At 39.8% G+C, this 115343-nt stretch carries 93 protein-coding genes and 1 riboswitch (1 of these 94 running past the window's edge); of the genes, 55 read left to right on the top strand and 38 right to left on the bottom strand.

Annotated features, from left to right (window positions below; translation table 11 throughout):
* The 5 genes from AUR67_RS10270 to AUR67_RS10250 all read right to left on the bottom strand — a co-directional run.
* On the bottom strand, positions 1-142 hold the 5' end (the start) of the coding sequence (locus tag AUR67_RS10270) for a TonB-dependent receptor plug domain-containing protein (protein ID WP_058585206.1). The gene continues 1697 nt to the left of window position 1, outside the view; only the first 142 of its 1839 coding nucleotides appear in the window; the start codon lies at positions 140-142; its stop codon lies off the left edge, out of view.
* 163 nt (positions 143-305) lie between these two features.
* Complete coding sequence (locus tag AUR67_RS10265) at positions 306-860, bottom strand: DUF4136 domain-containing protein (RefSeq protein WP_058585205.1); 555 nt, start codon at positions 858-860, stop codon at positions 306-308.
* 163 nt (positions 861-1023) lie between these two features.
* Complete coding sequence (locus AUR67_RS10260) at positions 1024-3810, bottom strand: hypothetical protein (protein WP_058585204.1); 2787 nt, start codon at positions 3808-3810, stop codon at positions 1024-1026.
* The gene (locus AUR67_RS10255) at positions 3810-4355 is read right to left on the bottom strand and encodes a condensin complex protein MksE (protein WP_058585203.1); all 546 of its coding nucleotides are present in this window, start codon (positions 4353-4355) and stop codon (positions 3810-3812) included. Before AUR67_RS10255 ends, AUR67_RS10260 begins: the two co-directional genes overlap by 1 nt.
* Before the next feature lie 2 nt (positions 4356-4357).
* Complete coding sequence (locus AUR67_RS10250; RefSeq protein ID WP_055196777.1) at positions 4358-5632, bottom strand: hypothetical protein; 1275 nt, start codon at positions 5630-5632, stop codon at positions 4358-4360.
* Between the two features lie 148 nt (positions 5633-5780).
* On the opposite strand from AUR67_RS10250, the gene nhaD reads away from it, so the two are divergent.
* Positions 5781-7031, top strand: coding sequence for a sodium:proton antiporter NhaD (nhaD, locus tag AUR67_RS10245; RefSeq protein WP_058585202.1), 1251 nt, complete (start codon positions 5781-5783; stop codon positions 7029-7031).
* Positions 7032-7119: 88 nt separating this feature from the next.
* Positions 7120-7292, top strand: a riboswitch (Lysine riboswitch).
* Positions 7293-7373: 81 nt separating this feature from the next.
* A complete protein-coding gene (lysC, locus tag AUR67_RS10240) occupies positions 7374-8753 on the top strand; it encodes a lysine-sensitive aspartokinase 3 (protein ID WP_055020817.1) in 1380 nt (459 codons plus the stop codon).
* Here lysC and AUR67_RS10235 read toward each other — a convergent pair.
* Positions 8730-9467, bottom strand: coding sequence for a 4'-phosphopantetheinyl transferase family protein (locus tag AUR67_RS10235; protein WP_058585201.1), 738 nt, complete (start codon positions 9465-9467; stop codon positions 8730-8732). The genes lysC and AUR67_RS10235 overlap by 24 nt on opposite strands.
* Positions 9468-9615: 148 nt before the next feature.
* On the opposite strand from AUR67_RS10235, the gene AUR67_RS10230 reads away from it, so the two are divergent.
* Complete coding sequence (locus AUR67_RS10230; RefSeq protein ID WP_055020819.1) at positions 9616-10941, top strand: sodium-dependent transporter; 1326 nt, start codon at positions 9616-9618, stop codon at positions 10939-10941.
* 106 nt (positions 10942-11047) lie between these two features.
* Here AUR67_RS10230 and AUR67_RS10225 read toward each other — a convergent pair whose 3' ends face one another.
* Together AUR67_RS10225 and AUR67_RS10220 are read right to left on the bottom strand one after the other, a co-directional pair.
* Positions 11048-12031, bottom strand: a complete 984-nt coding sequence (locus tag AUR67_RS10225) for a 2-hydroxyacid dehydrogenase (RefSeq protein WP_054561682.1) — start codon at positions 12029-12031, stop codon at positions 11048-11050.
* Positions 11997-12512 carry a glutathione peroxidase gene (locus tag AUR67_RS10220; RefSeq protein ID WP_054551485.1) on the bottom strand — a complete coding sequence of 172 codons (516 nt, stop codon included), beginning with the start codon at positions 12510-12512 and terminating at the stop codon, positions 11997-11999. Before AUR67_RS10220 ends, AUR67_RS10225 begins: the two co-directional genes overlap by 35 nt.
* Before the next feature lie 114 nt (positions 12513-12626).
* Here AUR67_RS10220 and AUR67_RS10215 point away from each other — a divergent pair, with 114 nt between their 5' ends.
* Complete coding sequence (locus AUR67_RS10215) at positions 12627-13508, top strand: NAD(P)-dependent oxidoreductase (protein WP_058585200.1); 882 nt, start codon at positions 12627-12629, stop codon at positions 13506-13508.
* 39 nt (positions 13509-13547) lie between these two features.
* On the opposite strand, the gene sbcB is transcribed toward AUR67_RS10215, so the two are convergent.
* Positions 13548-14993, bottom strand: a complete 1446-nt coding sequence (gene sbcB / locus AUR67_RS10210; RefSeq protein ID WP_058585199.1) for an exodeoxyribonuclease I — start codon at positions 14991-14993, stop codon at positions 13548-13550.
* Positions 14994-15258: 265 nt separating this feature from the next.
* Here sbcB and AUR67_RS10205 point away from each other — a divergent pair, with 265 nt between their 5' ends.
* From AUR67_RS10205 to AUR67_RS10195, 3 genes are all read left to right on the top strand, one after another.
* A complete protein-coding gene (locus AUR67_RS10205) occupies positions 15259-15438 on the top strand; it encodes a hypothetical protein (protein ID WP_054551482.1) in 180 nt (59 codons plus the stop codon).
* A gap of 85 nt (positions 15439-15523) precedes the next feature.
* Positions 15524-16108, top strand: coding sequence for a hypothetical protein (locus AUR67_RS10200; RefSeq protein ID WP_058585198.1), 585 nt, complete (start codon positions 15524-15526; stop codon positions 16106-16108).
* A gap of 113 nt (positions 16109-16221) precedes the next feature.
* Complete coding sequence (locus AUR67_RS10195) at positions 16222-16602, top strand: hypothetical protein (RefSeq protein ID WP_058585197.1); 381 nt, start codon at positions 16222-16224, stop codon at positions 16600-16602.
* A gap of 13 nt (positions 16603-16615) precedes the next feature.
* On the opposite strand, the gene AUR67_RS10190 is transcribed toward AUR67_RS10195, so the two are convergent.
* Complete coding sequence (locus AUR67_RS10190) at positions 16616-17035, bottom strand: hypothetical protein (RefSeq protein WP_058585196.1); 420 nt, start codon at positions 17033-17035, stop codon at positions 16616-16618.
* Between the two features lie 83 nt (positions 17036-17118).
* Positions 17119-18060: a sodium-dependent bicarbonate transport family permease gene (locus AUR67_RS10185; RefSeq protein WP_058585195.1), complete on the bottom strand. Its 942-nt coding sequence runs from the start codon at positions 18058-18060 to the stop codon at positions 17119-17121.
* 109 nt (positions 18061-18169) lie between these two features.
* On the opposite strand from AUR67_RS10185, the gene AUR67_RS10180 reads away from it, so the two are divergent.
* The gene (locus AUR67_RS10180) at positions 18170-19120 is read left to right on the top strand and encodes a LysR family transcriptional regulator (protein WP_054561674.1); all 951 of its coding nucleotides are present in this window, start codon (positions 18170-18172) and stop codon (positions 19118-19120) included.
* Between the two features lie 17 nt (positions 19121-19137).
* On the opposite strand, the gene AUR67_RS21185 is transcribed toward AUR67_RS10180, so the two are convergent.
* The 3 genes from AUR67_RS21185 to AUR67_RS10165 form a co-directional block, all read right to left on the bottom strand.
* Entirely contained in the window at positions 19138-19803 is a 666-nt protein-coding gene (locus AUR67_RS21185) for a GGDEF domain-containing protein (RefSeq protein WP_161805746.1), read from the bottom strand.
* A 558-nt stretch (positions 19804-20361) separates the two neighbouring features.
* Positions 20362-21255 carry a TIGR01777 family oxidoreductase gene (locus AUR67_RS10170; protein WP_058585193.1) on the bottom strand — a complete coding sequence of 298 codons (894 nt, stop codon included), beginning with the start codon at positions 21253-21255 and terminating at the stop codon, positions 20362-20364.
* An 89-nt stretch (positions 21256-21344) separates the two neighbouring features.
* The gene (locus AUR67_RS10165; RefSeq protein WP_058585192.1) at positions 21345-22643 is read right to left on the bottom strand and encodes a diguanylate cyclase domain-containing protein; all 1299 of its coding nucleotides are present in this window, start codon (positions 22641-22643) and stop codon (positions 21345-21347) included.
* A gap of 216 nt (positions 22644-22859) precedes the next feature.
* On the opposite strand from AUR67_RS10165, the gene AUR67_RS10160 reads away from it, so the two are divergent.
* From AUR67_RS10160 to AUR67_RS10150, 3 genes are all read left to right on the top strand, one after another.
* On the top strand, positions 22860-24878 hold the full coding sequence (locus AUR67_RS10160; RefSeq protein ID WP_058585191.1) for an ATP-binding protein: 2019 nt from the start codon (positions 22860-22862) through the stop codon (positions 24876-24878).
* 122 nt (positions 24879-25000) lie between these two features.
* The gene (locus tag AUR67_RS10155; protein WP_058585190.1) at positions 25001-26269 is read left to right on the top strand and encodes an ABC transporter substrate-binding protein; all 1269 of its coding nucleotides are present in this window, start codon (positions 25001-25003) and stop codon (positions 26267-26269) included.
* 9 nt (positions 26270-26278) lie between these two features.
* Positions 26279-28567, top strand: a complete 2289-nt coding sequence (locus tag AUR67_RS10150) for an ATP-binding protein (protein WP_152996517.1) — start codon at positions 26279-26281, stop codon at positions 28565-28567.
* Between the two features lie 98 nt (positions 28568-28665).
* Here the strand turns inward: AUR67_RS10150 and AUR67_RS10145 are convergent, their stop codons facing one another.
* Positions 28666-30888, bottom strand: coding sequence for an NADP-dependent isocitrate dehydrogenase (locus AUR67_RS10145; protein ID WP_058585188.1), 2223 nt, complete (start codon positions 30886-30888; stop codon positions 28666-28668).
* 432 nt (positions 30889-31320) lie between these two features.
* On the bottom strand, positions 31321-31536 hold the full coding sequence (gene cspD, locus AUR67_RS10140) for a cold shock domain-containing protein CspD (protein ID WP_036968098.1): 216 nt from the start codon (positions 31534-31536) through the stop codon (positions 31321-31323).
* 209 nt (positions 31537-31745) lie between these two features.
* Between cspD and clpS the strand changes: the two genes are divergently transcribed.
* Both clpS and clpA read left to right on the top strand, forming a co-directional pair.
* Complete coding sequence (gene clpS, locus AUR67_RS10135) at positions 31746-32054, top strand: ATP-dependent Clp protease adapter ClpS (protein ID WP_161804337.1); 309 nt, start codon at positions 31746-31748, stop codon at positions 32052-32054.
* A 71-nt stretch (positions 32055-32125) separates the two neighbouring features.
* Positions 32126-34390 (top strand): ATP-dependent Clp protease ATP-binding subunit ClpA, encoded by a 2265-nt coding sequence (gene clpA / locus AUR67_RS10130; RefSeq protein ID WP_058585187.1) that lies wholly within the window; start codon positions 32126-32128, stop codon positions 34388-34390.
* Positions 34391-34564: 174 nt separating this feature from the next.
* Here clpA and infA read toward each other — a convergent pair whose 3' ends face one another.
* From infA to trxB, 4 genes are all read right to left on the bottom strand, one after another.
* On the bottom strand, positions 34565-34783 hold the full coding sequence (gene infA, locus AUR67_RS10125; protein ID WP_002962494.1) for a translation initiation factor IF-1: 219 nt from the start codon (positions 34781-34783) through the stop codon (positions 34565-34567).
* Between the two features lie 90 nt (positions 34784-34873).
* The gene (locus AUR67_RS10120; RefSeq protein ID WP_058585186.1) at positions 34874-35578 is read right to left on the bottom strand and encodes an arginyltransferase; all 705 of its coding nucleotides are present in this window, start codon (positions 35576-35578) and stop codon (positions 34874-34876) included.
* Complete coding sequence (aat, locus tag AUR67_RS10115) at positions 35571-36287, bottom strand: leucyl/phenylalanyl-tRNA--protein transferase (protein ID WP_058585185.1); 717 nt, start codon at positions 36285-36287, stop codon at positions 35571-35573. Before aat ends, AUR67_RS10120 begins: the two co-directional genes overlap by 8 nt.
* Positions 36288-36392: 105 nt before the next feature.
* A complete protein-coding gene (gene trxB / locus AUR67_RS10110; protein ID WP_054551466.1) occupies positions 36393-37343 on the bottom strand; it encodes a thioredoxin-disulfide reductase in 951 nt (316 codons plus the stop codon).
* Positions 37344-37631: 288 nt separating this feature from the next.
* Here trxB and pssA point away from each other — a divergent pair, with 288 nt between their 5' ends.
* A complete protein-coding gene (pssA, locus tag AUR67_RS10105; RefSeq protein WP_058585184.1) occupies positions 37632-38957 on the top strand; it encodes a CDP-diacylglycerol--serine O-phosphatidyltransferase in 1326 nt (441 codons plus the stop codon).
* Positions 38958-39016: 59 nt separating this feature from the next.
* Here pssA and AUR67_RS10100 read toward each other — a convergent pair whose 3' ends face one another.
* The gene (locus AUR67_RS10100; protein WP_054562005.1) at positions 39017-39760 is read right to left on the bottom strand and encodes a YciK family oxidoreductase; all 744 of its coding nucleotides are present in this window, start codon (positions 39758-39760) and stop codon (positions 39017-39019) included.
* A gap of 228 nt (positions 39761-39988) precedes the next feature.
* Between AUR67_RS10100 and AUR67_RS10095 the strand changes: the two genes are divergently transcribed.
* Together AUR67_RS10095 and sohB are read left to right on the top strand one after the other, a co-directional pair.
* Positions 39989-42421 carry a VolA/Pla-1 family phospholipase gene (locus AUR67_RS10095; RefSeq protein ID WP_058585183.1) on the top strand — a complete coding sequence of 811 codons (2433 nt, stop codon included), beginning with the start codon at positions 39989-39991 and terminating at the stop codon, positions 42419-42421.
* A gap of 115 nt (positions 42422-42536) precedes the next feature.
* Positions 42537-43553, top strand: coding sequence for a protease SohB (gene sohB / locus AUR67_RS10090; protein ID WP_058585182.1), 1017 nt, complete (start codon positions 42537-42539; stop codon positions 43551-43553).
* 64 nt (positions 43554-43617) lie between these two features.
* On the opposite strand, the gene AUR67_RS10085 is transcribed toward sohB, so the two are convergent.
* Positions 43618-44949 carry a dicarboxylate/amino acid:cation symporter gene (locus AUR67_RS10085; protein WP_055020834.1) on the bottom strand — a complete coding sequence of 444 codons (1332 nt, stop codon included), beginning with the start codon at positions 44947-44949 and terminating at the stop codon, positions 43618-43620.
* A 192-nt stretch (positions 44950-45141) separates the two neighbouring features.
* Between AUR67_RS10085 and AUR67_RS10080 the strand changes: the two genes are divergently transcribed.
* The 4 genes from AUR67_RS10080 to AUR67_RS10065 all read left to right on the top strand — a co-directional run bounded on the left by AUR67_RS10080 (position 45142) and on the right by AUR67_RS10065 (position 52333).
* Entirely contained in the window at positions 45142-48567 is a 3426-nt protein-coding gene (locus AUR67_RS10080; RefSeq protein ID WP_058585181.1) for a hypothetical protein, read from the top strand.
* 309 nt (positions 48568-48876) lie between these two features.
* Complete coding sequence (topA, locus tag AUR67_RS10075; protein WP_058585180.1) at positions 48877-51537, top strand: type I DNA topoisomerase; 2661 nt, start codon at positions 48877-48879, stop codon at positions 51535-51537.
* Between the two features lie 145 nt (positions 51538-51682).
* The gene (locus tag AUR67_RS10070; protein ID WP_058585179.1) at positions 51683-52138 is read left to right on the top strand and encodes a carboxymuconolactone decarboxylase family protein; all 456 of its coding nucleotides are present in this window, start codon (positions 51683-51685) and stop codon (positions 52136-52138) included.
* A 9-nt stretch (positions 52139-52147) separates the two neighbouring features.
* A complete protein-coding gene (locus tag AUR67_RS10065) occupies positions 52148-52333 on the top strand; it encodes a YrhK family protein (RefSeq protein ID WP_058585178.1) in 186 nt (61 codons plus the stop codon).
* A 67-nt stretch (positions 52334-52400) separates the two neighbouring features.
* Here AUR67_RS10065 and AUR67_RS10060 read toward each other — a convergent pair whose 3' ends face one another.
* Positions 52401-52643: a hypothetical protein gene (locus AUR67_RS10060; protein WP_054551458.1), complete on the bottom strand. Its 243-nt coding sequence runs from the start codon at positions 52641-52643 to the stop codon at positions 52401-52403.
* Between the two features lie 239 nt (positions 52644-52882).
* Between AUR67_RS10060 and AUR67_RS10055 the strand changes: the two genes are divergently transcribed.
* Positions 52883-53431, top strand: coding sequence for a TIGR00645 family protein (locus AUR67_RS10055; protein WP_058585177.1), 549 nt, complete (start codon positions 52883-52885; stop codon positions 53429-53431).
* Between the two features lie 61 nt (positions 53432-53492).
* Here the strand turns inward: AUR67_RS10055 and AUR67_RS10050 are convergent, their stop codons facing one another.
* On the bottom strand, positions 53493-55118 hold the full coding sequence (locus AUR67_RS10050) for an alpha-glucosidase family protein (protein ID WP_058585176.1): 1626 nt from the start codon (positions 55116-55118) through the stop codon (positions 53493-53495).
* Between the two features lie 683 nt (positions 55119-55801).
* Between AUR67_RS10050 and AUR67_RS10045 the strand changes: the two genes are divergently transcribed.
* The 9 genes from AUR67_RS10045 to AUR67_RS10005 all read left to right on the top strand — a co-directional run bounded on the left by AUR67_RS10045 (position 55802) and on the right by AUR67_RS10005 (position 69939).
* Positions 55802-58609 carry a TonB-dependent receptor gene (locus AUR67_RS10045; RefSeq protein WP_058585175.1) on the top strand — a complete coding sequence of 936 codons (2808 nt, stop codon included), beginning with the start codon at positions 55802-55804 and terminating at the stop codon, positions 58607-58609.
* A 104-nt stretch (positions 58610-58713) separates the two neighbouring features.
* On the top strand, positions 58714-60210 hold the full coding sequence (locus AUR67_RS10040) for a tryptophan halogenase family protein (protein WP_058585174.1): 1497 nt from the start codon (positions 58714-58716) through the stop codon (positions 60208-60210).
* A 2-nt stretch (positions 60211-60212) separates the two neighbouring features.
* Positions 60213-62063 (top strand): glycoside hydrolase family 13 protein, encoded by a 1851-nt coding sequence (locus tag AUR67_RS10035; RefSeq protein WP_058585173.1) that lies wholly within the window; start codon positions 60213-60215, stop codon positions 62061-62063.
* Positions 62064-62157: 94 nt separating this feature from the next.
* Positions 62158-64032 carry an alpha-amylase family glycosyl hydrolase gene (locus AUR67_RS10030; RefSeq protein ID WP_414858335.1) on the top strand — a complete coding sequence of 625 codons (1875 nt, stop codon included), beginning with the start codon at positions 62158-62160 and terminating at the stop codon, positions 64030-64032.
* Positions 64025-65509, top strand: a complete 1485-nt coding sequence (locus AUR67_RS10025) for an MFS transporter (RefSeq protein ID WP_058585171.1) — start codon at positions 64025-64027, stop codon at positions 65507-65509. The genes AUR67_RS10030 and AUR67_RS10025 overlap by 8 nt, the downstream gene beginning before the upstream one ends.
* 12 nt (positions 65510-65521) lie before the next feature.
* Positions 65522-67921 carry a glucan 1,4-alpha-glucosidase gene (locus tag AUR67_RS10020; protein WP_058585170.1) on the top strand — a complete coding sequence of 800 codons (2400 nt, stop codon included), beginning with the start codon at positions 65522-65524 and terminating at the stop codon, positions 67919-67921.
* A 60-nt stretch (positions 67922-67981) separates the two neighbouring features.
* Positions 67982-68875 carry a sialate O-acetylesterase gene (locus AUR67_RS10015; protein ID WP_058585169.1) on the top strand — a complete coding sequence of 298 codons (894 nt, stop codon included), beginning with the start codon at positions 67982-67984 and terminating at the stop codon, positions 68873-68875.
* 198 nt (positions 68876-69073) lie between these two features.
* Entirely contained in the window at positions 69074-69478 is a 405-nt protein-coding gene (locus tag AUR67_RS10010) for a hypothetical protein (RefSeq protein WP_058585168.1), read from the top strand.
* A 74-nt stretch (positions 69479-69552) separates the two neighbouring features.
* Positions 69553-69939, top strand: coding sequence for a hypothetical protein (locus AUR67_RS10005; RefSeq protein WP_058585297.1), 387 nt, complete (start codon positions 69553-69555; stop codon positions 69937-69939).
* An 8-nt stretch (positions 69940-69947) separates the two neighbouring features.
* Here the strand turns inward: AUR67_RS10005 and AUR67_RS10000 are convergent, their stop codons facing one another.
* The 6 genes from AUR67_RS10000 to AUR67_RS09975 form a co-directional block, all read right to left on the bottom strand.
* Positions 69948-70667, bottom strand: a complete 720-nt coding sequence (locus tag AUR67_RS10000) for a hypothetical protein (RefSeq protein ID WP_058585167.1) — start codon at positions 70665-70667, stop codon at positions 69948-69950.
* Between the two features lie 182 nt (positions 70668-70849).
* Positions 70850-73036 carry an OsmC domain/YcaO domain-containing protein gene (locus AUR67_RS09995; protein ID WP_058585166.1) on the bottom strand — a complete coding sequence of 729 codons (2187 nt, stop codon included), beginning with the start codon at positions 73034-73036 and terminating at the stop codon, positions 70850-70852.
* Positions 73037-73195: 159 nt separating this feature from the next.
* The gene (locus AUR67_RS09990; protein ID WP_058585165.1) at positions 73196-74515 is read right to left on the bottom strand and encodes an O-antigen ligase family protein; all 1320 of its coding nucleotides are present in this window, start codon (positions 74513-74515) and stop codon (positions 73196-73198) included.
* A 95-nt stretch (positions 74516-74610) separates the two neighbouring features.
* Complete coding sequence (locus tag AUR67_RS09985) at positions 74611-75123, bottom strand: hypothetical protein (RefSeq protein ID WP_058585164.1); 513 nt, start codon at positions 75121-75123, stop codon at positions 74611-74613.
* Positions 75124-75136: 13 nt separating this feature from the next.
* Complete coding sequence (locus tag AUR67_RS09980) at positions 75137-77155, bottom strand: EAL domain-containing protein (RefSeq protein ID WP_058585163.1); 2019 nt, start codon at positions 77153-77155, stop codon at positions 75137-75139.
* A complete protein-coding gene (locus tag AUR67_RS09975; protein ID WP_058585162.1) occupies positions 77139-77834 on the bottom strand; it encodes a transglutaminase-like cysteine peptidase in 696 nt (231 codons plus the stop codon). Before AUR67_RS09975 ends, AUR67_RS09980 begins: the two co-directional genes overlap by 17 nt.
* 1374 nt (positions 77835-79208) lie before the next feature.
* Between AUR67_RS09975 and AUR67_RS09970 the strand changes: the two genes are divergently transcribed.
* Genes AUR67_RS09970 through AUR67_RS09955 form a run of 4 tightly spaced genes read left to right on the top strand, consistent with a single transcriptional unit; the run spans position 79209 to position 83901 of the window.
* A complete protein-coding gene (locus AUR67_RS09970; protein WP_058585161.1) occupies positions 79209-80420 on the top strand; it encodes an outer membrane beta-barrel protein in 1212 nt (403 codons plus the stop codon).
* Complete coding sequence (locus tag AUR67_RS09965) at positions 80420-80941, top strand: polysaccharide biosynthesis/export family protein (RefSeq protein WP_058585160.1); 522 nt, start codon at positions 80420-80422, stop codon at positions 80939-80941. The genes AUR67_RS09970 and AUR67_RS09965 overlap by 1 nt, the downstream gene beginning before the upstream one ends.
* A gap of 28 nt (positions 80942-80969) precedes the next feature.
* Entirely contained in the window at positions 80970-83171 is a 2202-nt protein-coding gene (locus tag AUR67_RS09960) for a GumC family protein (protein WP_058585159.1), read from the top strand.
* Between the two features lie 13 nt (positions 83172-83184).
* Positions 83185-83901 (top strand): VpsP family polysaccharide biosynthesis protein, encoded by a 717-nt coding sequence (locus AUR67_RS09955; RefSeq protein ID WP_152996516.1) that lies wholly within the window; start codon positions 83185-83187, stop codon positions 83899-83901.
* On the opposite strand, the gene AUR67_RS09950 is transcribed toward AUR67_RS09955, so the two are convergent.
* The gene (locus AUR67_RS09950) at positions 83898-84917 is read right to left on the bottom strand and encodes a LacI family DNA-binding transcriptional regulator (protein WP_058585157.1); all 1020 of its coding nucleotides are present in this window, start codon (positions 84915-84917) and stop codon (positions 83898-83900) included. The genes AUR67_RS09955 and AUR67_RS09950 overlap by 4 nt on opposite strands.
* Positions 84918-85332: 415 nt before the next feature.
* Here AUR67_RS09950 and glk point away from each other — a divergent pair, with 415 nt between their 5' ends.
* The 8 genes from glk to AUR67_RS09910 all read left to right on the top strand — a co-directional run bounded on the left by glk (position 85333) and on the right by AUR67_RS09910 (position 93569).
* Positions 85333-86331, top strand: coding sequence for a glucokinase (gene glk, locus AUR67_RS09945; RefSeq protein WP_058585156.1), 999 nt, complete (start codon positions 85333-85335; stop codon positions 86329-86331).
* A gap of 22 nt (positions 86332-86353) precedes the next feature.
* Complete coding sequence (locus AUR67_RS09940) at positions 86354-87367, top strand: LacI family DNA-binding transcriptional regulator (RefSeq protein WP_058585155.1); 1014 nt, start codon at positions 86354-86356, stop codon at positions 87365-87367.
* 431 nt (positions 87368-87798) lie between these two features.
* Positions 87799-89649 carry a phosphogluconate dehydratase gene (gene edd, locus AUR67_RS09935; RefSeq protein ID WP_058585154.1) on the top strand — a complete coding sequence of 617 codons (1851 nt, stop codon included), beginning with the start codon at positions 87799-87801 and terminating at the stop codon, positions 89647-89649.
* A gap of 34 nt (positions 89650-89683) precedes the next feature.
* Positions 89684-90304 carry a bifunctional 4-hydroxy-2-oxoglutarate aldolase/2-dehydro-3-deoxy-phosphogluconate aldolase gene (locus tag AUR67_RS09930; protein WP_054551439.1) on the top strand — a complete coding sequence of 207 codons (621 nt, stop codon included), beginning with the start codon at positions 89684-89686 and terminating at the stop codon, positions 90302-90304.
* A gap of 18 nt (positions 90305-90322) precedes the next feature.
* The gene (gap, locus tag AUR67_RS09925) at positions 90323-91327 is read left to right on the top strand and encodes a type I glyceraldehyde-3-phosphate dehydrogenase (RefSeq protein WP_054551438.1); all 1005 of its coding nucleotides are present in this window, start codon (positions 90323-90325) and stop codon (positions 91325-91327) included.
* Positions 91328-91449: 122 nt separating this feature from the next.
* Complete coding sequence (locus AUR67_RS09920; RefSeq protein ID WP_058585153.1) at positions 91450-91794, top strand: hypothetical protein; 345 nt, start codon at positions 91450-91452, stop codon at positions 91792-91794.
* Positions 91795-91815: 21 nt separating this feature from the next.
* Positions 91816-92259, top strand: coding sequence for a hypothetical protein (locus AUR67_RS09915; protein ID WP_082665615.1), 444 nt, complete (start codon positions 91816-91818; stop codon positions 92257-92259).
* A 173-nt stretch (positions 92260-92432) separates the two neighbouring features.
* Entirely contained in the window at positions 92433-93569 is a 1137-nt protein-coding gene (locus tag AUR67_RS09910) for a sterol desaturase family protein (protein ID WP_082665614.1), read from the top strand.
* Positions 93570-93604: 35 nt separating this feature from the next.
* On the opposite strand, the gene AUR67_RS09905 is transcribed toward AUR67_RS09910, so the two are convergent.
* From AUR67_RS09905 to AUR67_RS09895, 3 genes are all read right to left on the bottom strand, one after another.
* Positions 93605-94879: a protein kinase gene (locus AUR67_RS09905; protein WP_058585150.1), complete on the bottom strand. Its 1275-nt coding sequence runs from the start codon at positions 94877-94879 to the stop codon at positions 93605-93607.
* A 53-nt stretch (positions 94880-94932) separates the two neighbouring features.
* Positions 94933-95646, bottom strand: coding sequence for a YebC/PmpR family DNA-binding transcriptional regulator (locus tag AUR67_RS09900; RefSeq protein WP_054561631.1), 714 nt, complete (start codon positions 95644-95646; stop codon positions 94933-94935).
* 74 nt (positions 95647-95720) lie between these two features.
* Positions 95721-97463 carry an ABCB family ABC transporter ATP-binding protein/permease gene (locus AUR67_RS09895; protein WP_058585296.1) on the bottom strand — a complete coding sequence of 581 codons (1743 nt, stop codon included), beginning with the start codon at positions 97461-97463 and terminating at the stop codon, positions 95721-95723.
* A 210-nt stretch (positions 97464-97673) separates the two neighbouring features.
* On the opposite strand from AUR67_RS09895, the gene AUR67_RS09890 reads away from it, so the two are divergent.
* From AUR67_RS09890 to AUR67_RS09850, 9 genes are all read left to right on the top strand, one after another.
* Positions 97674-98720, top strand: a complete 1047-nt coding sequence (locus tag AUR67_RS09890) for an NAD(P)-dependent alcohol dehydrogenase (RefSeq protein WP_058585149.1) — start codon at positions 97674-97676, stop codon at positions 98718-98720.
* A 198-nt stretch (positions 98721-98918) separates the two neighbouring features.
* The gene (locus AUR67_RS09885) at positions 98919-99290 is read left to right on the top strand and encodes a hypothetical protein (protein WP_152996515.1); all 372 of its coding nucleotides are present in this window, start codon (positions 98919-98921) and stop codon (positions 99288-99290) included.
* Positions 99291-99364: 74 nt separating this feature from the next.
* Positions 99365-101176, top strand: a complete 1812-nt coding sequence (gene secD, locus AUR67_RS09880; protein ID WP_058585147.1) for a protein translocase subunit SecD — start codon at positions 99365-99367, stop codon at positions 101174-101176.
* Entirely contained in the window at positions 101173-102093 is a 921-nt protein-coding gene (gene secF, locus AUR67_RS09875; RefSeq protein WP_058585146.1) for a protein translocase subunit SecF, read from the top strand. Before secD ends, secF begins: the two co-directional genes overlap by 4 nt.
* A gap of 76 nt (positions 102094-102169) precedes the next feature.
* On the top strand, positions 102170-102646 hold the full coding sequence (locus AUR67_RS09870; RefSeq protein ID WP_058585145.1) for a transcription elongation factor GreAB: 477 nt from the start codon (positions 102170-102172) through the stop codon (positions 102644-102646).
* Between the two features lie 239 nt (positions 102647-102885).
* Positions 102886-104280, top strand: coding sequence for a RimK family protein (locus AUR67_RS09865; protein ID WP_058585144.1), 1395 nt, complete (start codon positions 102886-102888; stop codon positions 104278-104280).
* Positions 104280-105383 (top strand): GNAT family N-acetyltransferase/peptidase C39 family protein, encoded by a 1104-nt coding sequence (locus AUR67_RS09860; protein ID WP_058585143.1) that lies wholly within the window; start codon positions 104280-104282, stop codon positions 105381-105383. Before AUR67_RS09865 ends, AUR67_RS09860 begins: the two co-directional genes overlap by 1 nt.
* A 30-nt stretch (positions 105384-105413) precedes the next feature.
* Positions 105414-105908 carry an MgtC/SapB family protein gene (locus AUR67_RS09855; RefSeq protein ID WP_054551426.1) on the top strand — a complete coding sequence of 165 codons (495 nt, stop codon included), beginning with the start codon at positions 105414-105416 and terminating at the stop codon, positions 105906-105908.
* A 26-nt stretch (positions 105909-105934) separates the two neighbouring features.
* Positions 105935-106378: a GNAT family N-acetyltransferase gene (locus AUR67_RS09850; protein WP_058585142.1), complete on the top strand. Its 444-nt coding sequence runs from the start codon at positions 105935-105937 to the stop codon at positions 106376-106378.
* Here AUR67_RS09850 and AUR67_RS09845 read toward each other — a convergent pair.
* The 3 genes from AUR67_RS09845 to AUR67_RS09835 form a co-directional block, all read right to left on the bottom strand.
* Positions 106355-107254, bottom strand: a complete 900-nt coding sequence (locus AUR67_RS09845) for a S41 family peptidase (RefSeq protein ID WP_058585141.1) — start codon at positions 107252-107254, stop codon at positions 106355-106357. The genes AUR67_RS09850 and AUR67_RS09845 overlap by 24 nt on opposite strands.
* 6 nt (positions 107255-107260) lie before the next feature.
* Complete coding sequence (locus AUR67_RS09840; protein ID WP_058585140.1) at positions 107261-108460, bottom strand: GAF domain-containing sensor histidine kinase; 1200 nt, start codon at positions 108458-108460, stop codon at positions 107261-107263.
* Positions 108461-108578: 118 nt separating this feature from the next.
* Positions 108579-109589, bottom strand: coding sequence for a GlxA family transcriptional regulator (locus AUR67_RS09835; RefSeq protein ID WP_058585139.1), 1011 nt, complete (start codon positions 109587-109589; stop codon positions 108579-108581).
* Positions 109590-109716: 127 nt separating this feature from the next.
* Here AUR67_RS09835 and AUR67_RS09830 point away from each other — a divergent pair, with 127 nt between their 5' ends.
* The gene (locus tag AUR67_RS09830; RefSeq protein WP_058585138.1) at positions 109717-111615 is read left to right on the top strand and encodes a beta-ketoacyl synthase; all 1899 of its coding nucleotides are present in this window, start codon (positions 109717-109719) and stop codon (positions 111613-111615) included.
* Positions 111616-111716: 101 nt separating this feature from the next.
* Positions 111717-112793, top strand: coding sequence for an energy transducer TonB (locus tag AUR67_RS09825; protein WP_058585137.1), 1077 nt, complete (start codon positions 111717-111719; stop codon positions 112791-112793).
* A 4-nt stretch (positions 112794-112797) separates the two neighbouring features.
* Here AUR67_RS09825 and AUR67_RS09820 read toward each other — a convergent pair whose 3' ends face one another.
* A complete protein-coding gene (locus tag AUR67_RS09820) occupies positions 112798-113214 on the bottom strand; it encodes an MgtC/SapB family protein (protein ID WP_054561617.1) in 417 nt (138 codons plus the stop codon).
* 227 nt (positions 113215-113441) lie between these two features.
* Between AUR67_RS09820 and AUR67_RS09815 the strand changes: the two genes are divergently transcribed.
* A complete protein-coding gene (locus AUR67_RS09815) occupies positions 113442-114935 on the top strand; it encodes a BCCT family transporter (protein WP_235591821.1) in 1494 nt (497 codons plus the stop codon).
* 75 nt (positions 114936-115010) lie between these two features.
* Positions 115011-115343: hypothetical protein (locus AUR67_RS09810; protein WP_058585135.1), on the top strand; the 333-nt coding region annotated here is incomplete at its 3' end.

Below are 115343 nucleotides of genomic sequence, written 5' to 3'. Positions count from 1 at the left end.
GCGCATCAAAAGTACCTACAGGTTCTTTATTTGCGGTTGCTGAAACTTCAACGGTGATTTGTTCAATATTGTTGGTGTCTTCTGCTAGTACTGAGCAAGTGACGAATAATGCGGGAAGTGTAAGCTGTACTGCGCGTACCATCTAAAACTCTCTTGATTTTGTTTAATCTGGGGTAGTGGGCTAGTTAAGCGCACTGAAAATTGCGGGTATTGTATCTGAATCACCGAGTTATACCACTCCAACCAGATTTCAACAGGCAATAAAAAACCGCGCTAATTGCGCGGTCTTTTAACTAAATCAGTGTTTAGTTTTGATTAATTGATTGCGGTGGGAAGTTACTTAGAATGTTAGCAACAGTCTCTTTGATAACTTCAGTGCGCTTTTCAGGTGATTGGTTCTTTTGCAAACGACCTTCTTTAGCACCACGCCAAACTAATTGGTTAGAAGCACGGTCTACCACGTCTAAAATTAACGTACCCACTTCGTATTCGCGAGCAGTTGTTTGCGTGTTGTAACCCATACCCCAGTAATTCCAGCGTGCGCCGTAACCGACGTTAAAGGTATCTACATCAATTTTAGTATCGACAGAGGCATGATAGTTAATTAGTACATCTGCTTGCGCTAAATCAACTAGCTTCATACCGCTTTTTTCAAGTTCAGCATTTACAGCGTCACGAACACGTTTTTCCATTAAAGGGCTAATTTGGTAATTCGCTACGTTTTTAGTCAAGCTGGCATTAGGTACCCAAGAGAAGGTTTTATAATTACTAAAATCTGCTGATTTGTCGTAATCCCAATCAGGCGTTTTAGCACAAGCCGCTAAAAAAAGTACAGCCGTCGCGATTAATAAGTTCTTCATATTGTTTGCTCCTTGGCAAAATTTCCACTACTTGATTGATAACATAACACAAATAATACTCAACTGAATGATTATTTAAAAACTATGGCACATTTACAAAAAAGTACTGTAATAGTTTGTAAACATAGTCATCCTTGACTGAATCAATGATTAATTTTTGTAATTAAACGGTGTGTTCTACTTCTATCCAGTCTTTTTCATCCACCCAGTTTTGTGCACCATCTTTAACAGTACGAATAGGGACGATGTAATCACAGCTAACTTGTGGTTTAACTGAGGCAAAAATCGGCACAAAGCCAAAGCTAAGAGCGGTTTCGATAATTGCTTTTTGGTTTTGTGGGTCGATATCAGCTGCTTCATCGATATAAATCGGAATACGATACAAGTTTTGTTCTTGGTCGCTTAATAAGTAACGAATAAACAGCATGCCACAAAGTAGCTTAATGGTGATACGGGTACCGTTAGAGCCGGCTGAATCGATTTTTTCGAAGTGCTCAGTTTCACCAGCACGGTTTACTACTTCAAAACGAATATCGAATAAGTCGGTAAGTGTTAAACCGGCTTTTTCAGAGGCAAGCTTAATCAAATGATCTTTCGCTTCGTTTACCGCAGATTCGCTATAAGGCTCTTGGCTTAATAGGTCTAGGGTATCGCCTTGCTCAAACTGATTTGAGGTACTAATAATGGTATCAATGCTATCAACCAACATCTTGCGCGGAATAACATTAATTTTGAATGCTTGAAGATTAGAGATGCGGTGCTGACTAATGCCTTTATTAAAGCTGTTCATTTCGCGGCGTAAGCGATCTAAGTCTTCACGCAAGCCTTTAATAGTAGCGGCTACTTCGGTTAACGCAACTCGGCCTTGACGTTCAACGGCATCGCGTTCGTTATCGATGTTATGAAACGCGCTGATAAGCTTTTCGTATTTAGTAAACTCATCGTTTTCGTTATCAAATTTAGTAATACCCGCATTATAAATATGCATATAGGTGTTACGTACGTTGATATCAAAGTTACGTAGCTCTTGGCAGTCTTTGTTGAAGTGATGAATGAGGTCACTTAAGTTATCAAAATCAATATTGATTTCAATCATGTACGGAGTGACTTTGCCTGAGTAAAAATCAAGGGTGTGATCGATACGTTCAGATTTAACTTGGCGTAAACGGTCAGCTTGGCGGGCAAGCAGATCTTTTTTCGATTTGATAATCGAACGACGATCGCTAATTGAGCCACTGTTCTTTTGAATATCTTGCAGGTAGTCGTCAACTTGCTCGCGCTCTGCATTTAACTGCTCTTTTAGCAGAGTTTGTGCATCGACAGATTGCTGCATCACTTCAAATTGTTCAAAGCGTTTTAACGCTTCTTCTGAGGCCATTAGCTCATCATATAAGGCGTCTTTTTCTTTTTGCTTTTCGGCGACATTAGCAGCGACTTCGCGCTGCTGTTTAAACTCTTTCAGTGAGTTTTCAAGGGCAGCAAGTTGCGCGGTTAATTGCTCTTTATTTTCGCCCGTTTGCATTTGCACTGGGCTTAGCTTTTTGAGTTTGATGTTTGCACCAGGGAGTGTCAGTACACCGCCTTTCACATTTGCCGATAACTGCTCTAAAAACTCACCAAAAGCATCTTCGTCTGTGATATCAACATCACCATTGCTGGTGGTGGCAAACGATAAGATATCTGGGTTTAGAATACGCGAAATTTCTTCAACTTCTTTTAAAGACAAATCTTCACGCATGCGAGTGAATAAATTGAACTCGAGGTTCTTTAACTGCAGTTTTAAGCTCTTAATTTGCTTTTGTGTTTCGCTGATACGGTAATCTAGCGTGTGCAAGCTTTGACCTTGAGCACTGCTTAATGAATGCGATAGCGATTCATAATCTTGTTTAAGCTGAGTAAGGCTTACTTTTAAAGTGGCTTTGTTAACTAGTTCAAACTCAGATTTAAGCGCTCGATAGTCTAAAAACCACTGTTCAATTTGCGTTTGTTTACGCTCAATATCACGGGATTGCTGAATATACAGCTGCTGCTTTTGGTCGAACTCATGCTTTTCGTGTTCGATATCTTCAAGAGCAATATTTAGCTCAGCGAGTTGCTCTTGTTGATAGGTTTCAAAGTCAATCAGTGCTTGGTCAATTTTTGGCGCATAGGCTGCAAGTTTGCCTTTTAAAACCGTTTGGTTTTCAAGCATAGATTCAAGAGCTGCGATAGGCTCTTGCATTGACTCAAGGGCTTTTAGTTCACGTTTAGCGCGATTCACTTTATCGAATGAACGTCGCCACACTTCATAAAAGTCGACCCGTGAGTTTGACATATGGCGCTCAAATACACGTAACATAAAGCGCTTAACATCACTGGCACCTAACTTATGCAAGTTAAGAATACGGCGGAAAATTTCTTTGTAAATCGCTGAATCTTGCACGTTATTGAGGGGGATCATCTTTAAGTTGATATCGCCATCAAACGGCGTTGCGCCGCCAGTGAGTAGGGCGTTTAGCTCTTGCGCTTTTAATTCGATTGGATTAAAACCTTGCTCTTTTAAGTGATTAAAAAGCTTGGTGAATTTTACAATGGTTTTGCCTTGCGTGTAGTGTTCAAGGTTCAACTTACCTTGGTAGCAAAAAAACTGATGCGCGTAACCGGCAATTTTCCCAAGGCCGGAAACACCAATCACCACAGGGCCATTAGGCAGGTCAGCTTCGAGTAAAATATAGGATTGATCTGACGAAAAGTAGAATTTTCGGGTTTCGTCTAAATCGTGGCCATCCCATTCTGTTAAACGTAAATCATTAATCAATGGAAATTGCAGGGCATTAATTACCGAGCTTTTACCGGTATTATTCGGTGCACAAATAGAGCTACTTTTATCCAGTGGGATCACGCATTTTGCATAGCCTGCGGTATTTAAAAGCGCAAGTTTGCTGAGTCCGTATAGGCTTTGGCTTTGCATTAGTCGTCATCTCCTAGGTAGGTTTCTTCGTTTACTTCCATTAATGCATCGATATAACGATAAATAGGTGCTTGCAGCATAAAGCCGTTTTCTACTTCGCGAGCTAGACCTAAACGCACCATACGAAGGTAAACGTCTTTGCGTAAATCTGAGCCTGAAAAGATTTCTAATTGATCAAACAGGTGCTTGTTGATTTGCACTAAGGTTTGCATCAGTTCAAGGTCGTTTACTTCGTCAAACAAAGCACGCATTGGATCTTTACCAGTATTGGCATAATGCTCAATCAAGATGTAAATAGTCAGTGCGATGGCACGCGAAATTTTACCCATATTTGGGGTGCTTTCATCACTGCCAAAATAGTAATAGCCACGGCTATCGTGTTGTAGGTCATGGCCAAGGGCGTTAAATAACGCGCGATAAGCATCAATGTGTTGGTCAAGCTCTTGCCACATCAGCGTGTCTTGTTCGCTAATGTGGTAGCCTGATGTGAGCTTTTTATTAATAGCTTGCAGATGCGTTAAATCATCTAAGTTAATATCTGTCATGGTTATTGCTCTGTTGCTTTTTTATCGTCAGCAATCGATGAGTTAAATGGGTAAAGAGAGAAGTGTTGCTGGGCAATTTTTATTTTTACTTTCTCTTGGCTTTGGCTAATTTCAAGGTCGCCATCGCTAATTAATTTTTGATACAAGAACAGCATTTCGTCAGCTTCTAAGTCTGGGTAGCTTTCATCTAAGAAACTAAGCAGCGGCTGAGCTTTTTTGCTGGCTTTTTTAAAGCGTTTTCTAAATTGTGTTTTAACGTCGTTGTAATCAGGAATATGTGGGCTTTGATAGGCGGGCACATCATCATGTTCAGGAAGCTGATATTCATCGTGCTCAAAGTCAACTAAGCCTGCCATGTAGGCCACAATATGACGTTGCTGACCAAGCGAAAAGCGTTGCGCGTCTGATACAAAGTTAGGCTGTACTGCACTTAACATGTTATCGACGCCATTTTTACGCACTAAACCAAGCACTTTAGCCGCTTGACGCGTAATTAGATTGTTGCGGCGTAATTCTTCACGTAGCGGCATCAACATATCGGCGCTTTTACGTAAACTTTCACGGCCAACTAAATGCATTTCTAAAATACGGGTACGTAATTGTTCAAGCATGCGTTTGTCTTGGTATGACTTACCAAGACGGTCAATTTGCTCTATTTGCGCGCTAATTTGCGCTTCGATGGTATTAAAGCAAGCGTGGAAGTCACCTCGAATATCCACCATTTCCAGCATAGGCTCGATGTATTCATCGAACGCTTCAATTACAGCCTGATAGCGTTTTTGCAGTGATTGCACCGCGTTATCAGCTTTTGCTTGCTCAACAATATTTAAAATTGCGTTTTCATTATGGGCAAACAATTTCATTATTTTGCGTACCCGATCATCCATAATGCGGCTAAAGCGGCGAAGCTCGTCGTAATCTTCAATTTCACCAGCTTTAGCAAGGCGATTACCAAGGCGAGCTAAGTCATCAACGAGCACGCTAATTTCTTGGGCAAGACCTAAGTGTTCTTCTTGCAGCAAGAAAGTCGCAAAATCGGCGATCGCACGGTTGATTTCTAACTGTGATGATTTTGCTAGAGGAATGATAATATCTTGATTCAATAGACGATTTGTTTCTTTATAAATGCGTTCATTTGACCATGAAGGTTGTTTTTGTTTTATCGCATTTTGTACGTCTTTCAAGCTGAAATCAGCCATCTTAAAACGTTTAAATAGCAGTTCTAACACCCCCCAATGTTCAGTAAGGGTATTTAATAACTTTTTAGCTGGGATCATAAGGCTCCAGTAAATTCAGACTTTGGTGTTAGCGATTAGTATTAAATTATGTAATTGAGAATAGTTTTATGTTTTCTATGCTGCTAGAATCCGCGCCGAAACACTCGACTTACAATTTTTACATTATTATAAAGGTTGTTCAAACACCATGGTAACCCCACTTATCCTAACCCTGATAGCGGTGGCATTTTTGCTTATCGTTATAGAGGATATTATCCATGTAAACAAGGCCAAAACGACGCTTTTTTTTGGCACTTTATGCTGGATTATCTTATTTATCTCTCCAATTTATGGGCAAAGCCCAGAAACCATACAACATCAACTGGATCACAACATATTAGAAATCGCGACTTTGTGGCTGTTCTTAATGGCTGCGATGACCTTTGTAGCGTATTTAAACTCTAAAGGCTTTATCCAGAATATTGTTCATAAAATTATGCCAAATCAAATCAGTGAACGAAAGCTGATGTTTCTGATCGGTGGGTTTGCGTTTTTATTTTCATCAATATCAGACAACATAACTGCAACTTTAATCTCGCTTGCGGTGGTGATGTCACTTAAGTTAGATCCTAAAAAATTAATAAAATATGCGACCTTAATTGTATTTAGTGTTAACTCGGGTGGGGTGTCGTTGATTACGGGTGATGTTACAACCCTTATGATTTTCTTAGACGAAAAAGTCACTATTGCTAATCTACTATTATTAATTGCCCCTGCACTGATAAGTGTTGCACTGCTCGCGGCAATGTTGTCGGTGGGTATGTCGGGTAATGTTGTGTTTGAAAAACAAGCAGCCCGTCGTATCGAAAAGACAGATATTACCATTGCGGTTATCTTCTTCTCGACGATTATTGCCACGTTAACTTTGAGTGTGCTTTATAGTGTGCCGCCGTTATTAACTTTTTTATTTGGTTTATCTCTGATGTTTTTGGTTGCGCAATTCTTAATGCGCAAAAAAGACGTTAACAAAAAAATCATCGATTATATTCGTGAAATTGAATACGACACCTTATTGTTCTTCGTTGGTGTGTTATTGCTGGTTGGCGCATTAAAAGAAGTTGGCATGCTTGCTAAATTTACTCACTTATATGAGTTGATGGCACCGGAATATGCCAACTACTTGATGGGGCTATTATCAGCGGCGGTAGATAACGTACCTCTAACTGCAGCACTTTTAAAAGCTGATATTGTGATGAGCCCTCAGCAATGGCTGTCGTTTACTTACGCAACTGGGGTTGGTGGCTCAATGCTTATTATCGGCTCTGCGGCAGGTATTATCGCCATGAGTAAGGTAAAAGCACTGACCTTTATGAGCTATCTTAAAATGTCGGTTTATTTATTAATTGCTTATACCGTTGGTTATTACGGTTCGCACTTAGCGGGCAGTTTAATTTCATAAAACAACTTGACAGCTAGACGTCTAAACGTTAACTTTCGAAGCCTGCTTTTAACAGCAGGCTTTGTTATTTTAACCAGGTGTTAACTTAACATTCAGAAGAGGTGCGATACTTAGGTAATTAATGTGAGGTGACGAACGCCGATGACCATTAATGAGGGAAGTACTCGCCGAGAAAATTAACCGGACGTCACGGTTATTTTTCGGTTTATGGGGCTGAATCCTCAAAACTGTCACCAAACTAGGTGGAGAGCTTCTGGCATGGACTACTCTTTATTTTCAAAGCACCCCCTTGCCGAGTTCTTCTTGAATTACTGTGGATAGTTTTCCACAAAAGGAGACGACATGAATACCCAATTAGCCGCCAACACAAAATCAGATTACGTTGTTGCAAAATTTGGTGGCACCAGTGTAGCTAACTTTGATGCTATGAGCCGCTGTGCAGAAATCATTTGTGCTGATAATCAAGTACGTATAGTTGCTGTGAGTGCCAGTGCGGGCGTGACAAACCATTTAGTTGCATTGTGTAAAGCTGATTTGAGTGCGGCTGAACGTGACGAGCACATTACTGGCGTTGTCGCCATTCAAGAAGCAATCTTGGCAGAGCTGTCACTGGATGCTGATTTAGCACATGGCTTTAATGAAACGCTTAAGGCTTTTCAAAAGCTAGCATCAGACGGCGCAAAGTCAGTAGCAGATCAAGATGAACTACTGAGCTTTGGCGAGCGTTTATCATCGTATTTATTTACTCAAGTATTACGCGGGCAAGGTCTTGATGCGGTGCGTTTTGATGTACGTAAAGTGCTAAAAACAGATAGCCAATTTGCTAAAGCTACCCCAAATGTTGCAGCAACCGCTGCGGCTGCTAAAGAGCATTTAGTGCCGCTACTTGATGACCATGTTGTGGTAACTCAAGGTTTTATTGGTAGCAATGAGCACAATCAAACGACCACTTTAGGCCGTGGTGGTTCAGATTACAGTGCTGCATTGCTAGCAGAAGCAATTAACGCAAAAAGCGTGCATATTTGGACCGATGTTGTGGGTATTTTCAGTACTGACCCGCGTTTATGCGCTAAAGCAAGCCCAATTGCACGCTTAAGCTTTGATGAAGCGGCAGAAATGGCAACATTTGGTGCAAAAGTACTGCACCCTGCAACCATTTTACCTGCAAGCCGTAGCCATATTAGTGTGTTTGTTGGTTCAAGCCGTGAACCGCAGTTAGGTGGTACATGGATTGAAAAAGAAAAATCTCAGCAACCAGGTATTCGTGCCGTAACACAGCGTAAAAACCAAATTCTGTTAACGGTTAAAAGCCCAGAAATGCTCCTAGCGAGTGGTTTCTTAGCGCGTGTTTTCACCATTTTAAGTGAGTTTAATATTTCGGTTGATTTGGTTACTACCTCCGAGATCAGTGTTGCAATCACTTTAGATAACGCACCAAATGCATCACGCCCTGAGCTTGATCAAGCTTGTTTAGATAAGCTTTCTGAGTTTTGTCATGTGTCGGTTGAGAATAACTTAACGCTGGTGGCTTTAATTGGTTCTGAAATTCAATTACGTCAGCAAGAAATGAACTTAATGCAGGTATTGAGTGATTTTAATATTCGTTTAATTTGCCACGGTGCAAGTAAACATAACCTGTGCTTCTTAGTTGAGCAAAGTGAGTCAGATGAAGTCGTGCAGGCGATTCACAGCCGACTATTAGAAAGCCAAGTCGCGGCGTAAGTCGTTAAAATTAATAAAAGAGCACTGCCAGTCAGTGCTTTTTTGTGCCACAACACTTATATCAAAGCCTTCAACAGAGTTACTACTCGCGCTGAAATTATGTTTGCTCAATTCTTCAAATACATTAGGAGCAAGTAGTTTCGCAATAGGCTGAGCACTTGCTTTGGCAAGCGCTTCTTTTAATGTCCAAATTCTAAAAAAGCACTGTGCCTGTTCATCGGATGCATCAAAACGGCTAATTAAGTCAACTTCATCTTGATGATAAAAGTGCTTTGCGAGTTTGATAAAAGGGCGAGGCTTACTGCTTTGTTCAATATCAAAACCAAATAGCTGCTGTTCAGGGTTAAGGGCTGCGCCAATTAAACCATTTGAATGTGATAAACAGGCCCACACAGGTTCTCTGCGTTTTGTATGTAATTTGAGCTTACTGTCTTTGTCATCAAACTGGCTCGATATTTCATTTAGGGTTAGATCATCATAAGGGTAAGCATTTTGATACAAATACTTTAACGTTAGGCGAGTCGCTAAGTACTCTTGCTTGGCGCTAGGAACTTTGCGTTTTTCCAGCACACTTAATTCAAACTCACTGAGTAATTTATCAACGGGTAAACTTGCAACATCAATACGTGCTGCATCCATCAGCATAATTTTTTTGGCCGTTGTTTGGCTTTGCTGCTCGATGATAAGAGTGTTCGAAAAGTAGTGACTGCTCATGGTTTAACGCTTACACGAAGGCTCGTATTTAGTTTTGTTTATTTTTACAGCAGATGCACATTTATAGGCACGAACAAACGCAAATAGTTTACGCAGTTGACTGTAATTATGGTTTAATGAGGAAAAATAATAACAGATTTGTAGATGTATGGCACAAGTTCGTGACGGCTTTCAAAGTCGATTAGGTTTCGTTTTAGCAGCTTCTGGTGCGGCGGTAGGTTTAGGTAATATTTGGGGCTTTCCAACACAAGCGGCAAACCATGGCGGCGGTGCATTTTTACTCGTTTATTTCATTGTTATCTTCTTATTAGCGCTTCCGGCTCTTTATACTGAGCTGTATTTAGGCCACCAAGCGCAAGCGAATCCAGTAAAAGCATTATCTAATGCATGGCAAGACACAGCTCCTAAAGTGGGAGCCGCAGCAGGCTATATTGGCCTCTTTGGTGCGGTTGTGATGTTAAGCTTTTATTCGATAGTTGCAGGGTGGATGCTCGCTTATGCGCTTGAGCCAGTCGCAAGCTTCTTTGGTTTTACTGAGTTAAGTAACTTTTTACACAGTGACTCGATGGCACGTAATTTTGTGTTTACACCACTGATGCTTATTCTTACTGCGAGTATTATTTTAAAAGGCGTTAAATCAGGTATCGAGACTTGGTCACGTCGCTTAATGCCATTATTGCTAGTATTATTAGTGGCGTTAATTGCTTATATCGCGACCCTAGATGGTGCGATGGATGGTTTTGCAGCCTATTTAGTGCCAGATTTTAGTCAAATTCTTGATGCAAACTTAATTATTGCGGCAATGGGGCAAGCGTTCTTTTCATTGTCGTTAGGTGTTGGTTGTATGATGGTTTACGGCTCTTATTTAAAACCAGATGCCAACCTGCCTAAATTAACTGGCACTGTGGCACTGCTTGATACCGGTGTAGCCTTTTTAGCTGGTTTATTGATTATTCCGGCTATTTTTGTTGCTCAACATAACGGTGTAGAGGTATTTAGCGGCGGTAAACTGGTCGGTGAAGGGCAGTTAATTTTTGCAATTTTACCTGAACTGTTTAGCACGATGGGTCAAGTGGGTTTACTCGTTGGCTTATTATTCTTTGTATTAATGTCGATTGCTTCAGTGACATCAACTATTTCATCGACTGAAATTCCAGTGGCATTTTTAGTTGAGAATCATAGTGTAGAGCGTAAAAAAGCAACCTTATTTGTAACGTTAATCGTGTTTATTGCCTCATCACTGATTATCTTAAACTTTGACTGGTTATTTGGTTTAGTCATTATGGTACTTACACAGTACCAATTACCTTTAATGGGTTTGTTTTATTTCATTACTGTTGGCTGGTTATGGCAACGTGGTAATAAATTGCATCAAGTATCGAGCGGCCCTCATTATTGGTTTGCCCAGTACATTCGCTTTGTGTGCCCGTTATTAATGACGGCGGTATTTGTCAATGTGGCGTTGTTGAAATAGAGACTTGAGTTGCGAGTTACAAGTTTCTAGTTTCAAGGTGAAAGAAAAAAGTAAAAGGCGTGGGGTTTAAACCTCACGCCTTTTTTTAATTTAACGTGCGCTTGCTTTAAATAACTTCGTTAGTTAATGGTAAGCCTTGGCTTATTTCATTGGCACTTTGTAATGTGGTACAAGCTATTTCGCTAAGTGCTTCTTGGGTGAAGAAGCCTTGGTGGCCTGTCACTAACACATTCGGAAAGCTAATAAGGCGTGAAAAAATATCGTCTTGCATGATTTCTTCACGGTGATCTTTAAAGAATAACTCTGACTCTTGCTCATACACATCAAGCCCTAGGTGTCCGAGCTTTTTAGACTTAAGGGCTTGTATACATGCTTGGCTATCGAGAAGTGCACCACGAGAGGTGTTAATCAGCATGACACCATCTTTCATTTTCTCAAATGCGCTAGCATCAATTAAATGATGGGTATGCTCGTTGAGCGGGCAGTGCAATGAGATGACATCACTTTGTGTGAGTAAAGTGTCTAAATCGCACAGGGTATAAGGGCCTTCACCAGCCATTGGGTCACAAACTAGTACCTTAGCTCCAAAGCCATTTAAAATATTTACCAGCGCTAAGCCTATTTTGCCGCAGCCTATAATCCCAATAGTTTTTTTAAACAGGTTAAAGCCAAGTAAGCCGTTTAAATCAAAGTTACCTTCACGTACGCGGTTAAAGGCTTTATGGGTTTTTCGGTTGAGCGTTAGCATGAGTGCAATACAATGCTCTGCTACTGCTTCTGGGCTGTAAGCGGGGACGCGGCAAACCTTGATGTTATGCTCTTTGGCAGCGTCAAGGTCTACATTATTGAAGCCTGCACAGCGTAATAAGATTGCTTTAATGCCAACAGCCGCCATATCGGCAATGACGTGTTTGTCGACCGTATCGTTTACAAACACGCACACTGCATCAAAACCTTGGCAGAGGGGCGTGGTATTGCTGTTTAAGGATTGCTCAAAATAACTGAGCGAAACAGACTCAGCGTATTCAGTTAGATTCCTTTCAAAAAACGGTTGCTCATACTTTTGCGCACTGAATAAGGCCAGTTTCATCATTTAAATTACTCTCTATCACCATTTTGAGGGTTTCGGGTTTGGTGCGCGGGGCATATCGCGCAACGAGTTGACCCTCTGAGTTTATAAGAAATTTGGTGAAATTCCATTTAATTGCACGGTTTTGTGCAATTCCACGGGTATGACACTTTAAATAATTAAATAAAGGATGGGCGTCTGGGCCGTTGACTAACACCTTGTTAAAAATAGGAAAGCTGACATCAAAGTGTTGCTGATAAAAGGCTTTAAGCTCATTGCCATCAAGTGGCTCATTGTGGCCAAATTGATTGCAGGCAAAACCGAGTACGGTAAAACCTTGCTGTTTATATTCTTGATACAACTTTTCAAGGCTTGCCATTTGAACTGAAAAATTACATTTGCTGGCAATATTGACGATAAGCGCTGTTTTTCCTTGTAACGATTCAAGGCTAAAGTTTTCACCAGATGCAAGCTGGGCATTGAAACGATATATACTATCCATGTTTTACCTGTGTGTTTTTAAACGGTTTAAATGAACTTTTTTTCATTCGCTTTTTAGTTATTCGGTTGAGATAATGAAATTGTTACTAATTTATCACTCAAATAGGTCAGTTTTATGTCAATGAAAGTCGCCTTCATCGGATTAGGTGTAATGGGTTACCCAATGGCGGGTCACCTTGCCAACGCAGGTCACAGTGTGACAGTTTACAACCGCACAACGGCTAAAGCGCAAAAGTGGGTTTCAGAGTATCAAGGTGAATACTCTGAAACGCCAAGTGAAGCAGCAAAAGGGGCTGATATCGTTTTCATGTGTGTAGGTAATGATGATGACTTACGTTCAGTTGTTTATGGTGAAAATGGTGTGCTGGCAAGCATGCATGAGGGCAGCTATTTAGTTGACCACACTACAACATCAGCTGAAGTGGCACGTGAAGTTGGCGCTCAAGCAAAATTACAAGGCATCGCATTTTTAGATGCGCCGGTTTCTGGCGGCCAAGCGGGGGCAGAAAATGGTGTATTAACTGTGATGGTTGGTGGCGACGAAGCTGACTTTAATGTTGTTCAACCTGTCATAGCTGCTTTTAGCCGTTTTAGCCAATTATTAGGTGAAGTAGGTTCTGGTCAACTTTGTAAAATGGTAAATCAAATTTGTATTGCTGGTGTGGTACAAGGCTTGGCTGAGGGTTTACACTTTGCAAAACAAGCTGGCCTTGATGGTGAAAAAGTAATTGAAACCATCTCTAAAGGCGCTGCAGGCTCATGGCAAATGGAAAACCGCTACAAAACAATGTGGGCTGGCGAATACGAGTTTGGTTTCGCTGTTGATTGGATGCGCAAAGATTTAGGCATCGCTTTGGATGAGGCAAAGGCAAACGGCGCAACTTTGCCGATGACGGCAACAGTTGATCAATATTACGCCGATGTACAAGCTTTAGGCGGCGGCCGCTTCGACACCTCTAGTTTATTAGTGCGTATCGAAGCGTTACATAAAAAGTAATATTCATAAAAAACGCGACAATTATTGTCGCGTTTTTTATTACATGCTTTGTGCGTAATTATACAACGCTTTTAAAATATGCAGATTTTTCTCGTTATCATCATTTTCATGAGCTAGATTTTCGAGGGTGATCATGAAATCTTGCCCACTGATCGACGGGCTGTCTTCACCATGCATTAGCTTGTTTTGGCAATATTGGCGCCAAGTGGCTAATTCATCTTGGCTAAGGGTGTGTGGCCAGTTTCGCGCACGGTATCTAAATAACAAAGTAGCAAACTTTTTATCATCAAAATCAAGCTGCATTGAGGCTAACTGCTCAGGGCTTGCATCACGTATCATAGCAAATTTTGCTTTATCAGCATGGCTGGTAAAACCATCATAAAGTTGATAGTCAGGGTTAGTGGTTTCGCCATAATCACGTTGTTCGTTAAACACTTCGGTTACTTTGTCGCGTAGCTCAGTGTTGGCTTTTAAAATAGCGAGATTTTGTAAGCATTTTTCGCGGTCAATACCTAAACGGGCTGCGTTCTCTGGTAACAAGGTTTTTGCTGGTGCGAGAATAGGGCACTTATTTAAATGCACGAGTTTTAAGCCTACCGGTGCTTCGTCTTCACCAAGGTCGCTGTGTTTTGTGTAAAGACGGGTGCGTAGCTCTTCAACAGACAAATCTAATAGAACTTGCGGATCTTCAGTTAAATTAAAGCAAATAATGGCGTTTTTATTGACTGGGTGAAAGCTCATTGGTGCAATCCAGCTGGTGCAGCCTTGGCTTGCTGGAATTCGTGATGAGGTGTGCACCAATGGTGTCATGTTAAACACATCAACTAAATCAGCCAGTGCTTTTTTAGAACGTAAGCTAAAGAAAAACTGATACAACTTAGGTTGTTTTTCTTTTATTAATTTTGCCAACGCTATGGTTGCCGTTACATCACTTAATGCATCGTGAGCGGCAGCGTGCTCAATGCCATTGGCAACGGTTAAATGCTCGAGCTTAAAGCTCGGCGTACCGTCTTCTTTAAGCGGCCATTCAATGCCTTCTGGGCGTAGTGCATAACAGGCACGCACTAAATCAATAATATCCCAGCGACTATTATTGTTTTTATATTCACGCTCGTATGGGTCATAAAAGTTACGGTATAAGCTGTAACGTGTGACTTCATCATCAAAACGGATACTGTTATAGCCCGCAACACAGGTATTAGGTTGGCTAAATTCAGCATGGATCTTTGCCATAAACTCAGCTTCAACTAAGCCTTTTTGCATCGCAACTTGCGGGGTAATACCCGTTATTAAACACGCTTCAGGGTGGGGCAAGTAATCGGCAGCTGGCTTGCAATACTCAATTAACGGCTCACCAATAATATTTAAATCGAGATCGGTACGAATACCTGCAAATTGACTTGGGCGGTCCTTTTGCGGGCTTGCGCCAAATGTTTCGTAGTCGTGCCAATAAATTGTTGGTTGCTGTTGTTCTGGATATGCCATGCATTAAACCTTGCTAAGCGTAGGACCGCTTTAACTTATTTTTTGAATTAACAGAATTATGGCATAGAGCCTAGCTAGTTTATAGAGCTAAACGGTTTGATGCTGTTCAGCGTACGTTTTGCATACACGCTTAGTATAAAAAATGGCCTATTGGTTTAATTTTATGCTTATATAGGGTCTAGTCGTTAGTTTTTACCCAAATTTGTATTTTAGTGGCTCGGTATTTGCTAACGAAAACTATCTTTAACAATGAAGGAACAAAAAAATGACTTTATCAGCTTTATTACTATCTACTTTAGCATTCGACGCAGCACCAGCTCCTAGCTTTGATACTACAAAACTTCAAGGCTCTGGTGGAATCGTAATTTTAGTACCGCCAAAAAAGAAAAACTTACAAGGCTCTGCTGGGATTGTGATCTTGGTACCAAAAAAGAAAGAAAACTAAGCACTTACAGAATAAAGCCAGCTCAAATGCTGGTTTTTTTTTATATATAGCATTATGCTTAGGCGTGTCTTTTTTAGGATACGCCATGCAATACCTTACAGATTTATACAATGAGTTTTTAGTCGCAACCTCTGCTCATAAAGTTTTTTCTACTCAAGTTATCATAGCGCTTTGTTATACAGTCGCACTGATACACTCATTCTACAGAGCATTCAAACATCGAGAACTGTTTAGCGACTTTTTGTCTATTGCCGTTGTTGCATCAAAATACTTAGTCACTTCTCTACTTATGGAAAAGGTTCTACTTTATATTTCTGAGGGAGGGAACGGCGCGTTTGCACAGAACATTTATCTTGCATTGTCGGGTTTCAATGTTTTGAGTATGGTTATCTTATATAAATTACATACAAAGCTTAGTTACACATTTGGGGAATTGTTTTTTTGTATAATAAAACTGACGATACTTTTAGCCATAGCGCATTTTATTTTGTGGTTTAAGCTTGTCGTATTGTTTATCCAAACTGAACACGCCTACATACACTACATGTATAGCTTTATTGTGCTCTACATTAGTATTGTCCTTGCTGTTGTAATGTTGTTTCCGGGTCTTTTGAAAACCAAATTAAAACTATTACTTAGTCCAAGTTGGCCGTTTGGAACAAATACTTAACATTAATTATTAGATGATTTTCAGTCTCATACTAGTATTTATAATGCTTTTTCCTGATGTATTACGGACCAAGTTTGGGTGTATAGTAACATTTAGTTTACCGAGGGATCGTAATGCTTGAACTAATTTACATAGCCATTGCCGTTTTAGCCATCTTGCTGATTGCAAGTACATGGTTGATTGCGCGCAAAAATATCTTTGAAGATCAAATCAGGTCTAAGTCTGTTGAGGTTGTTTGGTGCACGTTACAAGCCGAGCATGAAACAGATATCAGCAAAGCAATTAAACTATTTAATAAAGCTGAACAATTGAAGGGCGAAATTGCAACCTTAATGGACAATTCACCACACGCTGCACATTATAAATTAGCAGAACCGACTGGGTTTGATAGCGATAAAATAAAGGAGTTATCGCTTGGGGAGCTGCAGCGATACTACGATAAGCAAAACAACATATCTGACATTTACGAGAAAATGTACAAAGGTAAGAATTAGTAAAAAAGCCAGGTTATTTAACCTGGCTTTGTATTTTGAGCTCTTTTGCTATTTGTTTTAGCTGAATATCTGCAAGTTGGCTAAGTGCTTCTTGCGTTTGGTTTTCACCCTTAATTAACCCCGCCATTGATAGCTTTTTTATACTCTTGATAATACCGTTACTCACTGCTTCTAATACCGGCCCATCGAGTGTAGCTGTGGTTTGGTTATTACCATTAAGTAGTGAATCAAAGCTAACCTCAGAAGCTTTAGCCACTTTATCAATTAACTCATAAGGAACAGTTGCAAGCTCAATACTTTGCTCACAAAAGCCACGTTGTAATGATAAATGTTGCTCTAATTCTAAATTATTTCGCACCTGGCAAAGCGTACATAAGCGCATAAAAATATCACTTACATGCTGTTGCTCAGTGCTAAGCGTTTGATTGAACATAGCATGTCCTTGCACTGCTTTTTTATTTATATTAAACGACTTTTTAAAAAATCTCATGCATAAAGTGATCGTTAGCGAATCTTTTAACTCATATACAATGCTATTTGATGATACAAACCAATTCCTAGTAATACATTGAAAGGAAAGGTAATACCTAAAGAACATAACATGGCTAAGCCTATATCAGCATCAGGAATCGCTGCTTTAATAGCCGCTGGAGCAGCAATATAAGAGGCACTAGCAACTAGGCTTGCTAATATTACTACCGAGCCCAGTTCGAGTTGAAGGGCAGTACCAACACAGACGCCGATAGCACCCAATAGGTTAGGTGTTATAAGTGCAAATAATGCTAAACGCCAATGATGCCATGGAATAGGGCGCAGTGTTTGTGCGGCCATTAAACCCATTTCGAGCAAGAATAACGCTAATACAACTTTAAAGCTGTTTGTTAAAAGGCTAGTTACTTGGCTGCCTTGTTGTGTGCCGTACATCATGCCAATAATTACACCACCTACAAGCAGAATCACGCTTTTGTTAGTCAGTGTTTCATGCCATAGCGCTTTGAGTGATAGGTTTTGCCCAGACCCATTTCCCAGACGGCGGAATAGTAATAAACCAACGATGATGGCAGGTAACTCAAGCATTACTAAGTAAAGCGTGACTTCAGCACCCACATTAAGTGAGTTCGATTCGGCATATGCTAAAGCAACGGCGAATGTACCTGCACTTACAGAACCATAGTGTGCGGCAATACTTGCGCTATTAGCAACAGAGAGGTTTAGAAGTTTGTTTAAAACAGGGTAAAGCATTAAAGGTATTAAGCCGCCAAGCAGTAACACAGCGCCCATTTCGGGTAAGAGTTGCCAATGTAAATTGCCATGTAGCACCATGCCGCCTTTTAAGCCAATGGTGAGCATCAACAATAGGCTAAGGGTTTCATAGGTTGCTTGCGGAATTTTTAGGTCAGAGCGAAGTAATCCGGCTGTGAGTCCTAAAACAAAAAACATTACAACAATATCAGGCACTTTGTTCTCCTCTTGATTAAAAGCGCCGCTATTCTAGATAAAAATTCACATAGTAAATAATTAAATAAGTGATAGTATCTTATAGATAATTATCTATAGATTGGGTTTTATGGACTTAAGACATATTTCTTTTCGCTTACTAGAAGTGTTTATGTGTGTGGTAAAAACGCGCTCTATCAGTGAAACAGCAAGGCAGTTACACTTAACGCAACCAACGGTTTCGCAACAAATTAAACGCTTACAAGAAACAGTTAATGAGCCATTAGTGATGGTTAATCAGCAGCGAATACATGTTACAGAAGCGGGTTTTGCGTTGTTTCAAACATGTCAGCAGGTGTTTGGTCATTTTGATGATTATCAAGATTACTTAGCTGAGCTTAGAGGCGGTGAGCGCGGGCGCTGTAAAATAGCCATGGTTAACACCGCACAATATATTTTGCCTAAGTTACTTGGCCCGTATAGTAATTTACATCCGCATGTTGAATTGCCACTAGAGATTGGTAATCGTGCTGAGGTGCTTGCCCGGTTTGAAAGAGGCGAAGACGATATTTATGTATTTAGTCACCCCCCTTCGTTAGAACACGCAAAAGCGGGCCGGTTTTTACAAAATCCTTTGGTATTTATTGCTGCAAATAACCATAAGCTTGCAAGTAAAAGTCATGTAACTTTACATGATTTAGTGAGTGAACGTTTTTTACTTCGCGAGCCAGGTTCAGCTACGCGAATGCTGTTTGAGAGTGAACTGCAAAGCAGAGGTTTTGTCCTTAGCAACACAGTGCAAATGGCGAGTAACGAGGCTATTCGTGTTGCTGTTGGCTCAGGAATGGGGCTGGGGGTGGTTTCGCGCCATGTATTGCCACCTCACGATACGAGTTTTTGCATGCTAAATGTTGAAGATGTGAATTTGGCCAGCCATTGGTATTTTGTGGTGCGCACCGATCGCCATTTATCACATGCGGCGCGCAACTTTTTAAAATTTGCCCAACTGAACTTAGAGCAATGCTTAGATAAACAGTGGGTGACCAATGAGTTAAGTCAGCTAAATGAAAGTTTAAATTAAACTAACAAGCTGTCACGTTAAAATGCCATGGTCACAACCTGATTACGGCCATTTAATTTTGCTTTGTATAAACCCTTATCGGCCTCAGCGAGTAGCTCGTTAACATTATTGGTGCCTGATTTATGGGTGATAATACCGATACTGATAGACAGGTTTATTTCATGGTCATTGTGCACAAAGCTATCATTATGAATGGCTAAACGAATTCGCTCTGATAGGATTTCTCCCTGAGCTTGGCTAGTATTGGGTAGTATCACTGCAAACTCTTCACCGCCAATCCTAGCCACTAAATCGTGCTCACGTAGCTGGCTTTTAATCTTTTTAGCAACCCACTTAAGTGCTTCATCACCCGTTTCGTGGCCATGCTGATCATTAACTCTCTTGAAGAAATCGATATCTATCATCAAAGCGCAAAGTTTTGTTAGGTTGTTGTTTGCTTGTTCTAAATAATTGTTACTAACGCTAATAAACGCTCGACGATTCAATAAACCGGTTAGCGAATCACGATTAGCAAGGTCACTCAGTACTTGCTCATGCTCTAAGAACATCATTAATGGCCAGATCATGGCGGTTAGTGTGGTAATAACAATATGGCTTATGAGAATAACAGCTAATATTTGTTTCAAGTCTGTTTGCAACAAACCTAGGTAATCACTAAGTAGTAGTGAAAACTGGGTTACCATAATCAAAGCGTGAATGACGAAACACAACTTGAGTAATACTAAATGCATGATGCGTTTAACATGCAACTTCCTTAGCGCGAAAGCTGCATAGCTAAAACATGCTGCAATTATGGCTGTTGTAATTATCTGGTTAAATGGTGAATCATAAGAAAGGAGTAATATTACTGCAGCTGCAACTAACACATATGCACATTTATTTTGACATTTTTTGTCTGATTGACTGTAAGCATGAATACCTAGTATGGCTGCTAAGGGAGCTGAAATTATCAGTAAATCAGCTAGATAATGTGTAATTAGAGGAAGGTCGATAAAAATACGCAAAGAAGCTGCTATTTGTGCGCCTACAAATATGAGACACGAGCTACCCCAATATAAATAACTTGATTGTTGCCTTAGAAAATACAAAGACAATAAGAACGACCCAATAATCACATTCAATAAAATTGAGATGCTGATTATGGTGGGTAAATGCATCATGACTTTCCCTGACGAATCACTCGACTAAAACCTATTTAATTATTATGTATTAGTTGGGTATTAGCAACCCGTACATTGTAACTATAATTTTAAACTCTCTAATGCTGGTTTTAATGTTGGATAGTGAAACCGATAATTGTGACTAAGTAGTTTATTCGGGAGCACAAATTGACCATGAAGCAGAAGATCAGACATTTCTCCCATCATCAATTTTAAAACCCAACTTGGCATACGTAGCATGGCAGGTCGCGAAATCACATTTGCGAGTGTTTGACTAAATTCATTATTATCAACAGGGTTTGGCGCAGTGGCATTGACAGGCCCGTGTATCTCTTGATGTGAAAGCACAAAAAGGATGAGTTGGATCATGTCGTCAATGTGGATCCACGACATTCCTTGTTGGCCTTGGCCTAATGGACCGCCCAAGCCAAATTTAAAAGCAGGCAGCATTTTACCTAAAGCACCACCTTGCTTAGCTAATACGATACCTGTACGAAGTAAGCATACTCGAGTTTGGTCAGATTGTGCTTTCGTCGCTGCATGCTCCCAATCACGGCAAAGAACATGGCTAAATTCAGGATAAATATCATTAAAGCTTTCATCAATTGGCTGGTTTTCTTGGCGGCCATAAAAGCCAATCGCACTGCCAGAAATAAAGGTATGAGGAGGCGATTCACAGCGGCTAATTGCTTTAGATATCTGTAAAGTAAGATTAATCCGGCTATTCAGTAAAGTGCGTTTTTGCGACTCGCTCCAGCGCTTGTTGACGATGGGCTCTCCAGCTAGATTAATGACAGCGTCAACCTCTTCAAAGTTAACCTCATCGAGTGATTTAACAGTGTGTACTTGATGAGTCAGTATGACCGCGGCTTGAATAGGGTTGCGTGTTAGCACAGTAACCTTGTGGTGATTCAATAAAAAAGGGCACAAATGTCTACCAATGAGGCCTGTTCCACCTGTTAATAAAATATGCATAGTGCTGCCTTAATTAATATGTGTGTGTATTTTTTATACATAGTGATGGTGATTTTTGCAAATATATACGTATAAAGCAGTAATTTAGATTAGTCTTCTTGATTGTGGTTGTTGTAAATATGATAGCTATTTTTTAACTCATGTTTAGCGTGATACATTGCTTGGTCAGCTAATCTCAGCAATTCTTGGTGATCTAGGCTGTGATCTGGAGCAAGGGCTACCCCAATACTTAATGAAATATTTAATGTGAGCTGTTCAAGTACAAATGGGTTATCAAAACGTGCCAATAGATGCGTGATCATGGCATTAATGTGTCTGTATTTAGTGATATTATGTGTAATTATGACGAATTCATCTCCCCCATAACGATACACATCATCATCGGCTCTCACTGATGACGTAATCCGTTTTGCGGTTTCAATAAGAACTTGGTCACCAATTAAATGGCCGTATTCATCATTGAGTTGTTTAAATTTATTTATATCTATAAATATAACAGCCAGTTTATTGTCTTCAGAGCAAGTAGTAATGGCTTGCTTCAATGCAGGCTTTAACTCTGTGCGATTTAAAACACCTGTTAGATGATCATGACTAGCTTGAAAATTTAACTTACTCGTTCGCTCATAAACGATGTCACTCATGCGTGCAAAGCGTTTTAACAGATAGCCAATTTCATCATGGCTACTAATCGTCAACGTTTTTGGTTTTTCGCCTTTTTCTAGTTGATCAGTGTTTTGAATTAATAACTTAAGAGGTTTAAAAAGCTTTGCATTGATATAAAAAGCGCAAAAAACTAACAAGATGAGCATTAATGGTATTTGCAAAGTTACGAAGCGAGTTATAAATAGTCTGTTTTTTTGGTAGTCAGCATTTTGCTGTTCTAACTTGGCAAGTTCAGTATTTTGAAACAGTAAAATATGCTCGCGGATCTGGTCCATATACTTTTTACCCTCATTCGTTAACACAATCGCTTTAGCTTCTTCGAGGGCATATGGCGTGCCTTGCATTACAAGTGTGACAGTTAATGCTAACTCTGCTAATTTTTTGTCGACCATCTCATCAATTTTAGTAAGAGTGTCTTGTTGTTCGGGGTAATTTAGCGTTAGCTTATTGATAGTCAATAAATGTTGTTTAACTTGTTCAAGTGCTGTGTAGTAGGGTTCTAAATAATTGAGGTCTTGAGTTAATAAATAACCACGTTGCCCAGTTTCTGCGTTTGTTAATTGATTGTAGAGCTTTTCAGATTCATCGAGAACATCATGAGTATGGATCACCGCCTCAAGCTTAGCCTGACCTTGCTTATCTAATACATAGATAATGAAGGTATTGGCTACCACCACTAAAAAAATAGAGGAAAGTAGAAGGATAAATTTAGCTCTCAGCGACATTAAAATAGTAGTAGCCTAAAATTATTAGCTCTTAGTTGAAAAGTATTGACCAATCATCGAACTTTGCCAATTTATCAACAAAAAACGGCTGTTTTAATGCTATCTTATGATGTTTTTAATGAAATTTGGTTCTTTAGCCTGTTTTAAGTGTACGCTCAGTAATTTATTGATATGCTAACTTGAACTAGATGCAGTTTTAAGTGACAAGGAGTGACTGTGAACTTTCTGCGCCAATTCCACGATATAGTATCTAATCAAGAAATTGATTTTTCCGACAAAGTAATCAAGTTACTAGAATTTGGTTTAGAGGTATTTGATCTCGAATTTGCGATTGTGAGTCAAGTTGATGACAAGCTCTATACGGTCCTTCATGTGGTGGCGCCTGATAATGCAATCCCGGTTGGTACGCAATTCGATATGGAAGGTACCTACTGTGCTCACACCTTAAAAGCTAATAAAGCGCTTTCATTTCATAATGCCTCAAATAGTCGGATTGCACAGCACCCTTGTTATGTAAATTTTCAACTCGAATCTTACATTGGCGCGCCTATTTTTGTTGGCAAAAAGGTGTTCGGCACAGTTAACTTCTCAGCGCCTAACGTATCAAAACCTTTTAGTGAAGAGTCTCACGATTATGTAGAGTTATTTGCTCAGTGGTTAGGTAACGAAATAGCACGCAATGCTTCTTCAGAACGGTTAATAAAAAAGAACTATATGCTGGCGCAAGTTGAAGAGGTTGCTCGTATAGGGTCTTGGGAACTCGACTTGCTAGAAAATAAGCTGTACTGGAGCAAGCAAACTAAAGCAATCCATGAAGTCCCTTCAGATTATTCTCCAAACCTTGAAACGGCTATTGAATTTTATAAAGAAGGTGAAAGTCGTGATGCAATACAACAAGTAGTCCAAGAAGCAATTGAGCATGGTAAAGATTGGAATATTGAAATTCAGCTTATTACAGCGAAAGGGAATCCTGTATGGGTTTCAACGTATGGCGAAGCGGAATTTGAAAACGGGCAATGCGTTCGTTTAATAGGTACTTTTCAAGATGTAACGAAAGAGGTGCTACTTCGTGAGGAGCTTAAAAAGCAAAAAGCGGATGCTGTGCGAACTCTTGAAGACCGAAGTATCTTGCTGGCTAAGATTAGCCATGAACTGCGCACGCCGTTAAATGGCATTACAGGCATGCTAACGACTTTACTTTATGAAAAGTCAGAGCAAAAGCGAGAAGAAAAACTCAAAGTTGCCCTTCGCAGTGCAGATATCTTATTAAACATCATCAACGAAGTGCTCGACTTTTCTAAAATAAATCATGGTGAACTGAAATTAGAGCCTAGTCACTTTTTATTAAAAACAATTTTTGTTGATTTAGCGTCTTTGTACTTACCTTTATACCAAGAAAAGAATCTTAATTTTGACGTCGATATTGATATTAGTGAAGAGTGTTGGACTTACTGTGATAACACCCGACTCACTCAAATTGCGTCTAACTTACTGAGTAATGCCTTAAAGTTTACCGAGCAAGGCACTATTAAGTTATACGTATCTGCTAGGGTTCAAAATGACGATGTCACCTTAAATTTAAGAGTTTCTGATACGGGCATAGGCATGACAGAAACCTTTATGAAGTCACTGTTTTCACCATTTACCCAAGAGCTAAATAAGGACCGTAAAAAGGGGGGCACGGGTCTTGGCCTTGCAATAGTGAAGGAGCTTATTGATTATATGGGGGGCACAATAAAGGTTAGTAGTGAACATAAAAAAGGCAGTTGTTTTGATATTCAATTACCTCTAAAACTAGGACAGCCACAATCACATGATACGCTGCATGCCTCTGATATCGACTTTTCAGCCTTGCCTTTATCGATACTGGTTGTTGATGATAACCAAATTAACCGCTTTGTCTTAAAAGCACACCTAGAAAAGTTAGGCTTAACGGCCGATTATGCTTGCGATGGTATTGATGCGATAAATAAGTGCCAACAAAATAGCTATAACCTGATTTTTATGGATTGTGTCATGCCTGAAATGGATGGTATTGAAGCAACTCGTATTTTAAGAGATGAACAAATTTGCCCAACTGATAAAACTTATATCATTGCTCTAACAGCCAATACCTCTGCAGATGATAAAGCTGCTTGCAAGCAAGCTGGAATGGATTTGTTTGTTTCAAAGCCAGTTAAAAATACGGCTATTGAGCAAGCAATTGTGACAGCTAAAGAGCATTTTTTAATGTAAATAATTGTAGTTTGTGAATACTCGGCTTAGAAAAATAATTGCTGGCTAAATGAGTAGTTATTTTAGGCTATTTTCAAATTTAACCTATACTTTTAATGGGTTTAATATGTTGGAAATACTAAATGGGCTACTCAGATAACCGCCGAGACTTTTTAAAAACATTAGGTGTTGGTGCTATAGCATCAACAGTTGCCCTTAAAGCTCCCTATGTATTCGCTAAGAATACTCCCACAATTAGGGTAATGGGCACACATGTTACTTTGCAAGAAGAGCTCAGACAAAAAGCCATGCTTGAGCTGGGTATTAATATTGAATTTACCCCAATGGGCAGTGCTGCAGTGCTGCAAAAAGCTGCGGCAGATCCAAGCAGTTTTGACTTATATGAGCAATGGTCAGATTCAATTAATATTCTTTGGCAAGCAGGTGCTATTCAACCTATCGAAACAGAGCGATTAACCTATTGGCATGAAATCAATCCACTTTCTAAAACAGGTAAAATCGTACCTGATGCCAAGTTAGGTGCTGGCGATTCTCCGAACAAAATTCTGTATGTACAGCCAGATGGCACGCTTGCAACTAAACCAACTAATTCGATTAGTTTCTTGCCCTACGTGCATAATGTCGACTCGTTTGGTTACAACACTCAGTTCATAGAAAAGGGGACTCCTTACCAAACCGAGTCTTGGTCTTGGCTACTCGATGAAAAGAATAAAGGCAAAGTCGCCCTTGTTAATGCACCAACAATCGGTATTTTTGATGCAGCCTTAGCTGCCGAGGCGCAGGGACTGATGACCTTTAAAGATATGGGCAACATGAGCATTAGCGAAATTGATCAGTTGTTTGCAATTTTGCTGCAAAAGAAAAGGCAAGGTCACTTTGCTGGCTTTTGGACTTCGGTGCCGCAGTCGGTCGACTTTATGAAAATGAAACGCGTAACTATTCAAAGTATGTTTTCGCCCGGTGTCAGTGCCTGCAAAGGGCAAGGTATCCCGGTTGTTTATGCTTCACCGAAAGAAGGTTATCGCGCTTGGCATGGAGTAATGTGCTTATCTGCTAATGCACAAGGTCATGTTAAAGATGCTGCTTATGAATACATGAATTGGTGGCTTTCTGGTTATCCAGGTGCATTTATCGCTAGACAAGGGTATTACATTTCTAATCCTGAGCGGAGTCAGCCTCTCATGTCAAAACCAGAGTGGCAATATTGGTATGAAGGCCAAGAAGCATCCATCGATTTACGTGGAACAGACGGCAAAATATCTGTGCAAGCGGGTCAAGTACGTGATGGAGGTAGCTATATCAAACGCTTTTCGAACATAGCAGTGTGGAATACGGTTATGCCGAATTATGATTATAGTTTAGATAAATGGTATGAATTATTGAACTCATAAGGGGCCGCTTTGATAACCATTTTTTCTAGGTCATTAGCCGCGAAGGTTTTATTAGCATTGACGCTGGTTCTGCTTGCTATGGGGGCGAGTTATTTCGTTCTGAACAAGCGATTACATAGCATTGAAGCCTCTTTTAACGATATAAGCCGTATTAGTAATTATGCCGTTGGTATACTTCGTATAAATAAAGATATAGTTGAAATGCAGCGAGATATTTCGGTTTATGGGTTTTCTGGTAGCAAAACCGTATTTAGCAAAATCATAGAGAATTTCGAAAGCATAAAAACACGGTTAGAAAGCGTTGATTTAACAAGCGATGAGCTTCAAAGCCAAGTTTACCTCAATTCGATGGCGCAACTTATAAGTAGATATGGCGACAATTTAGAAGTACTTGCAAAGCGCTATGAAATCAAAACGCAGCTCGCTGACGATAAACTTCCGGGAATATATTTAGAGGCTATTAATCTTTTAGATAGCCTCAAATTAAATGCGGCTTCAAGCGAAGAGAAGCTTGTGATCACAGAGCAACTTAATGTATGGCATGGATTACATCGCGACGCCTCATTGTTTCTTGCTAAAAAAGATTACTCTAAAAGAGCAGCAGTTAACCAAGCATTAAGAGTGCTATCTATCAGTGGGCAATCAAATTCTAAATTTACAAAAAGCAGTCAGCTTGCAAAAACATACCAACAGGCATTTTCTAGGGCAGTACAAGCCAATCGAAACTATTTAAGTTTAGTAAATGTTGTCATGGCTGGCGATGCGATAGAATTTAGTACTCTTGCAGATAAATTACGTGAAGAATCTTTAGCTCGTTTGCAGATGATTAAAAGAAAAGCGCAAGATACTGTAATTAAGACAGATCAGACTCTTCGAGTGCTTGCTATTGGCGTACTTATTTATATTATGGCCTTAGCAGCATTTTTCCATCTACAAATAACCCATGCAATAAAACGCTTAACGGTCAGTTTTCAACACTTTTTGGGTGGCAACTTATCGGCGCCTATTAATGATTTAACACGTAAAGACGAAATAGGTGTTCTAGCCAAGGCTGCAGATAGATTTCGGGTGCTCAGTCAAGATTTAACTCAGGCGAAGAAAACAGCCGAGCATACAACTAAAGTGAAATCAGAATTTTTGGCAAATATGAGCCATGAAATTAGAACTCCCATGAATGGCATACTAGGAATGGCGCGGCAGTTGAGTCGCACTAGTTTGTCTCATGAACAAATGAAGATGCTAAATATTATACAATCTTCAGGGGCAGGTTTATTGGTAATCATCAACGACATTTTAGATATAAGTAAGATCGAAGCGTCTAAAATTGAGCTAGAGTCTGTGCCTATACATTTAAATTCGCTACTAGATGAGCTACAACATTTATTTAAAGAGCAAGCCCAAAGTAAGCATATCAAGTTGAATATTTCTGTTGCTGAGGAGTATCAACATTGTGTTTTCTTTGCTGATGAAGCCCGCCTAAAACAAGTGTTGATAAACCTTATGGGGAATGCAATTAAATTCACCGAAAAAGGTAGTGTGACGCTAAACGTAAAAATTAATGAGCTAGGCGGTGATGATCTGAGCATCAAATTTAGTGTGATTGATACAGGAATAGGTATAGCAAAAGAAAATCTCGGTAAGCTATTTGAAGCGTTTTCTCAAGCGGATACCTCAATTACACGGCGCTTTGGTGGTACAGGGCTCGGCCTTGCTATCTCAAGTAAATTACTAAATTTGATGAATGCTCCTTTGCAGGTAGAAAGTGATCTAGGGCAGGGTTCTTGCTTTTATTTTGAGTTAAAAACAACACAGGTTATTGAGCACTCTGAGTTTGAAACCGAAATTCAGCAAGAAAGCGAAGAGGAACAAGTCGACTTTTCATCACTACATGTACTTGTAGTCGAAGACAATGATATTAATCAGGTTGTTATCGAAGCTATGTTAAATGAGTTTGGTATAAGCTCAATAAAAATAGCAGGGGATGGCGAGCAGGCTGTTGCGCTATGTAAGGAACATATTGGGGAAAATAATCTGCATAACAGCTTTGATATTATATTTATGGATATGCAGATGCCTGTACTTGATGGCCCGCAAGCAACAATACGCATAAGAGAAATGCCAGAGTATAAAGCTACCCCTATTATTGCCTTAACGGCCAATGTGCTTGAAACAGATAAGCAACGATGTTTTGCCGCAGGAATGAATGATTTTGTTGCCAAGCCGATTGACTACCAATGTGTTAAAACGGCTTTACTAAAGTGGTCTAAAAGTGAAGTGAACGCTACGAGTGACTGCTAAAAATTGATTGTGAGTCGCTAAAATAAAAAGAGTTACCTCTGGTGGTAAACACACACTGAGGTAACTCTCTTATAGCTAATTAATTAGGTTTAAATGAATTAAACCAGTTTAGCTAGGATGTCATTAAATGTTGAGCTTGGACGCATTGCTTTGAATGCTAACTCATCATTTGGTTGGAAGTAACCGCCAACACTCATTGCTGGACCTTGTGCATCGTTTAATTCAGAAACGATTTGGTCTTTTTGAGACTCAAGATTAGCAGCGATTTGTGTGAACTGTGCTTTTAATTCCGCATCATCATTTTGTGCAGCAAGTTCTTGTGCCCAGAATAAAGAAAGGAAGAAGTGCGAACCACGGTTATCAATCTCTTTCACTTTACGTGAAGGTGATTTGTTTTCAGCTAGGAAAGTACCAGTTGCTTTATCAAGTGTATCAGCAAGAACTTGTGCTTTCTTATTACCAGTATTAACTGCTAAGTGCTCTAAAGAAGCCGCTAGCGCTAAGAACTCACCTAATGAATCCCAACGTAAGTGGTTTTCTTTTTCGAACTGTTGAACGTGCTTAGGCGCTGAACCACCTGCACCTGTTTCGAATAAGCCACCACCATTCATAAGTGGTACGATTGAAAGCATTTTAGCACTTGTACCAAGCTCAAGAATTGGGAATAAGTCAGTTAGGTAGTCACGTAATACGTTACCAGTTACTGAAATAGTGTCTTTACCTTCTTTGATACGCTCTAATGAGAACTTAGTCGCTTCAATTGGTGCTAAGATGTGGATCTCAAGACCATCAGTATCATGTTGTGGTAAATACGCGTTTACTTTTTTGATTAGCTCAGCATCGTGTGCACGGTTTTCGTCTAACCAGAAAACTGCTGGCGTGTTAGTTGCGCGAGCGCGATTAACAGCAAGTTTAACCCAATCTTGGATTGGTGCGTCTTTCACCTGACACATACGCCAGATATCACCTTGCTCAACAGCATGCTCAAGTAAAGTTGTACCAGCTGTGTCAACTACACGGATTGTACCAGCAGCAGCTACTTCAAACGTTTTGTCGTGTGAACCGTACTCTTCAGCTTTTTGAGCCATAAGACCAACGTTAGGTACGCTACCCATAGTTGTTGGATCGAATGCACCATTTTCTTTACAGAAATCGATAGTTGCTTGGTAAACACCTGAGTAACAACGATCTGGAATTACAAAGCTCGTGTCTTGTAATTTACCTTCGCTATTCCACATTTGACCGCTAGAACGGATTGCAGCAGGCATTGATGCATCGATGATTACATCACTTGGTACGTGAAGGTTAGTGATACCACGGTCAGAATCAACCATTGCAATAGCAGGGTTGTTGTCGTATACCGCTTGGATATCAGCTTCGATTTCAGCTTTCTTAGCTGCATCTAGGCTTTCGATTTTTGAGAATACATCACCAAAGCCGTTGTTTACGTCAACATCTAGTTCTTTGAAAAGATCAGCGTGTTTTGTGAATACGTCTTTGAAGAACACTTTTACAGCGTGACCGAAGATAATTGGGTCAGACACTTTCATCATAGTTGCTTTCATGTGTAATGAGAACAACACGCCTTTGTCTTTTGCTGCTTGAATTTCTTTTGCAAGGAAAGCTTGAAGCTTTGCAGCACTCATGCGAGACGCGTCAATTACTTCACCCGCTAGTAATGGTGTGCTTGCTTTAAGAACTGTAATGTCACCATTTTCAGCAACATGCTCGATACGTACGTCAGTTGCTTCTGCAACAGTTACTGATTGCTCAGAACCGAAGAAGTCACCTTCTTCCATGCTAGCAACGTAAGACTGAGAATCTTTGCTCCATGCACCCATTGAGTGTGGATTGTTACGTGCGTACTCTTTTACTGAACCTGGAGCACGACGGTCTGAGTTACCTTCACGAAGTACCGGGTTTACAGCAGAACCTTTGATTTTGTCGTAAGTTGCTTTAACTTTCTTTTCTTCATCAGTATTTGGCTCTGAAGGGTAGTCAGGTAATGCGTAACCTTTTTCTTGTAACTCTTTGATTACTGCACGTAGCTGAGGGATAGAAGCACTGATATTAGGTAACTTGATAATGTTAGCTTCAGGTGTTTTAGCCATTTCACCTAACTCTGCAAGTGCATCATCAATACGTTGATCTTCAGTTAAGTACTCAGGGAAGTTTGCAATTACACGGCCCGCTAATGAAATATCGCGAGTTTCAACTTCAACACCCGCAGCGTTTGTATACGCTTGGATGATTGGTAACAATGAATACGTCGCAAGAGCTGGCGCTTCATCTGTTTTAGTATAGATAATTTTTGATGTCATCATCATTCCTAGATAGTTGGCGTAATGTTTGGTAATGACTGCTAGCAGTAACCCTTAATTAGCCATATTCAACAATGCAATAGATAGCCTTGAATTACCAAGCTTAAGTGCTTTGATAAAACAACAGCAAGCAGTCTGTTAGCTGTTGTAACTCAATACATAGTATTAAAATAACCACAGCTGACAGACTGTAAAATTCTTATAGCTCAAATAAGCAAATTATGAAATTAGCCAAAAGCCTTACGTCAAAATGACGAAAAAGCTAAATTTAAGCAACAAGAGTGTAACAAGCTTGGCTCTAAAGGGCTAATAACAATTAAACAATTGGGGTAAAGAAATGGAATTTCAAGGGAAGTGATAGATATATTTAAATGAGAAGAGTAAGCGAGGATCTTAACAAGGTCGCTCGCTTGATACTCGAATAGGTATTACCTAAGAGATTTCATCGTTAGGCGCAATATTCGTTGCGTGTAACCCTTTTGGACCTTGTTGCAATTCGAATGTTACATCTTGACCAGCTTTAAGTGTTTTATAACCGTCCATTACAATCGTTGAGTAATGAGCGAATATATCAGTCTCGCTGCCGTCTTCTACGATGAAGCCAAAACCTTTGGCATTGTTGAACCATTTGACTTTTCCACAAGCCATACTTCTACATCCTTCTATAAGTTGACTAATTTAGTTATTCTAAACCGTGTAATTTGCTAGACTGACTAATGATTAATCAATCTATATTTGACTGTAGTTTATTTAGCCAGTCAGTCAAGTGTTTTAGACTATTTTTTAACAATTTATTTATTTTTTTATTCAAGTTTGCTTGAGTTCTAAAGACAAGACTATATTTAATTATGAGTGGCATGAAAGATTCTGGTGTTATTGAAACAGTTCGCGACAGTGAAAAGCAAAAATTGCAACCACCGCGAAAATATAAAGTCATTTTAAATAATGATGATTACACGCCTATGGACTTTGTGATAGAAGTACTAATGACGTTTTTTAATATGGATAGCGATAGAGCAACAGATGTGATGCTTCAAGTTCATCATAACGGTAAAGCAATTTGCGGTGTTTACAGCGCCGATGTAGCTCATACCAAAGCTGAACAAGTTAATCGTTACGCACGAGACAACGAGCATCCACTGCTATGTAGTTGTGAGCAGGAATAAATACCAAGGTAGGGTGAACCAATTAGCCCGTCACAACGGTATATAAATATTATCTCAGTAAGGGGTTGCCAATGCTAAACAAAGACTTAGAACTAACCTTGAATGCGGCGTTTCGCGAAGCGAGAACACGCCGTCATGAATTTATGACCGTCGAGCATCTTTTACTTGCACTGCTCGATAACCCTTCTGCTGGAGAAGCGCTAAACGCCTGCGGCGTTGATATGGGCGCATTAAAAGTCGAATTATCGGATTTTATTGACGAAACAACGCCGGTTATTCCTGATCTTGAGGAAGACAGAGAAACGCAACCGACGTTAGGTTTTCAGCGCGTTTTGCAGCGCGCTGTATTTCATGTGCAATCATCAGGCAAAAACGAAGTAACTGGCGTTAATGTGCTAGTGGCAATTTTTTCTGAGCAAGAAAGCCAAGCTGTTTATTTACTTAAAAAATCAGATGTTAACCGTTTAGATATTGTTAACTTCATTTCGCATGGCATTTCTAAAACAGATGATGATATCGGCGGTGAAGACCACGATGACATTCATGAAGAAGTACAAGAAGTGCAAGGCGAAGAGCCGACTAAGCTTGAAAACTTTACGACTAACCTGAATCAACAGGCAATTGATGGCAATATTGATCCATTAGTGGGTCGCGACAACGAGGTTGAACGCACTGTACAAGTGTTATGTCGTCGTAAGAAGAACAACCCGCTCTTGGTTGGTGAAGCTGGGGTGGGTAAAACAGCCATTGCTGAAGGCCTAGCTTATCGTATTGTAAATAAAGAAGTGCCTGAAGTGATTGCCGATGCAATTGTTTACTCACTAGACATGGGCGCATTATTAGCGGGTACCAAATACCGTGGTGATTTTGAAAAACGTTTCAAATCGCTGCTTAAAGAGTTACAAGCTAAACCAGGTTCAATTTTATTTATTGATGAAATTCATACCATCATTGGTGCCGGTGCAGCATCGGGTGGTGTAATGGATGCATCGAACCTAATTAAACCGCTACTTTCGAGTGGTAAGCTGCGCTGCATGGGCTCAACTACTTATAACGAGTTCAAGAATATCTTTGAAAAAGATCGTGCGTTAGTGCGTCGTTTCCAAAAAATTGATGTGCTTGAACCAAGTGTGGCTGATACCACGAAAATTCTTAACGGTTTAAAAGAGCGTTACGAAGAGCATCATGGTATTCGTTATACACAAAAGGCATTGAAAGCAGCTGCAGAACTTAGTGCTAAATACATTAATGAACGTCATTTACCAGACAAGGCTATTGATGTTATTGATGAAGCCGGTGCTAATCAGCGTTTACAGCCTGTTTCTAAACGTAAGAAAACCATTGGTGTGGCTGATATCGAGCTCATTGTATCTAAAATGGCGCGTATTCCTCAGCAAAGCGTTTCTTCTAGCGATAAAGAGACACTTAAAAACCTTGACCGTAACTTGAAGATGCTGGTGTTTGGTCAAGACCAATCAATCGATGCGTTGACTTCAGCAATTCGTTTATCGCGCTCAGGCCTTGCTAACGAAGATAAACCAGTGGGTTCGTTCTTATTTGCAGGCCCAACAGGGGTTGGTAAAACAGAAGTCACTAAGCAGCTTGCTAAGTGTATGGGTGTTGAGTTTATTCGTTTTGATATGTCTGAATATGTTGAACGTCATGCGGTTAGCCGTCTAATTGGTGCACCTCCTGGCTATGTAGGTTTTGAGCAAGGTGGTTTATTAACTGAAGCGGTAATTAAAAACCCGCATGCAGTTGTGCTACTGGACGAAATTGAAAAAGCACATTCAGATATTTACAACATTCTGTTGCAAGTAATGGATCACGGTACGCTTACTGATAACAACGGTCGTAAAGCAGATTTCAGAAATGTTGTATTGGTGATGACTACGAATGCGGGTGTTCAAGAGACTGTTCGTAAGTCTATAGGCTTTACTGAACAAGACCATTCTCATGATGCGATGAGCGAAATCAATAAAGTGTTTTCACCTGAATTTAGAAACCGCTTAGATAATATCATTTGGTTTAATCACCTTGAGAAAGAAATTATCTTACAAGTGGTTGATAAGTTCATTGTTGAGTTACAAGCGCAACTTGATAAGAAGTCGGTTAACCTTGAACTTACATCCAAAGCAAGAGAGTGGTTGGCAGATAAAGGCTACGATAAAGCGATGGGTGCACGCCCGATGGCGCGTGTTATCCAAGATGAGCTTAAAAAGCCGCTGGCAAATGCAATCTTGTTTGGTGAACTAGCCGATGGTGGTTCAGTTAAGGTATCGGTTAAAGACAAGAAAATCCATTTTGACTTTGAAGATAGCCTAGAAACTGCTTAAGTTGTTTTTAGCTGAAAACAAAAAGCCCAGCAATTGCTGGGCTTTTTGTTTATTAAATGGAATTAAAACTAAGTTAGTTTTAACACCATTTAACAAACGCTTTTAGCTCTTTGTAATAAACACACCTGCTCATTCAAAGCAGCAAAAAGCTAAATCTCTCGTTAACGCACTAACTTAGCGAGCACGGAATACGATGCGACCTTTCGATAAATCGTAAGGAGTCATTTCTACGGTTACTTTGTCGCCAGTTAAGATGCGGATGTAGTTTTTGCGCATTTTACCAGAGATATGAGCCACAACAACGTGACCATTTTCTAGCTCAACTCGGAACATTGTATTTGGTAAAGTATCAAGGACCGTACCTTGCATTTCGATTACGTCTTCTTTCGCCATGTTTAGCGTAACACCTCTTTAATAGTTAAACGCTGCAGATTTTGCCGAAAATACAGCAATAAGTAAAGCTACAGGGCTCAATTTTGTAAATTAAATCGCCAGCCACTCGTCGCCAATGTGCTTTTGTGCAGGCAAAAATTGGGTTTTATATTTCATTTTAGTGCATTCGTCGATTTGGTAACCTAAATAGACAAATTGTTTTGCTTGTTGTTTTGCAAATTTAATTTGCTCCATGATCATGATGCTACCAATACTGTATTGCTCATAATCTGGGTCAAAAAAGGTATAAATCGCTGATAGGGCATTGGTCATGCAATCAGTTACCGCAACAGCAACTAATTTATCGCCATCTCTTAACTCTATGAACGTAACGGGTAGCCACTGGCAAAACAAAAAGCTTTCGTACTGACTTTGATCAGGCGGAAACATTGAACCATCTTGATGCCTTTGCGTGATGTATTTGCAATATAACGGGTAATATTCTGCGCGTTCGTATTCACTATAACTGACTGTGAAAACCTTATTTGCTTTATTTATTTTGCGCTTTTGTGATTTTGAAGGGGTAAATTGTTGGGCCAAAACACGCACTGAATTACAGGCGTTACAAATAGGGCAATGTGGACGATAGATTTGGTCGCCACTGCGTCTAAAACCCAATGCTAATAATTGTTCAAATTTATCAGGGCAATAACAACTTGGATCAAGTATAACAAGTAGTTGCTCCTGACGGTCGGGTAAATAACTGCAATCAAATTGCTGGCTTAAACCAAGCCTAGCGGGTAAGTGCTCAGTCATAAATATTAATCAACTCTTGTGGTTGCCACATATCTTTTTTAGGCACATAACTGTGCGCTAATTTAAGTCTAGTTAAAAATTCTCTGCGTGGGGTAACTTTTGCACCTAAAGTGATTAAATAAGGGTTTTCTAGTTGGCAATCAATAAAATGGGCTTGATGTTTCTTAAGCCAATTAACTAATGCCCACATCGCCAGTTTTGAGCCATTACTGACTTGATGAAACATTGATTCACCACAAAATATGCCATTTTGCATAATGCCATAGAGACCAGCTACGAGTTCATCTTGGTGCCATACTTCAAGGCTGTGTGCTAAACCCTGATGATGCGCTTCAATGTAGGCATGCATCATTTGCTCAGTGATCCATGTACCTTCTGCATCGATACGTTGCTCACGACAAGCATTGATAACGTGGGCAAATGCGTGATTAATAGTGACACGCACAGGAAAACGCTTTAAATGCTTTTTTAAACTGCGACTAACATGAAATTCATTAAGCTCAATAACACCACGCATGCTAGGTGACCACCACATAATAGGCTCATAGTCACTAAACCAAGGGAAAATACCGGTGTTATAGGCATTTTTAATGCGCTCAACTGATAAATCCCCGCCAATTGCTAACAGGCCATCGGGTTCATCAAGGGCGAGTTCTGGGTCTGGAAAATCAACAGTCTCGGGGGAGAGTTGGTATAATTGCTTGATCATATCAGCGTATCATTATTATTTGCTCTGATTTTAACAAAAATTTAGCTATAAAAAAGGGGCTGTTTTACAACAGCCCCTAGTATTTAGTGCTTTAGATCAACTATTTTATAGGTTATCTAAGAAGCGTTCTGCATCAAGTGCAGCCATACAACCAGTACCTGCTGATGTGATTGCTTGACGATAAATGTGATCAGACACGTCACCTGCAGCAAATACACCTGGTACGCTTGTTTGTGTTGCGTTACCGTTTAAACCAGACTGAACGACTAAATAGCCGTCTTTCATTTCTAGCTGACCTTCAAACATGTCAGTGTTTGGCTTATGGCCAATTGCAATGAATACACCCGCAAGATCTAAGTTTTCTGTTTCTTCAGAATCAGTTGCTTTAATTCGGATGCCAGTTACGCCCATTTCATCACCAAGTACTTCATCTAAAGTGCGATTGTAATGTAAAACAACGTTACCGTTTTCAGCTTTTTCTTTTAAACGATCTGCTAAGATTTTCTCACTGCGGAAGCTGTCACGACGGTGGATAACGTGAACTTCATCAGCGATATTTGATAAGTAAAGTGCTTCTTCAACAGCAGTGTTACCACCGCCCACAACCGCTACTTTTTGACCACGGTAGAAGAAACCATCACAGGTTGCACAAGCAGAAACACCACGACCTTGGAAGTTAGTCTCTGATTCTAAACCTAAGTATTTAGCCGACGCGCCTGTTGCGATAATTAATGCATCACACGTATATGTGCCTGAGTCACCAGTTAAAGTGAAAGGGCGCTTTGAAACATCAACTTTATTAATATGATCAAAAACAATTTCAGTCTCGAAACGTTCAGCGTGTTCTTTCATACGGTCCATTAATGCAGGACCAGTTAAACCGTGTGCATCGCCAGGCCAGTTTTCAACTTCAGTGGTTGTCGTTAATTGACCACCTTGCTGAATACCGGTGATAAGAACAGGGTTAAGGTTGGCACGTGCTGCGTATACCGCTGCCGTGTAACCTGCTGGGCCAGAACCTAAGATTAATAGTTTACAGTGTTTTGCGTCACTCATGGTTTTTCCTAAAAACGTTTCAATACGATGTCTATGCGCCCGATTCTAAGAAAAACAAGGCGGATGTAAACAAAAGCCCTGATTATTTTTTTAGTCAAATCGCTAAGCTGTCAAATAATCCTTACTTATTATAATTTAAATAACTCTTTTTGCTCATAAAACAGGCTAATTACAAATTGTTCTGTGATCAAAGTACGGTAATTCATGACCAAGCAATATTTTTTTGGTATGTTTTAGCTAATTTTGATATTAGCTCTTGGTATGAGCTAACTAAACGAACAGGCAATTATGGTATTTTGGCAGGAAAAGCCCGCTTTTGGGCTGACTACAGAAGACGTACAGGTCTTAACCAATGCAAAAGAGTATCGCACTGAACTATTGCGTTTAATTGGTGCAGCGAAAAAAAGAATTTATATTACTGCTTTATATTTGCAAGACGATGAAGCTGGGCGAGAAATATTAACGGCGTTACATCAAGCATCACTTGCTAACCCTGAGTTAGAAGTAAAAGTACTCGTTGATTTTCACCGAGCTCAACGTGGTTTAATTGGTGCGGCTAAGTCTGATGGCAATGCCAGCATGTATTGTGATTTTCAAGAGCAGTATCAATCAAATGTTAAAGTTCATGGTGTTCCTGTAAAAGCCAAAGAGCTTTTCGGGGTATTGCATTTAAAAGGCTTTGTGATTGACAACACATTATTATACAGCGGCGCAAGCTTAAATAATGTATATCTACAGCAAGACGAACGTTACCGTTTAGACCGCTACTTTTTAGTTCGCCAAGCTGGATTATGTAATTCGGTCATCGAATTTATAGAAACACATCTTTTAAGCTCAGCTGCAGTGCCACGTATTGATATGCGTCCACTGGTAAAATTTAATGATATTAAAGTCGCACAAAAACAATTGATGCGTGAACTTAAATCGGCAAGTTACGAAAGTGCAGCTGAAGCGAATGCTGATGAGTTGGGTGTGCGCTTATTTTTAGGTTTAGGGCGTCGTAGTAATAAACTGAATCGTTTAATTAAGTCGTTATTCGATACCACAGAGCAAGAACTCGTTCTTTATACCCCTTACTTTAACTTTCCTGCGCCATTAATGCGTTCATTACGCCGTTTATTGAAGCAAGGCAAGCAGGTAACTATTGTGGTAGGTGATAAAACCGCAAACGATTTTTATCTGCCGCCAAGTGAGCCATTTAGTAAAATTGGTGCATTACCTTATTTATATGAAACCATTTTATATAAGTTTTTAAAGTCACAAAAACGCCACATCAGTAATGGTAATTTGAATGTATACCTTTGGAAGCATGAAAGTAATTCTTTTCACTTAAAAGGGATTTGCTCTGATAAGCGCTTACATTTATTAAGTGGGCATAATTTGAATCCACGCGCATGGGGCTTAGATATCGAAAACGGTATTTTAATTGATGACCCTAAGCAGCATATTCTTGAGCAAATAGAAAATGAAAAACAAGCTATTTTGCAGCACTGTCGTCGTTTAACAGGTCCACAGGATTTAGAGACGATGGATGACTATCCTGCACCGGTTAAAAAGCTATTGGGGCAGGCTAAACGTGTAAAAGTTGATTTTATTATCAAACGTTTTATTTAATCGAAAATTAAAAAAGCAGCGAAAGCTGCTTTTTTGTATCTAGATATTAGCAATCTGCTTTATTTTTGCTGAGCATCTAAAGACTGGCCGTTTACCTCTTTAGAGTCGTCGCTCATCAAGTATAAATATGTTGGCATTAAATCTTCAGGTGTTGCTAACTTATCTCTATCTTCACCAGGGTATGCTGATGCGCGCATCGATGTGCGAGTAGCACCTGGGTTAATACAGTTTACGCGAATATTAGTTTTACCCACTTCACAAGCCCAAGTTTGCATCATACCTTCTACAGCAAATTTTGAGATTGCATACGCACCCCAGTGTTCACGGCCTTGGCGACCAACACCTGACGAAGTAAAAATAACAGATGCGCTATCAGATTTGCGAAGCAGTGGGAACATGAATTTAGTGATCATAGCTTGTGCGGTTACATTCACTTTCATGATGTTTTCAAAGGTAGAAACACAGAAATGTTCAAGTGGGCCCAATGAACCTAAAATACCTGCGTTATTGAGTAAACCATCTAATTTACCGAACTGCATTTCGATGGTTGCAGCTAAGTCACGGTAGTTTTGTTTTGTGGCACCTTTTAGATCCATTGGCACAATAGCCGGTTGTGGGTAGCCTGCATTTACAATTTCATCGTAAACACATTCAAGTTTATTGGTTGTTTTTCCAAGTAAAATAACAGTGGCACCATGCTTAGCATAAGTTAATGCGGCAACACGACCAATGCCGTCACCAGCACCTGTTATTAAAATTACTTTGTCTTTTAGCGCATTCTCTGCGGCTTTATAAGTATGCATAAACGTACCATCGATTAGATTTTTCATTATTTTACCATAGCAAAAAGCCAAGTTATCGAATTTATTGCAAATTAAGGTGGCGAAAATTGAAACTTTACGTTAACTTTAACTGGTCTAATGTCTCATTAATAACCTAATTACATTAAATTAACTTAGAATGAAGGTAGTAGAATAACTACTTTTAACCCTGAACACACAATAACAATAAGATTTGCGCGGAGCGAAATTATGAAAAAACTGCTACTCTCACTAGCCATTGCGTCAGCCATTACTGGCTGTGGTGGAGGAGAAACATTAGAAGATGTAAAAAATGATAATCCTCCTGTTCTCCCAACCGCGACAGTAAAATTTGACCCAGCGAATAGTGTAATCTCAGTACCGAATGACTTACTGATGAGTGGTACCCTTGATGGTACTTTAAACATGCCGGGTGAATTAGACGACAACAATGTCAGTGTTGAACGTGCAGCTTATGCTGATCCTCAGCTTGCACTTGGTGCCCTTGATGGCTGGTCAACACAAACTCCGTTTGCAATCGATTTAGCATTCCCTGAGGGTATTTCTCTTGATATGACTTCTGCTGCTTCACCAGGAGCTGTGCGTATTTTTGAAGTTGTAATGGGGGCAAGCCAAACAGATGAAACTTGCTCGCAAGTGCCAGCGGGTATTGCTTGTAAATTAGTGTCTGAATTAACATTTGGCGTTGACTTCATTACTCAAGGTTCTGGTGATGCGGTTGCTGTTATCCCACTTAAGCCATTTAAAGCGGGCAGCACTTACATTAATGTTCTGACAACGTCATTAATGGACTCAGAAGGGCGTTCAATTGAGCCATCTTCAACTTATGCACTAGTGAGCGAAGAGACAACACTTATCACTGATTCGCAAAAGTCACTTCAAGCGGTTATCAATAGCTACGAAGATGCTGTGACATCGGGTGGTGCAATCACAAAAGATGAAATTATCTATTCTGCTGCGATGACAATGCAATCAGCAGGTCAAGTACTTGGTACAGTAAAACAGCTGCTTGCAGCAAGTTTAACGCAAGATGCACTACCTACGCCGATGGTGCAAATTCCTGAGCAACCTGTTATTACGGTTGAGCAAGTATTCGCATCACAAGGTGTTACAGGTTTATCACCTGTGTTTGGTGGTGTGCAGTATCAAAAGGGTAGCGTAATGTTACCTATGTATTTAGCAACACCAACAGGCACAACGGTCGATGATTTATCAGCGACTTATTGGCAAGGTTTGTGTGATAGTGGTGTAGCTGTACTTGGTTATGCGGCAGCAGCGGGTGATTCATTCCCAACAGACCCAATTAGCGAAACTGATGGCCTTTGTATGGCGTTAAGTGATGGTAAGTTACGCGACTTAGGTTTAGACCAAACTAAACACTTAACTAAGTACAACACAATTCCAAAAACACAAAGCATTGCGAACGTGCCAGTACAAATTACTAAACCAATTTTACCTGTGATCAATGCAATACGTGGTCAGTTAGGTATGGATGAGTTAGCAATGCCTGAAGGTGGTTGGCCTGTCGTTATTTTGCAGCACGGTATTACTTCTAAAAAAGAAGATATGCTCGCTATTACCGCACAGCTAACAATGCAAGGCTTTGCAACAGCAGCAATCGATCACCCTATGCATGGTGAGCGTGGTGTAGATGTAGACGGTGACGGTACTGACGACTTTAATGCTTCTACAGGTTCTGTACTCAGCTACATGAACTTGCAGTCATTATTAGTAGCGCGTGATAGCTTACGTCAATCAGTTGCTGATTTACTTGGCTTACGCTTAGGTCTTAACTTTACCGGTGCTGCTGATTTAAATGCCCAAGATGTATCATTCTTAGGTCATTCATTAGGCTCGGTAGTTGCTCCAGCATTTGTTGCTGTGACTAATGCTCCGCTAGCTGATCAAGTTGATCCAATGTTCAACGTTAAAAGCGTAGCACTTGCCAGTGGTGGCGGTGGTATCGCCAGCTTCTTAATTGAGTCAAATACATTTGGCCCATTTGTACAAGGATCTGTATTACTTGCAGCTGGTACAGCTGAATCTGCGGAGTTTGGAGCTTATGCTCAAAATGAAGCGCTATCGAACTGTGGTTCACTTGCGTCTAACCAAACTGCTTTCGTTACATGTGCTTATAAAGAGTACGTAAGTTCGTTAACAATGGCGGGCGAAACAGCAAAATTAGCTAACATTCAAAGTGTGATCACTCAGTTTGCCTTTGCTGCGCAAACAGCACTTGATAGCGGCGACCCTTCTAACTACGCAGCATCTGTTGCAGCACTTGGCACGCCAGTATACATGAGCGTTGTAGTGGGTGATGGTGAAAATAACAATGCTGATATGGTTATTCCACCAATGGTAGCGAGTAACCCAATTGCTGGTAGTTTACCTCTTGCTAACCTAATGGATTTATCAACGGTAGCTGAAACACAAGGTCCAACAGCTGATGCAATGAGTTATGTGGTTAAATTCACTAAAGGCCATCACAGTTCAGTGTTAACACCTGCTGCAACGGCAGATTCAGGTGCAACTGCTGAAGAAAGTGCGGCGGCAACTGCAGAAATGCAATTGCAAATCGCGACTTTCCTAGCTAGCCGTGGTCAGTATCTTCAGGTTACTAATACAGAAGTCGTTACTGAATAATCGAATCCTTACTAATTAAGTAATAACCAATTAAGTAAAAAGCCACATCATGTGGCTTTTTTTTGCTTTAAAGCGTGGTAAATTGTGCCGATGCATTAATAAATGGAGAGTTTGATTGGAATTTTTATATGAATACGGGTTATTTTTTGCAAAGACCCTGACATTTGTCATCGCAATTGCTGTGATTGTTGCCATTATCATGGGCGCTGCAGTGAAACCCAAAGCGAAGAAAGGGGAGATAACGATTGATGATTTGAGTGAGCAACTTGATGATCTAAAACAAAGCTTTATCGAAAATACCCTTTCAAAAAAAGAGCTCAAGGCTCACCAAAAAAAGCAAAAAGCTGAGACTAAAAAACAGCAAAACGACGAGCCTAAATCACGTTTATATGTAATTGACTTTAATGGCAGTGTTGATGCCCACGAAGTAGAAAGCCTACGAGAAGAAATTACCGCTATTTTAACCATTGCCGACAAAGAAAAAGATCGCGTGCTGGTACGCCTTGAAAGTGGTGGTGGTGTGGTGCACGGCTATGGCCTTGCTGCATCTCAATTACAACGCTTACGTAATGCTGGAATTCATTTAACTGTTGCTATTGATAAAGTAGCAGCAAGTGGTGGCTATATGATGGCCTGTGTGGCCAATGAGATTGTTGCAGCACCTTTTGCAATTGTTGGCTCGATTGGTGTTATTGCGCAAATTCCTAACTTTAATAAAATTTTGAAAAAGAATGATGTTGATTTTGAGCAAATCACCGCAGGTGAATACAAGCGTACGCTAACTATCTTTGGTGAAAATACCGATAAAGGTCGTGAAAAATTCAAAGAAGAGATAGAACAAACCCATGGTTTATTCAAAACATTTGTGAGTGAGCAGCGTCCATCTCTAGATATTGATACTGTTGCAACCGGTGAGCATTGGTTTGCTACCCAAGCGTTCGATAAAGGCTTAGTTGATAAGATTGACACAAGTGATGATATCTTATTGAGCCAAGCGAAAGAGCGTCAAATTTATAAAGTTAAATACCGTATTAAGAAGAATTTAAGCGATAAGCTAGCCGTCGGTTTAAGTTCAGGGGTAAGTAAAGCGGGTGTTAGTTTAATGTCACGTTTTAAAGGCTTAAATCCATAATCAAGCACTATCAATAAAAAACCCGCTAACTTAGCGGGTTTTTTTATAGGCTGCGAATAAGTCTTTACTTAATTGACTTATGATAGTCCTCTAAATCTTTAGCGGCATTTGGGTCGTTAAATACGTCCTCATCAAATTCACCTTCAGATTTTGCAACCACACAGGTCACCATACAATCACCTGTAACGTTCACAGCGGTACGTGTCATATCTAGTAAACGGTCAACACCAATGATGATAGCAATACCTTCTACAGGTAAGCCTACTTGGTTTAACACCATGGCTAACATAATCAGACCAACACCGGGTACGCCCGCAGTACCTACAGAAGCAAGTGTTGCAGTTAAAATAACCATTAAGTAATCAGAAATCGTTAAATCAACTGAAAATACCTGTGCGATGAACACGGTCGCAACACCTTGCATAATTGCTGTGCCGTCCATGTTAATGGTTGCGCCCAAAGGTACAGTAAACGAAGCAACTGAGTTGTGCGCACCTAATTTCTTGCTCGCAGTTTCAAGGGTAATAGGCATAGTTGCACTTGAGCTAGATGTACTAAATGCAAATAGGCAAGCGTTTTTCATCTTCTTTAAAAACGTAATTGGGTTAAGGCCGGTAAATAACTTTAACAAGACACTGTAGTTAACTAAACCGTGGAACAGAAGTGCAAATACAACCACACCGAAGTATAAAGCAAGGCTCTTAATTAGCTTTAAGTCGATGGTTGTAAAGAGTTTTGCCATCAAGAAGAACACACCATAAGGTGCAATGTTCATAAGTAAGGTAACTAGCTTTAAAATAACAGTGTTTAAGTCTTCAAAAACATTTGCAACACGTTGGCCTGCTTTACCGCTAAGGGCCATAGCAACACCGAATAATAATGCAAAAACAATAACCTGTAGCATATTACCACTTGCCATAGCATCAATAGGGTTTGTTGGGAACATACCGATAATGACTTGCGCAAGGGTAGGTGCTTCTTTTGCACTGTAGTTAGCATCCGAAGGTAAGTTGATTCCTTCACCTGGGTTAACTAATAAGGCTAAGGTAATAGCAACAGTAATCGCGATTGCGGTCGTTGCTAAATAAAGCAAAATTGACTTACCCCCTAAACGGCCTAATTTTTTAGGGTCGCTTAAGCTACAAGTACCACAGACTAATGATACAAAAACCAGTGGCACCACAAGCATCTTTAAGCTTGCAATGAAAATTTGACCACCAACATGGAAAATACCATCAACAAAAAATGCTTTAATTGGTAAAGAGAATAACCCTAGTGGAATAAGGAAATCGTCTTCACCCGCTAAAATGGCTTGAAAGATAAAACCAACGATTACACCCAGTACCATACCTACCATGATACGAGATGTAAGGCTTAAAGATCGTACTTTTGACATACACCCAGTCTATTTTTTTATAAATTTTGCCATAGACTACCAGCATGAAGATTTTTATACAGAAAAATTCGATAAATAGTTAAATAATTTCGTTGCCTTTAAAGGAAAAAAATTATGATCTTCGTTTAATTTTTAGGTTAATATTAGGTAAACAATCAAATAAGTAAAAAATAGCTAACTAGGGAGAGGTCGATGCCTTTATTGCGATGGCTAAGTGTTTTAGTTTTCATCTCATTGTTAGCCGCCTGTGGCGGTGGAGGATCATTAGATAGTGATTCATCCGATGGAGATGATGACACAACCGTAGAAACAAACTATGTTGTGTCTGTTCAAGGCTACAACCAATCTACTACAGATGAAGCGAGTGCAGTTACAGCTGACACACCGTTAACCATCTCGGCAACATTGACTAATAATGACGAAGCCGTTGTAGGTGCAGTTATTAATTTCAGTCTAGATGGTGACATAGGTCTATTAGACCCAGTTTCTGGTACTGATTTAACTGATTCTGATGGTGTTGCATCAATTACCTTAACTGCGGGTGATACTGCGGGGGCAGGTAGTGTTACTGCTACATATGTAATTGATAGTGAGACATATACTGATACGTTTGGTTTTACATCAGATGGCTCTGAAACAGATGACTCGAGTGTTAGCGGTAGTGTTACGCTAAGCCTTAACATCGTAGATAGCTCAGGTCAGCCATTCTCTCTAGATAACCCAGTGAGTAAAGATAACAAAGGTACGGTTACTGCGACTTTACTTGATGAAGACACACCACTCGATGGGCAACTTATTTCATTTACCACTAACTACACAGGTAAAATTACACCAGTACTAGGCACAGCCCTTACCGATGAAAATGGTGAGGCATTTGTAACGCTTAGCAGTGGTGACTCTAAAGGTGCAGGTCAAGTCGTTGCAACTTACACAGATGAAAGTGGTAACAGTATCACAAAAATCGCAGGCTTTATTTCAAATGGTGATGATGCCCCGGTTGAAAGTGCTGAAGCTGAGCTTGATATTAAACTACTTCAAGGCTGTGCGACTGATTGGGATGCCAATCGTAGTACAACATCTCTTGAAACTACTTACCTAACGTCAGGGTGTACAGTTGTAAATCAATTCTCATCTGACGAACTTATCGATGTAATGGTTAAAGTGACAGATACAAGCTCAGGCGACGGTATCGACGGTATTATCGCTGAGCTTTCAACAGATCTTGGTGGTTTATTACCAGAATCTGGAAAAGCCCTGACTGACAACTTTGGCTTTGCCATTTTAAAATTACAGCCTGGCGCCAATAGTGGTGCGGGCGAGGTTACTGTGACTGCTAAGTCTGTGACTTCTTCAAAAGCATTTGAAATTGCGACAGCTGAATTAAGCGTTGAAATTTCAAATGGTTTATATAACAAGCTTGATGACTCAGGCAATGTTATTGATGACGAATTTGTGCCGCTTGCTGCAGGTGCGACTACAGTTATTACAGTAACAATTTATGATGCAGCTGGTGATTTATATGTTTCTCCTCTTGATGTTGAGTTCACTTCAGGGTGTGTTGAATCAGATTTATCTGTAATGGATGAAACCGCGACGAGTATTAGCGGCATTGCTACAGCAACTTACAGAAGCAACGGCTGTAACACTTCACAGGGCGATACAGTAACAGCGACAGTACTAACTGGTGGAACACCAAAAGTGGTATCAGTAAATGTGCCTGTATCAGCTGCTGAAGTAAGCTCAATCGAGTTTGTAGAAGCAACAGAAAATGTGCTTGCTCTAAAAGGGACGGGTGGTGTTTCACGCCAAGAAACAAGCCAACTTACTTTTAAACTTACCGATGCAATTGGTAATGTTGCGAAGCAAAAACGTTTAGATTTTCGTTTAAGCTCTACCAATGGTGGAATTTCACTCTCTGAAGTGACAGATGCAAGTGGTTTTTCGCATGCCAGCGTGTCAACTGACTCAGAAGGTTTAGCTCGAATTCAGATAAACTCTGGTTTTGTTCCACAAGCAGTGCGCGTACAAGCCTGTTATATTCCTGATGACCAAATCCCAGCAGATCAAAATGATAATGTAACTTGTTGGAAAGAGCTTTATGACGAATGTCTTCTAGATGAAGCAGACCGTGATAGCAGTGTTTCATGTCCCTCTGGTGAGCTTTCGTTGGTTTCATTAGATGAGCAAGTAACAAGCGTTTCAGATCTTGTTTCAATCAGCTCAGGCTTACCTGATGGTAATAGCTTTACCGCAGGCCCGGAAATCATCAACATTGAAGCATTAAATTACATTGGTGATACCACAGATATTTCGGTTTATGTTGCAGATCACTTCAATAACCCAGTACCAGATGGGACTTCGGTTTACTTAACGACAGAAGGTGGCGCTGTAGGGACATTAGATGGTGAGGAGTTTAATCCTCAACTTGAATGTAACACGGTTGATGGTGCATGCGTTGCACAGTGGCGCTCACAAAACCCGATTCCATTTAGCGAAGATAAATGGGGCAATAAAATCAATAGCACTAACCCAAAAACAAGTGCAATTAACTGCGACCTATATTTTGGTGTGGCAGCACCTTGTATGGCGGGTATTTTAAATGCTGCGTTTGATGATGATGGTGTACCTCTCGGTGGTCGCGCAACAGTACTTGTGACTGCAAAAGGTCAAGAGTCATTTATCGACATCAATGGTAATGGACGTTATGACAAAAATGAGTATTACAGTGGTTATGACTTACCTGAAGCCTTTGTCGATCATAATGAAAATGGCGTTTATGATGGTCTAGCTGCAATTTATGACCCAGTTACAGCTGCGGTTACTAAAGCTGCTGAAAACTGTCAAGAAGGTGATGCAAGCGACCCATGTAGTGCAACGAATACTAATGCAGGTCATACAGAAGAAAACTTCGATATTGACTTAAATGAGATGCATACACTAGCTGATGGTAAATACAATGGTCTTGAGTGTTCTGCAGCCGCGACAGAGCCTGATGAAGACGCAACATTTGAGACTTTATGTACCAAAGAGCTTATTGATGTTCGTGACTCATTTGAGATTATTATGTCAGGAAGCTTTGCATACAGTCGTTTTGTAGTAACAAAAGATGAGCTACGTAATCGCTTTGCTGAAGCACTTGCTGAAACAACAGAAGACGATCCAACTGTATTTACAGATAATGCAATGCAACTTGCTGTTGATATTGAGAACTGTAGTACAATTTATAGACAAGCAGATACGCAGTCAGGTGCTATTATTGCTCGTTTAGAAGCCACAGCGAATACTGACTACTGTGATTTAGGCTCAATTAACATTACTACCGCTGATTCAGGTAACCAGTTGTCAGCGCTGAGTTTTGAGCTTTATTTCTCTGATATTTACAACAACTCAATGCCTTCAGGCACTGCGGTTGCAATTAGTGCAGATAATGGTGATTACAGTGGTACATCTGGTTTTGATATAGGTAATACAAGCCGAACAACAGCGACTGGGGTTGCCCTTACGATTAGCCGTGAAGCTGATCCAAATGATAAAACTGATGGTTTCTTAACTGTTGAATTCACAACAGGTAAAGACAATGTATCTACTGCTACAATAGCAATAAGTGATGATGGCTAATTAAGTAGTTAATTGTTTAAATTTAAAAAAATGCCAACCAGAAGGTTGGCATTTTTGTTGCTGTTCTATATATTCCCCTTGAAATTACCGCAAAACACCACATTGACTAAATTAGCAACAAAAATTGTTTAATTATTCACTCAATGAAGAAAAGTTTCTATTAAAAGCTTGTAACAATTGGTGTTTGTAGATATACCTATAAATATTCGTGCTCCAATGTTAAAAAATCATACTTATTTGTTTAATGTGATGGATATACATTTATAAGGGCAAAAAACTTTTAAAATACTCGGTCAGAAATAGGCAGCTATGGGCAAATCACTTGTAATTGTAGAGTCTCCAGCAAAGGCAAAAACAATTAATAAATACTTAGGTAACGATTTCATCGTAAAGTCCAGCGTTGGACATGTGCGTGATCTACCAACTTCAGGTTCAGGCAAAACGAAGACTGCAGCGACGAAAACGCCTGCTGAAGTTCGAAAAATGTCACCAGAAGAAAAAGCTGCCTATAAGAAGCAACGCGATTATAAAAATCTTGTTGCTCGCATGGGTATAGATCCCGAAAAAGGCTGGGAACCACATTACGAAGTCTTACCGGGCAAAGAGAAAGTTGTTCAAGAATTAAAAAAGCTTGCTGAAAACGCCGATAAAATCTATCTCGCAACCGATTTGGATAGAGAGGGGGAAGCGATTGCATGGCACCTCGAACAAATTATTGGTGGCGAGCCTGAAAAGTATAAACGAGTTGTTTTTAACGAAATCACTAAGAATGCCATTCAGCAAGCATTCGAAACACCCGGTGAATTAAACACTGACATGGTTTACGCGCAACAAGCGCGTCGTTTCCTTGACCGTGTAGTGGGCTTTATGGTGTCGCCATTATTGTGGGCTAAAGTGGCACGTGGCTTATCAGCCGGTCGTGTGCAATCTGTCGCAGTGCGTTTACTTGTTGAACGTGAACGCGAAATCAAAGCATTTATTCCTGAAGAGTTCTGGGATATCCACGCCGATGTTAAAAATACAGAAGCAGCTTTACGCCTAGAAGTGACCAAACACGCTGACAAGCCTTTTAAGCCAGTTAATGAAGAGCAGGCGATGAATGCCGTTAGTCAACTTGAAAAAGCCGACTACAAGGTCATTAGCGTTGAAGAAAAGCCTAGTAAGAGTAAACCAAGCGCGCCATTTATTACTTCAACCATGCAACAGGCAGCAAGTACACGCCTAGGTTATGGTGTTAAGAAGACCATGATGCTGGCTCAACGCTTATATGAAGCAGGTCACATTACTTATATGCGTACCGATTCAACTAACTTATCGAAAGATGCGGTTGAAATGTGTCGTGATTACGTGACAGAGCAGTTTGGTGAGAAGTATTTACCGAAAGCACCGATTAGTTATAGCTCAAAAGGTAATGCTCAAGAGGCGCACGAAGCGATTCGTCCTTCGAGTGTTACAGTGCTATCTGGCCATTTAGACGGTGTTGAAGCGGACGCTAAAAAACTCTACGAATTAATCTGGCGTCAGTTTGTTGCCTGCCAAATGGTTCCAGCAGAATACGATTTAACAACTTTAACGGTTGGTGCCGGTGATTATCAGTTAAAAGCAAAAGGCCGCGTGCTTCGCTTTGATGGTTGGACAAAAGTTCAGCCAGCTGTTCGTAAAAAGAACGAAGAAGATCAATCACTGCCTGCGGTTAAAGAAGGTGATGTACTGACCCTTGTTGAATTAGATCCTAAACAACATTTCACAAAGCCACCTGCACGTTTTAGTGAAGCAAGCTTAGTTAAAGAATTAGAAAAGCGCGGCATCGGCCGTCCTTCTACGTATGCATCTATTATCTCAACGATTCAAGACCGTGGTTACGTACGTGTTGAAAACCGCCGTTTCTTCGCCGAAAAAATGGGTGAGATTGTTACAGACCGCTTAGTTGAAAACTTCGAAGATCTGATGAACTTTGATTTTACCGCTAAGATGGAAGGTCGTCTGGATGATATCGCAGAAGGTGAGCGTGTTTGGACACAAGTTCTTGATAAATTTTATGCAGACTTTTCAACTCAGCTTGAAATTGCCTCAGGCGATGAAGAGCGCGGTGGTATGCGCCAAAACCAAATGGTCGAGACTGATATCGATTGTCCGACTTGTGGTCGTAAGATGGGTATTCGTACTGCATCAACCGGTGTATTTTTAGGTTGTACAGGTTACAACCTGCCACCTAAAGAGCGTTGTACTACGACCATGAACTTGGTGCCAGGCGATGAAGCCATTGCGGCAGATGTGGAAGACGTAGAAACTGAATCATTGATGCAAATGAAGCGTTGCCCAATCTGCGAAACTGCAATGGATTCATACCTGATCGACGAAACACGTAAATTACATGTGTGCGGTAACAATCCAGCGTGTAAGGGTTATATCGTTGAACAAGGTACCTTTAAAATTAAAGGTTACGACGGCCCAATTATCGAATGTGATAAATGTGGCTCAGATATGCAGTTAAAATCGGGTCGTTTTGGTAAGTACTTCGGTTGTAGTAATGAAGAGTGTAAAAATACACGTAAGTTACTTAAAAACGGTGAAGCCGCGCCACCAAAAGAAGATCCAGTTCATTTACCTGAACTTGAATGTGAAAAATCAGAAGCTTACTTTGTACTGCGTGATGGTGCATCGGGTATTTTCTTAGCTGCAAATACCTTCCCTAAATCACGTGAAACGCGTGCGCCAAAAGTGGAAGAATTAAAACGTTTTAGAGATCGTATTTCTGAAAAGTTTTATTACCTTGCTGACGCACCTGCAAAAGACCCTGATGGTAATCCTTCAGTCGTTCGATACAGCCGTAAAAATAAAGAGCAGTATGTAATGAGTGAAGTAGATGGTAAAGCCACAGGCTGGACTGCTCACTACCAAAATGGCAAGTGGGTAGAAGAGAGTAAAAAGAAAGCGCCAGCTAAGAAAAAAGCGGCAGCTAAAAAGTAAGTTTATATCTATCTTGATTATAAAAAGGGGTTGCAGTTGCAATCCCTTTTTTGTGCTTGTATGACACTGCGAATGTCGTTTTTTACCAATATTTGCTTTGAGGCTGTTGTTATTCTGTCATCAAAATCAAGACAGGAGATTTAAAATGCAAACACGTTTATCACAACAGCAGCTATATTCACTCAACCCAGGACTTGTTAAACATTTAACTGGGCTCAGCGCACTGCCAGAAGATACAAATATAACCGCGAAGCTCGCTGATTTAGTAAGATTAAGAGTGTCGCAAATTAATGGCTGTGGGTTTTGTCAGCATATGCATTCAGCTGAGCTGAGAAGCCAAGGTGAGCGTCAACAGCGACTCGATGTACTAGCCGCTTGGCGTGAAGTCCCTGTATTTTCAGAACAAGAAACTGCAGCACTCGCTTGGGCGGAAGCCTTAACAAATATCATTGATAAACATGTTGAAGACGATGTTTACAACCAAGTGTCTGCTATCTTTAACGAAAAAGACATCGTGGTATTAACGACGGTAGTACTTGAGATAAACAGCTGGAATCGCATAGTTAAAGCGTTTCACTTTATCCCTGAGTTAACAGAATAAGGAATGGTGATGAAGTTTACACTCGCACCTAAAGTTAATGCGTTGGTGAATATCATATCAGCATGCGCCTTTTTCTTTGGGAGTAGCTTATTTTTACCTGCATTTATAGAGTATGCCACATTTGGGCTGGTGTTATTCATGATAGGTTCGTTATTATTTTTATTCAGTGCATTAGCTGATTATTACAGCCATTAAAAACAAAAAACCGGAGCGCACATCATTGTGTCATTCCGGTTTTTCTATATTCTAAGCAGGCGTAAAATTAGATTTGTACGTCTTTTACTTTTTTATAGCCTTCAGCTTCAAGCTCATCGTTTACACATTTTAATACGTATGGCTTTAATTCTTCGTTGCTGATGTCATCATCTTTTGCCCAGTTTAAACACATTTCAGTGTATTCTTTGATCATTTCAGCTGATGCTTCAGGTGCTTCGTTAGCGATTGCATTCGTTGCTGACACGCTTAAAACAGGTGCCAAAATTAGTGCTAGCAATGCTTTTTTCATTTAATTATTCCTAATCAACAAAAGTAATTATTACCGGCTCAATTGCACAGTAATGGTGCGCAATGTGTGTTTCACTTTGCTTGAGTGAATTTATAAACTAAATTTCAAAAAAAGATAACGAAAAATTTTTATCGTAAAGATAAGCAAAAAATAACCACTCTTTTTGCCTCTAATGCTGGTAATCGTAAGGTCAAAACACGTATTATCGCGCTAATTTTAAAAGAAAAGTGAACTAACTTATGTCTGAACAAGTGACTCATTCAAAAATAAAGAAAGTACCAACCAAACTAGAACAAGTTGTTGAGAGTTTTATTTTTCGCTCGCGTTGGTTATTAGCACCATTCTTTATTGGCTTATTAGTCGCTGTGGTATTACTGCTGCTAAAGTTCTTTAAATATTTATACAGTATGGCCTTAAATACATTCACTGCGTCAAACCAAGAGCTTTTGGTAGGTATTTTGACTTTAGTTGACACTGCGCTATTAGCAGGGCTTTTGCTTATCATCATTTTCAGTGGCTACGAAAACTTTGTATCAAAGTTGAATATAGACAACCATGAAGACAGGCCTGTGTGGATGGGTAAAGTTGGTTTCTCGGGTCTGAAGATGAAACTGATAAGCGCTATTGTCGCTATATCGGCTGTGGAGCTTTTAAAAGTCTTTATTAGCTCGAACAACCATTCAACAGATGAGCTACTCTGGAAGGTGTTAATTCATGTCACGTTTGTGGTGTCGGGGGTGTTGTTTGCACTCACAGATTACATTAATAGTAAAACCATGAACCACTAATACCACGATTAGGAATAAAAAAGCCCTGCAATTGCAGGGCTTGGTTTTTAACAACTGATTATTAATTCAGGGTTGCGTAAAAGCAACCGAACCCGGGCAGAGTGACTGTATTATTGTTTAATTCAGCTGTGTGATGAGATATCTCAGTATGCTGTGAAGACACAGAATCAGAGATTGTCAGTTCACTACTTTGTGCACCTAAGTTAAATGCACAAAGCATTTTAGTGTCGTTAAGCGTTCTATAAAAAGCAAGCACTGGCTCTTGCGTTTCGATAAATTCAATATCGCCTTCTAACAATACGTTCTTATCTTTACGCCATGCCATAAATTCACGATATGCATTTAGAATTGAATCTTTATCTTGATCTTGCGTATTTACCGCAACAGATTTGTGCGCATCGCCCACAGGTAGCCAAGGTTTTACTGTTGAGAAGCCAGCTTGCTCAGCATCTGCTGCATCCCATGGCATTGGTGTACGACAGCCGTCACGGCCTTTAAAATTTGGCCAGAATGTAATGCCATATGGGTCTTGTAAGTCTTCAAATGCAACTTCAGCTTCACCTAAACCAAGTTCTTCACCTTGGTACATACAAACGCTACCACGTAACGAAGCAAGTAGGGCTGTTAGCATCTTACATTGCTGAGGCTCAATTTTTTCACCTTGACTCCAACGGCTAGCAACACGTTCTACGTCGTGGTTGCTAAATGCCCAACATGGCCAACCTTCAGTCATGCGCTGCTCTAAAGTGCTAACTGTAGTACGAATATATTCCGCGCTATAGTCGTTAGTCAGTAGCTCAAAGCTATAACCCATATGAAGTTTGTCACCACCTGATGTGTACTCAGCCATAGTTGCGAGTGAATCTTCAGATGAGATTTCGCCTAATGCAACTGTACCAGGATACTTGTTTAGTAGGGCACGAATGTCCTGCATAAAACTAAGGTTTTCAGGTTGCGTATTATTGTAGTAGTGATACTGGAACGCATAAGGGTTGTCTTCGCTAAAGCCACGGCCTTGACGTTTCTCTGGTGGCTTAGCTGGATTATCACGTAATTGAGCATCGTGATAGCAAAAGTTAATTGCATCTAAACGGAAGCCATCAACGCCTTTCTTCAGCCAAAACTCAACATTATCTAATACTGCTGTGCGTACTTCAGGGTTATGGAAGTTTAAATCTGGCTGCTCAGCAAAGAAGTTATGTAAGTAATATTGACCACGACGCGGTTCCCATTGCCATGCAGGGCCACCAAAAATTGATAACCAGTTATTTGGCTGTGTGCCATCAGGCTTTGCATCAGCCCAAACGTACCAATCTGATTTGTCGTTGGTTTTATCTTCACGGCTATCAAGGAACCATTGATGTTGATCTGAGGTATGGCTCAATACCTGATCAATAATGATCTTAATATCACGTTGATGAGCTTGTGCAATGAGTTCATCAAAATCGTCAAGGTTACCAAACAATGGGTCGATATCACGATAGTCACTGATGTCATAACCAAAGTCTTTCATTGGTGATTTAAAGAAAGGCGAAACCCAAATAGCATCAACACCTAGGCTTTTAATATAATCAATACGATCAATGATACCTTTGATATCACCAATGCCATCGCCATTGGTGTCTTGGAAACTGCGCGGGTAAACTTGATAAATAACCGCACCTTTATACCACTGCTTTTGAGCCATGTTTTTCTCCATTGTGACACTCAGTGTATGTAAACTGTTAGGCAACCGTTAATGCAATATGTTGCCGGAATGTCAAAAGCATACGTGAAGGGTGAGATACTGTAAAAACTCTGCATACGTATGCACGCCAAATTCATCTTTGTTCTCAGTAAAATTTATTAACTTGATTTAAAAGTAAACAACTCGAATTTCTATCAATAAAATTTACCAATTAGGTTTGCTGGGTTTTAATTATGATCGCGAACGCCAGCTTGGTGCATAATATAGCTGGCTTACACCATAATGGTGCAGGGGTTATATTGGTAAGACCAATTATCATTGGTATAGACTAGTACCTTTAATAATTGCGTTAAGTCACCATCTAACCGAGATAAATGGCTTAGTACCTATTTGTGTAACCAAATTTGGGGCGAAAATATAGCGAAAATGTTTCAATACTATTAAATCACACAATAAAATTGATAAATCATTTATATTCATATGGTTACAATTCCATTTTGTAAAAATGTTGTTAATGTTCGTGGTGGTGGACTACGCTGAATACGTATGCATAAATTTGTTAAGAAAATAATCAGAGCGTTAATATTCAATTCGACAACAAAATCAGTCAGCGAATTACAGCTATTATGTTAATGAATAACTGCAACACGTTGGCATTACAATTTGGGTAATGGGAAAACATCATGTCTATGTTCAAACCAAGTATATTAACTCTGGCTTTAACAGCCGCAGGTTTAAATAGCTTTGTAGCGTATGCTGCAGAAGAAGACCAAAAAGCAAAAAACGATAACGTTGAAGTTATCGAAGTAAAAGGTTTTCGTGGCAGTGTTGTAGAATCTATTAATACTAAACGCTTCACTCCTGAAGTTGTTGAGTCAATCTCAGCAGAAGATATCGGTAAATTACCTGATTCATCAATCGCAGAATCAATCGCACGCCTTCCTGGTTTAACAGCACAACGTCTAGACGGTCGAGCTAGCCGTGTAAGCGTTCGTGGTTTCAGTGAGGACGAGAGTGCAACAACATTCAACGGTCGTGAGCAAGTTTCAATCGGCGACAACCGTGGCGTTGAATTTGACCTTTACCCATCAGAAATTATGAGTGGCGTAACGGTATATAAAACACCAAGTGCTACCATTGAAGCAGAAGGTATCGCGGGCGTTATCGACATGCAAACAATTAAGCCTTTAAGTAAAGGTGAACAAGTTATCATGTTCAATGGCCAATATGAGCAAACAGGTTTTGATAAACTAAACCCAGACGGTGACGATAAAGGTTTCCGCGGTACGTTCTCGTACATTGATCAGTTTGCTGATGACACCATCGGTGTTGCATTCGCTTACAACACGATGAGCTCTCCAAACCAAGAAAAACGTTGGAATGCATGGGGTTACCCTGAATTTACGGCTGATGACGGCAATACATACTCAATTCTTGGTGGTGCAAAACCGTATGTTCGTTCATCGACTTTGGATCGTGACTCAGCAATGCTAGTTGTTGAGGCATCGCCAAACGATCGTTTAAATATGACGTTTGATGCGCTGTATATCGATTTTACAGATAAACAAATCTTACGTGGTATTGAAATACCATTTGCATGGGGGCAAGGTTCAATTGACCCAAGTTCAGCTGTTGTTGACGCTGATTCTGGTTTTATCACAAGCGCAGTAACAGAAGGTCAACGTGTTGTTGTTCGTAATGATTACCAAGAGCGTGATGCAGATTTAACTCAATTTGGTTTTAATGCAAAATACGACATTAGCGATGATTGGTCAGTTGAATTTGACGCAAGTCGTTCTGAAGTTGAACGTAAATTATGGAGTGTTGAAAGTTATTCTGGCACAGGTCGTGGTAACGATAGAGGTGTTGCAGATAATCTAGGCTATGAACTTGACGGCGGTAATACAGGTGCAAAATTTTCACATGAACTTGATTACAGCGATTACGACTTAATCCAGCTTGGCGGCCCATTATCTTGGGGTGCAAGTAAACCGCTTAATTTAAAGTATGGTTTAGTAAATGAAATTGGAGATGATATTTCTGGCTACAAAGACCAAGCACAAGACGGTTTTATTAATGCACCTGAAATTAATGATGAATTAAGCACATTGAAACTTGCTGCAAGCAAAGTACTTGATAATGAATATATTAGCCGTGTGTCATTTGGTATGTCTTATCGTGACCGTGAGAAAACTAAATTTTCTGAAGGTTACTTTATGACACTGGCTGGTTTCTCACTTGATAATCCTGGAATGATGGTTGTACCTGAGCAATATCGTTTAGGAACAGCTAGCCTAGATTTCATTGGTATGGGTGATATGATCGCCTATGACACTAACGCGCTGATTAAAGATGGCTACTACGACCTTTTCCAAGAAAGTTTAAATGATGAAAAACACAAGACACAGTCTTGGACAGTTCAAGAGGAAGTAACAGCGTTTTTCGCTCAAGCTGACATTAATGCAGAGCTGGGCTCTATCCCTGTAACAGGTAACGTTGGTGTGCGTTATGTAAAAACAGAACAGTCATCTCAAGGATTTGCGTCGAGTGGCGCTACAGGCGTGGTTGTCGTATCACCAACAGACATCAGCCACGATTATAGCCACTTCTTACCTAGCCTGAACTTATCGTTTGCCATTGATGAAGAACAAACAGTACGTTTTGGTGCAGCTAAAACGATTTCACGAGCTCGCTTAGATGAAATGAATGCTTCATTAAGTGCTAGTTATGGGCAAGTTCCAGATGAGAATGGTAACTACTGGAGTGTATCAGGTGGTAATCCTACGCTTGAACCAAAAGAAGCAGTAGGTTTTGATTTGAGCTACGAAAACTACTTCCATGAAGAAGGTTACTTCGCTGCTGCATTTTTCTATAAAGACATTAAGCAATGGATCTTTGACGGAACTTATGAAATCGACATGAGCGGTGTAGCTGACCCGTCTACTGGTGAAATCCCTGAAACTTCAACAGGCACGGGCTCTGGTAAAGTCAATGGCGGTGGTGGTGATCTATGGGGCTATGAGCTATCACTTGCATTACCATTCTCTATCTTTAGTGAGTCACTGGAAGGTTTTGGCTTAATCGCGAGTCACACAGGTGTTGAGCAGGATATTACAGACCAAAATGGTAATGAGTTTGAGCTACCAGGTTTATCAGAACAAATTGATAGCTTAACAGTTTACTTTGAGCGTAACGGTTTCCAAGCGCGTACTAGCATGCGTAAACGTAGCGACTTTAAAGGTAATGTTAACGGGCTAGGCCTCGCTGCAACTCAGGTTGATATCGAAGGCGAAACAATTTGGGATGCTCAAATTGGTTATGACTTTAGTGAAGGCGGTGTAGAGAGCCTTGACGGTTTATCTGTCACTTTCCAAGTACAGAACATCACAGAAGAGCCGTTCACAACTTTATCAGGTGATAATTCACTTCAAGTACGTGACTACCAAGACTACGGTCGTACATTCCTGTTAGGCTTCAGCTACAAGCTGTAATTAGCTAAAACAGCGATAGAAATTGCCCTTGTGATTTGTTTTACAAGGGCTTTTTTATATCAGTGAGCTACACTCAATGAATTGAAATTGGCGTTAGGTGTACTATGGAAACAAAAAAAATAACCAAGGTCGTGATTGCCGGTGGTGGTACTGCAGGGTGGATAACCGCTGCATTACTTAATAAAGTGCTGGGCAAAGTGCTCGATATCACGTTGGTAGAGTCAGCAGAAATTGGCACTGTTGGTGTAGGCGAAGCAAGCATCCCACCTATTTTGCATCTAAATGGTGCGTTAGGCATTTCTGAAAAAGAATTTATTAAGGCTACTGGTGCCACGATTAAGCTTGGTATTGAGTTTGAAAATTGGCGCAGCCAAGGCCACAGCTATATGCATGCCTTTGGTGAGATAGGTAAAGATTTTCCGTTTTGTGAGTTTTATCATTTTTGGCTAAAAGCAAATCAAGCTAATAATGCGCCTGATTTTTGGGATTTTTCACTTAATTATCAAGCTGCAAAAGCTCATAAATTTGCTCACCTTAAGCACATTCCTAACACTCAGTTGGCGGGCTTACATTATGCCTACCATTTTGATGCCACTCGATATGGCGAATTCTTAAAGGAATTAGCGCAATCACGAGGCGTAAAACGCATTGAAGGCAAAATTGAATCGGTTAACCAATGCCATGAAAGCGGGTATGTTCGCTCTTTACTACTTAAAAGTGGCGAGAAAATAGACGGCGACTTATTTATAGATTGCACCGGTTTACGTGCTTTATTAATAGAACAAACTCTTAATACCGGCTTTGAAGATTGGTCACATTGGTTACCATGTGATAGTGCGATTGCGGTGCAAAGTGAATCAGCTTCTGATGCAATTCCTTATACACGTTCAATTGCAAGAGACTCGGGTTGGCAGTGGCAAATTCCATTACAGCATCGTGTAGGCAACGGCCTTGTGTATTCTTCTCGTTTCTTATCAGATGAAGCGGCAAAGCAACAGCTCTTAGAAAACCTACCTGCTAAACCACTGACAGAGCCCCGCGTTATTAAGTTTAAAACAGGCCGCCGTTTAAAGCAGTGGCATAAAAATGTGGTATCGGTTGGCTTATCAAGCGGATTTTTAGAGCCATTAGAATCGACCAGTATTCATTTAATTCAAAGTGCAGCCATTCGTTTAATTAAGTTTTTTCCTCATCAAGGTATTAAACAAAGCCTTGTGGATGAATTTAATCTACAAAGTAAAACAGAATTTGAGCGAATTCGTGACTTTATTATTCTTCATTACAAGATTACGGAGCGTGATGACAGTGCGTTTTGGCGTTTTTGTAAAGGCATGGATATTCCAAGCAGTCTTAAAAAGAAAATTGAGCTATTTAAATCCAGTGGCAAACTCGTAAGAGAAGACGATGAGCTATTTGCCGAAGTTGCGTGGCAGCAAGTGATGATAGGGCAAGGGCTAATTGCAGAGGATCACCATCCATTAACTGATGCGTTATCAGACGAGCAATTAAATGAGCTATTTAGTAATTTAAAAACCTTGATTAATAGCACTGTCGAGCAGCTGCCGACCCACAGTCAATTCTTAGAAAAAGTACAAAATTAACTATGAAAAAAACACAATCATTTTTAGCGCTAACGACCGCCTTTACACTTTTTAACTCAACAGCAAGTTTTGCTATTACTGCGTCACCAGAAAACTGGTGGGTGGGCATGCAAAATGACTCGTTACAAGTCATGCTTTACGATAACAATATTGCTAACAAAACGTGGCAAATGATGCCCTATAAAGGTGTTGAGTTTAAAGGGGTGACAACAACGAATAATCCTAACTACGCATTTTTAGATTTAAATATCAGTGACAATGCAAAGGCGGGAACACTGACTTTTAAAGCTAAAGATGGCACAGAATTTACTTACCCATTAAATACCCGTGATAAGCAAAGTGCCAATCGTCATGGCTTTACAAATAAAGATACGCTTTATTTAATCAATCCTGATCGCTTTGTAAATGGTGACCCAAACAATGACACCGTTGCAGGTATGCAGGAGCCTGCAAACCCAAGTTTTAAAGGTGGCCGTCATGGCGGTGATATTCAAGGTGTTATTAATAGCCTTGATTATCTTGAGGACTTAGGCGTGACTCAACTTTGGTTAACACCGGTGCTTGAAAATGACATGCCAAGTTATTCTTATCATGGTTATGCCATTACTGACTTTTACAAAGTTGATCCGCGCATGGGTAGTAATGCGCTATATAAAACCTTATCTGCAGAAGCGAAAGAGCATGGTATCGGCTTAGTGATGGACATGGTACTTAACCACTTTGGTTCATCACATCAGTGGATGGCTGATATGCCTACTGCTGATTGGGTTAACTTTGATGGCAAGTTTGAAAACGGTAAAAATGCAACCAGTCACGCCAGACAAACAATCCAAGACCCTCACGCAAGCCAATACGACAAACGTCAATTTAACGATGGTTGGTTTGTTGAGTCTATGCCTGATCTAAATCAGCGCCAGCCGTTACTATCAACGTATTTGATTCAAAATGCCATTTGGTGGATTGAATACGCCAACTTAAGCGGCATTCGTGTAGACACCTATTCATACTCAGATAAAGCATTTTTAGCCGATTGGACTAAAGCGATTATGAGCGAGTATCCAAACTTTAATATTGTTGGCGAAGAGTGGACAACCAACCCGGCTATTGCATCTTATTGGCAGCGCGGCAAAGTCAACCAAGATGGTTATACCTCTGACTTACCAAGTGTGATGGACTTTTCATTACAAGAAGCACTGATCCAAGCACTTAACGAAGGAGAAAGCTGGAATACAGGTTGGGTAAAAGTATATCAATCGCTCGCGAATGACTTTTTGTATGCTGATACAGATAACATTTTAGTGTTTGCAGATAATCATGACATGAGCCGTGTTTATACTGAACTGGGTCAAGACCTAGCAAAAACTAAATTAGCCATGACGCTGCTGTTAACAACTCGTGGTATTCCACAAATTTATTACGGCACTGAGCTGCTGCTCGATAACACGCCAAGCAATGACCACGGTGATATTCGTATTGACTTCCCTGGTGGGTTTAGAGTTCAAAAAGCGAATGCCTTCACAGGTAAGGGGCTTTCAGCTGATCAGCAAGAGATGTTAGCTAGCATGAAAAAACTGCTTAAGCTGCGCCAAGAAAAACCAGCGTTAAGCGAAGGTCGTTTAATGCATTTTTCACCAAAGCAAGGCGTTTACAGCTATGTGAGAGAGCACAATGACCAAACTGTATTGGTTGTTCTTAACAAAAACCAACAAGCCATTGATTGGGATTTAAGCTACATGCAAGAAGTGCTGAAAGGAAATAATAAAGGACGCGATTTAATCAGTGAAAAACGCGTTGATCTTGCAGCGCCAATCCGCTTAAAAGCTATGCAAGCACGCTTAATCGAGCTTGAATAATTGCAACTAATAGGCTGAATACGTATGCATTTACTGTCCGTATGCAGCCCTTAACATTAGTATGAACTGATATTTACAGAAAAATGAAGTAATGATGACAACATACAAACTAACTGCGTTAGTAGTGGCTTCGGTTTTAGGTTTAACTGCCTGTGGTAACGATGCGCCAGTACAGCAGAACACGCAACAGCAGCAATCAGAATCTAGCCAAGCAGCTATCTCTAAGCCTGTGGTATACCAAGTATTCACTCGATTATTTGGTAACACTAACACCACAAATAAACCGTGGGGCACATTAGAAGAAAATGGGGTAGGTAAATTCGCTGACTTTAATGATGCAGCATTACAAGGCATTAAAGAGCTAGGTACAACACATGTTTGGTACACTGGTGTACCGCGTCATGCTTTAGTAACTGACTATACCGAATACGGTTTGTCACAAGATGACCCTGATGTTGTAAAAGGCCGTGCAGGCTCACCTTATGCAGTGAAAGACTATTACGATGTTAATCCTGATTTAGCAATAAACCCTGAGCGCCGCTTAGAAGAGTTTGTAGAGCTAATCAATCGTACTCATGAGCACGGTATGAAAGTTGTTATTGATATTGTGCCAAACCACGTAGCGCGTAATTACGAGTCGGTCGCCAAGCCTGAAGGCGTAAAAGATTTTGGTGCTGAAGATGACACGACGAAAACCTATGCTCGCGATAATAACTTTTACTATGTAACAGGGCAGTCATTTCAAGTGCCTACCAGCGATAGCTACCAAGTGTTAGGTGGTAACCCGCATCCTCTTGCTGATAATCAGTTTGCCGAAACCCCAGCAAAATGGACGGGTAATGGGGCCCGTGCCGCTAAACCTGACATTAATGATTGGTACGAAACAGTTAAAATCAATTACGGTGTGAAACCAGATGGTAGCTACGACTTCCCAACACTACCGGATGATTACGCTGATAAAGATTACCGTGCGCACTACGCCTTTTGGCAAGATAAAGACTTACCAAATAGCTGGTATAAATTCCGCGATATCGCGCTTTATTGGTTAGATAAAGGTGTTGATGGTTTCCGTTATGATATGGCCGAGATGGTGCCTGTTGAGTTTTGGAGCTTTTTAAATTCATCAATCAAGATGCAAAAAAGCGATGCCTTTATTTTGGCGGAGGTATATAACCCAACGCTTTACCGCCCATATATCCAACAAGGTAAGATGGATTACCTTTACGACAAAGTCGGTTTTTACGACACGGTTAAAGCTGTGATGCAAGGCAAGCAATCAGCGGATACTATTTTCGATATCCAAAGCCAAGTGGCGGATATTGAAGAGCATATGCTGCACTTTTTAGAAAACCATGATGAGCAACGTATTGCTAGCCCAGATTTCGCTGGTAGTAGTGAAAAAGGTAAGCCAGCGATGGTGGTATCTACATTGATGTCGCGCTCGCCAACCTTACTTTATTTTGGTCAAGCTGTCGGTGAAGATGGCTCTGAGGACGGTGGTTTTGGCGACCCAACGCGTACCAGCATTTTCGATTATATGGGTGTACCTGCGCATCAAGCATGGATGAATAATGGTAAATTCGATGGCGGTGCGCTTTCAAAGCAGCAAGCTGATCTTCGTGCTTACTACAGCAAGTTAATGTCGTTAAATACACTGCCTGCCATTGTTGGTGGTGACATGCAAGCGCTTGAATTGACAGGCTCAGAGCAAGTTATTGCTTTTACGCGCAAGCTTGGTCAACAACTAGTGCTTGTAGTAAGTAACTTTTCAGAAAACCCACAAAATGTTGAGCTTACTCTTAACCAAGCGTTGTTACCTAAGCTTAACCACAGTGGTTTAACGTTTACTGATAACCTAGAAAATCATGCCGACATTGTGATTCCTGAGGCATCTACTAAGGCGCCAATTCAATTACAACTGAACGGCTTAAGCAGTGCAGTATTTACCTTAAAGGCTGACTATGAATAATAACAAACCAACGCTAAGCTTTTGGCAAATATGGAATATGTGTTTTGGATTCCTTGGAATCCAATTTGGCTTTGCATTACAAAACGGTAATGTAAGCCGTATTTTTCAAACCTTAGGTGCCAATGTTGATGATATTCCAATTCTTTGGGTTGCAGCACCATTAACAGGCCTTATTGTTCAGCCGATCATCGGTTATTGGAGTGATAAAACATGGAATAAGTTAGGTCGTCGTCGTCCGTTCTTTTTCTATGGGGCTATTTTAACAACGTTATCGTTATTCATTATGCCTAACTCACCAAGCCTGTGGATTGCGGCGGGTATGTTATGGATCATGGATGCGTCAATTAACGTAACTATGGAGCCATTCCGTGCTCTTGTCAGTGATAACCTGCCTAAAAAGCAACGTGCAACTGGTTATGCAATGCAAAGCTTCTTCATTGGTGTTGGTGCGGTTGTCGCGTCTGCATTACCTTGGATGATGACTAACTGGTTCGATATTGCTAATACAGCACCTGCTGGGCAAATCCCAGATTCTGTAAAATTCTCGTTTTACTTTGGTGCAGTAGTTTTAATTATTGCTGTATTTTGGACCGTCTTCACTACTAAAGAGTATTCACCAGAACAACTTGAAAGCTTTCACGAACAAGAGCAAAGCGATGACTCGGGCGATGTTCAAAGCGATGTAAACTTTAACAAAGGCGCTGCAATCTTTACGGTTCTTGGTCTAGTAGTACTTGGTATTGTTACGGGTCTATCGCTTGAAAAAGAGCTTTATTTACTTGCTGGTGGTTTGATTAGCTTTGGTGTTATTCAATTTATCGCCGGTGCCTTAAAAGCTAAAAACGCAACCAGTGGTGGCTTTTATCAAGTTGTGAATGATGTGTTCACTATGCCAGAAACAATGAAACAATTGGCTTGGGTACAATTTTTTAGCTGGTTCTCATTGTTTGCAATGTGGATTTACACCACATCGGCAGTAACTAGCTTCCACTACGGCAGCAGTGATACAAGCTCTCTTGCCTACAATAACGGTGCAGATTGGGTAGGTGTATTATTTGCCGCTTACAATGGTTTTGCTGCCATTGCAGCACTGTGTATTCCGGTTATCGTTAAAAAAGTAGGGCTAAAAATGGCTCACGCTATCAACCTAGTGGTAGGTGCATTGGGTCTGGTCAGCTTCATTATTATCAAAGATCCAAGTTTACTGATCTGGCCAATGATTGGAGTAGGGTTTGCTTGGGCGTCAATTCTATCTTTACCGTACGCAATGTTAAGTACCTCAGTACCAAGTAAAAAAATGGGTGTGTACATGGGTATCTTTAACTTCTTTATTGTTATTCCGCAGCTTTTAGCGGCAAGCGTATTAGGCCTAATTTTACGTCACTTTTTTGATAATCAACCGATTTATGCGTTAGTGCTAGGTGCAGTGTCATTCGTACTAGCAGCGGTCGCTGTACTGCGCGTTAAGCAACAATAATAAGGACACACCATGAAAAAATTTAATCTCATTACAGCAAGCTTGTTAGCGTTAGGTTTAACAGCTTGTAGTTCAGAACAATCAGCTAATACAGCAGTTGAGCAGGTGTCTGCGCCAGGTGCACCGGGTGTTGAGCCTTTTTGGGCATACTCTGGTAAAACAGGTATTGGTACCTCTTACGAGAAATACCAAGACGGCCACTATAGCGATGCAGCTGCTACTGGCAAAGTATCAAAAGTTTGGTTTTCAATCGCGAAAGGCATGATCACCGAAACCATGTTTGGTTTAATTCACCAAGCACAAATCAAAGATATGCAATTTGTTGTAGTTGGTAAAGACTTTACCGTTACAGAAAACGATGATCTCGATGTAAGCATTGATTATTTATACAAAGACGACGCGGGTCGCCCATTATCGCTTGCTTACAAAGTAGTAAGTAAAGATAAACAAGGTCGTTTCACTTTAGAAAAACACATCTTTACAGATCCAAACGGCCAAACATTGTTTGTTCGTAGCGTATTTAATACCGATCTTGAAGGTGTAAAAGCCTACGTTAATGTGAATCCTTACATTGATAACAACGGTTTAGACGATTTTGCAAAAGTGACGGACAAGGGACTAGTTGCTTGGCAAGATGATAACTTTTTATCTTTACAAGCCGCTCAACCATTTAAGCAAGCAAGCGTTGGTTTTACGGGTGTAAGTGATGGCTTAAAAGAGTTAAAAGCATCGCAATCACTATCAACGACTTACCAAAGTACTGGTGATAAGTCGGGTAATGTAAGCTTACTTGCAGAGCTTGGTGAAGTATCAAAAAACACCACCTTTGATTTAGCTTTAAGTTTTGGTAATTCTGAAGCTGCAAGCTTAAAAGAAGGTCAAGCAAGTTTAAACCAAGGCTACCAAAAAGTACTTGCTGCATATAACGGTGAGGGTGCTGCAATTGGTTGGCAAGACTACTTAACGAGCCTTGAACCTTTGAGCACATTAACTAACAGCACCGCAGATAATGGTAAGTTGCTTTATACCAGCGCCATGGTGTTAAAAGCGCAAGAAGATAAAACTCATGCCGGTGCTTTAATTGCGTCACTTTCTAACCCTTGGGGTGAAACAGTACCAGCTAAAACAGGTTCTACCGGTTATAAAGCGGTTTGGGTACGTGATTTCTATCAAGTGGCGATGGCATTTATGGCCATGGGTGATACACGTACTGCTAAAACGGCGTTTGAATATTTAGAAAAAGTACAAGTAACAGATAACACACCAGGCAATGGTGGTGACACGGGTTGGTTCTTACAAAAGACTCATGTTGATGGTGAGCTTGAGTGGGTAGGTGTTCAGCTTGACCAAACAGCAATGCCAATTATGTTAGCGTGGAAACTACATCAAGCTGGCGTACTTAGCGATCAAGAGCTGACAGATTGGTATGGCAAAATGTTAAAGCCAGCTGCTGATTTCTTGGTTGATGGTGGTCTTGCGAAAATTCTTTGGAACGACACACAAATTACACCGCCAGCAACGCAACAAGAGCGTTGGGAAGAACAAAATGGTTTTTCACCATCAACTACGGCTGCGGTTGTTGCAGGCCTTGTGACAGCTGCTGATATTGCTAAAAAAGCAGGTGACACTAAAAATGCAGAGCGTTACCTAGCAACGGCTAAAACTTACAACAGTGAAATTGAAAGCACCATGTTTACGACTCAAGGTAACCTTAAGTCTGAAAACAGCGATGGTGAATATTTCATTCGTATAGGTCAAGACAAAGATCCAAACTCATCAACCACACTTAATGCTAATAACGGGCGTGAAGGCTTTGATAAAAAGCAAATCCTTGATGGTGGTTTCTTAGAGCTTGTACGTTATGGTGTTCGTGATGCACTTGCACCAAGCATTGTAAAAACATTACCAGAATACGATGACGAAACCTTAGTTGATAACCTGCAAGTGCGTTACACCTTTAATTTTGCTGATGGCTCAGGTTCATTCCCTGGTTACCGTCGCTATGGTAACGATGGTTACGGTGAAGATGAAGTGACAGGTAATAACTATGCCGAAGGTGGTAACAACACCCCTGGTCAACGTGGTCGTGTATGGCCGTTTTTCACAGGTGAACGCGGTCACTATGAAATCGCTGCTGCAAACGCAACTAATAGCCTTGATGCGATGAAGCAACAAGCGATTAAAGACACCTATGTAAAAGGTATGGAAGCATTTGCCAATGAAGGCATGATGTTACCTGAACAAGTTTGGGATGGCGTAGGCAATAACAAAGCAGGCTATCAGCTAGGTGAGGGGACAAACTCAGCCACACCACTGGCTTGGACTCACGCTGAATACATTAAGTTACTCCGTTCAGTGAGCGATAAACATGTATGGGACCATTACCCAGTTGTTGAAGACGCATTGAAGTAAAAACTTTATTAACATGCCCAATATTTATTGGGCATGTTGCTTTTAGCAAAAGGAAAAATAATGTTAAAAAAACTAGCTTTATGTGCTCTATTAGCAGTAAGTACGCAAAGTAAAGCGGATGATTACTTGCTTTACTTTATGGGTGGCCAATCAAATATGGAAGGATTTGGCTTTAATAAAGATTTACCTGCGCAGTATAAAAAACCAGTTGAAAATACCTTACTCTTTTTTGGTAACCCTGTTGCTGATGATGCATTAAATGGTGGTAAAGGTGTTTGGACTAATTTAATGCCGGGCTTTGGTACAGGCGCAAGATCGACAGAACATTCAATTATTTTATCTGACAGATTTGGTCCTGAATTGAGTTTTGGTAAACGTTTATCTGAGCTCACTGATAAGAAAATAGCCATTATTAAATATGCGCGTGGAGGCTCATCTATTGCGCTTGGGGCATCTGGCTTTGGTACGTGGGGGCAGAACTATGCTGACAACACCAAGATCAACCAATGGGATAACTTTCAAACTACAGTAAGATCTGCGTTAGCTAATAATGATATAGATGGTGATGGTGAAGCAGATACTTTAGTACCAGCAGGGATCATTTGGATGCAAGGCGAGGCCGATGCCTATCATGAGCAAGCATCTAAGGTTTATTTAGCAAATTTAACAAGCCTTATGAATGATATGAAAATGGCATTTGGTGATAAGGAGTTACCAATCATCCTTGGCAGAATAGAAGACTCTGGTAAAACACCTCAAACTAGAGTGATGCCACATATTGAGAGTGTATGGGATGCTCAGAAAAAGTACGTTAAATCAAATGCTAATGCTCATTTAGTTGCCTTTGATGAGCCTGTCGAATTCATTGAAGATAAATGGCACTATAAAAGTAATTACTATATAAAACTAGGTAACCTTTTTGCAGAAAAAGCAGCCGAAACATTAGCTAAGTAAGCTTCTTTTAAATAACTACTTAAATAATTAAACCGCCGAATTAACCTCGGCGGTTTTTTGTTTTGCACTTTTTTACAATTTAATTGTTCTTTCCTTATATGGGTACGTTAAGATAGCTTATCTTTAATTCAGTAAACAAAAGCCATTACTATTTGGTGTAATTTGTAGCTGAACAATTAATTCAGGGAAGGTGCAAATATGTTCAAGTCTTTATCTACTTTGTTGGGTGTTGGTTTATTGTGTTCTTGTGCAATAAATACAAACGTGGGTGAGTATGTGCTTGGTGATGTTGAAACTTCAGTCCGAGGTCACAATGTTGAAGTATTTACAGAACGCCAATTAGTGAGCCACAGAGCAACATTTCTTGGCCAGGTTTCGAGCTATTATTGCCAATTAGAAAGTGATATGCATTTACCACAAGCGGGTCCGTTTGATGATATTAATGGTTCTAGAAGTCAACTCCAAGACACTCTTAAAAGTAAAGTACAGCAAAGGGGGGGCAACGCGATTGTATTTGGGCAGTGTTATATCAGTGCTTATGCAGCTACTGATTGCCAAAAAGCGCTGAGTTGTGAAGGGTTTGCGTACCAAGTTGAATATTAAAAACTTTTACTATTTCCATCTCGTTACTTAAGGTCTGGACTGTGGCGAATTATCCTAACGCTATCCTAGGTTTGATGTTACTTTTTCATGCTTCTATTACCAGTTGTGCTGAACTTAAACCCTTCACTACAGATGGTTGCAGCTCTTTTCCTGATGGAACAATAGAACATAAAAACTTATGGTTGGCGTGCTGTACAGCCCATGATCTTGCATATTGGCAAGGTGGTACTTTCAAGCAACGTGAGCAAGCAGATATAGATTTAAAAGCGTGTGTTGCACAAGTAGGTGAGCGAGAAATTGCAGTATTGATGCTTGCAGGTGTCAGAGTGGGTGGGACACCTTTTTTACCTACTAGCTTTCGCTGGGGTTATGGCTGGCCATACCCTAAGCTTTATGGTGAACTAACAGAGCAAGAGCGTTCACAAGTTGAAAGCCGTTTAGCCGAGCTTAAAACTAAATAATCTATCGTTTATCTAACTTCTTTACAGGTTTTTGATGCATCGTTGATAGCAGTTGCTCCAGCGCTTTTGGCAAAATGTGATGACATATAAAGCCCTAATTGATGGTCGGGCATTTTAATGCGTGTAATGCCATTAAAGTGGTGAGGCTCAATATCTTTTGCAATCACAGCAGGAAGGGCTGTTATACCAGCTCTGTTCTTAGCCACAAAATCAACAGCTTGTTGCCATGTACTAACTTGATGTTCATGGCTTATCGATTCATTTTTATCAATGCCTAAATATTTAAGCATTAAGGTACGTGCCCCAGTTCCGCGTTTATAGACGATACCATTCAAGTTTGCCTGTCTGCGTAAATTCTCGATACTCAAATCTGGGTTAGTACTGTGGCTTATCAGCTCATATCCAACTTGATAAATTGTCGCTGAGCGAGTCGCAAATAGATCTCTCTGTGGTAACAATAAAAGTGGCATGGCAATATCAACTTCATTGTTTTGCAACATTTTGATAAGCCGTGCTTGCGGTACAGTGATAACATCGTAATCGGTATCTAGGTGATTGATCACACAGCTATAAGCTGATTTTAATTCACCGTGAAAGTGTTTTCGTGAGTACTTTAATGATTCGCCATTTTCGCTTGATACACCAATTGTTATTTTTGCAAAACAAGGGTGAGAGCAAAACAGTACAAGCAGGATAAGAGGGGCTGTAATGAAGCCTTTTAAGTCCATTTAATAAATCGATAGGGTGAAACTTAAGCGAAATTTATCAGTTTAAACAGAACTGGACAAGGTAGGGGGCTTACAGTGCAAATACATAAAAATCTAAGTGTTTTATTGAGGTATTAATTAATTTCCTTAATAAACAAAGGGGTGGAGCTGTAAGTTGGTTGCTTACAGCTCGATTTACCTGATTATAATCCTGCTTTTCTAGCGCGAGCAGTGTGTAGCTTTTTGTAGCTTTCGATTAAACGAAGGTGTCTATCTAAGCCCTCAAGTTTCATGCTGGTTTCTGTTAAACCATAGAACATTACATCGCCGTTGATTGAGCCAACGACTGCATCCATTGTTTCTTGACCAAACATACGGGTGAAGCTGTGAATGTAATCTTCAATCTCTAGGTCATCGCTGAGTGCGACTTCCAACGTTGCATGCATTGCTTGGTAGAATAAGCCGCGTTCAACAATGGTATTGTCGTTATACTGCAAGAATGCTTCAACAAGCTCCATTGCTGCTTCTAAATCACCAAGTGCTAAGTAAATAAGTAGCTTCAGCTCAAGAATCGTTAACTGACCCCATACTGTGTTTTCATCAAACTCAATACCGATTAAGGTTATGATATCTATGTAGTTATCTAGTTCACTTTCTTCTAAGCGCTCAACTAAATCAGCAAGTTGATCTTCTGATAAACGATGCAGGTTCAAGATATCTTCACGGAAGTTAAGTGCTTTATTGGTATTGTCCCAAATCAAGTCTTCCACAGGATACACTTCTGAGTAATCAGGCACTAAAATGCGGCATGCAGTACCAAGATCTGAGAACTCAGCAATGTAAGCTTCTTTACCTAAGCTTTCTAAAATACCGAATAAGCTCGCTGTTTCTTCTTCATTGCTACCTGAGAAATCCCATTCAACAAAATCATAATCGTGCTTAGCGCTGAAGAAGCGCCATGAGATCACGCCCGTTGAATCAATGAAGTGCTCTACAAAGTTTTCCGGTTCAGAAACTGCCATACTATTGAACGTTGGCTTAGGCACATCGTTTAAGCCTTCGAAGCTTCTGCCTTGTAATAACTCAGTTAAGCTGCGCTCTAAAGCAACTTCAAAGCTTGGGTGCGCACCAAAAGAAGCAAATACACCGCCTGTTTTAGGGTTCATGAGTGTTACGCACATCACTGGGAACTGACCACCTAGCGAGGCATCTTTTACTACAACAGGGAAACCTTGTTCTTCAAGACCATTAATACCCGCAACAATACCTGGGTACTTGTTTAAAACCTCTTGAGGTACGTCTGGTAAAACAATTTCTTGCTCAATGATTTGGCGCTTAACTGCACGCTCAAAAATTTCAGATAAACACTGTACTTTTGCTTCGGCAAAGTTGTTACCAGCACTCATACCATTACTTAAGAATAAGTTTTCAATTAGGTTTGAAGGGAAGTAAACCGTTTCACCGTCTGACTGGCGAACATAAGGAATAGAGCAAATACCACGTTCTTTATTACCAGAGTTAGTATCGATTAAGTGTGAGCCACATAGCTCACCATCTGGATTATAAATTTCACGGGTATAATCATCTAATATGCCCTCTGGTAGAGAGTCATCATCAGTCAGAGCAAACCACTTTTCATTTGGGTAATGAACAAACTCGCTATTGGCAATGTCTTCGCCTAAGAACTGATCGTTATAGAAGAAGTTACAGTTTAAGCGCTCAATAAACTCGCCCAAAGCTGAGCATAGCGCGCTTTCTTTCGTTGCACCTTTACCATTGGTAAAACACATTGGTGAGGCTGCATCACGAATATGAAGTGACCATACATTTGGCACAATATTACGCCAAGAAGAGATTTCGATTTTCATCCCTAACTCTTCAAGGATGGCCGTCATATTTGCGATGGTTTCTTCAAGCGGTAAGTCTTTACCTAAAATAAAGGTATTACTGTCATCACCTGGTTTTGCCATCAACATTGCTTGCGCGTCTGCTTCGATGCTTTCAACAGTATCGATTTTAAATTCTGGGCCAGTTTGAATAACACGTTTTACTGTACAACGCTCAACAGAACGTAAAATACCCGTGCGGTCTTTCTCAGAAAGGCTTTCTGGTAACTCAACCTGAATTTGAAAAATTTGGTTATAGCGGTCTTCTGGATCAACGATATTGTTTTGTGCAACACGAATACCATCTGTCGGGATATCGCGTGAATTACAATACACTTTAATAAAGTAAGCCGCACACAATGCAGAAGATGCTAAGAAGTAATCGAATGGACTTGGTGCAGTGCCATCACCCTTATAGCGAATAGGTTGGTCTGCAATGACAGAGAAATCATCAAACTTGGCTTCAAGCCTGAGGTTGTCGAGAAAATTAACTTTAATTTCCATTAAAAAATTACCTTTTACGAGCGTACTTAATAGGTGACAAATTAAGTGTGTAACAAATTGAGTGGTATTATCGGCTTTTTTAGCTTATTAGTCTTGGGTAAAGTAAAAATAATCTCGATTTAGTTATCATAACTTTAAACTTGGCTTTTTAAGTTATTGCTAGTAATTGTGTCTAGGCTTAAACGTGTGCTCGTTTCTTGGCAGCTTATTAGTTATTATTGATAAGCATAGTATCAGGATGAAATACATTGAGTTTGCACCTGCCTGCAATGAGTAATCAACCGATGAATGCAACAACATCATTGTTATTGCTATAGCGCACCCAAAAGCAATGCCTTGGTAAAGCGCTGTTTTTCGATTCTTCATGGTTTTAAAGCAAAGTAACAAGCAATAAATAACTAATATGGCTAAGGGGATAGTTCCAATAAGACCTAATTCAACAGTAAATTGAATGTAATCATTGTGGGCATTATCGTAATAACCAGAATAGGGTTCCGATTGAAAACGTGGAAAAGCAGTATAGAAGGTACCACCGCCACTACCAAAAAAAGGTTTTTCAAGTATGAGTGGTATTGAATCCCTCACAACTTCGTCTCTTGTTTCTGATTGGAGGCTTGTCTCACTTAGGCGTTGTTTAACTTTTTCTACATCAAAGATTGCCCCAATTATGATTAGATCTAAAATAAAAAAACTCACAATTAATATCTTGAAAGAACGTGGTTTTTTCTTATAAAAAATAAGTGCCAAAGCACTTACAATTATTAACGCTATAAAAAAGGCAGAATTGCCCATTCTACTTCTTGTCAATATCAGTCCGACGATAATTATGATCAATGACAGTCTCAAAATTACCTTTTGACTTAGCATAGTCTCAGAAAACCCACGTAATATTTTTTTTAAAGTAAGCTTTGTGTCAGCAGAGCTTCTTTTTAATTCACTAACTAATAGCCCAATCCCTAAGGCTAAGCAAAGGCCTAAATAATTCGCTAGAAAGTTTGAATAAGTAAAAGTGCCAATAGCACGCTCAGTATGGGCATATCCAAAAATCGGGCTTGATATATCAGGGGTAAAATTTAAATAGCTAGCATATAAAGATTGAAAAACACCTGCCGATACAATAACTAACAGTAATGTTCTTATCCTGTTTGCATTATTGCAGTATATGAATAATAACCAGGAGAATACTAAAAGAACCTGGGTCTTAAGTAACATTTGGGTAGTTTGAAATGGATCAATGCTTACAGTAAGTTTTTGATATAAAAGTATAAATATTACAAACAACAAAGTTGCTAGCAGAAAGTAACTATATTTTGGTGGGTAAATATTCGAATTGTTTTTTAGACCATTAAATAGATGTACTAAAAAGGTAAAATTTACAAGCAAACCGATAGATAAAATAGCCCACGGTCTATAACTACCGAGGGGAAGGGGCAACAAAAAAACAGTTACACATAAAAGCGCAAAGATGATTCGGCTCAATTGAAATCCAAACTACACGGTAGGAATATAAGTTAATAGCATTAAAAGTACTTCACACGTAGGGTGTACTAGTACTACGTGTGAATGGATAAGTTTTAACCACCGACTTCAGATATACCAGCATCACCACCATTACCACCAGCACCTTGTGGTGTAGGAGTTGTTGCTGGTGCTGTAAATATAACATCTGGAGCTTGTTGCTGGTTAGTTGGTGAGTTATTACCTTGAACTGGACCCGCGGCAGTTGCGTTAGAAGCTACTGTTGCATCAACACCTGCAGTAATTGCTGAAAGCGTGATAGTGTCAGGGTCAACACCTGCGTTTGATAGTGAAGTTAAAAAGGTTGAGACTAAGGGGCTGTCGGCACCTACAGCGTTAACCACCTCTGTAATCATTGCATCAACTTGTGTTGCTGTGCAATCTTCACAAATAGCTTTTATGGCAGCTAATAAATCACTGTTTAACTGCTCTTGGCTTGTGTTTTCATCAGCTGATGAAACGATACTAGCTAGTTGCGAAATAGCTGTACTTCCTGAGCCACTGTCGGTTTGTGCGTAAATAGGGAAAGATGTAACTGTTGCCAAAAGGCTTGCTAGTAATAGTTTCATGAGGCGTCCATTTCTAAATGTTATAGTTACTAAATTTTAGCGTTTCTGTACAAAAAGTAAACATACATTTACTACTTTTATACTTCTTTTTCTCTACTTTACTAGGCTTCGCGATCCAGTTTCCTTGAACACCATCGCAACCAAGATCTTCAACTAGTTCTAAAGTCTGGGAATTTTCAATTAAACAAGCTAGAACTTTAATACCAAAACCATGACAGATATTATTAACGGTTTGGACAAAAAACTGCGATTGCGAATCGTCTGTTAAGTTTTGCATATAGCTACCATCAAGTTTTACATAGCTGATATTCAAGCCTTGTAGATACTTAAATGAAGTTAGGCTAGTACCAAAATGTTCAATACAAACATTAATTCCAAGATCTTTTAAAACTTCTATGTGTAATTTTGCTTCATCTACATCATGTAAAAGATCAAACTCATTGACTTCAAAAATTAGATTTTGTTGAAGAATAGGGGTTTGCTGAGATAACACTACAAGCCAATTGATAAAGCTTTTTGAGTATAAGCTAGATTTACTGATATTGAGGGCAAAGAGATCGTTCGGAAATTGCTCTTTCAAAGGAATAAAGTTTTCAATAATTACTTTGTCTAGGCTTTCTGTAAGGTTTAGGTTATCAGCCATTGAAAATAAATGGCTGTTATTTACTTTGTTATTTTGATGTATAAAGTGAGAAAATACTTCAAAGTAACATTGCTTATTTATAGTTTTCGACTTCTTAACAGGTTGAATGGAATAGTTAATCTCAGCTGATTTTATAATGTCATTTATTAGTTGACGCCATTGTGAAACGCTCAGAGACGTTTCTGATTTATCATGAATAGAAATTTCCAATTCACCAATAGTGCAATTTGTATCTAATAACGATAACGCAGAGGTAACAGAGACACCTTTTGAAATTGAAGCGATTGAAATGTTTGCAATACCGTTCACGTGAAGCTTTAAATTTTCTTTTTGCTGTATTTCTTTTGAAATTTTATGGTACTGGCTTTTGAAGAATGAGAGCTCATGTTGTGCGAAAAATATGAATGTTCCACCATTTAATCTAAAAGCCTTACTCTTATTTAATTCTTTTACGCTTTTTTTCAAAATGTTAGCGATGCTTAAAACATAATTATCACCATCAAGATAAGTTAAAGACTTATTAATGCTATCGAGAGATGGTAACTGAACCATCATAATTGATATGTGTTCATCATCACTTAAAAAATCAACAACTGACTTATAGTGATTCTCAAATGACTTTCTATTACCTAATTCCGTAAGTGAATCTAGATACACCTGTTTAGTTAAATTTTCAGATTGATTGGTGAGTGTTTCAAAGGTTTTATGTAGGTTGCTCACCATCTTATTTAAAGCATTCGTTACAATTCTTAACTCTCTGGCAACTGGCAAATTGTGATTAAGCGTGAACTGCTTTTTTGTAACTAGGTTTGCTTGTTGTTCAACATCTTTCAAAGGCCTGAACACAGTTTGCAATATTAAATATGCAAATATCATCGAAACTAATAAAATTATAAATGCACTTAACAGCGTTTTTTTTGTGTGCTCCCATAAAGTCATGTAAGACTGACCTACGTGGCTAGTGACCTCAAGATTTCCTGCGATGACCCAACCTGATGAAACCTCAGAAACCATTGTTGGCGCTTTCAGCTTTATAAAATTGATAAACCAATTCGGAACCGAATCTACATACCTAGGGTTGTTAAGGTTTATCAAAATACTACCATCGCCATCTATAAAACGAATTGAGCTGTAATATCCTGAATCAAAGATAGCTGAGGCCATTGTTTGTGCGATAGTTATATTACTTGGCTCTAAAAATGAAGAAATTGAAAGCCCTAAGCTAGTTGCGGTGTCTTGCGCATGACTAGCCATTTGCGATTCTAAATAGTCAGTTGTGCTATCAATATCTGTATACACTTTTACCGAAAAGGAAAGCATACAAATAAATACAATAAGGCTGTAAATTTGCAGTTTTAAACTTATACCTTGCTTAAAATGTTTGAGCATAGCTGATAGTTCCTTTATTTTGTGCAGGTAGAGCAAGCTCACCTTGTTCAATTCTTTCTAACATTGTGTCCCATGCTGAAACACCATTACTATCTTTGATTTTGTTCCCCAAGCCTTTTGCTTTGGCAAGCCATAACCCCTTAGCGTTGAAGCTATAAATAGGCGTCAAATCTCTTCTTGCATTTGCAGGAAGTAGTCTAGTTTCAAAATTGTCTAAAACCATAGGTGGTTCGTTAGAGCGTTCAAGATAGATTAATACCATGTGAGGCTGATTAACCGTTTGCTGCCTAACATACATAAGTCTAATTTTGTCTTCAGGTACACCTAGGGCTACCAATGTAAAGTACTTAGCTATTACGTAGTCTTCACAATCACCCATACCAACACCTAAAGTTTCAATCGGGCTCGCCCAATAATCCTTTTTATTCCATAGCAATTCATCGGTACGATAAATAACCTTTTCGTTAAAAAAATCATTAACAAGGTTGATTTTCTGCCATTCATTTTTGTTTTCTGTCGCATCTATGAAATCTAGCCATTGTTTGATTCTAGAATGCCCTGACTCACCATAACTTAAACGGGCTTTAGCTAAGATTTCACTGCTTTTTAGGGAAGAAAGTATATTTTGCGCACTTGCAATAATTGAAAATAAAAGAAAGAAGCAAAGCCATTTGCGCACAAGTGTCCCTTTAAACTAAATATTTAGGTAATTGTATTACTAATATGGTTAATTTTAGACGGCATTAACAATACTGCAACACAAAAGTTGATTTTTCCCAGTTAATCTTAGTAAAAAAGAAGCAATATTGAGGGTGTGTTTACGTTGGAGGTAGAGGTGGTGGTATTGTCGATAGCAGTATTAATAATAACTTTAAATCAAGATAAAACTAAAGGTAATAAAGCTATAGCTTTCCTGATTTACAGGCTTCCTAGCGATAAAGTTACTTGTAAAATATATAATAGGGATCCTCTATATTATAGATTGTATCAAACAACTAATTACTTTAATTATGTGAATTTCTAGCCTATAGGCTTTTAGAGCTGGCGCTGATGCATAAATGTCACTACAAAAGTTAAGGACATTCAATGGGGGTCGCGTTTATAGTTTGCGGATTCTTTATCATTGAAACAAGCTAAAACAGGGATGGTGAACCAATTTTAACTGCATATTTTAATAACTTTAGAGGGTTATAGGAATTCAATGGTTTACCCAAAAAAGGTTCTAATACTTTTTTGCTAATTTTAATGTTGACGAGTTAAATTTAGTGTAATAGTCTTATGTAAAGTGTTAATAAATGTAATCAGGCGTTAACAATAAGGACTTTAGTGTGATTTCTTCAAGGACGTTAAAACTCTCGGCTTTTTCAATTGCAATTTGCTATTGTTTTTCAAATGTTTGTACATTGACTTCACAATTAAAAGTAGCTTGTGTTACAAACTCTCATAATTCTTCAAAGTCTCCCATGTTTGATTTCTCATACCCAAAATCACTCTACATAAATATCACTAATTACTTACATGGAATATGTTCATTAGGGTTTTGTGGGTACAGAGTAATCGTTTTTCCTGTGTATGGTTTCTTCATGCATCTCATTTTCTCGTTCCTAATTACTGAGTATCTCTTAAAGAGCTACTTTTCTAAATTATATTGATTAAATTTTAACTATAAGTTGGTTGCTTTAAATGTTAAGTGACTGTCAAAATTTATGTTTTAACTTTTGGCTTTAAGGTTATTAAAGTTTTTTAGTACGTTGTCGTTGATTAAGTTTATAAAATTAATTTGGTGATATTGTTATAACAGAACCACAATTATAGATTGTGGGTTGTCCTTTTTAATTTTAAGGGTTTATGTTTAAGTTTAAAATGCATTGGATGATTTAAGGTTTTAGATATAAAAGTAAAAAAATGCTATTTACTTGTAAGAAATTTACGGCTGGCTAAATGTTAGAGTCGTAGTTAATCGAAAGTGTGTTGAGTTCGACCTCCGTTGTATATAGGTCTTTGTGGCTTGATATAAAAATTATATTTTTATTAATCATTAAGGGATTTGAAAATGAGAATGCTTACAAAAGGTGTGCCTATATACATTGCGATATCAATGTTCACTACTGCTACTATGGCTCAGAAGTTTGAACCTGGAAGTTACATGACCAACAATGGTGTTGAACTTACCCCAACACTTATGGCTGGAGTCGGACATACCAATAACTTTTTTAGTACCCCTGAAGATGAGGAAAGTAGGTTAATTTGGACTTTTGCTCCAACTATTGATGCCATTATAGAAGATGGTGTTAATAAGTATAACTTTAATGCAGCAACATTAACGAATTTACACAATATAGATTCAGCAGATAACTTTACGCAAATAAACTTAAAAGCAAATACGCATCATGAGTTTTCAAGTCGTCAACGCCTTGATTTTTCGGCGTCTGCTGATTGGCTGTATGAGCCTCGAGGTAGTGGATTAACTGAAGGGCTAGGTGATTTAGCAAGTGAACCAGTTGAATATACTCAACAAAATATTTTACTAGATTATGAGTATGGGGCTATGAGCTCTGCAGCTCAAATTGCTTTCAAAGCTGGCTACTACAACAAAGACTATCAAAACTTTGAATCTATTTCTCAATATCGTAATTATGATAAGACCCTCTTTGGCGTAACTGGTTATTATAATACACAGGCAGGGACACGCTCTTTTTTAGAGCTTAAAACAGAAAGTTACCGCTATGATGTAATACAGTTAAGTGGCATATCTCGTGACTCTGATGATCATAAAGTTTTGCTCGGTATTGAATGGGAGGCTACAGCAATTACATCCGGCTCATTTAAAGTTGGTTATCAGAAAAAGGATTTTAAAGACACAGAAAGAGAGAATTTTTCAGGCTTAAGTTGGGAAGGGGACATAATATGGCAGCCCTTAACTTACTCATCATTTAAATTTAATACCAGTCGTTCAGCAAAAGATCCTTTAGTTGAAGGGGATTTTATTAAAGAAAGTACTTATAATTTATATTGGAGTCATGAGTGGAATGAAAGTTTAGGGTCTCTTATTAGCTTTAGTTATGTTAATGAAGACTATACTGGTGATGTTGGCCGAAAAGATAAAACTGAAACTACTAGGCTGTCTTTAAACTATTCACTAAATAATGTTTTCTTAGTTTCTCCCTATATAGATTTTTTAGATAAGCAATCAACCGAATCTAATATTGAATTTGATCGAGTGCTATTTGGAATTAACTTTACATTTGGGTTAAGGAAAAAGTAATGAAAATTTATATTTTTTTAATAGTTTTTTTAGCTTTCTCTAATTCAGTTAAGGCGAATTTATCTTCAAATTACACTTTGGGTCCTGGAGATAAAATAGAAATAAGGGTGTTTGGCCAACCAGATTTAGCAGTTGAAGCATTATTAGGAAATAGCGGTGATATAAATTATCCGTTTTTAGGGAAAATTAAATTAGCTGGGCTAAATACTGCAGAGGTAGAGGAGTTGATAGTTAATGGGTTGCAGCCTGATTACTTAGTTAATCCGAATGTTTACACTCAGGTTGTTGAATATAGACCTTTTTATATACATGGTGAAGTTGAACATCCTGGCGCTTATTCTTATCAACCCGGAATGACTGTTAACCAAGCAGTTGCTTTAGCTGGCGGTCTTACAGAAAGAGCTTCGACGGATAAAATATTTCTATTTAAAGAGCATACAAAAGATAAAGAAGAAAAGGCAACTTTGAACAGCCAAATTTTAGCCGGTGATACGGTGAAAATTGAACAGCGTTTATTTTAGCGGTAAGGGTAGTTAAGGTTTATATTTAATGGAAAAAAATAATAATACTACGAATAATTATGAGCAAGAAATAGATGTTTTAGCGCTCTTTAAAGTGGTTTTTAGAGCTAAGTGGCGTATTCTAACATTCGTAGTTTTAGCTACGTTACTTGCAGGGATGGTTACTTTTAAATTAACCCCCCAGTATATTGCAACTGCAACACTTTTAATTGAAGCCGAGCAAGCAAAAGCAGTTAGCTTTGAAGAAATCTATGGATTAAACTCAAATCAAAAAGAGTATTACTTAACACAATTCGAAGTAATCAAATCTGATAGTAAAGCTAGAGAAGTAATAACAAAACTTAATTTATCGGAACATCCAGACTTTATATCTAAACCTTCGCTTATTGGTGAGTTAAAATCATACCTTAAAGGGGTAATTCCTTTTTTGCCTACTCAGGATTCTGATGACTTGTTAAGCCTTGAAGAGCAACAAGAACAACGAATGTTAGAGTTGCTTGATAAATTTAAATCACGTCTTTCAGTTAACCCTATAAATAAAACTCAATTGGTTAATATTAGTTTTGAATCAAGTGATAGGAGACTGGCTGCACTTGTAGCAAATACGATCGGTGAAGTTTATATTGAGAGCCAAATAAAAGCTAAACTTGGTATAACACAACAAGCTTCATCCTGGTTGAATACACGCTTATCACAATTACGTATTCAATTAGATAACTCTGAGGCAAAATTACAGCAATTTAGAGAGCAGCAAGGCTTAGTTGATATTGAGGGGATTGCTGGGCTTGTAACACAAGAAATTGAGCAAATATCTTCGCAATTAGTGGCTGTACGAGCAGAAAAAAATAAACTACAAAGCATCAGTAGGGTTATTTCTGAATACGGCGATCTCGATGTGGAGTTATTAGGGAATATGCCTGAGATAACATCACACAAAGTTATTCAAGACGTAAAGCGAGAAGTTATATTAGTTGAACGTAAAGTAAGTGATTTATCAGAAGTATACGGGGAAAAGCATCCAAAAATGATCTCGGCTAAGGCGGAGTTGGCTGCTGTTAAATTAAATCTTAATAAACAAATTAAAGGCCTGGTCTCAGGTATTCAAAAAGAACTTAACCGTGTTTCACGTACAGTACTTGCGCTTGAAAGAGATTTAAATGAAATACGAAATAAATATCAGGATATTACTAGTAAAGAAACGACATATAATCAGTTAAAACGTGATGTTGAAACAAATCGTAAAATTTTTGACACCTTCTTATCTCGCTCAAAAGAAACAGAAGTAACTAGTGATTTTACTGCTGCAACAGCTCGTTTTACCGATCGAGCATATGCTCCAAAGTTACCAGCTAAACCCAACAAAAAATTGATAATAATTTTGGCATTTATTGTGAGTCTAGTTTTTGCTGTAGGCATGTGTCTTATTTTTGATGTACTTAATGATACTGTTAAATCAAAGTTTGATGTTGAAAGTAAGACATCACAGAGAATGTTAGGGATCATCCCGTTTGTTAAATTATCTCGTAAGGAAAAACTCCCGATACATGCATATTTGGACGATAATTTTAAAAAGTTTTCCGAAGCTGTAAGAACATTTAGAACAAGTTTGCTAATAACCCAAACAGAGAGAGACCTAAAAGTTATTACTGTAACTTCAAGTTCACCTTCAGAAGGGAAGACGACAACTTCTATTAATTTAGCTATGTCTCTCGCTCAGGTGGGCTCTGTTTTATTGATAGATGCTGATTTACGCAAACCAAGTATTGGTAAGCGCTTTGATATTCCAGCATTCCAACCAGGTTTGAGTAATCTAATTGTAGGTACTAAAACTATTACGGAATGTATCGTAAAGGATGAGTTATCAAAGCTTAGTATTCTATCTAGTGGGCAAGTTCCTTCGAACCCTTTAGAATTACTATCGAGTGATGATTTTATTCAAACATTAGATGAACTAAAGACACGATTTGATCACATTATAATTGACACACCTCCGACACAAGCGGTGAGTGACTCCCTTGTAATTGCAAAATACTCTGACTCAGTTGTATATGTTGTTAAAGCTGACTCAACTAGAGTTAAAGCGATTAATGCTGGCGTGGAGCGTCTGTTCGAATCTAAGGCACATATCGCTGGAATTGTCCTAAACCAATTTGATATGAGAAAAGCGACAGAAGATCAAGAATATGGGTATTACGACTACCATGATTATACAGACACTCAAAATGCATAATTAAGTTGCTAATGTGAATACACACTATTACAAAAAAACGTTTCATGTATTACTTTTAGCTACTGTTGTTATATATGTCTCTATAGTGAGCTTCAATAGTATTCGGGCGAATGCTTGGTATTTTAGCGCGGTGAATGAAATTAAAGCGGTTAATACTGCAATTGATAAAAGTAAGGCTGAAAAAAAACTTAGTAGTGCAAAAATAGCACTTGAAAAGTCTGTTCTATTAGAGCCTACTCATCCTCATTATTTACACATGCTATCTTATGTTGATTTACAACTTCTAAACTTTTCTTCAAGCAACAAAAATATTTCTACTCTTAACATCATTGAAAAAAATCTAATTCGGTCTTTAGAATATCGAGAAACTTGGCCTGCAACATGGGTTTTATTAGCCCACGTGAAAAGCCACCAACAAGGAGCTAGCCAAACTGTTTATGAGGCTTTATTACAAGCAAAATATAATGGTCCATATATTTTAGATGTACATGTTGGTGCTATAACAATTGCAATGCAAAATTGGGATTTTTTAACACCTGAATTTAGACAGTTATATGTCAATGAGTTAGCTTTAGCTATGAGGCATGGTTATAAGGCTTTGCAGCTTTTTGAGTATGCAAAAAGATATGATAAGCAAAAGTTATTATGCTTATCATTGATGTTTTCTGACAATTACAAACAAATTCGAAGTACTTATAAATTTAAAAGTTATTGTAAAGAATATCTCTAAACACTCGAACCGCGAATAATTAAACGCGGTGGTAAAAGTGTATTCTTTACATCTTCACCACGAATGAGTTTGAGCAGGTTATCGACCAACATTTGCCCGGCGAGGGTGGTGTCTTGCTGAACAGTGGTAAGTGGTGGGTTTACAAAGCTAGCAACCGCAATGTTATCAAAGCCAACAACGTGTACATCATCAGGGACCTTTATTTTTGCTTCTTTCAAGGCGCGAATAGCACCAATAGCAATAAGGTCACTGGCGGCAAACAATGAGTTAAAACGAATGTTATTTGCTATGAGGGAACGAGTCGCGTGATAGCCAGATTCTTCAGTAGAAATCGCATTCGCCATTTTACGTTCGTTTAAAGCCACGCCTTTGGCTAAGAATGCATCTTTAAAACCTTGGTAGCGAGCAAAAAACTCAGGGCTATGATCAGAAGCATCACCAATAAATGCACAATCAGTTCTACCTGTTGCGAGTAAATGTTCTGCTGCTAATTTACCACCGCCGTAGTTATCGCAGCTGACCGTTAAATCAGGGCGGTTGTCTACGCTGGCACCCCAACAGACAAACTTAGTATGTTGGTCAATTAAGGTTTTAAATTTAGGTTGATAATCGAGGTAATCACCATAACCAAGCAGTATTAAGCCATCTGCACGGTGGCTGTCTTCGTAATCGGCTTGCCAATCGGAGCTGCTCGACTGAAACGATACCAGTAAGTCGTAGCCTTCTTTTGCACAAGCTCTTGTAATACTGCCCAGCATCGCCAAAAAGAAAGGGTTTATTTGTGATTCATCCGAAGTGGGATCTTCAAATAATAACAGGGCGAGGGTACTACTTTGTTGAGTTCTTAAGTTACTGGCATTTTTATCAACTTTATAGTTGAGCTGTTTTGCTACCTCATGAACACGTCGACGCGTTTCTTCGTTGACCAAAGGGCTATTTCGCAGCGCGCGAGACACGGTTGACTGCGACACACCCGCATAATGTGCAATGTCAAAAGATGTCGCCTTACCTTTCATATGGTTACCAAATAACAGAAGTAGTAATTGCCATTTTCGGCTATTTAATATTTTTTTCAAGCTATTTGTGACAAGTGGCGTGTGTGTGGCTGTTCTGTACACAGCTAGGCATTTTTTATGCGTATATAAATGCTTTTTCGATACTTAATACGCAGGTTTTATCAATAAATACGTATGCATGCACAAATAATGAAAATTTTTATTGATCCTAATCTGACACCGGTGTCATAATATCACTGTTTTATCATTTTGTTGTCAAAACGTATTTGGCTGCCCATTCATTTGGGCAGCATTTTTTTAATACAAAAGATAGCTTCTTTGAGGCAATGACCCAAAGTTTAGCAGACACAGTGGCTTTGCCATTGAAAACTAGAACAATAAGCGGCAACTAGCTTAGACAAATAGAGAAAACATCATGAACACACAGACAACCACAGAATTCGCTCCTATTCTTGTTGCCGATATCGGCGGCACTAACGCTCGTTTCGCTTTAATCACTGACTTTAATGCACAAACTAACCAGTTTGTTATCGAGCACAATTTAACTTTTCCTAGTGCAGATTTTGGCTCTTTAGAAAGTGCGATTGACCAGTACTTCAGCCAAATTTCGTTTCCTAAGCCAAACCGCGCATGTTTAGCAGTAGCTGGACCGATTAAAGCAGGCCAAGTTCACTTAACAAACCTTGGCTGGCACTTTAACGTTGCAGATTTAAAAGCAGAGTTTTCATTTGAACAACTTGAAGTAATCAACGATTTTGCAGCATTTGCTCATGCGGCGCCTTATTTAGATGATTCGCAAAATATGGCTGTTAAAGCAGGCCAGGCTGATGAAAATGCGAATATCGCAGTTATGGGGCCAGGTACAGGTTTTGGTGCAGCGTGTTTAGTTCGCACATCACAAGGCAGCGCTGTTCTTAGCTGTGAAGCTGGGCATATTACCCTTGCGGCAGTGACAGAGTTAGACCGCCAGTTAATCACTGAGCTTAAAAAGCAGTTAAATCATGTATCTGTTGAGACCGTGTTCTCGGGTCCAGGTATCGCGCATTTATACCGTGCTATGGCAGCAGTAAAAGGTGTTGAAGCAAAGAATCTAGATGCTGCACAAATCAGTGAGCTTGCAACCACTGGTCAGTGTGAAGTCTGTGATGCAACACTTAATCAATTTTGTGATTGGATTGGCAGCGTAGCAGGGGACTTAGCCCTGACATTTGGCGCATTAGGTGGCGTATTTATTGGCGGTGGTATTTTACCTCGTATGCAACAACGTCTATTATCTAGTCGATTTGTTGAGCGTTTTGCAGACAAAGGCATTATGTCGCAATATACTTCACAGATCCCCGTTACGCTTGTAACACAAGACAACATTCCATTCATTGGTGCTGCTGCGTGTATACATGTTAAAAGTAACGCGTAATTAGCAGTTGGATGTAGAGCGGATGAAGAAAGTAACCATCAACAGTGTCGCCAGCTATGCCGGTGTATCGAAAAAAACAGTATCTCGCGTGCTTAACAATGAGCCTAACGTGAGTGATGCAACGCGCGAAAAAGTACTCAAAGTATTTAAAGAGCTTGATTACACACCAAACCCAATCGCTCGTGGTTTGGCACAAAACCGTAGTTTTATTATTGGTTGCTTGTACGACAATCCGAGTAAAAGCTATATTACCCGTGTGCAAACTGGTGCTTTAGCGGCATGTCATGAGCTTAACTACAATTTATTGATCCACCCATGTGAATTACGCGGCGAAGAATTAATTAGTAACATTGAGCAATTAATTCAAACCTCACGTTTAGACGGCATTGTACTAACCCCACCATTTTCTGATTTTCCTGAACTTGTAAGCTTTTTAAAGTCGAAAAAGATCCCGTATGCTCGCGTCGCATCTGCGGTACTTGAAGACGACTCTATTTCGGTAAGAAGTAACGACGAGCAGGGGGCTTTTGAAATAACAGAGCATCTTATTAAGCTGGGCCATAAAGAAATCGCCTTCATCAAAGGTCACCCTGATCACAGTGCGACAGAGCAGCGTTTTAAAGGTTATCGAAGAGCGCTTGCGTCAAATGGTATCGAGTTTGATGAACGCTTAGTTGAAGAAGGTAACTTCAGTTATCACTCTGGTGTTGATAGTGCCCGTACAATCTTAGATTTGAACCCTCGCCCAACAGCGGTATTTGCTTCAAATGATTACATGGCAGCGGCGGTACTAAAGCTTGCTACGCAAATGCAGTTAAGAGTGCCAGATGATATTTCTATTGCTGGGTTTGATAACGCACCAATTGCACGTCATATCTGGCCAGGCTTAACAACTATCGCACAACCGGTTGAAGAAATGACTCAGCAAGCAGTTAAGCAATTGATCACTCATATTGGTGAGCCACAAGAGTCGCCTTATCAAGTAACCCTTGAAGCTAAACTCATTACTCGTGAGTCGACAGCAGCAATTAAATAAATTTCATCTTGTTTTTTCACAGTAGCCCGAGAATGAGTGACGCGTTCTCGGGCTTTTTTATTTAGGACTTAAACATTTCATAAAAACGCTATAAGTTTCTGTTTTTAAATAAAACAAACCTCAAAGCTTGTCTTGTCTATAGGCCTTTGATAGTGGTACTTCACATGAATTCTACTCATATTCTACTAAAATTAAATTGTTCATTATTTGGTCATTTAAAAAAATTAAACTAAATTTAACAGATAAGGTTGACACCGGTGTCACAGTCATGAGTTAATACAGTGACACCGGTGTCAGGTTGGTTGTGAGAGACAGCCTGTCAGCGTACCTTTGAACGGGTAAATCAAAGTTGCTCAGTACAATTATTTTCGTGGAGTCTGTAATTGTTACTGAGCCTTTATCCTCTAACTATAGAGATGAGTCGAATTTATATGTTGCATCCTCGTATCCAAGAAGTCACCGAACGCGTTATCGAACGCAGTAAAGAGACCCGCCAAGCTTATTTAGAGCGAATCGCGCACGCAAAAAAACAAACAAGAGTTCGTGCAGGTTTAGGCTGTGGTAATATTGCACACGTTATGGCTGCTTGTAGCAGCGATGACAAAGCTCGTTTAAAATCAGACGAGCAACCAAATCTAGCTATCATCAACGCTTATAACGACATGCTTTCTGCGCATGTACCTTACAAAGACTATCCAGAAATCATCAAAAGCCTTGCCACTAAGTTTGATGCTACAGCACAGGTTGCTGGTGGCGTACCTGCTATGTGTGATGGTGTTACACAAGGCCGTGATGGTATGGAGCTTTCACTGTTCTCGCGTGATGTGATTGCAATGTCAACTGCGGTTTCTTTATCGCATGACGTGTTCGACGGTGTTTTCTGTTTAGGTGTATGTGACAAGATTGTCCCTGGACTTTTAATTGGTGCCTTATCATTTGGTCATTTACCAACTTATTTCTTACCAGCAGGTCCAATGCAGTCGGGTATCCCGAATAAAGAAAAAGCCCGTGTACGTCAAAAATTTGCACAGGGCTTAGTAAGCCGTGAAGAGCTTTTAGAAGCAGAAAGCGCATCGTATCACAGTGCAGGTACCTGTACTTTCTACGGTACGGCAAACTCGAATCAAATGTTAATGGAAATCATGGGTCTACATTTACCAGGTAGCTCTTTCATTAACCCTTACACAGAACTACGTGATGGTTTAACAGGTCATGCTGTAGAAACCATGTTAAAGCAGTTAATCGAAACAAAAAACGCTAACTGCCTTGCAGACGTAGTAAGTGAAAAAACAATTATTAATGGTTTAGTTGGCTTGTTATCAACAGGCGGCTCAACGAACCACGCAATCCACTTAGTAGCAATTGCGAAAGCTGCGGGTGTAATCCTTACTTGGAAAGACATGGCTGACTTATCAGAAGTTGTGCCACTTCTTACACGTATCTACCCGAACGGCTCAGCAGATGTGAACCACTTCCAAGCAGCAGGCGGTATGGGCTTCTTAATGAAGCAACTGCTAAGCAAAGGTTACTTACATAACGACGTGAAAACGATTGTGGGTGAGGGCTTAGAAGCATACACCACAGAGCCAATGCTAGATAAAGATTCATCAGTGATCATGACTAACAGCACTGGCCCAAGCAAAGTTAAATGGGTAGCGTGTCCTGAAAAATCACACGATGAAGAAGTGTTACGTCCAATTGATAATCCGTTTAGCAAGCAGGGTGGTTTACAGCTTCTTACAGGTAACCTTGGTAAAGCTGTTATTAAAGTATCGGCAGTGGCTGAGTCACACCAAGTTGTTTCTGCGCCAGCTAAAGTATTTAGCTCACAAGGTGAGTTACAAGAAGCGTATAGCCGCGGTGAATTAAACACAGACTTTATTGCTGTACTTAAAGAGCAAGGTCCAAAAGCCAAAGGCATGCCTGAGCTTCATAAATTAACGCCAGTAATGGCAACACTACAAGACCAAGGCTACAAAGTGGCGATTGTGACTGACGGCCGTATGTCGGGTGCATCAGGTAAAGTTCCTGCTGCAATCCACTTAGCACCAGAAGCGGTTGAAGGTGGTGTAATCGCAAAAATTCACGAAGGTGATTTAGTGACCCTTGATGCACCAGCGGGTGTATTGAAAGTACACGTAAGCGATGAAGAATTAGCAAAACGTGAATTACAACTTAGCCAACCAAGCCAAACATATGGTACAGGCCGAGAGTTATTCGCAGGTTTCAGAAATATAGTAAGTAGTGCAGACCTTGGCGCAAGTGCCTTTGGTTTAGAATAATAATACGCCGTTACTGGGCTATGAGGAACAAACAATGAGCATTGAGAAAATTTTATCATCGGCACCTGTGGTACCGGTTGTTGTTATCGAAAAACTTGAAGATGCAGCACCCCTTGCACGTGCGCTTTATAACGGTGGCTTAAAAGCACTAGAAATTACTTTACGTACGCCGATTGCGGCAGAAGCTGTAAAGCTAATGAAAGAAGCCGTACCAGAAGCATACGTTGGCACAGGTACCGTGGTTGATAAAGCAACATTTAATGCATCTGTTGAAGCCGGTGCTGACTTCATGGTTAGCCCAGGTGTAAACGACGAATTATTAGCACTGGCTAAAGACACGGATATTCCATTTTTACCAGGTGCAGCAACACCAAGTGAAGTAATGAAATTAGCAAGCCATGGCTTTAAGTTCTTAAAGTTCTTTCCTGCAGAAGCAGCAGGTGGCACAGCAATGCTGAAATCAATTGGTGGCCCTTTACCACAAGTAACTTTTTGCCCTACAGGCGGAATTAGCCTTGAAACAGCACCTAATTACCTGGCACTTAAAAACGTAATCTGTGTAGGTGGTACTTGGATGCTAGATAAACAACTTATTGAAAACAAAGACTGGCAAGCCATTGAAGCGCTTGCTCGCCAAGCAAGTGAAGTAAAATAATTAACGGGAGATATTAGAATGATTAATGTTGCAATTAATGGCTATGGACGTATTGGTCGTAACGTATTACGTGCCCTTTATGAGTCAGCTCAAAACAACGAAATCAAAATCGTTGCAATCAACGATTTAGCACCAGCAAATGTTAACGCGCATTTAACTCAATTTGACTCAGTACACGGTCAATTTTCTCAAAAAGTAACACTTGCTGAAAACACCATGCTAATTGGTAATGATGAAATTACCCTTACACAAGAGCGTGATCCAGCAAACCTTCCTTGGAAAGCTCTAAACGTAGATATCGTTTTAGAATGTACTGGTTTATTCACTTCACGTGACGCAGCGGCTAAACACATTGAAGCGGGTGCTAAAAAAGTAATCGTTTCTGCACCAGGCACGGACATGGATGCAACAGTTGTTCATGGTGTTAACAGCGAAGTATTAAACGCTGACAGCAACATCATTTCAAATGCATCTTGTACAACAAACTGTTTAGCGCCAATTGCAAAAGCAATCAACGATACAGTAGGTATCGAGCAAGGTAGCATGACAACAATTCATGCTTACACAAACGATCAAAACTTATCTGACGTTTATCACCCAGACTTATACCGTGCACGTAGCGCAACTCAGTCAATGATCCCAACGAAAACAGGTGCAGCTAAAGCAGTTGGTTTAGTACTTCCTGAACTTGCGGGTAAACTTGACGGCATGGCAGTACGTGTACCAACAATCAACGTTTCTTTAGTAGACTTAACGTTCGTTGCTAAGCGTGAAACAACTGCAGCAGAAATCAACGAAGTAGTTAAAGCTGCATCAGAAGGTGCAATGCAAGGTATTCTTGAATACAACGAACTACCACTTGTTTCTATCGACTTTAACCACAACCCTGCGTCTTCAATCTTCGATTCTACCCAAACTAAAGTAGATGGTAAGCTTGTTAAAGTGATGGCTTGGTACGATAACGAGTGGGGTTTCTCAAACCGCATGTTAGACCAAGTTAAAGCGCTAGGTCAGTTCTTATAATAGAACAGTAAAAGTTTAAGCTTTATCCAACAAAGCCACGTTTATCGTGGCTTTTTTGGTTTTTGCTGGATAAAAGCATTTATTCACAGTATCTTGTCTTTAAACATTTTTAGGGACAGATGATGAATAAATTTTTAATACCTTTATGTCTCTTGTTAGTGTCTTGCTCATCAACACAAGATAAAAACCTACCCGATTTTAATATTCCCAAAGATGTGATAACAAAAGCAAAAGACGACTTCAGACGATCTGATGATAAAATTTTATTTATGATGATAGTTAATCAAGCGGGTGATGTTGTCAAAGTCAGTGTATTAGATAATAAGCTGCAAAATAAGCAATTCTTAAATATGTTTAAAAAGAATATGTATAACCTTAAATATCCAAAAGCTCAGCAAGGGGACCCTGAATTTAGAGAATTCATTTTACCCTTTGGTGTAAAAACTGAAGTAGAATTCTATGGTTAATCCCAGTTTATGAGGAAAATAATGAAAAAAATCTTATTAACTACTTCATTCTTTGTAATGTCGTTACTGCCTAGTTATGTTTCAGCATCAGAAGAAGCACAGCAACTTGCAGTGTGTTTAACTGATTCACTAAATGGCAAAGAACGAAAGAACCTAGCTAAGTGGATTTATCTAGGTATGTCTACGCACAGTATTATTAAACCTTTCTCGAATGTGACAGAGCAAGATATAGATGACACTAATCGCTATGTTGGTGCATTAGTTACCCGTTTATTAACCGAAGACTGTCCAAAGCAAGTAAAGGCGGCGATAGAAGTCGGCGGTCAGGGAGCAATGGAAAACGCATTCGGTATTGTCGGTGAAGTTGCAATGCAAGAGTTAATGGCTGAGCCAAGTGTGGGTAATGCTTTAGGTGCATTTGATAAATACCTAGATCAAGATAAGTTTGATAAAGCATTTCAGTAAAATTAAAAAGCTTAACATCATATAAGCCTAAATTGTTTCATAAGGATATGGATGTTCAATAAAATCAAACAGCTCTTATCTTAGTTAATAATTTGTCCTGTACACATGATAGTGATGGCTTAGCGTATATTTGTTCCTAAATTCTTCTATGTTATGCTGCAAAAAATTGATAAATGGATTTTCATATCATGACACGTCTTTATCATCGGCTATTTAGGGCTGAGCAGTTTCAAGTAGGTGAAGGCAATATCAGCGGCTATATTGCTTGCTTCTTAGCGGTTTTATCCTGTTTAGGGGTGTTAGCCTTTCATTTTCCAGAGTACTTAACGACCCCAGAGCTCAGGCAAAACTACAGTGTCGAGTTTTTACGCCAGCTGATGTTTGTGGCATTGATTATTTCAGGCAGTTTAGGGTTGTTGAATTTTGTTCGTAATACTAATAAGCGGCTCGGTGCAACGGCTTGGGTTTTGATCTTACTTGCTATTGCATTTGGTGGGCCAAATGTTGAAGTGGGCGACTTTAAAGATAATACGCCGTACTTGGGGCTGGATTGGTTCATTCTTGATTTACTTGGCTCCACACTGATTTTTATTCTAATTGAAAAGCTACTGCCGCACCGTAGAGAACAAAATATTCTCCGCTCTGAGTGGCAGGGTGATTTAAATCATTTCTTTGTTAATCACTTAATTATTGGTTTTGTGTTGCTTGCAACCAATCAGTTTGTGCATCACGCATTTGGCTGGGCTGTGTCTGATACAGTGCAAGGCTTTATTATTCAACTGCCATTTTTACTGCAGCTATTTTTGATCATTTTAGTGGCTGATTTAATGCAGTACTTTGTGCATAGGGCTTATCACGAAGTGCCATTGCTTTGGCGTTTTCATGCCGTGCATCATAGTGCAAAAGAAATGGATTGGCTTGCAGGCTCTCGTCAGCATATTTTAGAAATACTCGTGACGCGCAGCTTAGTACTCACGCCTATTTTTGTGCTCGGCTTCCCATCGGATGTTATTAGCCTCTATGTCATTATTGTTGGCTTTCAGGCCGTGTTTAACCACGCAAATGTTCGGGTGAAATTTGGATGGTTAAAGTACGTACTGGTTACGCCTCAGTTTCATCATTGGCATCATTCCTCTGATAAAGCGGCCATTGACCGTAACTATGCTGCGCATTTTTCTTTTTTAGATTATCTTTTTGGCACTGCTGTGAAAGGTCAAGCAGAGTGGCCCGATAAATATGGTGTGGTTGGCGATTACATGCCCGAAGGTATGTTCAAGCAGCAGGTGTTCCCGTTTAAAAAGCAAAAATAAAGCCTCACAGAGGCTTTATTTATAATTAACTACACTCATAATCGCGAAACTAGCTCAGAAAAGCGAGGGCGTTTGTCTGAGTTGAATGCTAAGCACTCTTGAGCTATGTCAGTAAGCATCTTAGTAATGTCGTTTTCTTCACTCACTACGGTCAGTAGATCATCAATGAAATAACCAAGGGCACGCACTTCAATGCCTTCTAATAGCTGCTGTTGATTAGGCGTCAGCATTGATAAGTCTGTTGCCGCACCAAAGTCACCAAATAATAACTCGCCATGTGAATTGATCATGCTGTTATGGGCATAAATGTCACCATGGCTTACTTGTTTTTGATGCAAATGGGCGAGGGTACTTGCCATTTGCTTGACAATTTTTAGTACCATTTCTGGCGAATACTGGCTGTTGTCTTCGAATGTATCTCGGGTACAAGTTGCAAGAGAGGGTGGCAAACCAAGATTACTAAACTCTTTATTGATAAGCTCCATCACTAAACCAAGTTGTGACTCTTCATCGACATAGCCCAATGCTTTAATGAGATTTGGATGCTTACTGGCTTGTAAACAACAATTTAGCTCATCAAGTGGATAGCCATCACTGGTGATCTCGCCTTTAAATAGCTTGAGGGCAACAGGACGTTGATGCCAATTGGCCAAATGAATGACCCCAGACGCACCTTGGCCAATCTGCTTTTTAACTTCGAATTCATCCAGTGCGATTTTGCTAAACTGCTCACAGTGTAAGCTAGTTGAGCGATTTAAATCGTTACCAGAGAAGGCAAGCCAAGCAAGTTTCGGTAAAGCTAAAAGCCAATCTTCAACTTTTGTAAGCTTATTGGCACTTAAACGTATTAGCTCAAGCTCTTTACAATTAGCCATTGAAGCTGGCAAATGAATTAACTGATTACCTGCCAGTGCGAGCTTTTTAAGCTTGCTGTACTCACCAAATGTATCAGGCAAAGCGGGAATTTGATTATCAGTTAAGATCAGCCATTCAATCTTCGTTGGTAAACAGTGCGCTTTAAGCTCAGTAATTTGATTACCTTTAAATGCCACCATGATTAAGTTTGGGCATTGTCTTAGCACGTCTGGAATATGTTTAAACTGATTAAATGATAAAAACAGCCGTTTGAGATTTTTTAATTTGTAAAAATCGTCAGGTAAATCACTTAGCTGATTATTAGATAAATCGAGGATTTCTAACGTATCGGCTAGGGTATAAATTTCTTTTGGCAATTCGGTTAGTTCTGCAACAAGCTGAAGCCGTGTAAAACCTTGTAGAGAACCGGCTTTTAACTCTTCGAGGGTATTCAATGTTGATTCCTTTGGGCTAAAAGGTAAAAGGCCAACTTGGTTGGCCTTTTTAATTAAAACTGTGCGTTGTGGTAAACGTTTTGTACGTCGTCACAGTCTTCTAGCATGGCTAAAAAGCGTTCCATGACTTCAACGTCTTCACCTTCAATGGGTGCTTCTACTTGCGGCACAAAAGCAATTAGATCTTCGTGGAAATCAGTAATTCCCATTTCTTCAAGTGCTGTACGGGTATTGTTGTACTCAGTATGTGGAGCGAATACAGTCACTTTACCGTCTTCAACTTCTACATCCGTTACATCAACATCAGCCATCATTAGTGCTTCTAAAACAGCCTCGTCATCATCACCATCAAATACAAAAATAGCGAGGTGGTCAAATAAGTGTGATACTGAGTTTTGCGCACCAATTTTTGCATTCGCTTTTGTAAAACAAACACGTACGTCAGCAAAGGTACGTTTGTTGTTGTCGGTTAAACAGTCAACAATGATCATACAGTTGCCCGGGCCGTAACCTTCGTAGCGAGTTGCTACGTAATCTTCGCCGCCACCGCCTTTGGCTTTATCGATTGCACGCTCGATTACATGCGTAGGTACTTGGTCTTTCTTAGCACGCTCAATTAAGCGACGAAGCGCTAAGTTGCCATCGGGATCAACACCACCATTCTTAGCGCAGATATAAATTTCTTTTCCGTACTTTGAATAAACTTTGGTTTTTGCACCCGCAGTTTTTGCCATTGAGTCTTTTTTGTTTTGATAAGCTCTGCCCATCTGCGTGTTGCCTTTTTGTTATAGATAAAAATAAAGCGGTTATTCTAATCATTTAAACTACTAGTTAACAGTGTTTATTCTTCGCTTTGCTGTAACTGCCACATTCGTGCGTATTCACCATTCGCTGCAAGCAGTTGTTGGTGTTGACCATGCTCAACAATCTGTCCTTGTTTCATAACAATTATTTTGTCTGCGTCAGTTATTGTTGATAAACGATGAGCAATAACCAAGCTGGTATGTCTTTGTGCAACTTCACGCATCGCACTTAAAATAGCTTGTTCTGAATGCGAATCTAGCGCCGATGTTGCCTCATCAAATAATAAAATCGGTGAACCTTTTAAAATGGCTCTGGCAATTGCAATGCGTTGTTTTTCACCGCCTGATACTTTTAAACCGCGTTCACCAACAAGGGTTTTATCGCCTTTATCTAAGCTGGCAATAAATCCATCTAAATGGGCAAGGCTTATGGCTTGATCAATTTCATCTTCGCTTGCCGTTGGATTTCCGTAGGCGATGTTTTCGCGAATGCTGGTATTAAATAGAACGGTATCTTGCGGTACGATGGCAATAGCTTGGCGCAAGCTCTCAAGTGTTACTGTGTTGATTGCTTGCTCATCAATATAAATTTTACCCGCATCAACATCATAAAAGCGGTAGAGCAGGCGGCTTAGAGTGCTTTTACCTGCGCCACTGGCACCCACAATGGCCACTTTGCTGCCAGATGTAACCTCAAAGCTTAAGTTATTTAAAATTGGCCGTTGTTTGTCGTAACTAAAAGAGACATTTTCAAATCGGATAGCTGCTTTGGTTGCTTTTAATGGTTTTGCATCTTTGTCATCGCTAATGGCGGCTTTGCGATTTAACAGTCCTAGCATGTTTTCAAGGTCAGTCAGCGCACGGCGTATCTCACGATAAACAAAGCCTAAAAAGTTAAGCGGTAAAAATAGCTGGATCATGTAGGCATTAATCATCACAAGCTCACCTATTGTCAGCTCTTTATTGACCACTGAACTGGCACCTAGCCACATTAGCGCTGTAATAGCTGCGGCAATAATAAGTGCTTGCCCTGAATTAAGGGCTAGTAACGATAAACGATTTTTTAGCCTTGCTTGCTCCCACTTAGCTAAAAAGCCGTCGTAGGTGCTCGCTTCATAGTGTTCATTGTTGAAATACTTAACGGTTTCGTAATTTAGTAAGCTGTCGATTGCACGGGTGTTTGAGTTGTTATCGGCAGCATTTGCTTCACGAATAAATCGGTTACGCCACTGAGTTACAATCACAGTAAAAGCAATGTAACTAGCAACCGCAATTAATGTGACCAGTGCAAACCAAGGTGAAAACAAGGTTGCAAAAATAATGGCTACTGTGATTATTTCAAATAGGGTTGGCACAATATTAAACATCAAAAAGCGCATTAAAAAGCTGAGGCCACTTGTGCCACGCTCTATATCGCGACTGATACCGCCTGTTTGCCTATCAAGGTGAAAAGCAAGTTCTAAACTATGCAAATGTTTAAAAACTTTTAAGCCAATATGGCGCATTGCGTGCTCTGTAACGCGGCCAAATAACGCATCGCGTACTTCACCAAAAAATACACTAGCAAAGCGCAGCAAACCATAAGCGATGAGCAAGGCAATAGGAACGCTTAATAGCGGGTTGATACTCGCATCAACCGCGTCAATTATTTCTTTTAGTGCCCAAGGCATCAGTAATGTGGCGCCTTTTGCAGCAATAAGCGCTAAGACGGCTAATATGACTCGGCCTTTAAAGCTCATTAAATAGGGCCAGAGTGTTTTGATGCTTTGTGATAGGTTCATTGCATCAGGCGATCTCGTCACCTGTTCTTTGCGGCTCATTCCACGCATGAGGGTCTCTTAAAATCAATTTGATAAAAATAGGCAAAAGCTTTCGTGTTTTAGGCAAGTGTAATTTGTTAATTTACATCTATACTGAATGCATTATACACCAGCGCATTAGCAAATTAGTTAAATGCATGAGTAAAACACGAAGAAAACTAAGGAGTAAGCATGAAAACCGTCGGTTATGCAGCACATGATTCTGAAAAACCATTAGAGCCGTATCATTTTGAACGCCGTGCACTTCGTGATGAAGATGTATCAATTGAAATTCTATATTGTGGCGTGTGCCATTCAGACTTACATACGGCAGAAAACGACTGGGGCTGGACTCAGTACCCAGTGGTACCAGGCCATGAAATCGTTGGTCGCGTCCTTGAAGTAGGCAGCGGCGTTACTAAATATAAAGTGGGCGATAATGTTGCTGTGGGTTGTATGGTTGATAGCTGTTTAAGCTGTGACCAGTGTCATAACGGTGAAGAGCAGTTTTGTCGCGAAGGTATGGTAGGGACCTACTCAGGACAAGACCGCATTAGTGGTGAGCTCACTCAAGGTGGTTATTCAAAACACATTGTGGTGCGTGAAGAGTTTGTACTAAGTGTGCCTGAAGGCTTAGACCTTGCTAAATGTGCGCCAATTTTATGTGCGGGTATCACAACCTATTCGCCACTACGTACGTGGAATGTGGGCCCAGGTAGCCGTGTTGGTGTGATTGGTTTAGGTGGTTTAGGCCACATGGCAATTAAAATCGCAGCTGCAATGGGTGCACATGTTACGGCAATTAGTCGTAGTGATAAGAAAAAACAGCAGGTTTTATCTTATGGCGCAAAAGATTTATTGGTATCGAGCGATGAAGATGCCATGCAAGCGCATGCTAATCAATTTGATGTGATCATTAATACCATTCCGGTAAAACACGATTTTACACCGTATATTCCGCTTTTAGATATTGATGGTACGCAAGTATTGGTTGGTCAAGTGGGTGAACTTGAAGAGACTAACTCAGTGCCATTATTAATGGGGCGTCGCCGTGTAGCTGGCTCATTGATTGGCGGTATAGCGCAAACCCAAGAGATCCTCGATTTCTGTGCACTACATAATATTTTACCTGAAGTTGAAATGATCAAAATGGACCAAATAAATGACGCATTCGATAAATTAAAGCAAGGTGATATGGCCTCACGCTTTGTTATCGACATGTCATCATTAGAAGTTTAACAAAGTTAAATTACTAAGCGGGCTTAATTAGGCCCGCTTTTGTTTTAGTCACTTTTATTTAAGTAATAACTTGTGTTTTATTTTTTTGCCCACATTATAGCTATGTTATCCACTTAATTTATTGGTCAGTTCTTGTTACGGTTTTTCTCAGTCATTATCTTGCTATTTACTGTGTTCTTTAGTGCACAGAGCATGGCTATGCCTGACACGCACTCACACTTTGCTGCGACTAAATTGTTCCAAGTCGAGCTGACTAAAACTCCAGTTATTTCCCAAACTCATACAGTTGAACATCCTAAACCGGTAGAACCATCGGGGTTTGATACCCTAGTGCCGCGTTTAACTGCCAGTAATTCATCATTATTTCTTTATCACAGTCAGGTTGACCCTGATTACGAGCTATTAATTGAATTCTTTGCTGAAGACTGGAGAAAAGAGCACTTTTTAGCGCCGCCAGGTGCTGTGCGTGTGATCCCATGGTTTGCATTAGCCACTCAACGAAAATCCCGCATTAGTGGCTGGAAAGACGCCAACCTCTTGTACAAAGCCAATACGACCTACCATAGTTAAACGACTTCCTTCGTTACTTTTTATTTTTTGGAATTAAATTTTTACCGGCAGGCGATGCCGGAAGGAAGTCATGTATGTCACATAAATCAAAGCCGGCGCTATGGCGTCGTCTAAAAATGAGTTATGTCGCTATGATAGCGGCGTGTTTTTTATTAGCGGTTAGTGCACTACCTAACCTTTACCCTAACAAATCTTGGTTGCACATTAGCTTGCCAGGTCAAACTGTGACGCTGCAAAGTGTGACAACGTCACTAAATCAACATGGTTTTGAAGTGACTGAAGCCAATGATAGCCAAACACAGCTGGCTATTTTATTAGCTGAGCCTACCCAAAGTGCCAATGCGCTGAGCTTTATAAAAACGCAATACCCTCAGCTAGAGGCTAAAATTGTTGAGCATGCGACAAGCCCACAATGGCTTCAGCAGCTGGGTCTTTCACCGATTAAATTGGGACTCGACTTAAATGGTGGGGTGTTATTTGTGCTTGATGTTGACCTAGATAAAGCAATGCAAGAGCACTTAAACAGTGTATATCAACAAACTAAATTGACGCTTCGCAAAGACAAAATCCGTGGTATTCGGGCAAGTGAAGTAAAAGAAGGGGTTGAGCTACAAATTTTACCAAGCGGCGAGGGGCAACTTGTAGGGCTCGTCTCAACATTACAAGGTCAATTCAAAGGCCTGATGCAAACTAAATCAACAACGAATAACCTAACCACGGTATTACTGCATTTTAATGAGCAAAGCCAAAACGAATTTAATAAACAGGTTATGGCGCAAAGCTTAACAACCCTGCGTGGTCGCATTGAAGAGCTTGGTATCACTGAAGCGGTAACGCAAAGACAAGGTAAGCAGCGCATTCGCATTGAGTTACCCGGTGTGCAAGACCCATCAGAAGCTAAACGTATTATTGGTGCAACTGCGACCCTTGATTTTTACCAGGTCGTCGAAGTAGGTGGTAAAGCGTTTAATGTACAAGGCGGTGGCGTCGTTAATTTAAACCCTGTTGCGATTTTTTCAGGTGATCACATCAATAATGCCAGTATTGGCAAAGATGAATTGGGCAAGCCTTTAGTTCAGCTCAGTTTAGATTCGCAAGGTGGCGATGCGATGTCTGCTTTTTCGAAGCACAACATTGGTAAACCAATGGCCACGGTGTATTCTGAATACTCGCGGGATGCTAATGGCGACGTTGTTAAAAAAAGCGAAGTGATCAATGTTGCAAATATTGCCCAGCATTTAAGTTCTCGTTTTAGCATCACTAATATGAAAAGCCCGCAGGCAGCCTACGATTTAGCGCTTTTACTACGTGCAGGGTCGCTCACAGCGCCAGTGACAATCGTTCAAGAACAAACCATAGGCCCAAGTTTAGGCAGTGAAAACATTGAACACGGCTTAGCTGCGTTAATGCTGGGTATTGGTATTACCCTTGCTTTTATGGCGCTTTGGTATCGTCGCTTAGGATTGATTGCCAATATTGCTTTACTCCTTAATTTAACTGCTTTAGTCGGTTTAATGTCGTTATTGCCGGGTGTTGTGCTGACCTTACCGGGTATTGCAGGGCTTGTTCTGACTATAGGGATGGCAGTGGATACCAATGTGATTATCTTTGAGCGAATTAAAGAAGAGAAACGCAAAGGCAGGCCTACATATCAAGCGATTGAACAAGGCTATAACCAAGCATTTACGACCATTTTTGATGCCAATGTGACTACGATGATCACGGCAATTATTTTATACGCCATTGGTTATGGGCCGGTGAAAGGCTTTGCAATCACGTTAGCGCTTGGGCTATTAACCAGTGTCTTTACTGGCGTTTATATTTCAAAAGCGCTTAGCCAAACACTCTACATTAAACTAACTAATTTGACGGGGGCTAAAGCATGAGTTGGTCAACATTAACTGCTGCGAGTAAAGCACGCGTTTTAGGGCTTGTGCTAAGCTGTGTTTTAGTCATCGCGAGTCTAGGTGTTTTATCTGTAAAAGGGCTAAATTTTGGCCTTGATTTTACAGGTGGCTACATCAGTGAAATTAACACAACGTCAGTCACGACAATTGCTGATTTAAAGGCAAAGTTAAGCCCCGAGGTTGCAAGCAAATTAACCATCACTAAAGCAGGTGAATATCACTTTGTTTTAAGAGAAGCGCCAGAGGCTAGCAAAGCCAGTACTTGGCAAGCAGAGCTGAATGAGCAAGGTGTAGACTATAGCGTATTATCTAGCTCATTTTTAGGCTCACAAGTGGGTGATGAGCTTTTTGAACAAGGTTGTTTAGCTTTGTTTGCGGCGCTGATTGCCATTATGGTTTATCTTGCAGTGCGCTTTGAATGGCGACTCGCGGTAGGCTCAGTGGTTGCACTGTTACATGATTTAACTTTAGTGCTGGGCTTGTTTTCCTTGACAGGGCTTGAGTTTAATTTAACCGTGCTGGCGAGTTTACTGGCTATTATTGGCTATTCATTAAATGACTCAATTATTGTTGGCGACAGAGTCAGAGAGCTTTTACGTATTCAGCCAGACAATCAACGCATTAACACCCATGTTGTGATTAACGATGCAATTGGTTCTACCTTAACACGTACGTTGATCACCTCAGGCACAACACTTGCGACCATTGCCTGTATTTGGTTGCTTGCTGGTGCTGCATTAACGGGCTTTGCCATTGCGTTATTTGCAGGCATTGTGGTGGGAACCTTCTCATCGATTTGTATCGCCGCTACCTTGCCGCAGTTATTGGGGTTAAGTTCAGAAAATTACACCCAAACACTGGATGATAAAACCAAAGCATATATGGATATGCCGTAAGTCAGTTTTATAACTTACTTTCATCAGCCGCTATTTTTCCATAGAATAGCGGCTTTTCTGTTTTAACTGCTTTGATATGAATAAAACACACGTAATTGAACATTTACGCTTTGCGCTAGAGGCACAACTGCAAAACGCCAAAGCAGCGGCAAAAGCGGCTCATGACGCTGCAACTCACGAAGAAAGTGTCGCTGAAACTCAATACGATACCTTGGGTTTAGAGGCTGCATACTTAGCGCAAGGGCAAGCTGAGCGAGTTAATGAATGCTACCGTGATATTCAGTCATTCAATACAGTGTTTAAAGAAAGCGAATTTAAAAAGGTTCGTGAAGGTGCATTAGTGTGTCTTATCGATGAGCAAGATAACGAAAAGTGGTTTTTTATGGGCCCAAGTGCAGGTGGCTTAGTGGTAACCGTAAAAGAGCAGCCTATTTATGTTGTAACCCGAGAAGCGCCGTTAGGTAAGCAATTGATTGGAAAGAGCCTAGATGATGAAGTTGAACTCTCTATTGCTGGCAAAAAACAGTTGTACGTCATAGAACAGTTAATTTAATTATTGGTATTTTTAATCAGTAAATTTCATCTTCAAGTAAAAAATATCTTGTTGGTCACAAAGCAAAAAAACCTCTATAAATCACATCAAGCTTAAGGCTTATAGCAATACGCTTAATTCCCAATTATTGCGTATTGGTATTTCAAGCACCCATCTAGTTAAGTGAAGTTTAGCCTCATGCGTTCACTTAATTGGTTGGGTGTTTTTCATTTTATTTATGGCTTAATTTAGGAAAAGTCGTGTTTAAAACCTTGATTGTGGTTGATAACAATGAGCAACGTATTGCTCAAAATTTCGAAAATGTCATTACCTTTGACACCTACTTACGTGATTACCCAAAACATAATGAGCCAAAAACACGCATTTTAAACTTGTGTGATACAGGGCAGTATTTAAGTAAAGGTTATTATTGTTCTTTGCTTGCTGAAGCAAGAAAGCATCAGGTATTACCAAGTGTAAAAACAATTAATGCGCTACGTAGCGATGAGCACAGCACGCGTCATAAAGCGCTTGCTGGTGGCACTGTATTTTTTGGTCACACAGATAAAGAGCAGCAAAGTAAAGCAACCAAAGCGTTATTCTCGCAATATTCTGCGCCTATTTTGGTGTGTGATGAGCAAGGTGTTGTAAAGCAAGGCACGATTGCATCATTAGATGACACTGGCTTTACGGAGTTTGTAAAACAACTCAGTAGCTTTACTGAGTCAGTGTGGCGAATTCACGATAAAAAACGTCGTTACCGTTGGGATATGGCTATATTGGTTGATCACCAAGAAAAAGTGCCGCCAAGTGATAAAGATGCCATTGCTAAATTTATAAAAGCAGCCGCTAAGCACGGTATTTATGCTCAAGCACTGACATTTGATGAAATAACCAATATTGCACAATTTGATGCGTTATTTATTCGCCAAACCACAGCCATTGACCATCCAACCTATCGTTTAGCGAGTAAAGCACAAAGCTTAGGGTTAGTGGTCATTGATGATGCAGAATCGATACTGCGCTGTTGTAATAAAGTGTATTTGCACGATGCCTTTAATTATCAAAAAGTGCCGAGTTTAAAAACTCACGTTGTGGCTGATACAAATGAAGAGACAATTGAAAGTTTAGAAGCAAACTTCAGCTATCCACTGGTATTAAAAATGCCAGAAGGCTCTTTCTCAAAAGGCGTATTTAAAGTTGCTAATCGTGATGAGTTAGTTGCTAAGTTAACTGAGCTGTTTGAGTTCAGTGCACTGGTGCTTGCACAAGAGTACATGTACACCGAATACGACTGGCGTGTCGGGGTGTTAAATGGCCGTGCAATTTATGCGTGTCGTTATTTAATGGCCCGTAATCACTGGCAAATTTACAATCATGATGCAAAACGCTTCTTCTCAGGTGGTTTTGAGACCTTGCCAACCTTTGAGCTACCTAAAGTGGTACTTGATGCGGCGTTAAAAGCCTGTAAAACAGTGGGGAAAGGTTTGTATGGTGTTGATGTTAAAGAGCATCAAGGTAAAGCATACGTGTTAGAAGTGAATGACAACCCAAGTATCGACCACAAAGTCGAAGATGCCTATTTAGGTGATGAGCTTTATATGATCATTATGGATGAGTTTAAACTACGGCTAGAAGCACGAGGCCGCGGTTAATGAAAGCATCTGTTTGTCAAATCCGCTTTGCACAGGCCACGGATTTGACAGCTCTTGTAGCCATTGAAGAGCAAAGCTTTAGCCAAGATAGATTAAGTAGCCGTAGTTTAAAACGCTGGATCAGCGCAACTCATGGCTTATTGATGGTGGCTGAGGTAGATAATCAACTAGTTGGTTATGGTTTAGTGTGGTGTCACAAAGGGACGCGCCTTGCCCGGTTATATTCACTGGCGGTTTTGCAATCTCAGCAAGGCAAAGGGATTGCTTCACAGTTACTTCTTGCGCTTGAAAATGAAACGGCTAAACGGGGCCGTTTATACATGCGTTTAGAAGTTGCGGTAAACAACCAATCAGCAATTCGCTTATATGAAAAACTGGGTTATCAGGTGTTTGGTCATTACAGTGATTATTATGATGACCATAGTGATGCCCATCGAATGCAAAAAAACATTCGTCGTAATATCGAATTTAATGCTGATAAACACACGCCTTGGTACCAGCAAACTACCGAATTTACCTGTGGCCCAGCGGCGTTATTAATGGCAATGTCATCATTGAATGATACCGCAATGAGCCAACTCAAAGAGCTGGATATCTGGCGTGAAGCCACGACTATTTTCATGACTTCAGGGCATGGCGGTTGTCACCCTCTAGGGTTAGCACTTGCAGCAATGAAACGTGGTTTTAAAGCCGATGTTGTTTTAAATACCCGTGATACCTTGTTTATTGATGGTGTAAGAAGTGAAAAGAAAAAAGCCATTTTGCATACCGTACACAATCAGTTTGTAGCCGAAGCGATAGCTGCAAAACTGCCAGTACGCTATCAAGAGTTAACCTTGGCTACCATTGAAGATTGGCTTGCTGAGGGTAAAGCGGTGGTGTTATTGATCAGCACTTATCGATTTGATGGTAAAAAGTCACCGCATTGGGTGTGTGTAACGCATATTGATGAGCATTGCTTGTATGTGCATGACCCGTTTTGTGAAAACGAAAAACAATTGGCGATTGATTGTCAGCATGTGCCTATAGCCAAAGCCGATTTTAGCAAAATGGCTAGTTTTGGCTCATCACGACTCAGTACAGCGATGGCCTTTTATTTATAATTTTGATTATTAGTTTGATTTGGAAGTGCAGTGACACTGAGTAGTTTATTTGATATTGCCCCTTATTCTTGGTCAGCAATAGGTAGCGCTGCATTTTGCGGCGCAATTATTGGTATGGAGCGTCAATTACGCGGCAAACCTGTGGGTATTCGTACGTCAGCGCTCATTGTGTTAGGTACTTATTTGTTTCTATCAACAGCGTTTATGTTACATGGAGAAGATATTGATCATTCACGTGTAGTGGGCCAAATTATCACCGGTATTGGCTTTTTAGGTGCCGGGGTGATGCTTGCAAAAGATGGTGCGGTAGTTGGTGTAACATCTGCTGCAACGATATGGGTGTTAGCTTCAATTGGTGTTGTCATTGCCACCGACAACTTGCTAGCTGCAATAAAACTATCGGTGCTAGTGGTAGGTATTTTATATGGCGTAGATGTACTTGAAGCTAAATTTAAGAGCTTAGGGCGCGGTGTACATGCCCGTGTAAAACGCTATTCAAAGTTGTATTATCGAAAAGAAAAGTGAAATTAGATATCAGATTAGAGTGATTCATGGAGCCTTGTTACACAATAAAGCCAGCTAGTTTAGAAGATCTGTTACTTGTCGATAGTCAAATTCCTGAGTTTGATGGCCGAAATACCTTTAGCAAATTACAAGCAAAGTGTGCAGATATTGAGCATCTAGCTTTAGTTGCTTATATCGATAATGAGCCTGTGGCCTTCAAATTGGGTTATGCGTTAGATTCAAACACTTTCTATAGCTGGCTTGGGGCGGTTGCACCAAAATGTAGAGGGCAGGGTATTGCACAGGCTTTATTAAACGCGCAAGAAGCATGGGTTAAAACCAACAATTACCGAACCATAAAGGTTAAGTCGACGAACCGTTTTCCTGCAATGCTAAGTATGCTTATCAAAAATGGTTATGCCATAACAGGCTATGAAGACAGAGGCAGCCCACAAACTAGTAAGATTTTATTCTCCAAAGACTTTGATTAGCTTATTAAACTCTAGACTACTCATACTAGGTTTGATGCCACTTTTAAATGTTTGACCATGAATATTGGCCATCTCGCCTGTTGTTAAAACAAGAATACTTCCGTCCCTGAGCTCAAACGGAGTATTGACTGTAGCTAAGCCACACGTTTTCTCGCCAACGAGTATTACATTATCAAGAGAAGATAGCCCAATTGCTAATGCTTCAGCAGAGCTAGCGACACTAGAGTCAATCAAAACATAAATCCTACTTGGCTGATGTTTTAAATGATAGGTATCTGGTTGGAAATTGATTTTTTGTAACGAGCTTTCATGGGCTATTCCATCTTTAAAACCAAATCTAGTTATGCTTCCAGATGCCAAATGGAATTCACCTAATACTTGTGTAGCGTCAAAAAAAGGGGAAATTGCTTGCAACATCGGCCACATATTGCCACCGCTATTTTTTCTTAAATCAATAATCCAGTATCGGGAGTTTTTGTTGTCCTGAGATCTTATCTTATTGATTAAATTACGAACATATTGTGATTTTTCTTCCGTGGTTGTGATACCAATACTCGAAATTTTTAGATAAGCATGTTTACCTTTATGAAAATGCTGCTTAATTTTGCTGTTACTAACACAGCGTTTTTTGGCGCTGAAAAAAGTTATATTTGAATCTTTATCCATGAGATAAGTATGAGGTTCATTGAGTGATTTAAGAAGTGTTGCAACGTTTGGAGTTTTATAGCCCAGATAGACCGATTTGTCTGAATAATCACTATTACGGATAAAGTGCTTGTTTATTAATTGCTTTACTTCATCATAGTTTGGCTCTGCGTTAACAAAAGAAGAAATTTGAGTAAATAATATCAATGTAAAAAAGTATGATTTCTTCATTTAAACTTACTTCGGCAAACTAATCAAAAAGTGGGCGCCTACATCACTTTCTTGTACACAAATATCGCCTTGCAGTTGTTGGCTAACAATTTTCTTCGCTATGCTGAGGCCAAGCCCTATACCTGATTGGTTGTTTTTACCTTTGTAAAAGGGGGTAAAAATAGAGCTTAGTTCAGTACTGCTGATACCGGTGCCGTTATCTGTATAGTGAATTTTTAAAACCTCATCAAAATCAAAAATATCAATCTCTATTATAGGGTCTGCAATATTGTTGAATGCATGCTCAATTGAGTTTTGCACTAAAATAAACAGCACTTGCTTAAGTAAGTCTATATCAACTTCAATTTGGCTATGAGGTTTTTGATAATTAATATCTAATTTGATACCGCGATGTTTTATTTGCTCTTCTAAGTGCTTATACAATGACTCAGAGAGTTGCTCTAACGTCATGATTGTTTTACTTGATTGTGATTTGGTATAAAGCAAATCTTGTAAAATACGTATCTTGTAAGCAGATGAAGTTAAGTTTCTGTCTAGTAGTTCATTGGTATTTATCAATGTCTCTAAAGTATTTTGCAGTGCTTGTTGGCTAAGTCGTTTTTTTAAAAGTCTGGTTTGTGTTTCTTTTACAGCAAGTTGAGTAACATCTACTGCGGTAATGCAGTTACCGAGTGGTGTGTTGAGCTCGTGGGCTATTCCTCTAATTAAAGTGGCTAGTTCAGCAAACTGTTGTTGCTCAAACGCTTGCTTTTGCTGATGCAATAACTTCAGTTGTGTTTCGAAGCTTTGCTTAATGGTTTCGAGTAGCTTTATTACGGGTTCGTTGTATTCATGAGGTTTGCTATCAAGGATACATATCGTGCCAAATGGGGTAGTGTCTCCTGCACATATAGGTAAACCTAAATAAGAAATCATATTAAGCTTGATATCAGGGTTTTCTTTCCAATCATCATCAATGAGTGCGTTTGGAATGTTCAGTAATTTTTGGGTTTTTACTACATGCTCACAATAAAGGCCTGAATCATCTAACTCTTCACTGTCGCCAATTTCATAAGGATTATCTTGGTTATCGTTTTTTGAAAACACACTAATAATATTGTTTTCTACTTTCATTACTAAGGCGACGGGTACATCAGCAAAAAGGGCTAAAACTTCGAGGGTTTTATTCCAACTTTGCACTAATTCATCATAATCAAGCTGATACATTTTTTAGACTCAAACAAATACCTATACAACTAACTAAAAGCTTAGTAATAATTTTTAATTCAGCAACTTAAATATGATTAATCTGACCTTTGCTTAGAACATTTCCGGCATTTTTGCTTTAGCCAAATAGTTTTCGTCTAACGACTGTGCGATATTCACTAGGTGTTTGTGAAAGCACTTTCTTGAATACCCGTGTTAAGTGACCTTGGTCGTTATAACCAACTTCCAGTGCAACTTCTTGAATAGACAAATTTGAAGACGCTAATAACTCTTTTGCAGTTTGTACCCGCAACTGTTGCCAATACTCCACAGGAGTTTGGCTGGTGGCTTGGCGAAAACGGCGTGTAAAGGTGCGGTAGCTTAAACTAAATTGTGCTGCAATTTCTTGCAGAGTCAGTTCAGAGGTTAAATTGTTTTTTAACCAAAATTGAATTTGTGCGATTAGTTCATCTGGGTGTTTATCAACGGCACCCTCAAGGTAGCGCTGATCTTCATAGGGCTTACGAATTTCATGGGAGAAATTACGCTCAACATGTTGTGCCGCTTCTCGTCCGTAATATTGACTAATAATATGCACAATAACATCGGCAAGGGCATTTAAACTCGCAACTGTATACATGCGCTCAGATTGTGTGATGAAAAAATCAGGCTTAAGCTGCACTTTAGGGTAGTCACGTTTAAATTGTTCTGCGTAATGCCAGTGGGTGGTAGCCGGGTGGCCATCCAATAAGCCTGCTTCTGCTACTAAACAATTACCTGTGCCTACACCAATGATATGACTGCCTTGTTGCCAAGAATCGCCAAGCCAGTTCACCAAACTTTGCTGTTTGCTCACCACAGGACGCGGGTTTCGCCAAATCCCAGGCACAATAATCAAGTCACTAGCAGGCGCGGTGACGGTTTCGCAATCGGGCATAATTGAAAGCCCGGTACGATTAGGGATCGCATTTAGACTACTTGCCACTAAATTGATGTTTAGAGGTTTAAATTCGTTCTGCTGACGATGGCTTTTTGCAAAGGCCTCACCAGCTCTGAGCATTTCAATAGGCAGGGTTAAACTGGTTATTAATAAATGAGGATAAACCAAAATACTAATTTCAATGGCTTTTACTTGTTGAAGTTTCGTCACTCTAATTGCTCCGACCAGTTATTTTTGGCCTATTGTGCATGTTATTTGGCTATTTAAGCATAAAGCGTGTTAATTAATCCATTTAAACTTGGCTTAATTCTCATAACACGTTTTCTCAAGGTTTTTTATGACAGCATTACCCGTTATTGTTGGTATGGGTGGTATTAATGCCGCTGGCCGCACTTCTTTTCATCAAGGTTATCGTCGTATCGTGTTAGACAGCTTGGACGCTAAAGCCCGTCAGGAGACATTTTTAGGCTTAGCGACATTAATGAACTTAGTCACTCTTACTGAAGGTGTACTTAAAGATGCCCAAGGCAATACCATTGCCGAATCAGACATCGAAGCTAAGTTCGGTGAACAAATTTTAGCTGGCACACTTATTCGTAAAATTGAAAAAAACCACTTCGATGTGGATGCGACTCCATGGCAGCAAAAAATGACGTTAACAGCGTCAGATGAACAGCAGATTGTTTTTGAAACGCGCCGCCGTGATTTACCAACTCCAGTACCAAGTGCTTGGCAGGTTGAAGAATTAACTGATAAAAAAGTGAAAGTCACAATTAGTGCTGATCTTGCTATTAAACATGACAGTACGCGCGATAATCCAATTAAAGCGGCCGGTCAATTACCAACAGGTTTTGAACCTTCGGCTATGTATAACAGCCGTTATCAACCAAGAGGCTTGCAAGCGACTATCTTTGCCGCAACCGATGCGATTCGTTCGACAGGTCTGGCGTGGCAGCAGGTGATGAATAGTGTTGAGCCTGATCAAATTGGCACTTACTCAGCTTCTGTGGCTGGTCAAGTTGATGATGAAGGATTTGGTGGACTTATTCGTGCGCGTCAGCAGGGCGACCGTGTGAGTACAAAACAGCTTGCACTTGGCTTAAACACCATGTCTACTGACTTTATCAATGCTTATGTAACAGGCAATGTGGGTACAACCTTTACTACATCAGGTGCATGTGCAACGTTTTTATATAACCTACGTGCTGCAGTAAACGATATTCAAGCGGGTCGTACCCGTGTAGCCATAGTGGCGTCTGTTGAGTGTGCTATTACACCCGAAATCGTTGAAGGTTTTGGTAATATGAGCGCACTTGCTAATGAAGAAGGCCTAAAGCGCCTTGATAATACAGATGTGGTTGATCATCGCCGTACCAGCCGTCCATTTGGTGAAAACTGTGGTTTTACAATTGGTGAAGGCGCACAAGTTGCTATATTAATGGATGATGCATTGGCATTAGGGTTAGGCGCTGATGTGTTAGGCAGCGTTGCAGATGTGTTCGTCAATGCCGATGGTATTAAAAAATCAATTACAGCCCCGGGCCCAGGTAACTACATCACGATGGCAAAATCTGTTGCACTAGCAAACAGTATTGTTGGCCAAGAGGCGGTACAAAAGCGTAGCTTTATTTTGGCACATGGCTCAAGTACACCACAAAACCGCGTAACAGAATCACTGATCTATCATAAAGTGGCAGAAACATTTGCAATTGATAATTGGAAGGTTGCTGCGCCTAAAGCGTATGTTGGCCATACCATTGCTCCAGCTAGTGGTGACCAATTAGCTATGGCATTAGGTGTGTTTAGTCACAATATTATGCCGGGTATTACGACAATCGATAAAGTGGCAGATGATGTGTATAGCGAGCATTTAGACATTCGTACTGAACACTATCAATGTGATGCAATGGATATTGCCTTCATTAACTCAAAAGGCTTTGGTGGTAATAACGCAACGGCGACTGTGTTATCACCGACAATTACATTAAAGATGCTTGCAAAGCGTCATGGTGATGAGGTTATGGCGCAATATCAAGACCGTCATACTCAGGTAGCCAAAGCGCAAGCTGACTATCAACAACACGCTGATTTAGGTCATTATGAGCTAATTTATCGTTTTGGTGATGGCTTAATTGATGAAAATGGTATTGAAATTAGTGAAGATTCAATGACAATCCCTGGTTTTGATAAAAAAGTTTTATTATCAAAACCAAACCCTTACCAGGATATGTTTTAAGATCAAGGCATGTTTAAGCACATTCTTGACAGCAAGGCGCTTTTAAAGCGCCTTTTTTAGTGCTATAAATGTTCCTATCTAAGGGATTTGGAGCCATTGTCATGATTAAATTCACTAAACTCGCAGCACTTTGTTCACTTATCGCATTACCAACACAGGCTTTAGCACGAGACGTCAACGACTTAGGTGTTGATATTCAAGCTGCTACCTCTGCCTATATTGTTAAAAATTCAAACAAACGTTACCCAGGTAGTTATAACGGCTCTCGACTAGAAGGCTGGGCATTAATGTCTTATGTGGTTGATACACAAGGTAAGGCAAAAGACATTGAAGTGATCATGGCATCTGATACTCGCGGTAGTGAAGAAAATGCAGAGAAATACTTAACCAACTTAGAGTTTGCACCTGCCATAAAAGAAGGCAAAACCGTAGAAGGTGGTTACCTGTTTTCATTTGAAGTAGGTAAGTATTTTAATGGTTACTCAAATGATAAAGCGAGCCGTGGTTTTATTAATGAATACGATGAAATTAATAAAATGCTGCAAGCAAAAGAGTTTAAAAAAGCTGAGCAAGCATTGGCTGAGTTATACAAAGATCATACTAAAAACACTTCAGAACAAGCATTATTTGCATGGCTGAAAAGCCAATTTTATTATCATCAACAACAATGGTTTGGCTTTGATGAGCAGTTGTCTGTAGCCTATTTACTGCGAGCTAAGTTACCAACAGATATACAATATTTAGTCGCTAAAAGTGCTCTACAATGGTACAGCTTCAAGGGCGATTTTAATCTTGCTTACAATGCTATTTATGCGTTAGATAATATCGAGGGTAAACAGTTTTCAGAAGAAAACAAACTTGCCACTATTAAGCAAATTGATGACCTCTTGGCGCGAACACCGCAGATTAATTCACAAATCAATGTTTCAAAAGATAAGCTGTCATATTTATCTTTATCTCGCGGTTCAATCAAAATCGAAGGCGCGAGCGATGTTTCTAAATTACAGATCCGCTGTGCCGATCAAGTCATTGACCTTGAAGCAAGTGAATCGGTTAATTATGTCATTGATGAGCAGAGCAGACGTTGCGGTTTATTAGTTAAATCTGCAAACCCTGCTGAGATTAAAGTTAAACAAACTGGCTATGCCATAGTTAACTCAAAATATGACGCGAGCTAATTGTTTACTTTAAGCGCTTAACATATCTTAGCGTTACGAAATTAATCAACGCCATTAAAAAGGCGATTTCGTAACGACTAAATGCCACAGCAATGCCAATAAGTCCCATGTTCCAAATACTGGCTGCTGTGGCTGTTCCATAGGTAGAGTTTTTGTTCTTCAAAATGGCGCCACCGCCAATAAAACCAATACCCGTGATAATCCCTTCGAGTACTTTTGATTCTGCCTCTGAACTTGTTAAAACAGACATGCCCACTAATGCATAACCACATGATGCAACAGCGACTAATGGAAATGTTCGTAGACCTGCACCATTACTGGTTTTTTCTCGATCAAAAGCCATTGGAAGGGCAAGTAAATAGGCAATACCTAGATGAATTAAATTATCGAGAATTTCGTACCAATCAATATTAAAGTCCATGCTTTGTTCCTTGCTATAAAGATTATGATAGTTTTGCAATTTCAATACCCGATCAGCAAATTAAATAAAATGAGGAAACTAGGGACATGTAGCCGGGTTTTTAAAAACATGCCTTGCTATAATTTGCGATTTTTACGCAGTGCTATGTCATTTTTTCAGCCTTTTGGCTGTTTGAATTTCAGCCATGCTAACAGTATGCTAAACACGCTGACAAAATAGGCTTCACATTGAAACATTCCATCTCCTCTCTTGAAAAAACCGCGCTTGCACTGTGTATGTTTGGTGCACTGATTGCTGTGATTTTGCCTGATGTTATCACTGAGCAAGTTCAGCCGTTTGTACAAATACTGTTAAAATGGACTGGTAGTAGCTTTTTCTTATTGGTGAACTTTTTATTGTTTGCCATCATTATTTTAGCCATTAGCCCACTCGGTAGCCGTAAAGTAGGTGGTGAGCAGGCTGTTGTTGAGTATTCAAACTTTGGCTGGTTTGCCATGTTGTTTGCAGCAGGAATGGGCTCTGGCTTGGTTTTTTGGGGCGTAGCAGAGCCTGCATTACATTCTCTCGACCCACCACTTAAACAAAGCTTATACCCAGATAGACTAGCCAGTAGCCTCGCTTTAACCCTAGTGAATTGGGGCGCTCATGCTTGGGCACTTTATGCTGTTTTTGCGCTAGTGCTTGGGGGGTTAACGCAATACAGTGGGAAGTCAGGAGATATTTGTGCCCCTGTTTTAACGGCGCTAGGTAATCGCATTGATAAGTCTGCAAAATTTACTGTGTCGTTTATTGTGAAGTTAATTGCTGTAATCGCTATTTTTTTTGGTGTCGTCGGCACCATAGCTAATTCCACTTTACTGATCAGTAAAGGTGTTGAAATAGAGTTGGGGGTTACTTCAACTTTATTAGTGGGTTCATTAATCGTTTGTTTGTTAGCAGTTATTTATTCGCTGTCGGTTAAATTTGGATTACGACGCGGGGTACAGTCACTAAGTATATTTAACGTACTTCTAGCATTTAGTCTGCTTTTTTGGTTGCTACTAGTGGTGCCAATTGAGCCTATTATAAAGATTGCTTTAGATGGAACCGGCTACTATTTACAGTTGCTTGCAACTGGCACTTGGCAATTTGATAGCCAATTAAAAGCGCCGGACTGGGCCGCTCATTGGACATATAACTATTACTTTTGGTGGTTAGCGTGGGGGCCATTTGTTGGTGTGTTCCTAGCCAAAATTAGCCAGGGGCGTAAAGTTTGGCAATTTATTTTGGCAGTTGTGTGTATTCCAACTTTAGTGACTATTATTTGGTTTGCGACCTTTTCGGGGGCAGCAATTGAATGGGATAGACTTAACCAAGCGGGCATTTTAGTTGCTATAAAACAAGATTACAGCCAAGGCTTATTTGTATTTTTTAATCAACTAGACTGGCAAGGAACCGTGTTTATTTGGTTAAGCTTATTACTACTGTTGATATTTGTTGCTACATCCGCTGACTCTGCGATTTTAGTCATAAGAGAGCTGGTTGACTCTGAGCAAAGTAACCGTGTGACACTCTACGCATGGTGTCTAGCACTATTCATATGTAGCTTTGCATTATTGCTGCTACAAGATGAGCCATTAAATCGTAGCGTTGCAATTTTAGGCGCTTTACCTTTCTTGTTAATATTCCTCTTACAGTTAGTTGGGTTTTTAAAAGAGTTTATTCGCGATATTTGTGATTAGTCTACAGTTTTTTACAGTTAAATTACCCGTTTGTTATTATGCTTAGAAAATAAGCTTAAGTGTATTGGAGGACCGATGCTTAAATCTTTGTACGTAATACTATCTGTTAGTTTACTCAGTGGCTGTACTGCAGTTGGCTTAGTTGCAGATGGAATTGGCGGGCGCGCTAGTCAAGCACAGCCTGCCAGTGCCTATGGAGATAAAAAAGATAATGACCGAGTTAACTATGGTATGACCATGACGATGCTAGGTTATGAAATCGACAAAGCGATTATTGAAGGCCTAGAGAATGGTAGCAAAGATAAGGATGTTGAGCTTAAATGTCGTCAAATTAGTCGCGCAGTAAAAGAATGTGTTGAGGTTAAAGCTGAGCCAAAAAAAAGACCTACATTAATGGATAGTTTTAAC

It is taken from the genome of Pseudoalteromonas sp. XI10, from assembly GCF_001469895.1.
Classification (GTDB): domain Bacteria; phylum Pseudomonadota; class Gammaproteobacteria; order Enterobacterales; family Alteromonadaceae; genus Pseudoalteromonas.
This window is presented reverse-complemented; position numbering and strand designations above follow the sequence as displayed.

Coding starts and splice junctions, on each gene's coding strand:
- AUR67_RS10055 (WP_058585177.1), top strand. CDS start 52,883: ATGTCTGAACAAGTGACTCATTCAAAAATAAAGAAAGTACCAACCAAA.
- AUR67_RS09950 (WP_058585157.1), bottom strand. CDS start 84,917: ATGAAAGGTAAGGCGACATCTTTTGACATTGCACATTATGCGGGTGTG.
- secF (WP_058585146.1), top strand. CDS start 101,173: ATGAGTTGGTCAACATTAACTGCTGCGAGTAAAGCACGCGTTTTAGGG.
- AUR67_RS10005 (WP_058585297.1), top strand. CDS start 69,553: ATGTTACTTTTTCATGCTTCTATTACCAGTTGTGCTGAACTTAAACCC.
- AUR67_RS09910 (WP_082665614.1), top strand. CDS start 92,433: ATGGATTTTCATATCATGACACGTCTTTATCATCGGCTATTTAGGGCT.
- AUR67_RS10045 (WP_058585175.1), top strand. CDS start 55,802: ATGTCTATGTTCAAACCAAGTATATTAACTCTGGCTTTAACAGCCGCA.
- infA (WP_002962494.1), bottom strand. CDS start 34,783: ATGGCGAAAGAAGACGTAATCGAAATGCAAGGTACGGTCCTTGATACT.
- AUR67_RS10225 (WP_054561682.1), bottom strand. CDS start 12,031: ATGAAACTGGCCTTATTCAGTGCGCAAAAGTATGAGCAACCGTTTTTT.
- AUR67_RS09840 (WP_058585140.1), bottom strand. CDS start 108,460: ATGTATCAGCTTGATTATGATGAATTAGTGCAAAGTTGGAATAAAACC.
- AUR67_RS09930 (WP_054551439.1), top strand. CDS start 89,684: ATGAGCATTGAGAAAATTTTATCATCGGCACCTGTGGTACCGGTTGTT.
- AUR67_RS09845 (WP_058585141.1), bottom strand. CDS start 107,254: ATGAAGAAATCATACTTTTTTACATTGATATTATTTACTCAAATTTCT.
- AUR67_RS09940 (WP_058585155.1), top strand. CDS start 86,354: ATGAAGAAAGTAACCATCAACAGTGTCGCCAGCTATGCCGGTGTATCG.
- AUR67_RS09890 (WP_058585149.1), top strand. CDS start 97,674: ATGAAAACCGTCGGTTATGCAGCACATGATTCTGAAAAACCATTAGAG.
- AUR67_RS10010 (WP_058585168.1), top strand. CDS start 69,074: ATGTTCAAGTCTTTATCTACTTTGTTGGGTGTTGGTTTATTGTGTTCT.
- gap (WP_054551438.1), top strand. CDS start 90,323: ATGATTAATGTTGCAATTAATGGCTATGGACGTATTGGTCGTAACGTA.
- AUR67_RS09920 (WP_058585153.1), top strand. CDS start 91,450: ATGAATAAATTTTTAATACCTTTATGTCTCTTGTTAGTGTCTTGCTCA.
- AUR67_RS09915 (WP_082665615.1), top strand. CDS start 91,816: ATGAAAAAAATCTTATTAACTACTTCATTCTTTGTAATGTCGTTACTG.
- AUR67_RS09970 (WP_058585161.1), top strand. CDS start 79,209: ATGAGAATGCTTACAAAAGGTGTGCCTATATACATTGCGATATCAATG.
- AUR67_RS10205 (WP_054551482.1), top strand. CDS start 15,259: ATGACTTTATCAGCTTTATTACTATCTACTTTAGCATTCGACGCAGCA.
- AUR67_RS10195 (WP_058585197.1), top strand. CDS start 16,222: ATGCTTGAACTAATTTACATAGCCATTGCCGTTTTAGCCATCTTGCTG.
- lysC (WP_055020817.1), top strand. CDS start 7,374: ATGAATACCCAATTAGCCGCCAACACAAAATCAGATTACGTTGTTGCA.
- AUR67_RS09980 (WP_058585163.1), bottom strand. CDS start 77,155: ATGCTCAAACATTTTAAGCAAGGTATAAGTTTAAAACTGCAAATTTAC.
- AUR67_RS09870 (WP_058585145.1), top strand. CDS start 102,170: ATGAATAAAACACACGTAATTGAACATTTACGCTTTGCGCTAGAGGCA.
- AUR67_RS09860 (WP_058585143.1), top strand. CDS start 104,280: ATGAAAGCATCTGTTTGTCAAATCCGCTTTGCACAGGCCACGGATTTG.
- AUR67_RS09965 (WP_058585160.1), top strand. CDS start 80,420: ATGAAAATTTATATTTTTTTAATAGTTTTTTTAGCTTTCTCTAATTCA.
- AUR67_RS10030 (WP_414858335.1), top strand. CDS start 62,158: ATGACAACATACAAACTAACTGCGTTAGTAGTGGCTTCGGTTTTAGGT.
- AUR67_RS10095 (WP_058585183.1), top strand. CDS start 39,989: ATGAAAAAACTGCTACTCTCACTAGCCATTGCGTCAGCCATTACTGGC.
- AUR67_RS09825 (WP_058585137.1), top strand. CDS start 111,717: ATGATTAAATTCACTAAACTCGCAGCACTTTGTTCACTTATCGCATTA.
- AUR67_RS10015 (WP_058585169.1), top strand. CDS start 67,982: ATGTTAAAAAAACTAGCTTTATGTGCTCTATTAGCAGTAAGTACGCAA.
- AUR67_RS10035 (WP_058585173.1), top strand. CDS start 60,213: ATGAAAAAAACACAATCATTTTTAGCGCTAACGACCGCCTTTACACTT.
- AUR67_RS10000 (WP_058585167.1), bottom strand. CDS start 70,667: ATGGACTTAAAAGGCTTCATTACAGCCCCTCTTATCCTGCTTGTACTG.
- AUR67_RS21185 (WP_161805746.1), bottom strand. CDS start 19,803: ATGGTAACCCAGTTTTCACTACTACTTAGTGATTACCTAGGTTTGTTG.
- nhaD (WP_058585202.1), top strand. CDS start 5,781: ATGGTAACCCCACTTATCCTAACCCTGATAGCGGTGGCATTTTTGCTT.
- AUR67_RS10080 (WP_058585181.1), top strand. CDS start 45,142: ATGCCTTTATTGCGATGGCTAAGTGTTTTAGTTTTCATCTCATTGTTA.
- AUR67_RS10170 (WP_058585193.1), bottom strand. CDS start 21,255: ATGCATATTTTATTAACAGGTGGAACAGGCCTCATTGGTAGACATTTG.
- AUR67_RS10060 (WP_054551458.1), bottom strand. CDS start 52,643: ATGAAAAAAGCATTGCTAGCACTAATTTTGGCACCTGTTTTAAGCGTG.
- AUR67_RS09885 (WP_152996515.1), top strand. CDS start 98,919: ATGCCTGACACGCACTCACACTTTGCTGCGACTAAATTGTTCCAAGTC.
- AUR67_RS10250 (WP_055196777.1), bottom strand. CDS start 5,632: ATGATCCCAGCTAAAAAGTTATTAAATACCCTTACTGAACATTGGGGG.
- AUR67_RS09995 (WP_058585166.1), bottom strand. CDS start 73,036: ATGGAAATTAAAGTTAATTTTCTCGACAACCTCAGGCTTGAAGCCAAG.
- AUR67_RS10025 (WP_058585171.1), top strand. CDS start 64,025: ATGAATAATAACAAACCAACGCTAAGCTTTTGGCAAATATGGAATATG.
- AUR67_RS10020 (WP_058585170.1), top strand. CDS start 65,522: ATGAAAAAATTTAATCTCATTACAGCAAGCTTGTTAGCGTTAGGTTTA.
- AUR67_RS10190 (WP_058585196.1), bottom strand. CDS start 17,035: ATGTTCAATCAAACGCTTAGCACTGAGCAACAGCATGTAAGTGATATT.
- AUR67_RS10230 (WP_055020819.1), top strand. CDS start 9,616: ATGGCACAAGTTCGTGACGGCTTTCAAAGTCGATTAGGTTTCGTTTTA.
- AUR67_RS10085 (WP_055020834.1), bottom strand. CDS start 44,949: ATGTCAAAAGTACGATCTTTAAGCCTTACATCTCGTATCATGGTAGGT.
- AUR67_RS10065 (WP_058585178.1), top strand. CDS start 52,148: ATGAAGTTTACACTCGCACCTAAAGTTAATGCGTTGGTGAATATCATA.
- AUR67_RS10145 (WP_058585188.1), bottom strand. CDS start 30,888: ATGACATCAAAAATTATCTATACTAAAACAGATGAAGCGCCAGCTCTT.
- AUR67_RS10050 (WP_058585176.1), bottom strand. CDS start 55,118: ATGGCTCAAAAGCAGTGGTATAAAGGTGCGGTTATTTATCAAGTTTAC.
- glk (WP_058585156.1), top strand. CDS start 85,333: ATGAACACACAGACAACCACAGAATTCGCTCCTATTCTTGTTGCCGAT.
- AUR67_RS09900 (WP_054561631.1), bottom strand. CDS start 95,646: ATGGGCAGAGCTTATCAAAACAAAAAAGACTCAATGGCAAAAACTGCG.
- AUR67_RS10100 (WP_054562005.1), bottom strand. CDS start 39,760: ATGCATACTTATAAAGCCGCAGAGAATGCGCTAAAAGACAAAGTAATT.
- AUR67_RS09820 (WP_054561617.1), bottom strand. CDS start 113,214: ATGGACTTTAATATTGATTGGTACGAAATTCTCGATAATTTAATTCAT.
- clpS (WP_161804337.1), top strand. CDS start 31,746: ATGAAAGATTCTGGTGTTATTGAAACAGTTCGCGACAGTGAAAAGCAA.
- AUR67_RS10070 (WP_058585179.1), top strand. CDS start 51,683: ATGCAAACACGTTTATCACAACAGCAGCTATATTCACTCAACCCAGGA.
- AUR67_RS09960 (WP_058585159.1), top strand. CDS start 80,970: ATGGAAAAAAATAATAATACTACGAATAATTATGAGCAAGAAATAGAT.
- AUR67_RS10235 (WP_058585201.1), bottom strand. CDS start 9,467: ATGAGCAGTCACTACTTTTCGAACACTCTTATCATCGAGCAGCAAAGC.
- AUR67_RS10265 (WP_058585205.1), bottom strand. CDS start 860: ATGAAGAACTTATTAATCGCGACGGCTGTACTTTTTTTAGCGGCTTGT.
- AUR67_RS10200 (WP_058585198.1), top strand. CDS start 15,524: ATGCAATACCTTACAGATTTATACAATGAGTTTTTAGTCGCAACCTCT.
- aat (WP_058585185.1), bottom strand. CDS start 36,287: ATGATCAAGCAATTATACCAACTCTCCCCCGAGACTGTTGATTTTCCA.
- AUR67_RS10155 (WP_058585190.1), top strand. CDS start 25,001: ATGGGCTACTCAGATAACCGCCGAGACTTTTTAAAAACATTAGGTGTT.
- trxB (WP_054551466.1), bottom strand. CDS start 37,343: ATGAGTGACGCAAAACACTGTAAACTATTAATCTTAGGTTCTGGCCCA.
- AUR67_RS09830 (WP_058585138.1), top strand. CDS start 109,717: ATGACAGCATTACCCGTTATTGTTGGTATGGGTGGTATTAATGCCGCT.
- AUR67_RS10260 (WP_058585204.1), bottom strand. CDS start 3,810: ATGCAAAGCCAAAGCCTATACGGACTCAGCAAACTTGCGCTTTTAAAT.
- cspD (WP_036968098.1), bottom strand. CDS start 31,536: ATGGCTTGTGGAAAAGTCAAATGGTTCAACAATGCCAAAGGTTTTGGC.
- pssA (WP_058585184.1), top strand. CDS start 37,632: ATGGTATTTTGGCAGGAAAAGCCCGCTTTTGGGCTGACTACAGAAGAC.
- AUR67_RS10040 (WP_058585174.1), top strand. CDS start 58,714: ATGGAAACAAAAAAAATAACCAAGGTCGTGATTGCCGGTGGTGGTACT.
- secD (WP_058585147.1), top strand. CDS start 99,365: ATGTCACATAAATCAAAGCCGGCGCTATGGCGTCGTCTAAAAATGAGT.
- edd (WP_058585154.1), top strand. CDS start 87,799: ATGTTGCATCCTCGTATCCAAGAAGTCACCGAACGCGTTATCGAACGC.
- AUR67_RS10180 (WP_054561674.1), top strand. CDS start 18,170: ATGGACTTAAGACATATTTCTTTTCGCTTACTAGAAGTGTTTATGTGT.
- clpA (WP_058585187.1), top strand. CDS start 32,126: ATGCTAAACAAAGACTTAGAACTAACCTTGAATGCGGCGTTTCGCGAA.
- AUR67_RS10165 (WP_058585192.1), bottom strand. CDS start 22,643: ATGTCGCTGAGAGCTAAATTTATCCTTCTACTTTCCTCTATTTTTTTA.
- AUR67_RS10215 (WP_058585200.1), top strand. CDS start 12,627: ATGTCAATGAAAGTCGCCTTCATCGGATTAGGTGTAATGGGTTACCCA.
- AUR67_RS10220 (WP_054551485.1), bottom strand. CDS start 12,512: ATGGATAGTATATATCGTTTCAATGCCCAGCTTGCATCTGGTGAAAAC.
- AUR67_RS10255 (WP_058585203.1), bottom strand. CDS start 4,355: ATGACAGATATTAACTTAGATGATTTAACGCATCTGCAAGCTATTAAT.
- AUR67_RS10120 (WP_058585186.1), bottom strand. CDS start 35,578: ATGACTGAGCACTTACCCGCTAGGCTTGGTTTAAGCCAGCAATTTGAT.
- AUR67_RS09985 (WP_058585164.1), bottom strand. CDS start 75,123: ATGAAACTATTACTAGCAAGCCTTTTGGCAACAGTTACATCTTTCCCT.
- sbcB (WP_058585199.1), bottom strand. CDS start 14,993: ATGGCATATCCAGAACAACAGCAACCAACAATTTATTGGCACGACTAC.
- AUR67_RS09850 (WP_058585142.1), top strand. CDS start 105,935: ATGGAGCCTTGTTACACAATAAAGCCAGCTAGTTTAGAAGATCTGTTA.
- topA (WP_058585180.1), top strand. CDS start 48,877: ATGGGCAAATCACTTGTAATTGTAGAGTCTCCAGCAAAGGCAAAAACA.
- AUR67_RS09895 (WP_058585296.1), bottom strand. CDS start 97,463: ATGAACCTATCACAAAGCATCAAAACACTCTGGCCCTATTTAATGAGC.